This is a genomic window from Desulfovibrio sp. ZJ746, from assembly GCF_011039155.1.
GTDB lineage: Bacteria > Desulfobacterota > Desulfovibrionia > Desulfovibrionales > Desulfovibrionaceae > Desulfovibrio.
Map to the genome: position 1 here is coordinate 278,197 of NZ_JAAKEK010000001.1, position 113,372 is coordinate 391,568.

The following is a 113,372-nucleotide window of genomic DNA, read 5'->3' on the forward strand; positions in this document are numbered from 1 at the left end:
TCATCGTCATGGGCAGCGCCGCCGTGCGCGCCCTGGGGCTCCCGGCCACGTCACGGCCGCTCGCCCAGTTGCGCTGGCTCGGCCAGCTCGTGCTGGTGCTGTGGGACGTGGACGCCCTCGCCGGGGACGAGGCACGCTACGCCCCGACCCTCGCCTTTCTCCGCCAGGGGCTGGCCCCGGCGGTGCGGGTAGGCTGAGGCACGGCCCGGCGCAAGCAAGGAAAAATCAACTCCCGGAGTCTCTGGAATGTATACGGCCCTGGGCATCATGCTCTGCGGGATGCTCGCCGGGCGCCTCCTGCGCGGGCGCCTCAGGGAGGAGGCGTTGCGGCGCTGGATCTTCCTCGCCATCATGCTCCTGCTCTTCCTGCTCGGCGTGGCCGTGGGCGGCAATGAGCGGCTTGTGCGCGACCTGCCGCATCTCGGCGGCGCGGCCCTCACCCTGGCCTTGGGCGCTCTCGGGGGCACCCTCGCCTTCGCGGCCCTGCTGCGCCCGCTGTTCAGGGACGCGCCGGCCCCCAAGACCCGCGCGCAGGATAGCCAAGGCCCCGGGGCATGAGCGCGAGCCTGCCCATTCTGGGCTGTTTTCTTCTCGGGCTCATGCTGGCGCGCTTCGGCCTTGTGCCGGATCTGCTGCTCGAGCACGATCCCACCCTGCCGGCTCTCTGGCTGCTCATGGCCTTGGTGGGCCTCTCCCTCGGGGCCGACCGCCGCCTCATGGAGATCCTGCGTTCGCTCAAGCCGCGCGTGCTGCTGCTGCCGCTCGGCACCACCGTCGGCACCTTCGCGGGCTGCGCGCTGGTGAGCCTCTTTCTCGTTTACAGCCTTGCCGACTGCCTCGCCGTGGGCGCGGGCTTCGCCTATTATTCGCTTTCGTCGGTGTTCATCACCCAGTACCGCGGGGAGGAGCTGGGCACGGTGGCCCTGCTCGCCAATATCTTCCGCGAGCTCTTTACCCTGGTGTTCACGCCGGCGCTGGTGCGGCTCATGGGCGCGCCCGCCCCCATCATGTGCGGCGGCGCCTCCACCATGGACACGACCTTGCCGGGCATCACCCGCGCCGCAGGGACGCTCTGGACCTTCCCCTCCATCGTGTCCGCCATGGTGCTCGATTTCAGCGTGCCCTTCTGGGTGACGCTTTTTTGCAGTCTGTGAGGGGCTGCGTCCCTCCAGCCACCGCGCGCCCGGCGGCCATGCCGCTGGCCCAGGCCCAGTGGAGATTGTAGCCGCCGAGGCGCCCGGTCACGTCGAGCAGTTCGCCGATGAGGAAAAGCCCGGGCACCAGCCGGCTCCCCATGGTGTGGGGGTCCACTTCCGCGGTATCCACGCCGCCGGCGCAGGCTTCGGCCTTGTGGAGGCCCTCGGTGCCCGCGGGCGTGACGCGCAGGGCGTGGATGGCGGAGGCGATCTCGCGGCGCGCCGCCCGGGAGAGCTCGGCGGCCTTGCGCCGGCCAAGCCCGGCCGGCAGCACGGCGTCGAGCAGGCGCTGGGGGAGAAGTTCGCGCAGGATGCCGCGGGCCGTGCGGCTGCCGCCGGCGTCCAGCAGGGCCTCGGTGTCGTGCCCTGGCAGAAGGTCGAGCCCAAGCGCCTCCCCCTCGCGCCAGAAGAGGGAGGCCGTGAGCGCCAGCGGGCCGCTCAGGCCTGTATGGGTGAAGAGCAGGTCGTCCTCGAAGGTGCGCGCGGGGCCGACCACAGTATCCGCCACGGTCACGCGGCAGGGGAGGCTGATGCCGGAAAGCCCGCGCAGGCCCGAATCCTCAGGCAGGCGCAACGGCACAAGCGCCGGCCGCGCGGGCGCGACCCTGTGCCCCAGCGAGGAGGCGATACGCCAGCCCGCATGGCTTGCGCCGATCTGGGGCCATGCCGGGCTCCCGAGAGCGAGCGCGAGAGCCCGACCGCGCCAGATTTGCCCGGCCCCGGTAGCGCTGTCCACGGCTTCCACGGCGAAGCCGCCCGCTTCCCGGCGCACGGCGCGCACCTCCGCCCCGCAGGCGAGGCGGCACGATGCGGCGGCGCAGTCTTCCTCCAGCGCGGCTACGAGGCTCCGGGCCGGCACGGTGAGGAAGAGGCGCCCGTGGTCGCGCTCCTCCACCGGCAGGCCCCACGCCCGTACGCGCCGCACTACGGCCTCCGAGGGCAGAGCCTCCAGCGCGGGCCGGCAGAACCCGGCATCGGGGCGGCAAAGATAGTCGCCCGGCGTGACGGAGCGGTTGCTGAAATTGGCCTTTCCGCCGCCGCTCACCGCGAGCTTGCGGCCCGGGCGCGGGCCGCGCTCGAGTAGAAGGACGCTGAGGCCGCGGCGGCCTGCCTCGGCCGCGCAGGTGAGGCCCGAAGCCCCGGCCCCGAGGACGAGCACATCGAAAAGCGGGGGCTGCTCCAAACTTCTCCCGTCGGCTTCCGGTGCCGGGATGAGGGGCGCCCGCGCCACGCCGCCATTTGACACGCGCAAAGCCGGCGGCGTAGAAGAGGCCCGCGGCCTTGCGCCGCGCTCTTTCCCGGGGTTTTTGGGCATGCCGAACCTTCCTTCTTCCTACCGGGCGCCGTGGTGGCTCGCCAACGGCCACGCGGCGACCGTCTGGCCGGTGCTGTTCCGCCCGTGGCCCGAGCCCGCGCCCGGCATGGCCGAACCCGAGCGCATCCGCATCGCCACGGACGACGGGGACTTTCTCGATCTCGACCTGCACCGCCACAAGGACCGGCGCGCCCGGGGGCTCGTCATCATCTCCCACGGGCTGGAGGGCAACAGCCGCCGCAAGTATATCCTCGGCATGGTGCGGGCGCTGGCCCTGCACGGCTTCGACGCGCTCGCCTGGAACATGCGCTCCTGCTCGGGCGAGAGCAACCGCACAGCAAGGCTCTACCACATGGGCGAGACCGGCGACCTCGCACGGGTCATCCGCTACGCCGAGTCGCTGGACATGCCGCTTGCGCTCGCGGGCTTCAGCCTCGGCGGCAACCAGGTGTGCCGCCATCTCGCGCGCGGGCCGGTGTCGCCGCTGGTGCGCGCGGCCGTGGCCGTGTCCGTGCCGTGCGACCTCACCACGGCGGCCCTGAAGATGGACGGCCCTTCCTGCCGCCTGTACATGGCCTATTTCCTGCGCACCCTGCGCCGCAAGGTGCGCGAAAAGGCCGGCCGCTTTCCCGGCTATCCTTCGGCGGAAGGCGTGGAGGCGATCCGTACTTTCGGCGTCTTTGACGAGCGCTTCACCGCGCCGGTCTTCGGCTTCGCCTCGGCGGCGGACTACTGGGCGCAAAACAGCGTGTTGCCCGACCTTCCCTCCATCCGCACGCCGCTCTACCTGCTGCTTGCCGCCGACGACCCCTTCTGCACGCCTTCGTGCTATCCGCGCGAGGCGGCGGGGCAAAATCCGGCCCTCTCTCTCGAGGTGGCGCCGCACGGCGGCCACGTGGGCTTCGCGCAGGCTGGCGGCGTCTATTACAGCGAGGCCCGGGCCGCGGCCTTTCTTGACCGGCTCTTCGGCTGAACCGCCCCCGACCGTCCTCTTTGTGCGCGCGCCCCCGGAGAAAACGCGGAAAAGCGCGGCTTTTTGCTGGCAATTCGGCCCATGTCAGTGTATTGACACCTGAAGAGCAGTCAAACGCCCGCGCGGAAAGGCCAGCCTCCGCCCGGGCCGCGAGCAGGAAAGCCATGGATCTGAACACCAGCGGCATCATCGGCCAGAGCACCACGCTCGCCGAGGTTTTCAAGGTTCTCGGCAAGGTGGCCCCCACGGACAGCACCGTCCTTGTAACCGGGGAATCCGGCACCGGCAAGGAACTTCTCGTGCGCGCCCTGCACGCCAACAGCAAGCGCGCGGACAAGCCCTTCGTGCCCATCAACTGCGGCGCCATCCCCAAGGAATTGCTGGAAAGCGAGCTCTTCGGCCACGAAAAGGGCGCCTTCACCCACGCCATCCGCTCGCGGCCGGGGCGCTTCGAGCTCGCCGACGGCGGCACCATCTTCCTCGACGAAATCGGCGAGATGGACCTGAGCCTCCAGGTCAAGATCCTGCGCGTGCTCCAGGAAAAGGAAATCGAGCGCGTTGGCGGCACCGGCAGCAAGAAGGTGGACGTGCGCGTGGTGGCCGCCACCAACCGCGACCTCGAGCGCGAGGTGGCGGAAGGGCGCTTCCGCGAGGACCTGTACTACCGGCTCAACGTTATCCCCCTGCACCTGCCGCCCCTGCGCGAGCGCGGCGGCGACGTGCTGCTTCTGGCCGAGCATTTTCTGGAGGCCGACTGCAAGAAGAAGGATCGCCCCCCGCTCGCGCTTTCGCCGGATACGCGCCGCATCCTCTCCGCCTATTCCTGGCCCGGCAATGTGCGTGAGCTCGAGAACTTCATGGAGCGCCTGAGCATCCTCGTGGACGGTGACACGGTGATGCCTTCCGACCTGCCCGCCAAGATCCTCGACGAAGTGGGTGACCTCGCGGCGCTGCCCGAGCCGGAGCCGCCGCTGCGGGTGCCTCTCGTCGCGTCGGCGCCTGCCGATGGCGCGCACGCCGCCGTGCCCCCAGCCGGGGAAGCGGCGGCCGCGCCGGTGGCTGTCGTGACGGGGGAATTCGTCTGGCCCACCCTGTCCGTGCTTGAGGCGCGGGGCATGAACCTCAAGGATTTTCTGGACACGGTGGAAGGGCGCCTCATCGACGAGGCGCTCGCCCGGGCCGACGGGGTCAAGAACCAGGCCGCCGAATACCTCGGCATCAAGCGCACGACCCTCATCGAAAAGCTCAAGAAGCGGGGCGCCTGAACCCGCAGGAGCCCCGGGCGCTTCAGGTGCCGGGGCCGTGGTATTTTTTTTGCACATTTTTGTGCAGGGTATTGCCGATGGCCGCTTTTTTCCGCCTCATACGCATCATGCGCTCCGGGTTGCCCGCTGTGCTGGCGCTCGCCTGCCTTCTTGGGAGCGTTCCGGCCCGGGCTGCCGGGGAACTCAACGGCCGGCAGACCATCCCCTATTCGCAGTTGAATTCCCTTGCGGGCGGCGGGGAAGTGGCGTGGCCAGAGGCCGCCCCCGCCCCTGAAAGGCCCGGCGTTGTGGCCCGCGCCCTGGGCGCGGCCTCCGCACAGGCCGCCACCTCCGAAGCCGGGGCGGCAACGCAGGCCCAGGGCGCCCCCGGGCAGGCCCTCGGCGGCCGGGGCATCATGGATTCACGCCAGTCCCTGCGGGGCAAGGTCAATGCCGGCGGCCCGGAAGACTGGCCCGAAGACAGCGGCCTCTCCACCACCACCGCCGACGTGCCCCAAGGTGGAGCGCCGGCCCAGGCGCCCGCGCCGCAAGCGGTGCCGCAGGCCCCGGCGGCAGCCACTGGCGCCCCGGCGCAGGCCGCCCCGGTGCCTTCCACGCCTGCGAGTGCGCCCCAGACGCCGGCCCCGCAGCCAACGGCTCCCCACCCTTCGGCCGGGCAAAACACCGCCCCGGCGCCTGCACAGATCCCGGCTGCCGCTCCTGCCTCGGCGCCGGCAGCGGCCCCGACTGCGCAGGAAGCCCAGCCCCCGGAAGCCGCTGTGCCCGCCGCGCCAGCCCAGCAGCCTGAAGCGCCCGCCGTGCGCCATGAGGGCCGCAGCGCGTCCGGCGCGGCCGTGCCCGGCACCGTGGGCCTGCCGCTGGGCGAAAAGGCGGCGCCCCCGCCCGAGCCGGAAAAGCCCCGCGAAGTCATCTATGTGGACGAGCAGGGCAATCCCGTGCCCAAGCCGCCTGAGCCGGACAAGATGTTCGCCGAGGCCGAGGCGCTCATGGACGAGGGCAAGTACGACGAGGCCCTGCCCGCCTTCGAGGCTATCCGGCAATTGCCGAACCTTTCGCCCGAGCTGCTCGAGAAGGTCCTCTACCGCATCAGCGATTGCATGTGGGCCCGCTACGCGGACAATCCGCTGGCCGGCTTCGACCCCATCGTGTCCTCCACCAGCGAGGCCATGAACGCCAACCTGCGTTCGCCGCGCGTGCCCGACGCCCTGCTGCGCCTCGGGCTCGCCAATGCCAACGTGGGCAATCTCGGCGAGGCTGGCGGCTATATCATCGCTCTCTTGCGGCGCTATCCCGATTATCCGGGCGTGGCCCAGGGGCTCACGGCTCTCGGCGAGGCCCAGCTCAAGAACGGCCTCAACGCCGAGGCCGAGCAATCCTTCGGGATCGTGCTCGACAAGTACCCGGAATCGTCGCAGCTCCAGGCCGCGTCCGTGGGCCTCGCGCGCGCCCTCGTCAACCAGGACAAGCACGAGCGCGCGCAGGTCATCCTCGACTTTATCAGCAAGCGCTGGCCGCGCTACTACATTGAGGACCCGGAATTCCTGCTCCTCCAGGCGGCCAATGAGGAAAAGATGGGCCGCGACGACGCGGCCATGGATCTTGACTGGCTCTACATCAACCTTGACCCCAGGCGCCAGGGCAACGACAGCCTTTTGCTCAAGATGGCCGACACCTATCTGCGCAAGGGGAACGCCCAGGCCGCCAACTTCATCTATAACGACATCGTGCGCGACTTCCCGGACTCGCCGGCGGCCATCACCGCGCGCCTGCGCCTGGCGGAAAAGGGCATCTACGAGGCCCCCATCACCTATGAGGAAATGAGCAAGGTCTTCGCGCGGGGCTCCGAGCCGCCGCTCTGGCAGGTGTATTCCGACCTCGCGGCGTCGTCGGACACCACGCCCGAGGCGGTGCTGGCCAGGCTCAAGCAGGCCATGTGGCTCTACTGGGACCGCCAGTATCCCGAGGCCATGGGCAAGGCGGCGGACTTCATCGACGCCTATCCCGAGCACCAGAACGTGCCCGAGGCGCGCGAACTGCTCTGGCAGGCCTTCAGCAAGGAGCTCGCCAATTCGCTGGCCGAGCAGAATTACGGGCGCATCCTCCTGCTCTGGAACGGCTTTCCGCTGGTGCGCGAGCGCTACGGCGAGCCGGATGCGCGCCTGCGCTATGCCCTGGCGCAGGGCTTGCTCGAGCGCGGCGACGAGGACAAGGCCTTCGAGCTCATGGCCGATTTCCTCAAGGGGCCCATGGACCCGGACTACGGCGAAGCCGCTTTCTCGCAGTTTTTCAACCACTACCTGAAAAACGGCGCGTGGGACAAGATCCTCGACCTCGCCAAGCTGGTGGAGTCGTGGAACCTCCAGCCGCAATTGCGCAACCAGCTCGACTACGCGCAGGCGCTCTCCGCGCAAAACCTCAACCTGGGGGCGCCGGCGCTCGCCATGTGGCGCAAGCTCGCCGAAAGGACGGACATCCCGCTCTACCAGCAGGCCTACGCCACCTATTTCCTCGCGAGGGACGCCGAGGCCCGCAAGGACATCCGCGCAGCCTACGAAACCAACCGCCGCGTCATCGAGCTCTTCACCCGCCTGCAGGACGAGCGCTCGGACAAGGCTGACCCGCAGCGCATCAAGGAGGCCACCGCCGCCCTGATGGACATCTGCGAGGTGGGCAACCGCATCCCCGAGGCCCTGCAATGGGTGGAGCGCTATAATGCCTATGTGCCGCAGGATTCGGAGGAATATCCGGGCCTGCGCTTCCGCGAGGCGCGGCTGTACCGCAAGCTCGGGGACGCCTCGCGCGCCGAGGCCCTGCTGGAGGACATCGTGCGCCGCTTCCCCGATTCGCCCTTCGCCCAGGCGGCCGCGGCGGAACTGCGCACCTTCGAGGTCTCGCGCGATTTGCAGCGTTTCATGCCGAACCAGCCCAAGGAGCAGAAGCAGGCCAGCGAGGGCACGACCGACGGCACATGGAGCAGTTCCGGGCCGGCGCGCCAGCAGGAGGGGGAGGGGCGCTAGGCTGGCGCCAGCCGGCGTGGGCCAGGCCCTTCCCGCAACGTACCAAAACCCTTGGGCGCCACCGCCGTGAAGGCGACAGGCCAAGGGTTTTTTTGCGGCGCAGTACCGGGCGGGGTGTGAGCCCGGCCTTCGCAAAAGCCCGATGAACGCCGGTCAGAGACTGACTTCGAGGATGCGCACGCAGAAATCGTGCGTCCTCGTGCCCGCGCCGTCGGCGAGGAGTTGCGCGGGCGAGCCGCGCTCGATGATGCGGCCGCGCTCCATGAACAGGATCTCCGTTGCGAGCGCGCGGGCAAAATCCATCTGGTGCGTGGCCATGACCATGGTCATGCCGCCGGCCGCCAGGTCGCGGATGACGGCCAGCACCTCGCCCACCAGCTCGGGGTCCAGCGCGGAAGTGGGCTCGTCCAGCAGCATCACCTTCGGGTCCATGGCGAGCGCGCGGGCGATGGCCACGCGCTGCTTCTGGCCGCCGGAGAGCTGCGCCGGATAGAGCAGGGCGCGCCGCGCGAGGCCCACGCGCGCCAGTTCGTCCAGTGCCCGTTCGCGGGCCTCCTTGCGCGACATGCCGCGCACCTTGCGCAGGGCGATGGCGACGTTCTCTTCGGCCGTGAGGTGGTCGAAGAGGTTGAAATCCTGAAAGATCATACCCACCTGGGCGCGAAAGGCGCAGAGCTTGCGCTTGTCGCCGCGCTCAAGGCGCTCACCCTCCAGCCATATCTCGCCCGTGTCCGGCGGGATGAGGCAGTCGATACACTGGAGCAGGGTGCTCTTGCCCGCGCCCGACGGCCCGATGAGCACCATGAGCTCGCCCCGGCGTACGTCGAGGGAGCAGTCATCCAGAATGAGCTTGCCGCCCAGCCGCTTGGAGACATGCTCCACCCTGAGCACCCTGTCCTGTTCCGCGCTCATCGGCCCTCCGCATCCCTCGCGGCGTTCACGCCGGTTCTCCCATGTCGAAGCCGGCCCCGCCGGTGGAGTAACCGGGCACATGGACCTTGTCTTCCAGGCGGCGCAAAAGGCGGAGCACCACCCAGGTCAGGAAAAAGTAGATGGCGCCGGCGGCGGCATAGAGCGCCAGGTGCTCATGCGTGCGCGCCGCGACGAAGGAGGTGCGGGCCATGATGTCCTGCGTGCCGAGCACGAAGCAGATGGCCGAATCCTTGAGCAGTATGGAAAACTCGTTGGCCCAGCCCGGGATGGAGAGCCTAAGGGCCTGCGGCAGGATGATGCAGGCGATGCCCGTGGCATCGCTCATGCCGAGCGCCCGCGCCGCCTGCAACTGCCCGCGCGGCAGGCTCTCGATGGCGCCACGGAAGATCTGCGACTGGTAGGCCGTGCTCGTGCAGCCGAGCACCAGGCAGGCAATGATGAAAGGCTCCGCGGGCAGGCCCAGGCTGATGAAGAAGCCGTAAAACAGGAAGAGCAGCACGAGGATGGGCACGCCGCGGAAGAACCAGACATAGAGGCGCACGAGGCGCCGGCTCCACTTGGGACCGTAGACCTGCGCCACGGCGAAGGGCACGCCCAGGGCGAGGCCCATGGCGAGCGATGCGGCCACATTGCCCACGGTGACGAGGATGCCCGGCAGGATGGCGGGCAGCGCCTGAATGACGACGAGCAACGAATCCATGGGCGTGGCGGTTCAGGGTTGGGGCCATTGGCGGCCATCTGGGCCGCTGCCGGCGCGCACGGGGCTCTTGATGATGCAGGGGAGCCGGACTGGCCCCCCGACCACGCATGTCCCCGGGCTTCCGGCCACGGGAGCGGCCGGGGCCCGGGGCAAGTGCCGTTCACGCCGCGCAGGGCACGGCCGGCGCGAGATCCTTACTTGTGCAGATACTTCTTCTGCAATTCCTGCCAGTAGGGGTCGGCCATGAGCTTGCGGTAGCCTTCGTCCACCAGGGCGCGCAGGTCCTTGTCGTCCTTGCGGATGGCCACGCCAAAGCCGTCGGGCTCGCCATGCGTGCCGGCCTTCTTCACGGCGCGGCCCTTGGAGATGGCGTCGTCGGCGGGCAGCTCGTCCATGAGCGCCGCCTGGATGCGGCCGTTGAGCAGGTCTTCCACGGCGAGCGGCGCCGAGTCATAGAAGCGCAGTTCCATGGGATAGCCCTTGGCCTGCTGCTCCTGCTTCAGGGCGTTGGCCTCGGAAGTGCCGCGCTGCACGCCCACCTTGACGGGCTTGCTCAGGATCTCCTCCACAGTGAGGGTGGAGTCGGCCGGCACCACGAAGACGCGCGAGACCGTCCAGTACGGGTCGGAGAACTGCACCATCTTGGCTCGCTCGGGGGTGATGCTCATGCCGGAGCACACCATGTCGATCTGGTTGGCCAGAAGGGCCGGAATGATGCCGTCCCAAGCCATGGGCTTGTGCTCGATCTTCACGCCCATGTTCTTGGCGATCCAGTTCATGGAGTCCACGTCGAAGCCGGCGGGCTGCCCGGTTTTTTCGTCCACATAGGCGAAGGGCGGATAGTTGGGGTCGATGCCGTTGACATAGGTCTTGGCATCAGCGGCCAGGGCGCCCTGCGCGAGGAACAGGGTGAGAAGGCCGGCCAGGAACGCGCCGCAGAAACTCTTTTTCATGCTGGTTTCCCCCGGGGAAAATGCGTGTGCGGGCGGAAGCGGCGGGCGCCTCCGCAGAAAGGCGCAACTTACCAGATGCAGTGCTGCAACGCAAGGCGCGGAAAGAAGGCCCGGGCACCACGCAGGGCGTCAGGGGCGATCTGCACGGGGGTGCCACCCGTGGGGGCCACAAAAGGAGGGCCTTTCGGCCGGCCACGCGAAGGACAACCCCGCACAGGCGGGGTTTTTTCGTCAGGGCCGCTGCGCGGCCCGAAAGCACGAAAACCGCTCAAATAACGGCGCGGCAAGGCCGCAGCCTCTTCGCGTTTTTCGTTGCTGCCGGCAGAGCCGGCAGCAAAAGGAGGGGCCTTGCGGCCCCTCCTTTCTCTCAATCGTCTGTTGAGTGGATGCGGTGAGCTGGTCGGCGCCAGCCTTCATGTCGGAAAGGCGATGCCAATGATGTGCATCTTTGAAGGGCTGGCTTGCGAGGCGCTCCTACTGGGTGGGCATTTCCTCGCCGGGCTGCACAAGGGCCAGCGCGAGCCGCGCTGCCGAAAGCGCGGGGCCTGGTCGTCCGCCGCCCACGCGGCGGCGCACGAAGCCGGCCATGTCCAGCGCCACGGCGGCGTCATTGGGCACAAAGCGGCTGGCGTTTTTATTGTCTTCCAGAATTTCGAGGTATCTGTCGATTTTTGAGAGTTCCTGATGGCTTCCCGGGGGTTCGTCGGGCCGCTGAGAAAGCGGCTCAAAGGATGTGTGATTCAGAATCAGCGACATGTCCATTCCTCCTTGAATGGTTCACTGCTTCCCTGCAGACGGATGGCGCCGTTTCCCGCGCGCAAGGCGCACGGGTACCACTGCTTCCACTCAACACCGGCCTTATCGGCACGGGGACAAGTGTGCTTTAGGGGGGATTTCGATTTTTCCAGAAAAATTTGAAAATTTTTCCCAACAGGATGGAATCCTTCAGGGTTTTTGCGAAATCTTCGCCGCCCCAGTTTGAGAACGACCCGGCGCACCAGTTCTTCCGGCGGGAGGCCCAGGCTCCATGCGAGCAGGATGGCGGAAGTAAGCGAGGGCTGGCGCTTGCCGTTCTCAAGCAGGCTGATGAAGACATTGCTGGCCCCGATGGCCGCCGCCACCTGCTCCTGTGAAAGTCCGGCGCTTGCGCGCGCCTCGGCAATGATTTCTCCAAAAATGGCAGGGAGCTCCGGGAGCTGATTCATGGTCGGGTACGGTTTGGGGGCACGCCTTAACAGAGATGCCTGTTGGCGCTTTCAGGCACGGTGGGGGCAGATCTCTGCGGGTTCACTTGTCAGCTCTCGCTTATCTCCAGCTTCCCCGTCCTGATGAACGTGTCCACAAGGCCGAAGACCAGCTTGTTGCCGCAAAAATTCCCCTGCGCGATGGCTGCCTTATACGCGTCCAGCCGCGCCTCGAAGTCGCTAAGCGCGTCCGGCGTGAGGCTCGGGAGGTCGGCCTGCATGCCGTAGCCCAGGCGTTCGAGGTAGAGGGCGTTGAAGCGCTGCTCCACCATGGCGCGGATGGGCAGGGAGAGGACGGGCTTGCCGAGGTAGAGCGCCTCGCTCATGAGCGTGTGGCCGCCGCCCTGCACCACATAGGCGCAGGAGGCCAGGAGCTCGAGAAATTCCTCCTCGCTCTTGCGCTTGAAGATAACATTGCCCTCCCGTCCTTCCTCGCGCACGTAGCCGTAAACATAGCAGGTGCGCGAGGTGCCGGCGCGCAAAATGTCGATGAGCTTCCTGTGCGTGGAATTGCTCTGGTAGACGAGCACATGCCCCTCGTCGCGCGGCGTGAGGCCGAGCACGCGCCCGCGCAGGATGGGCGGCGCGATGCGCGTGGTCGCCGCATACCGCGGCAAAAGCGGCGGCGCATAAAAGGAAATGATGAGGTTGGCGCTCGTTGGCCGGAAGAGCCAGCGCGGCGTCAGGCCCTGCACAAAGGCGTCCCAGCGCATGTTCAGCGGCAGATCGTGGCGGCAGGAGGTGATGATGTGCTGATGGTCCAGGGTGAGGCAGGGGAGATTCGCGCGCTCGGCCGCCCGGGGCACGAAATATTCGAGGTCCGTCATGCAGACATGCGGTTGGAAGTCGTCGATGAGCCGCAGGGTCTCGTCGATGTAGCGCTCGCGGTGCAGGAGCAGGGGGACGGCGCGGGCAATGGTGGCGCCCATGTCCACCTTGTAGTTTTTGAACACCGTGCCCAGGTTGGGCAGCCGGTAGACGCGGAACTCCGGCTCGAGCACACGGGCCGCGTCGTCGTTGGCGACGAAGAGGAACTCGTGCTCCGGCAGGCGCCGCGCCAGGGTCAGGCCGCGCATGGCGTGGCCGTGGCCAGTGCCGTGGATGCCGTAGAGGACGCGCGCCATGCTGTACTCGTGAGATTTTAGTTTTCTCTGAGGTGGTGGTGTGTCTGTGGTGCATGCATAATGCCGAAATTATCCGTCAAAAACAGCCTTGCTTCAGCCGTTGCGACGAAGGAAGCTACGGATGAAGACAGCAGTTAGTTACCGCGCTGGTCAGACAACGATGCCGCTGTCGCTATCCGTAAGGCTCGCAGACTTGCCAACGGCTAGCGCTTTGGTGCTTGCTGCGTCAGAAAAAAATTTCCTCGGTCGAGTACTCAAGTACACTCCCTTCGGAAATTGTTTTTCTTCCTTGCAAGCACCAAAAAATCTTATTTTTTAGGATTCTTCCGGCACGAGCACCCGTCTTCCGCTTCGCTCCAGACGGACTGAAGGAATATTTATCTGCTGCATGGCAGAATATACCCTTTCACGCTGGAAATTTGAAAGCCGCAGCTAAACTTTCGACAACGGGCACGCGGGCACGCCCTGAAAGGTGCCGGGCGCCAAGGCGCCCGGCTTCTATCTTTCATCTCCCTAGAACGGCACCTCGTCCATGCCCGAGGCCTCGGAGGGGAAGGCCGGCCCCAAGTCATCGTCGTGCCGGTTCTGCCGGCCTTGCGGCGCATGCGGGGCGTTCCTGCCGCCCTGCTGGCCCCCCTGGCGGTTGCCCTGCGGGCGCTGCCGCTGGCCGCCGCCGTCGCCCCAGTCATTGGGGGCGCCGTCAGGCGCCTGGCCGCGCTCGCCCTTGCGGTCAAGGAACTGGACGCGCTGGGCCTTGATCTCGGTGGTGTAGCGGTCCTGCCCGGACTGGTCCTGCCATTTACGCGTCTGGAGACTGCCCTCCACGTAGACGAGGCTGCCCTTGGCGAGATAGTTGGCGCAATTTTCCGCCTGGCGCTGGAAAACGGAAACGCGGTGCCACTCGGTGCGTTCCACCTTGTTGCCGTCCCTGTCCGTATAGGATTCGTCGGTCGCCACGTTGAGCGTGGCCACCGGGGAACCGCTCTGGGTGTAGCGGAGTTCGGGGTCGCGGCCGAGACGGCCGATGAGCATGACCTTGTTCAGCATGTAAGGCTCCTGCGCGCGGGCTGCCCCGCGCCAAGCTGGCTAGGGTGAGGCGGAAGTGGGCGCCCCTACTCGGTGTAGGCGCGCTCCAGCGCGTCCAGCGCGTCTTCCAGATCGTCACTCAGGGCATTGGCCTTGCGGGCGTCCCAGTCGGCGAGCGCGGCTTCAAGATCGGCCTTGAGGCGCGCGGCCTCGCGGATGCCCGGGCCCATGGCCTGCTTGCGCGCCTCGGACCATTTCATGAAGCGCAGGCCCTCGTCCAGGCGGCGCACGAGCTCGAGCACGCCGCGCCCCTCGCTCTTCACCGGCACGGTGCCGGCCAGCCTGACGAGCCTGGGCCAGTATTCCTCCACGAGGTCGTCGTTCCACGTGACCGCCGTGACCCTGATTTGCAGCACTTTGCCCATGGTGGCCTCCCTTAGTCGGTTTCCTTCCATTCGGTCTGGACGCGCATGATGACATCCTGAATGGCCGGGAGCTGGTCGCGCGGGCACACGCCGATGAGCGGCGCGCCGGCGTCCATGTTTTCGTTATAGGTGAAATACACCGAGTAAATGACGCCCTCGGGGCCGGAATAGCGCAGAGGCGCCTCGCGCTTCATGCGCGACATGATGAGCAGCTCCATGCCGTCGCGCACGGCCACGGAATGCGCGTCCGAGGCGCGGATCTTCTTGTCCACCTCGGGGGTGAAATAATACTTGGCCCGCTCCGGCGCGCGAAAGAGGTGCAGCGCCTTGCGCAGGATGATGGCCTGCACTTCCTCGCGGGTGAGCTTGTGGCGCAGCACCGCGAGCGCGGTGCCGGCCTCCACGAAGGCGCCTTCCAGCTCGTCGCGCACCGCCGAGATCTCGCCCTTTTCCGGCACGCAGATGGGCTTGGGGTTGCGCTCGCGCTCCAGCGTGGCCACGAGGGTGCCGGGCTTTTCCTTCCATTGGCCTTGCGGGCCGTGCACCTTGTCGCCGGGCTTGAGGCCGGCGAAAGTCACCTTGCCGGTATGCGGGGCCGCGATGACGATCTCCCGGTAAGGGGAGTCCTTGATGCCGTCGAGCAGCGCGGAAATGTCGATCATGCTTTTCCTGTGCGGGGCCGCGTCCTGCGCCCGCTAGCGGTAATAGAGGTTCCTGCCGCCGATGGTCATCAGGGCCTGCTTCAGGTTGGTGCGGATCTGCCGCCTGTCCCAGATGCCCTGGATGTGGCCGCGTGACAGGGCGCGGTAGGAGCGGTGGTACTTGGGCGGGATGTCCATGCCCGTGGTCTCCTTGATGACGCCGGGCCCGGCGAAGCCGATATTGGAGGAGCGCACGGCGAACTGGTAGGGCGAGCAGCCGAGGAAGCTCGCCACCGGGCCGGCGAAGGAATTGGTGTCGTACAGCACCATGTAGAGCCCGCCGGACTCGATATAGCGGCGCACGGCCACGGTGCAGCGCGGCATCTGGATGACGCCGTGCGTGCCCTCCTGGATGCGGATGCCGGCCGTGCCGTGCACATAGGCGAGGAAGGGTTGGCGCTTCTTGGCGGCGCGCTCGGCCGCCTCCACGAACTTGAAGCCCTCGGCCGCGCCCACGGAGCCGCCGCGGAAGGTGCCCATGAGCATGGCCACCACCATCTTGATATTGTCGATGCGCGCCTCGAAGGTCATGCAGCCGCTCTTGGCGCCGGTCTTTTTCTGCGCCGCGGCGATGCGCTCGGCAAAGCCCGGGAAGTCCAGCGGGTTGCCGGCCTCGATCTCGCTGTTGAACTCAAAAACCGAGCCCTCGTCGAACACGTTTTTCACATACCATTCCGGCTCCATGGGGAAGTGGTAGCCGCAATGGCTGCAAACGCCGGCGAATTCGGCGAAAAGGTCGGGCCCCCAGAGGTCGAGGCAGCCGTAAGAGGCGCTGTTGGGGCAGGTGACGGCGCGGTCGATCTTGTAGCGCGGCGAGATGTAGTTCCACTTGCGGCGCCGGCCGTCGCCCGACCACGCGGAAAGCGCGGTGAGCTCGCTCGCGGCGTCCTCCTTCTTGGCGCGCGGTCCGGCGATCTTGTGCAGCGGCGAGAAAAGGCGCCCCTTGAAGGTCTCCCACTCGTTGCCCACTTCTTCCATGAAGCCGCTGAGCTTGCGGCGGTGCTTGCGGTAAAAATCGTACTTGAAGGCCACCCAGGGCTTGCTCGCCCAGTCCCAGAAGGCCGTGGCCGTCTTGGTGAGGAAGGGGCGGCGGTCACGCGCGGCGTTGCGCGAGAGCCTGAGGAACTTCTGCTGGCGGCGTTCGCGCAGCCGCAGCTTTGCCGCCGGGGTGAGGCCCCAGCGCATGTGCATCTCGTCGAGGTTGGCCTCGGGATTGCGACGCCGCGACAGCGCGAGCCCCCGGAACATGGGGAGCCTGCGCGTGGAGATGACCACCTCGTCCGTGGCGCGCAGCACCTCCTGCCGCAAATTGCGGAAAAACTCGAAGTGCCAGGGCCGGGCGCCCAAGGGGGGCTCCTGCACGATGCGGTCGATATACCCGAAGCGCAAATTGTCTTCGGCCGTGATGTGCAGGTTTTCGGCGCAATGCTCGATGAGCTCGGGCGTGGCGCGCTCGCCGGCCTTGAGGCGCCCCTCGATGGCCGCCGCGCCCTCGGGCGAGATGACGGAATAATAGCCGTGCGAGAGCATGAGCCGCTTGTCGGCGAGGCCGATGGCCTCGGCGCCGCCGGAGCCGCCCTCGGAGATGACGGCCACCACGGGCACGCGCAGGCCGGCCATGCCGTAGATGTTGCGGGCGATCTGCTGGGCCGCGCCGGGATAGTCCTCGATGGGGTAGGAGCCGGGCGTGAAGATGTAGGCATGGATGGGGATGCCCTCGGTCTCGGCGACGCGCATGTATTGCAGGGCCTTGGCGTTGCCCCAGGGCTTCACCGAGCCGCCGTTGCGGAACTCGGCGCCGTGGCCCTTTTCCTGCCCGATGACGAGCACGGACTGCTGGTAGGTCTTCTTGCCGCGGCGGCGGATGATGACCGCCCGCGCGATGAGCATGCTCGGGTCGAGGCTGTGCTCGTCCTGGCCGCCCACCTCGGTGAAGTTGTCGTAGACGTTTTCAAGGATGTCGCGCAGGCAGATGCGCTGTGGGTGGCGCACGATGCGCACCTTGTCCATGGGCGTGATCTCGTTGTCGAGGCGCCGCTCCACATACGAGAACAGATCCTCCACAGTGGCCAGCTCGGCGTAAGGGTCCTCGAGGGAGCCGTCGGCCGCGCGCCTGGCGAAGCCGTCCAGCCGCTCGCGCAAAAGGTCGGCGTTGTCCGCGTGCTTGCCCGCGAAAATATCCTGCAGGTAGGCGAGCCTGTCGCGCAGGCTCTGGATGCGTTTTGCGATATTGTTGTCCATTTCGCCCTTTGCTCGCGCCCTCAGAAGCGGAGGATGCGCCCGGTATTGGCCTTGAGGAAATTCACGTTGGACCTGAGCGGCTCGCCCGCGCCGTTGACGCCCTCGAGCTTGAGGGAATCGAGAAAGGCAAGGCCCCGCTCCTTGGCTTCGTCGATGTCCTTGCCCCAGATGATGGCGAGCGCCAGATTGGGGTCAAATTCCGTAGGAATTTCGTAAGGATGGTCCAGCGGCACATGGGTGAGCACGGTGAGCCAGGGCGCCGGCGTCCACGAGAAATGCTCGATGCGACCAACCCAGGGGGTGAAATTGTTGTCCGGGTCTTCGGCGATGAGGCGGTATTCCACGCCGACGCCCTCGGTGGCGATCTCCGCCTGGGTGTAGCCCAGGGGCTCCCCGAGGCCCGTGCGGATCTGCTCGGCGATGAGGTCAACGCCCTCCTCGCCGCGCACGCGCGCGATGCAGGCCGAAACGCCGTTCTCCACCTGGATGCGCGTGTTCACCTCCATGAGGAAGGGCTCGCCCTTGCGGGTGACGATCCACTCCCATGTGCCCACATTGTCGTAGCCCACCTTTTTCGCCATGGCGAGGGAATAATCCACGATGTCGGTGAGCACGCGGTTGGCGTCAAAGGTGTAGTGCAGGGTCTCCGGGGCGAAGCCCGGGGCCACCTCGATGCGCTTCTGGAGGCCCGTGGACTGGATGGAGCAGTTGCGCGTGCCGAAATGCACGGGGTTGCGGCCCGAACGGTCGGAAACGATCTGCACTTCCAGATGGTTGAAATCCGTGATGCGCTGCTCGATGAGCACGCCCTCGTCCTTGAACTGGCGCAACGCGTAGTTGCGGATGCGGCGATAGACGGAGCGGAACTGGTCCGGGTCGTAGACCTCCTCGATGCCCATGCCGCCGCCGCCCGCCGAGGCCTTGACGAGCACGAGCGGCCGCTGGATGCCCTGCGCCTCCTGGAACTCGAAGACGGACTTGGCGATGCGCTCGGCCTCCAGCTCGTCATAGATGGGCCGGTCGGAGCCGGGCACCGTGGGCACGTTGAGGCTGCGCGCGAGGCGCTTGGTGTTGATCTTGTCGCCGAGCTCGCGGATGATCTTCCACGAGGGGCCGATGAAGATCATGGCGCGGTCGCGCTTGGTCACGCGGCGGGCGAAGCGGAAGTCCTCGGCAAAGAAGCCGTAGCCGGGGTGCACGGCGGTTGCGCCCGCCTCGTCGGCCACGGCCATGAGCTCGTTGGCGTCATGGTAGGAGGAGACGCGGAACAGGCTTTTTTCGCCGCCGATGCGGCGCGCCAGCTCCACATGGCCCGAGGCTTCGTCCTCCCCGGTATAGATGGCGGCAAAGCCCACGCCGAGCTTGCGGCAGGCCTGCATGATGCGCATGGCGATCTCGCCCCGGTTGGCCACGAGCACCTTGTGGCCCGAGAGGTCCGGGGCCGGGGCGGCCTCCGGTGCCGCTTTCTTCTTGCTGTCCTGGGCCTTGCTCACGCGATTCTCCCCAAAAGGCTCTGCGGTACGCGCCTTGCGGCGCGGGCTTGTGGGAAACGGCCTTCCGGCATATCCTGCGGCCGCCAGCTTTCGCGGGGCTTGCGCGCAACGGCGCGGCGCCGTTTTCACCATCAAGGGATGATTCTATGCAAAATCCGCAAGAAGTCCAGCATGCCGTGGCCGGCTTGCGCTCGGCGCTCGAGCGCGGCGGCGCCGACCTTTCGCGGGCTCCCGTGGCGCTCGTGCTCGGCACGGGCCTTTCCGGCCTTGGCGAAACGCTCGTGTCCGGGGCGGGCAGCGTGCGCGTGCCTTTCTCCGAGGTGCCGGGCATGCCGCGCCCGGGCGTGGATTCGCATGCCGGGGCCTTCGTGTGGGGGCGGCTTGCCGGCGTGCCCGTGCTGGCGCAACTGGGCCGCTGCCACCTCTATGAGGGGCGCACGCCGGCCGAAGTCTGCATGGGGGTGCGCGTCATGGCGGCCCTCGGCGCCCGCGCGCTCGTCATCACCAACGCGGCCGGCGCGCTCGACCCCTTCTTCGAGGCCGGCTCCCTCATGTGCATCGCGGACATGATCAACCACACCGGCGTTTCGCCGCTCACCGGCCCCAACTGCGACGACTTCGGCGAGCGCTTCCCGGACATGAGCGCGCCCTATGACCGTGAGTTCCGCAAGCTCGCGCGGGCCGCGGCGCTCAGGCTCGGGATACGGCTGGAAGAGGGCGTCTATATCGGCGTCCACGGCCCGGAAATGGAGACCCCGGCGGAAACGCGCATGTACCGCCAGTGGGGGGCCGACGCCGTGGGCATGAGCACCGTGCTCGAGGTCATCGCCGCGCGCCACATGGGCCTGCGCGTGCTCGGCATCTCCTGCCTGACCAACAAGAACCTGCCGGACTGCATGGCGCCCGCGCCGCTTGCCGAGGTCATAGCCGTGGCCGGGCGCGCCGGGGAGGCGCTGGGCCGGCTGCTGGTGGAGCTGCTGCCGGGCCTCGCGGAAGCCACGGCCCGGGGGCTCGCGGACCAGGGGCAGCGGCGCCGGTGATTGCCAAAGCCCCGGCCCCGGGCTAGGATGGAAACGACCGCGCCCACCAAGGGGCGGCGAACCACTTGCCGGGATGCCTGCATGTTGACGCTGTTTCTGGCCGTTGGCGTGGCCGTGTTCGTGTCCTTTTTCTGTTCCCTCGCCGAGGCCGCGCTCTACGCGGTGCCGTGGTCGGCCATCGAGCGCCTGCGCAGCGAGGGCAAGACCGTGGGCAAGCTCCTCTACAGGATGCGCAGCGACGTGGACCGCCCCATCGCGGCCATCCTCACCCTCAACACCGTGGCCAACACCGCGGGCTCGGCCATTGCGGGCGCCGCCTTCCTCGCCGTGTTCGGCGCCTCGCACATGGCGCTCTTCGCCACCGGCTTCACCGTGGTCATCCTGGCCTTCGGCGAGATCGTGCCCAAGACGCTGGGCGTGGCCTATGCCACCCCCGTGGCCGCCATGCTGGCGCGGCCGCTCACGCTCATCATCCGGGTGCTCTCGCCGCTGCTCTGGCTCACCGGGCTCCTGACGCGGCTGCTCTCGCCGAAATCCGGCAAGCCCGAGGTCTCGGAAGACGACATCCGCGCCATGACCAGCCTCTCGCGCAAGGCCGGCCGCATCCAGGCCTATGAGGAGCACTTCGTCCGCAATGTGCTCTCGCTGGACCAGAAGCGCGTCCACGAGATCATGACCCCGCGCACGGTGGTCTTTTCCCTGCCGGACGACCTCACCGTGGCTGAGGCCTACAAGGACCCGCGCATCTGGCACTTCAGCCGCATCCCGGTCTACGGCGAGGACAACGAAGACCTCGTGGGCCTCGTGGAGCGGCGCACGCTCGGCCGCTGCTACGCCGAGGACAAGCTCGACCTTCCGCTCTCGGCCATCATGCGGCCGCTGCATTTCGTGCAGGAAAGCCAGACCCTTGACGTGCTCTTGCGCGAGCTTTTGGGCGAGCGCGTGCACCTTTTCGCCGTGCTCGACGAATACGGCGGCCTTGCCGGCGTGGTCTCGCTGGAGGATGTGCTGGAAGAGATCCTCGGCAGCGAGATCATGGACGAAAGCGACAATGTGGCCGACCTGCGGGCTCTCGCGCGCGAGCGGCGCAAGGCCCTCACGCGCAAGGCGGCGTCGCAGGCCCGCGAATGAGCGCATGCGCCTTGACAACCTCCAAGGAATGATTCCTGTATTGTCAGCAGGCGCAAAACCGGCTATACTTTTCCCACTCTATCGGCAGCCAAACAGCGGCGCCGCCCCGGCATGGGGCGCTGCGCCGGGACGGAGCACGCATGGCGCGCAAGAAAACCACACGCCTCTATGTCGCCGCCTTCCTCCTCTTTTTGGGCGGCGTGGGCTTTCTCGCCTACACCGGCTTTGCGGAGAACAGCGTCTACTTCCTCAATGTGGCCGAGGCCCGCGCGGCCACGCAGGAACGGCTCACGGCCGCGCGCATCTTCGGCACCGTGGCGCGGGAGGGCATCGAAAAGCCGGCGGACGCCATGGGCGTCAGCTTCCGCCTTGAGGACAAGGACGACGCGGCGGTCATCCTGCCTGTGGATTACCGCGGCGTGGTGCCGGATGCCTTCAAGCCCGGCGCGGAGGTCATCGTCGAGGGCGGCATGGGCAAGGGCGGCCGCTTCTCCGCCAAGGTGCTCATGACCAAGTGCCCCTCCAAGTACCAAAAGGAAAACCGCACGAGCTAGGGGCCTTTCCTGACACAATTCAAGGGGCTGCTTCTAAGAGTTCAGTCATTCAGCATCGTCGCCGAACCTTCCACCGTCCGTCTGGAGCGAAGCGGAAGACGGTGCTGGTGCCGGAAGAATCCTAAAAAATAAGATTTTTTGCTGCTGGCAAGGAAGACAAAAATTGCGCTAGCCGTTGGCGAGTCCACGAGCCTTACGGATAGCGACAGTGGCAGCGTTGGCTGTCCTGCGCGGTAACTAACTGCTGTCTTCATCCGTAGCTTCCTGCGTCGCAACGGCTGAAGCTCCGAAGGGAGTGTACTCAAGTACTCGACCGAGGAAATTTTTTTCTGACGCAGTCAGCAGCAAAAAGGCTGTTTTTGACGGATAATTTCGGCGTCCCTGAGCAGCATAGGCGCATCACCATCGCAAGAACGCGCCCAAACCTTCCCTAAAAAAGCTCCCCCGGCAGAACCAACGGCTCCAAAAGCCGCTTCCCGGCTCTACTGCCGCGCCAGCATGAGCGTGAAGCGCTCCACCGGGGCGTAATCGTCGCGCAGGGGCTCGCCCGGCTCGATGGCGCTTGTGTAGCGGTGGGCCTCCATGGTGTCGGCCGCCAGCAGCGGCAGCGCGGCATCCTCCCGCGCTTCGGGGAGCGCCACGAGCATGAGGTTCTGCACGCGCTCCGGGTGGCCCGGGTCGCCCACGCAATAGACGCGCACTTCGGGGAAGGCCTGTGCGAGCGCATGCCAGATGCCGCGGAAGAGGCGGCCGTCCGGCCCCTCCACCGCCGAGATGACGTTCATGACGAGCGCGCCGCCCGGCGCCACGGCCCGGCGCAGGGCCTGCGCCGCCTCGACCGTGCCCATCTGGAAGGGCACGGAATAGTGGGAGTTGAACACGTCCACGAACACGAGGTCAAAGGCGTCCTCTTGGCGATTGAGGAAGGCGCGGGCGTCCTCGTGGCGGACGGTGAGGCGCGGGTCGTCCTTCAAGCCGAACCAGCGGCGTGCGCTTTCGGTCATGGCCGGGTCGAGCTCCACCACGGTGAGGTCGAGGTCGTCGCCAAGGCCGCTCTTGCCCGAGAGCAGCCACTTGGGCACGGAATAGCCGCCTCCCCCGAGCATGAGCAGGCGTTTTGCCCCGGGCGCGAGCCGGGGTCCCAGGGCATAATAGCGCGTATAGTCGAAATAGAGCTCGTCCGGCGCCTCCAGCAGCATGCCGGACTGGCTGTAGCCCGGGTCCGTGGCCATGAGGCGCACGGGCTTGCCGCCGCGGGCGTAGTCCACGCCCTCCATGATGCGGATGCTGTTGTACGGGCTCTCCACAAGGCGCGTGCCCTTTTTCTCGGCCAGCCATTCGCCGTAGAGGCTGTCCTGCCACGCGAGGAAGAGGCAGAGCAGGATGAGGATCAGGCGGCCCCAGGGGCGCTTATGGCTGTTGGCGAGCGAGAGCAGGAGCATGGCCACGGCGAGAGCCCAGAGGATGAGTGTGCTCCCGAACCAGGAAATGAGCACGAAGCCCCCCAAGAAGGTGCCGAGGATGCTGCCGGCCGTGGAGAGCGCATAGAGCCGGCCCACGGTGGCGCCCGCCGTGTCCACGCTGGCGATGCGCAGGCGGATGACATAGGGCGTGATCATGCCGAAGAAAAAGGCGGGCAGGGCGAAGGTGGCGACGGCCGCGGCCACGGCGGCGGCATAGAGGTTGCCGACGGCGCCGGTGATGCCGCTCCCGATGGCCGTGTGGCAAAAGGCCGTGATGCCGCAGCCGATGCCGGCGCCGGCCAGCGCCTGCCCGAGGCCTCGCCGGGAGAGCGACCTGTCCGCAAAGCGGCCCCCGGCCCACGCGCCCAGCGCGAGGCAGGCAAGGATCACGCCGATGAGGCTCGTCCACACGATGGCCGAGGTGCCCACATGCGGGGCGAGCACGCGGCCGCCCACCATTTCCAGCACCATGACGAGGGCGCCGCTCAAGAAGACCGTCAGTTCCAGCATAGGTTTCCGTTTTCCCGCTACCGCCGGGCGGCGAAACAGTCCCGCAGGAGCGCCGCGCATTCTTCCGCGCGCACGCCGCCCATGTGCCAGACAGGAGTCGGGCACGCCGGGCCGTCCAGATATTCCGCGCGCGAAGTGACGGCGCCGGCGGCCTCGTCCGCCGCGCCATAGACCACGCCCGCCAGCCGCGCGTGCGCGATGGCCGCGGCGCACATGGCGCAGGGCTCCAGCGTCACCACGAGCACGCAGCCGGAAAGCCGCCAGTTGCCGAGCCTCGCGCAGGCCTCGCGGATGGCGAGCACTTCGGCATGCGCCGTGGGGTCGTGCCCGCGCTCCACGGCATTGCCGGCCCGGGCGAGAAGGCTCCCGTCCGCGCCCGCGATGACCGCGCCCACCGGCACGTCGCCCTCGGCCCCGGCCTTGCGGGCCTCCGCAAGGGCCAGCACCATGAGCGCATCCCATGTGCGCCCCGGGGGCGGCGAGGGCACGGGGCCGGCCTGCGCGAAGGCGCGCGGGCGGGGCGCATCGTCCTCCCGCATATTACAGGATGACGATCTTGCGCAGGTGGTTGACCACTTCCTCCGGCGTGTCGCAAATCGTGATGAGCTTGTCGATCTCGTCCTCGCTGATGAAGCCGCCGGCCACCATGCTCTTGCGCAGCCATTCGGAAAAGCCGCTCCAGAAGCGCGAATTGTAGAGGATGATGGGGAAGGGGCGGCTGCGGCCGGTCTGCGCCAGCACAAAGGCCTCGGAAAGCTCGTCGATGGTGCCCATGCCGCCGGGCATGACCACATAGGCGCGGGCATACTTCACGAACATGAACTTGCGGATGAAGAAATAGCGGAAGTTGCAGCGCGTGGTCACATAGCGGTTGCAGCCCTGCTCGTGCGGCAGCTTGATATGCAGCCCCACGGAGACGCCCCCGGCCTCCGTGGCGCCCTTGTTGGCCGCCTCCATGACGCCGGGGCCGCCCCCGGTGATGACGCCGTAGCCCGCGTGCGCGAGCAGCCCGGCGAGCTTTTCCGCATCCTGGTATTCCTGGCTCTCGGGCTTGCTGCGCGCCGAGCCGAAGATGGAGATGCAGTTGACCTTGAGAGAATTGAGCTCGTCGAGGGCGTTGACCATTTCCGCCATGATGCGGAAGGTGCGCCAGGATTCGGTGCCGGAGGCGGCGAGGTCGTCCACGATGTTCTGTCGAAATTCGGGCATTCCTGTTCCTTGGTCCGGCCTTTGCGCCGGACACCCGCGGGGGCATCCGGCGCAGGGGCCGTTGGCTTTGTCGTCTTTGTGAGTTTGTGTCGTGCTTGTGCAGCACAGATAACGCCGAAATTATCCGTCAAAAACAGCCTGTTCGGTGCTGGCTGCGTCAGAGAAAAATTTTCTTGGTCGTGTACTTAAGTACACTCCCCGCGAAAATTTTTATCTTCCTTGCTTCAGCCGTTGCGACGAAGGAAGCTACGGATGAAGACAGCATTTAGTTACCACGTCCGTCAGCCAACGATGCCACTGTCGCTATCCGTAAGGCTCGCAGGCTCGCCAACGGCTAGCGCGCCAGCACCGAAAAATCTTATTTTTTAGGATTCTTCCGGCACTAGCACCCGTCTTCCGCTCCGCTCCAGACGGAAAGTGGAATTTTTATTCCTCGCGTATGCTACTTGCACATTCCCGTAACTGGTGCAAAAGCGGTTTCTAGTTGACGGTGATGAGCTCGTACTGCGGGTTGCCCATCTTGTGCTCGGCCATGGCCGAGAGCTGGCGCAGGCCGTGCCGGCTCTGGATGCGCTCGCGCAGGTCCGCCCCGTCGGCGCTGGCGAAGACGAGGTCGCACGCGGCCTGGTCGATGGCCAGAAGGTCGCTGGAGGCGAGGATGCCGATGTCCCTGATGGTCGGGTCATGGGCCCGGGTGCCCGCGCAGTCGCAGTCCACGCTCATGTTGCGGAGCACATTGATATAAACGATGTGCTTGCCGAAGTGGTCGGCCACGGCCTTGGCGGAATCGGCCATGAGCTCCATGAGCTTTTCCTTGGCGGGCCACTGGCTCCAGTCCGCCGGCGGGGTGCCCTCCACGCCGTGCACCTGGCGCTTGCCCACCTGCCCCGAGGCGCAGCCGATGGCGATATTCTTCATGGAGCCGCCGAAGCCGCCCATGGCGTGGCCCTTGAAGTGGGTGAGCACGATCATGGAGTCATAGTCGGTGATGCCCTTGCCCATGGCCACTTCCTTGAGGTGGAAGCCGTCCTCGACGGGCAGGTTCACGTCGCCGTGCTCGTCCATGATGTCCACGGGGCAGAAGGTCCAGCCGTTGACCTTGAGGGTTTCGCGGTGCTTTTCGGTGGTGTGGCGACCGCCCTCGTAGAGGGTGTTGGTCTCCACGATGGCGCTTTCCGGCACCTCGGCCTGAAAGGCCTTGACCATGTCGCGCGGCAGGATGTTGGGGCCGTTGGGCTCGCCCGTGTGGAGCTTGATGGCCACCTTGCCGTAGATGTTTTCGTTGACAAGGTTGTAGAGCTTGATGAGGCTCGCCGCGTCGATGACCGGCGAGAAATAGACCTTGGCCGCCGAGCCCTTGTGCGGCTGGCCGGTGACGTTGCGCGAGCCGATGACGGGAGCTTGGGCGGGAGCCTGGGCCGGTGCCTTGCCGGGAGCCTTGGCGCCCCCGATTTTGGCCTCCCCGGCGGCGAGGGCGGCGCCCGGCGCGAGGATGGTGGCCGCGGCCAGAAGGGCCGAGCCCTGGAGCATTTTGCGTCTGGAAACAGGCACATCGTTCATGGCTAACCTCCTGCCTGCGTCCCTTGCGGGGCGGTTTTCACCAAGTTTAGCGCGCCTGGCCGCGCTTTGTCCATGCTCGCACAAGCCCCGGGCGCCTCTAGGCCTCGATCCACACAAGGCTCGCCTGCCGGCCGCTAGCCGCATCATGGCGGTGCGAGAAATAGCGCGCCGCATTGAGGCTCGTGCAGATGTCGAGCCCGAAGACCTGCCGCCGCGGCACGCCGGCGCTCTCAAGCTGGCTTGCCGTGAGGCCCCAGAGGTCCATGCAACGGCTCGCCGCATCGAACCAGGGGCGGAAGTCCTCGCCCCATTCCCTGTCGAAATTGACGAATTCCGCGCGCGAGGGGCCGAGGCTCGGCCCGCGCACGGCGAAAATGTCCGCCGGGTCGAGGCCATAGGCGGCGCAGAAGCGGGCAACGCCGCTCCACGGGAAGTCGCGGCGGTTGCCGCGCCAGCCCACGTGCAGGGCGGCGATGTGGCGGCCGCTGCGGTGCGCGAGCAGCAGGGGCTGGCAGTCGGCGGTCTTGATGAGCAGCCCCTTGCCCGGTGTTGCGCTGAGCATGCCGTCGGCCTCGGGCGAATCCTGCATGCGGTAGGCAGGAAGGGCGGATGCTTCGGGCGCGAAGGGCTCCTCCACGAGGGCGTCCCCATGCACCTGCCGCACTTCGGCCCATGTGGAAAGGCCCCGGGGCCTGAGCATGCCGAGCAGGGCAGCGCGCGCGGCCACCGTGGCGGCGGGGTCGTCGCCGGCATTGAAGGAGATGTTGCCGCCCGACCACGGAGCAGGCGGGATGGCGCCCGCCCCGGAAGGGGCGGCCGCGCGGCCCTGAAAGGCGCACCACACGCGTGGCACCCCGGGAAAGCGGAACCAGCTCAGCGAGATATCCAGAAAAGTTCTCCTTCCGTGCAGATGCCGTCCACAGGCCTGTCCCAGGCGGCGCAGGGCAGGGCCTCCACCACCTGAAAGCCGAAGCAGAAGCCGAGCGCCGGGCACCTCGCGCCCGCGCGCGCGGCCAGGGCCGCGAGAAAGCGGTCATAAAAACCGCCGCCATAGCCCATGCGGCCGCCCTTGCGGTCAAAGGCCACGCCCGGCACAAGCATGAGATGAGGCCGGAAGGCCGCGTCCCCGGGCCCTGCGCCGGGGAGCTCCGGGCGCGGCTCCAGAAGGCCGAAGGCGCCGGGGCAAAGGTCTCCGGGGCCAGCGCAGCGCACAAACTCCATGCGGCCCCGGGCGCCCGGAAGCACCCGTGGCAGCCACACTTCGCGGCCCCCGGCCCAGGCCGCGCGCAGCAAAAGGCCGGTCGCCATTTCGTCGCGTACGCCCGCATACAGGGCGACGCTTCCGGCCTCCCGCCAGCAGGGCGCGGCCAGCAGGCGCTCCTGCGCGCCGCGGGAACGGCGTGCCGCGAGCTCCGGCTTCTGGGCGCGCCGGCGTTCGAGCAGGCTGCGGCGCAGTTCCTCCCGGTTGGGGGCGCAGCCGCCGCGAGGTGCGCCGGCCGGCGCACAGCGGGGCCGGGGCATGGCCTTTCCTTCCGTCAGGAGTTGTGGCACAGTGGAAAAAGCGCGGCAACAGCCCGGCGCGCGGTGATGCGCCGGCGCCGCGTCATCCTTATCAGCATAGCAAAGGACAGCATCCATGCCAAGCACGGAAGGCTCCAACAGTCCGCAGGCGCAGGGCACCGCCCCTTCCCGGGAGGAAGGGCACAAGGACTATCTCTGGGTTGTCGTGGGCGACATCCATGACGCGCCCGAGAATTTCGCCGAAATCCCCGAACTCGCGCAGGCCGACGGCGTCATCGTCACCGGCGACCTCACCGTCACCGGCGGCGTGCGCCAGGCCGAGGCCGTCATGAAGGCCCTTTCCGCGCCGGGGCTGCCCGTCCTCGCGCAAATTGGCAACATGGACCGGCCAGAGGTGGACGCGTGGCTCAGCGAACAGGGCTGCAACCTGCATACGCGGGTGCGCGAGCTCGCGCCGGGCATCGCCGTCTTCGGGGTGGGGGCCTCCACCTTCACGCCCTTCGGCACGCCCAGCGAATTTCCCGAATCGGCTTTCGCCGCGTGGCTCGAGGCCGCGTGGCGCACGGCCCGCGCCTTCCCGCACACCGTGCTCATCTCGCACAATCCGCCCAAGGACACGGCCTGTGATGTCATCCCCGGTGATGTGCACGTGGGCTCCACGGCGGTGCGCGAATTTGTGGAGGAAGCCCAGCCGGACATGTGCCTCTGCGGGCATATCCACGAGGCCCGCGCCGTGGACCGCATCGGGCGCACCGTCATCGCCAACCCCGGGGCGCTGGCGCAGGGCGGCTACCTCGTGCTGCGCTCCAACGGCGGGCGCCTTTCGGTGGAGCTGCGCGTGCTGGAGGGCAAGGCATGATCGACTGGTCGCGCAAGCGCTGCGTGGTGCTGGACATGGACGGCACCGTCTACCTCGGGCACATCCCCATCCCCGGCGCCGTGGACTTCATCCGCCGCCACTGGGACGACCTCGACTTTTACTTTTTGAGCAACAATACCTCCAAGTCGCCGCAGACCTATGTGGACAAGCTCAACGGCATGGGCATCCCGGCGCGGCTCGAGCTCTTGCTCTCGCCAGTGACGCCGCTGGTGGACTTCTTGCGGAAAAACGGCATCAGCCGCGCCTATGCGGTGGGCAACCGGGATTTTAAGCGCGACCTCCTGGGCCGCATGCCCGAGCTCACCCTGGGGGAGGAGGGCGCAGAGGCCGTCATCCTCGCCTACGATACCGAGCTCACCTATGAAAAGCTCGCGCGCTCGGCGCTCTTGCTGCAAAAGCCGGAAGTGCTGTTTCTCGCGACACATCCCGACCTCGTCTGCCCCTCGCCCGATGGGCCGCTGCCCGACGTGGGAAGCATGATCGAGCTCTACGCCACGGCCACCGGGCGCCGCCCGCAGCACATCTTCGGCAAGCCGGACCCGGCCGTGCTGGCGCCGCTGCTCGCGCGCTATGCCAAAAAAGACATGATCATGGTGGGCGACCGCCTCTCCACGGACAAGAAGCTCGCCGAAAACGCGGGCATCGACTTCGCGCTCGTGCTCAGCGGCGAAGCCACGCGCGAGGACCTCGCGCGTGAGAAACGCCAGCCCACCGTGGTTTTGGAAGACCTGGGCCACGCGCAGTGGGGGGCCTGAACGGCCGCACGGGAAAGCCTGCATCCGGGCGCTTTTCGCGGATATACGGCGGCTGCGCCCGGAACCTCGCGCGCCGCGTGGTTGCGGGCAGCCCTGCGAGCGGCCGGAAGCGCCCCCTTCTGCCTTTCGCTGCGCGGCGCTGACGGGCTCAAGGCATACGCATGGGAAAATTGTTCACTTCCTTGCGCCACCACCTGCGCCACATGCGGGCGGCCACCGGCTTTTCCATGGCCGGCCTCGCCGCCGCCTTCCGCACTGAACTCGCCTTCAGGCAGATAGTTTACCTCTCCGCCATCGGCATCCCGCTGGCCGTGGTGCTTGCGGAGAGTTGGGCGGAAGCAATGCTGCTCATCCTGCCCCTCTTTCTTTCGCTCATCGTTGAACTGCTCAACACCGCCATTGAGAAGACCGTTGACCGCATCTCGCCCGAGCGGCATCCGCTCGCCAAGTTCGCCAAGGATGCCGGCAGCGCCGCGCAATTCATGGCGCAACTGTTCATTCTCGTCACATGGGGAAGCCATCTCCTGTCCAAATGGTTTTAACAGGCTTTCCCCGAATGGCAGAAATACAATGAAAACAAAGGCCACAAGAGGAAGTCATGCGTTTTAATTTTAAGCGGATCGTATTAACTGCCGGTGCTTTTCTCCTTATCTTTTTTGCGAGCTTTTCCTTATATATCTGGCTCACCTTCGGTACTCCACGCATAGATGAAATATATTGGGTATTTTACGCCCCGCTGGGGAGTTTTGACCTGCAGTTCTTTATCCCTGTTCTCCAGTTTTTCCTCGTGCCGCTTGGTATTTTCTCTATTATATATTTTTCTCTCTCTCTCTCTCTCTCTCTCTCTCTCTCTCTCTCTCTCTCTCGGAAATTATGTTCCCTCTTTCTTGGCATTTTTCTCTGTTGCCTTGCAGGCATAATCGGAGCATTCGTGTATTCGGTCAATAAAAAATCAAATATACTTCTTCACCTGTCGGTCTCATCTTTCATAGAGGACAACTACCTGGATCCAAAAACTGTTGGCCTGAAATTTCCAAAAAGAAAAAAGAATCTTATCCGCATCTATGTGGAGTCCATGGAAGTCACCTACGCTGACCAAGGGCATGGAGGAGCCCTTAAGCAGAATCTTATCCCCACGCTCACACAGCGCAGCGGCGAGGGCGTATCTTTCAGGGGAAAGGACAGGCGTCTTAACGGCATCTTGTCCACGCACGGCTCCACATGGACAATAGCCGCCGCTTTCTCCCAGGAAGCCGGCTTGCCGCTCAAGGTCAACCTTGACGGCAACATGATGGACAGCCAAAAGGGCTTTTTCCCCACCATTGCAACGCTGGGCGATATATTGGCGGCGCACGGCTATACCAATGTTCTCCTGCAGGGATCTGATGCGCGGTTTGCGGGCACGAAGCTGTTTTATCAGTCCCACGGGAACGCGAAAATACTGGATTATGGTTTTTTCAAGCAGAAAAATATCAGGCCGGATGTTGGAGAGGCCTGGTGGGGTGTGGAGGATGAAAAGGTTTTCGCCATGGCAAAGCAGGCCTTGCCCGGCCTGGCAAGGGAACATGCGCCATTTGCATTTACGCTTTTCACCGTGGACACTCATGCCAACGGGAACGCACAGCATGACGGCCTCCCCTGCAGGCTTTGCCCGCGTGACAGTGGGGACATCTATGCCAATGTCATCAGGTGCAGCGACGCGCAGCTGGGCGATTTTATCTCATGGGTGGAAAAGCAGGAGTTTTATCCTGAAACCGTCATCGTGATCTCAGGCGACCACCTTTCCATGGCGGAAAGATTTTTCCAGCATATGGGCAAGGACTACGAGCGAAAGGCCTTCATGCTGATCCTCAATGCGGAGCCTGAGCCGGAGCTTCTTTTTTATCGCGCCTACACAGCATTTGATGTCTTTCCCACTATTCTCGGAGCCTTGGGCGTCAAGATTTCCGGTAACCGCCTGGGCCTGGGGGCAAACCTGTATTCGGACACCCCCACGCTGGCCGAGAAAATGGGCATACGCGCTCTTGACGAGCAACTGCAACCACGATCAGCTTTTATGGAGCGCCATGCGGCCATTGAGCCACCGAAGCTTATGGAGACGCTGGAAAGAAAGAGCAAGCAGCGCGGTAAAATCAACATTGAGGGCGCCCTCAGGAAACTCCTTTCCGCGGCTGGCTTCTAGGGAAATTTTGCACTTCAAAAAGTTTGGCAGAAAACGAATGGAACCTGCCGGGCGCGTCCGCAGCCCGGCGACGCTGTGAAATCAGGGGCCCATTCCGGAGGCTGCAGGCACCAACCCCACTGGCCACTTTTGGGGCATTGCGGCATATTTCACGCAAAAAGGGGAGCCTTGCGGCTCCCCTTTCGGATGCGTTTCGGATTCGTTCAGGCTTGAGGCCTAGAAGGAATACACGAAGCTCGCGTTGATGTTCCAGGCGTCCTTGGTCTGCGGGATGGCTTCGCTCTTCTTGTGGCGGGCGCCCCACGCGGACGTGCTGGTGTCGAGCCAGAGGGCGATGTAGTCGGCTTCAAGAGAGATCGTGAAGTTGTCGTACATCTTGTAGTAGTTGGAGAGGCCGATTTCCAGCGCGCTGTCGCCGGTGGTCAGGTACAGGGCGTCCATGCCCATGACGTTGTCAACGCCGCCCGAGTTGGCCCACAGGCCGGCGTTGGACATTTTCTTGGCCATGGTGGTGCTGTTGGTGCCGCCGATGTAGTTGATGCGGAAGGTGTGCTTCAGATCGTCGATGAAGCTCATGTCCTTCAAGCGGCCGCCGATGCCCCAGGTGCCGGCCATGCTGTGGCCGACCACGGCGTCGCGGGCGATGTACGGGTCGCCGTCGAACGCGAAGTTGGAGTACTTGTTGGTGTTGTTGCCGTCGAGGCTGGGCAGGCGCTCGGAGCCGTTGGCCGGGTTGCTGTCGTCACCGGAGGCATACCAGCCGTAGATGCCGGGGATGGCCCAGTCGAGCTTGTACTCGGCGAGCAGGGTGGCGAACCAGCCCTGACGGTTCAGGCGGCCGTCGTCTTCCCAGGTCACGGAGCCGTACTCGAAATCAAAGGCCACGCGGAAGGGATCCCACATGGTGATTTCGCTGGAGATGCCACCCCACCAGGCGTTGCCGTAGGTGGAGAGCTTGCGCTCGTTGTTGGCGGGCTTGAAGTCGCGGTGCATGGCGCCGTTCACCGGGAAGAGGCCGGCGTTGGCGAACTTCCAGCCGGCGCCCATGTTCTTGAGGTTGCCGGACCAGTTGTTGACCATCTTGTCAGGCCACTGGCCGAGCGCGTCCTTCTCGGTGGTGGCGTTGCGGAAGGTGTTGGGGCCGATGGCGCCATACATGCCCCAGGGGGTCACTTTCGCGCCGTCGAGGGCCAGCGGAACGAGCAGGCCGCCAAAGTCCATGTTGTCCATGTAGTTCTGGCGCCACTTGTTGTGACCATACTTGTCGGTGTAGCCGGCGAAGTTGTCATTGTAGGGGCGCGCCCAGAAGGCGGTGATGCCCACCATCTCGTTGACCTGGTAGTTGGCCACGACGCCGGCCACGTCGTCATTGAGGATGGAGTTGCCGGAGGCATAGGCGGGCGTGGTGATGTTCTGGATACCCATGCGGACCTTGAGGTCGGTCTCGGGGGCCATCCAGTCGATGTAGGCCTGCTTCAGCTCCACGATTTTCTGGTCAGCGCCGAGCGCGCCGCCGGAGGAGTTCTGGCCCCACATGGTGTCACCGATTTCGAAGTACACCGTGCCGGACAGGGACTCGGAAGCCACGGCGTCCAACTGCAGGCGGACGCGCTGGCGGGCCTCGAAGTCATCCTCGCCGTTGCCGAAGCCGGCCTTGCGGTGGCCGTCGTTCTTGCCCATGAAGGTGCCGTTCTGGCCGTAGTCGAACGACATGATCCACTGACCCTTGGCCTTGAAGTCGATGGCGCTCGCGCCGGTAGCGGCACCGAACACCAGACCGGCCGCCAACAGAAGCGTCGCGATCTTTTTCATTGTTGAACCTTCCTTTTTTTGCCGCCCCGTGATGGGGAGGCCGATTACAGAACCCCCGGGGATTCCCATTTCCCCGTGAGCGCAAAATAAGCAATCCCCCCGAAGGATGCAAGCGTTTTCGTGCAAAAATTTTTACTTTTTTAAATTCAGGCGGCAGGGAATCAAAAAATTCCCTGCCATTTCAGTGTGTTATGATTTTTTGCGCCTGAAAAAAATTTTTATCGGGCCTTGGGGCCGGCCTTGCCCTGGCGCACGAGCTCGGCCACCTGCTCCACGTCCTTGTCGCCACGCCCGGAGAGGTTGACGAGCAGCACCTTGTCCTTGCCCATGCCGGGCGCCATCTTCACGGCCTGGGCCAGCGCGTGGGAGGACTCCAGCGCGGGCAGGATGCCCTCGTGCCGCGAGAGCAGGAAGAACGCGTCCAGCGCCTCCTCGTCGGTGACGCTCACATATTCGGCGCGGCCCGTATCCTTGAGCAGGGCGTGCTCCGGCCCCACCGAGGGGTAGTCGAGCCCGGCGGAGATGGAATAGACCTCGCCGGCCTCGCCTTCGTGGTTCTTGACCATGTAGGAGTTGAAGCCGTGCATGACCCCGGGCTCGCCGAGGCAGAGCGAGGCCGCGTGCTCGCCGTAGCCCTTGCCGCGGCCGCCCGGCTCCACGCCGATGAGCTTCACTTCCATGTCATCAAGGAAGCCCGCGAAGAGGCCGATGGCGTTGGAGCCGCCGCCCACCGCGGCGAGGCAGGCGTCGGGCAGGCGCCCGAGCTCGGCCAGCATCTGCGAGCGCGCCTCGCGGCCGATGACGCTCTGGAAATAGCGCACCATATAAGGATAGGGGTGGGGCCCCACGGCCGAGCCGAGCACGTAGAACATCTCCGGGTCGGCGATCCAGGCCTCCAGCGCCTCGTCCACGGCCTCCTTGAGGGTGCGCTGGCCGCTCAGGGCCGCCACCACGCGCGAGCCCAGCATCTCCATGCGGATGACGTTGAGCCTTTGCCGGGCCATGTCCACCTCGCCCATGTAGACCGCGCATTCGAGGTCCATGAGGGCGGCGCTGGCCGCCGTGGCCACGCCGTGCTGGCCCGCGCCGGTCTCCGCGACCACGCGCTTCTTGACCATGCGGCGCGCGAGCAGGCACTGGCCGAGGGTGTTGTTGATCTTGTGCGCGCCTAGGTGGTTCAAGTCCTCGCGCTTGAGCCAGATCTGCGCGCCGCCGAGGCTGCGGCTCAGGTTGGCGCAGTGGAAGACCGGGCTCGGGCGCCCGGCGAAGTGGGTGTTGAGGCTGTCGAGCTCGCGGTGGAAGGAGGCATCTTCCAGAGCGGCCGCAAAGGCGTCCGCCACCTCGTCGAGGCGCGCCTTGAGGGGCGGCGGCACGAACTGGCCGCCGTAGGCGCCGAAAAATCCCCTGCTGTCCGGCTTGCCCGTGAGGGCGGCGTCCTGCTTTTCGCTCATGGTCATCTCCTTATGGCGTATGGTTATTTTGCTTGGGGTTTTGTTGTGTGCCTATGTGCTTTCCGCAATGCCAGAAGTCTCCGTCAAAAACAGCCCTGCTTCAGCCGTTGCGACGAAGGAAGCTACGGATGGAGACAGCAATTAGTTACCACTTCAGCCAATCGACGCAATCGCTGTCGCTATCCGTAGGGCTCGCAGACTCGCCCACGGCTAGCGCGCCAGCGCCAAAAAATCTTATTTTTTAGGATTCTTCCGGCACCGGCACCCGTCTTCCGCTTCGCTCCAGACGGATTTAAGGAAGGCTGTGGCCCGAACGCCATCAGGTGTGCTTTTCCAGAGATTCCGACGGCGCACAGACAAGCCCGGTCACTCTCACGTTTTTGCGCGGCCGCTGTCAAGCCGTCATCCGCATGGACACAGCGCCCGAAAGCGGCTAGACTGCCCGCTCCAAATGCCAACAACAGGAGGCCCGGCCATGCTGGACGAACGCTTCATCGGCGACGGCAAGGTGCTGCTTTTGGCGGGCGGCGGCAGGATCTTCACCGATATCGCCGCCCGTTTCGTCCGCAGCGAGCGCGAGCTGGAAGACATCGCCGCGTCGCCCTATTCGCGCGAGATCGTGCGCAATATCCTGAACAGCGGGCACGGCGCCGCGCTGGAATTCGACTGGTTCCTCTTCGGCGTGGAGGGCTATTCCCGCGTGACCGAGGTGCAGCTCGTGCGCAAGCGCCACGCCTCCTACCTCATCAAGTCCGGCCGGGCGGAGCTCAAGGGCAAGCGCCGCTTCAGCGTGGCCTGGCCTAGGGCCGCGGCCGATTTCACGGCCGAGCTCAGCCTGCCGGACGGCCGGGCGGCGCGCCTTTCCGGCCGCGACCTGGCCGAGCTCTCCCGCCAGTGGTACGAGGCCGGCCTCGCGGAAGGCATCCCCGAGGAGGACCTGCGCTACCTCAAGCCCCAGGCCACGACCTTCAAGGCCATCATCGGCATGAACGCCCACGCCCTCAGGGACTGGTTCGCCATCCGCTGCTGCCGCAACGCGCAGGCCGAGATCCGCGACCTCGCGTGGAAGATGCTGCGCCTTTGCCGCAAGGCCGCGCCCGACCTGTTCGCGGGAGCGGGCCCGAGCTGCGTCGGGCTCGGCTACTGCCCGGAGAACGCCCTGCAGAACCCGGCCTGCCGCGGCCGCATCCTCACGAAAGAAGAAGCCCTGGGCATCCTGCGCGAACGGGAAAGGGCGCGCCACATGCCGAGCCCGGCCGAGTTCAACGGCGGCGAAGCGGAAGAAGGAGCAGGGGCGTAGCGGCACGGGCTTGCGCCAAGGCCTTATGATACTTTTGAGTTGATGGTGTACCCCTGCTGCATCTGTAATGCCGAAATTATCCGTCAAAAACAGCCTTGCTCCAGCCGTTGCGACGCAGGAAGCTATGGATGGAGACAGCAATTAGTTAGCGCGCCAGCCAATCAACGAAACCGCTGTCGCTATCCGTAAGGCTCGCAAGCTCGCCAACGGCTAGCGCTTCGGCGCTGGCCGCGTCAGAGAAAAATTTCCTCGGTCGAGTACTTGAGTACACTCCCTGCGAAAATTTTTATCTTCCTTGCTTCAGCCGTTGCGACGAAGGAAGCTACGGATGAAGACAGCAGTTAGTTAGCGCGCCAGACAGCCAACGCTGTCACTGTCGCTATCCGTAAGGCTCGCGGACTCGCCAACGGCTAGCGCGCCAGCGCCGAAAAATCTTATTTTTTAGGATTCTTCCGGCACCATCGCTGCTGTCGATGCCCGGCGCAGGCTGGCGGCGGCGACGGCGGGGGCTAAAAATTTCAAGGGTCCATTCCCTTGTCTTGCGGAGGTGTTGGCGCTATCATGCTGCCTTCTTTCTTGGAATTGTGCCGGTGACGGCACCGGCAGGCCCAAGGCCTGCGGAACCTTTGTTTTTTTGAGGATATCATGGCCCGATTTTCCGATGCCACCCGCTCACCCGAGGGCGCCCGGTTCACCAATTTCGATGAAGTGTACAGCGCGCTCTATGTGGATTTTGACAACATCTATACCCGCATCCTCGAGGCCGACCCGGACGCCGCCCGCGCCTTCGGCTTTTCGCCCTACCGCTGGGTGCGCTGGATTGAGAACCACGCCCTGCGCATCCTCTACGGCGACGGCGTGCGCCGGCGCATCCTCAAACGCACCTGTTATCTCAACCCCGAGCGCTACCGCGAATTCCGCAATCCCTTCATCCGCAGCGCCTTCCAGGTGGTGGACTGCCCGCCGCTCACCTCGCGCGGCAAGACGAGCACCGACATCCACCTCGTCATGGACTGCATGGACGACCTTTCACACTCCACGCACTTTGACGAGTTCATCATCCTTTCCGGCGACGCGGATTTCACGCCCCTGCTCATCCGCCTGCAGGAGCACGCCAGGCGCACCCTCGTCCTTTCCGTGGGCTATTCGTCGCCGGCCTATGCGGCCGCGGCCTCATGGCGCATCCGCGAGGACTGGTTCATCCAGCAGGCCCTGCGCGACGACCGCGCCCCCGAGGACGGGGAGGAGTCGGTGGCGAGTCACGCCGCCCGCTATGTGCCCCCGGCGCACCGCGCCGTGCTCCCCCAGGACGATGACGAGGACGATGACCCCTGCCCCGGCAACGAATAGGCGGGGGTCGCCGGCGCATTTCCGGCAACGGGCTCACCGGGCCGGTTTTTGTTCACCATAACCCATTCAGGAGGCCCACATGTTCCGTTCCCTCTGCGGCGGGTTCGTTCTCGCCTTGGCCATTGTGGCCCTTGGCGGCATTGCCCAGGCTGCCGAAAAATACACCGTCGCCAGCGACTGCACCTGGCCGCCCATGGAACTTCTGGACGACCAGAAACAGCCCACCGGCTATTCCGTGGACTATATCAAGGAAGCCGCCAAGGCCGCCGGCATCGACGTGGACGTGCAGAACGTGGCCTGGGACGGCATCTTCGGTGGCGTGGCGACCGGCAAGTACGACATCGTCGCCTCCTCCACCACCATCACGCCTGAGCGCCAGAAGCAGTTCGCCTTCACCGTGCCCTACTATGAAGTGGAGCAGGCCGTCATCCTGCCCGCGGGCCAGAGCATCCAGAGCCTTGCCGACCTCAAGGACAAGAAGGTGGGCGGCCAGATCGGCACCACCGGCATCTTCGTCATGCGCAAGGCCGACACCGGCGCGGATCTGCGCGAATATGACGACGTGGGCCTCGCCATCCAGGACCTCGTGGGCGGCCGCATCGACGCTGTCATCTGCGACGACCCGGTGGCCATGTATTATGTGAACAAGAAGCCCGACACCGCCGGCAAGCTCAACCTTTCCTACAAGACCGGCGACAAGGAATATTACGGCTTCACCGTGCGCAAGGGCCGCGACGACCTCGTGGAAAAGCTCAACAAGGGCATCAAGGCCGTCAAGGATTCCGGCAAGGAAGCCGAGCTCATCAGCAAGTGGATGGGTGACGGCAAGTAGGCGGAAGGACGCACTTTTCAAGCAACGGGGCCCGGCCAGGACTTCACGCGGAGGAGCCCGCATGGACAACACAGGCAAGAATACGGAACGGCCCGCCGGCAGCGCGGAGCGGGAGCCATCCTTCCTCCGGCTGTTCCGGCCCCAGCGCGGGCTCAGCCCTTCTTTTGAAGGGGATGAAGTCCACAGCAAGGCCAATATCGTCCTTGTGACCGACGGGGCCTCCATCCCCAACCCGCAGGAGCGGCGTCTGGTCAATGCCTGGTCCATCGCCCTCGTGGGCGCCGTCGGCTCGCTCATCGCCCTCTGCACGATCTGGCCGGACCCCTACCTGCGCATCCTGCTCTACCTGCCGGACGGGGTGGTCATCACCTTCGAGATCACCATCCTTTCCATCTGCTTCGCCGTGCCGCTCGGGCTGCTCACGGGCCTCGGGCGCATCTCGCGCAACCGCTTCATCAATCTCCTGGCCTCCACCTATGTGGAGGTCATCCGCGGCATCCCGCTGCTGGTGCAGCTTTTCTATATCTATTATGCGCTCTCGCGCTTCTTCCAGGTGAGCGGCATCGCCTCGGCCGTGACCGCCATCAGCATCTGCTACGGCGCCTACATGGGCGAGGTGTTCCGCGCGGGCATCATGGCCATCCCCAAGGGCCAGAGCGAGGCAGCGCGCTCGCTGGGCTTCAACCGCTTCCAGACCATGTTCCTCGTCATCCTGCCGCAGGCCTGGCGCACCATCCTGCCGCCCGTGGGCAACGAGTGCATCGCCATGCTCAAGGACACCTCGCTGGTCTCCATCCTGGCCGTGCCGGACATCATGCAGCGCGCGCGGAGCTTCGTGGGCACCACCTATCTCTATTTTGAGACGTATACGGTGGTGGCGCTCATCTATCTCATCATCACCCTCATCCTCTCCAAGTGCGTGAGCCACATGGAGGGCCGGCTCAATTATTACGACGGCAAATAGAGGGCTCCGCTCCTGACGCAAAAAGCCTCCGCGCGCCGCGCGGGGGCTTTTGCATTTTTCGGCCGGGGAGGATATGCTCTTTCCGCAGTTTCCGGGGCGGCGCCTCGCCGCGGGCCGGAGATTGCGGAAAAACGCCAAAATACATAAAGGAGTCGCCATGTTCTGTGACCAGTGCGAACAGACCGCCAAGGGCACCGGCTGTACCGTGGCCGGCGTGTGCGGCAAGAATGCCGAAGTGGCCCTGCTTCAGGACCAGTTGGTCTACCTGTTGCGCCGCCTCGCGCCGCTGGTGGAGCAGGCCCGCGAAAAAGGCATGGATACCGATGTCTATGACGATTTCATCGCCGACACGCTCTTCGCCACGCTGACCAATGTCAACTTCGACCCCGAGGCCATCGGGAAACTCCAGACCGAGACCCTGCTCCACGCGCGCACCCTCGCGGCCGAGCTCGGCGAGGTGCCCGACGACCTCGCGCTCTCCATCGAGGAGTACCGCAAGCAGCTCCCGGAGAGCGTGGTGGGCATGGACCACTTCTCCAGCGACGCGGACGTGAACTCGGCCATGCAGATCCTGCTCTTCGGGCTCAAGGGCCTCTGCGCCTACAAGGATCACGCCGCGCGCCTCGGCCAGCGCGACAAGGAGCTCTCGTCCTTCGTCTGCAAGGCGCTCATCGCCGGTACAGCGTGGGACGGGGCGGTGCGCGACCTCGGCGGCTGGCTCGACCTCGTGCTTCAATGCGGCCGCGGCAACCTCAAGGCCATGGAGCTTCTGGACGCCGGCAACACCGGCCACTTTGGCGACCCGGTGCCCACCCCGGTGGACCTCGGCCACCGCAAGGGCAAGGCCATCCTCATTTCCGGCCACGACCTCCGCGACCTCGAGGCCCTGCTCAAGCAGACCGAGGGCACGGGCATCAACGTGTACACCCATTGCGAGATGCTGCCGGCCCACGGTTATCCGCGCCTCAAGGCCTATCCGCATCTGGCCGGGCACTTCGGCACGGCCTGGCAGAACCAGCAGAAGGAACTGCCGGACTTCCCGGGCCCCGTGCTCTTCACCACCAACTGTATCCAGAACCCGCGCGCCTATGGCGACAAGGTGTTCACCTCCGGCAATGTGTCGTGGCCCGGCTGCACCCATTGCAGGGAGCGCGACTTCTCCGCGGTCATCGAGAAGGCGAAGGAGATGCCCGGTTACGCCGACGACGCGCCCGGCCAGAAGATCCTCACCGGCTTCGGCCGCAAGACCATGCTGAACGCCGCCCCGGCCGTGCTGGACGCCGTGGCCCAGGGCAAGCTCAGGCACATCTTCCTCGTGGGCGGCTGCGACGGCGCCAAGCCTGGCCGCAACTACTACACGGAATTCGTGGAAAAGACGCCCGAGGACACGGTGGTACTGACGCTCGCCTGCGGCAAGTTCCGCTTTTATGACAAGGACCTGGGCAAGCTCGGCGACCTGCCGCGCCTCATGGACTGCGGCCAGTGCAACGACGCCTACACTGCCATCCAGACGGCGCTCGCCCTGGCGGACGCGCTCAAGTGCGATGTCAACGACCTGCCGCTCTCCATGGTGCTCTCGTGGTACGAGCAGAAGGCCGTGGCCATCCTGCTCACCCTGCTGGCCCTCGGCGTGCGCAACATCGTCATCGGCCCGAGCCTGCCGGCCTTCGTGTCCCCGGCTATCCTCAACATCCTGGTGGAACAGTGGGGCCTTCGCCTCATGACCACGCCGGACGAGGACATGGCGCGCCTGCTCGGCAAGAAGTAACAGCGACTAACGCGGCCGCCGCCGGAACGTTCGCCGGCGGCGGCCGCGGCACATCTTTTCAAGGAGGGCGCCTATGCGCCGCAAAGACAGGGAAAGGACGGACGCCGCCTTTTTTGACGCCGTGTTCGCCGCGTCGGAAGTGCTCTTTCTGGCGCTGAAAAACGGCGACGCCCCGTATTGCCTGCCCGTGAACTTCGCCTACGACCACTCCCGCGACTGGGCGCGGCTGTACATCCACTGCGCGCACGAGGGGCTCAAGCTCGACTGCGTGCGAAGCGACCCGCGCGTGGCCTTCAGTTGCGCGGTGGACATCCACATCGACCGCGAGTCGGCCTCCACCTATTACAAGTCCGTCTGCGGCACAGGCCGCGCGCAGGTGGTGGAGGACATGGCGGAAAAGTGCCACGCGCTCGACTGCATCGGCGCCCGCTACGCCGCGCGCTGCCCGCGCCCCACGCCGGAAGCCACGGCGCGGCGCGTCGCCATCCTGCGCATCGATATCGAGTCCCTCACCGGCAAGGAGTGCAAGCCGGCGGAGTAGGGGAGCACGGTCTTTCAGGGCATTTCCGTGCGCCCTTCTCCGTCCACGCGCGCCACGCGGCGCGCCATCCACAAGGCATGGTCTGCAATGCTGGACGAACACGTCAGGTCTTTCGGGCAGCGCGGCAAGTGCTACCGCTTCAGGGATCATGACCTCATCAAGAACATGAAGGCCGTGCACCTGCTCTCGGCCATCGCCTGGGGCGGCGGCGCCTTTGCCATGCAGGCGCTCCACATCCTGCGGACGAGCGCCGGCGGCGTGCCGCCAGAAATGGTCGCCCGCTGCTCGTGGTTCATCGACACCTGGGTGGTCATGCCCGGGCTCTTCGGCTGCATCCTCACGGGCCTGTTCTATTCCTTCTTCACCTCGCTGGGCTTTTTCAGGTTCGCGTGGATCATCTACAAGTGGCTCATCTCCGCGAGCGCGCTCTTCTGGGGCCTCTTTTTCTGGAGCTCCGCGGGCGACAGCCTCATCGCGTGGCTCGGGAACTCGATACTCGCGGATCTTCTGCGCTTCATGCGCGGCCTCATCCTGCCGGATTCCGTGTGGGCGAGCATCCTCCAGACCTGCATCATCCTCTCCATGTGCCTCATTTCCATCTACCGGCCGCTTTCCTTCCTCCCAGGCGGGCACCGGGCGGGCCCGGGCGGGAAGATGCCGCTGCTCCCCGGGGATGTGACGCCGGCGCCCCCGGAGCTGTGCGTCACGGAACCTGCGGCGGAGCCGGAAAAGCGCCTATCGTGAGCCGGCGCGGGCGCTGGGGCGGCGCATGGCGCGCCACTCGGCGCTTGCCAGATGCCGCCCGCATGCACTAGTATTGCGAAAACCCGTCAGAGCGGCGCCGCCGCCTGGCACAACCATGAGGTGCCCTATGCTTCGCACGCTTTTCAGCACGGTCTGCGCGCTCGCGCTGACCGCCTCCCTGGCGATGGCCGCTCCCGTCACCCTTAAACTCGGCCACATCGCCGAGCCCGAGAACGTCTACGGCCAGGGCGCCGACCACTTCGCCAAGCTGGTGAAGGAACGCAGCAACGGCGAGATCGACATCCAGGTCTTCCCCTCCAGCCAGCTCGGCAACCAGCGCGACCTCGTTGAGGGCCTGGGCCTCGGCACCGTGGACATGACCCTCACGGGCACCGCCGTCATGGGCAACTTTGTGCCCGAAGTGGCCGTGTTCGACCTGCCCTTCATCTTCCGCGACACCGACCACGCCTACAAGGCGCTGGATACCGTGGGCATGGATCTCGCCAAGAAGGGCGAGGACCGCGGCATGATCACCCTCGCCATCTGGGAGAACGGCGTGCGCCACATGACCAACAACAAGCGCCCCATCAAGGAGCCCGAAGACATGAAGGGCCTCAAGGTGCGCGTCATGGAGCAGCCGGTCTACATCGACATGATGAAGTCCCTCGGCGCGAGCCCCACGCCCATGGCCATGAGCGAGCTCTACACCTCGCTCCAGAAGGGCGTCATCGACGGCCAGGAGAACCCGCTCGGCCACATCGCCACCAAGAAGTTCAACGAAGTGCAGAAGTATCTCTCGCTCACCGGCCACACCTACGCCTCGGAGCCGCTGCTCATCTCCACCAGCGCCTGGAAGAAGCTGACGCCTGAGCAGCAGGCCATCGTCAAGCAGGCCGCCATCGACACCCGCGACTGGGAGCGCCAGCTCTGCCGCGACCTCGAGGGCAAGTTCCTCCAGCAGATCAAGGACGCCGGCACCACCGAGGTCAACGACGACGTGAACAAGGAAGCCTTCGCCAAGGCCACCAAGCCCGCGTGGGACAACTATGTGAAGCGTTTTGGCGACGCCAACATCAAGGCCATCCAGGCCGTGAAGTAGGCGAAGCGAGGCAAGGGTCTTTTTGCGCGTCCCCGGCCTTGCCGCGTGAGTTGCGCGGAGGCGCATCCCCCCTCCGCAACGCGGCATAACGCAAGGGCGCTGAACGGCCCTTCAGGAGGCGCGGAGCTCACCGCGCCCTCCCTCAGGATTTCCGGGGCTGCCGATGCTGTCGGCAGCCCCGGATGGGCGTTTTATTCGCCCGGTTTTTCCCTTGTCCAGGGCAAGGATCTCCAAGAGCAAGGATCTCCAAAGGAAGGCTTCTATGCAGCAAAAAAGTCTGTGGCAGACCCTCTTTGACGGGCTGGACAAGGTGCTGAAATTTTTGGTTATCGTCGGGAACGGCCTCATGCTGCTCATGGTGTTCGGCCAGGTTATCACCCGCTATGTCTTCAACTACACGCCGTCCTTCGGCGAGGAGCTGGCCCGCTACCTCTTCGTGTGGGTGGTCTTTCTCGCGCTGCCGCTGGTGGCGAAAAGCGGCGGCCACATGGCCATTGAGACGCTGACGAGCCACGTTCACGGCGCAACCCTGAAATTCCTGAACATCCTCGCCGACATCTTCACCATCGTCTTCCTGCTCATCATGGTGGTCTGCGGCGTTGAGATGGTCATGCGCACGAGCTACCAGACCTCGCCGGCCATGATGATCCCCATGTCGTGGGTCTATTGCGTCATTCCCTTCGGCTGCGCCGTGATGCTGCTCTATGTGGTCATCAACCTCGTCAACGTGATCAAGACACCCGCCGGGGACATGTAGCAGGAGGCCGCCATGACGCTCTGGGTAATTCTCGTCTCCTTTTTCATCATCCTGTCCACCGGCGCCTCCATCGGCGTGGGCCTCGGCCTCTCCTCGGCCATCGTGCTCTGGGCTGTGCAGGACATGCCCCTTGTGGTCGTCGTGCAGCGCATGTTCACGTCCATCGACTCCTTCTCCTTCATGGCGGTGCCCTTCTTCATGCTGGCCGGCGCCTTCATGAGCGAGGGCGGCGTGACCCGCCGCATCGTGGACTTCTCCATGGCGCTCGTGGGCGCGCTGGCTGGCGGCCTCGCCCTCGTTGTGGCCGTGGCCGGCATGTTCTTCGCGGCGCTTTCCGGCTCGTCCGCGGCCACGACCGCGGCCATCGGCGCCTCCATGATCGACGAGATGGAGCGGCGCGGCTATCCGCGCAGCTTCGCCGCGGCGGTGGTGGCCAGCGGCGGCACCGTGGGCATCGTCATCCCGCCGTCCATCACCATGGTCGTGTACGGTTCCATCGCCAATACCAGCGTGGCCGAGCTCTTCATGGCCGGCTTCTTGCCCGGCATCATCATGGGCGTGGTCATGTGCCTGACGAGCTGGGTCATCTCCAAGAAGAACGGCTACCGCGGCGAAGGCCAGTTCTCGGTCATGCGGCTTCTGCGCACCACGAAAGAATGCTTCTGGGCGCTCATGATGCCGGTCATCATCCTGGGCGGCATCTACAGCGGCATCTTCACGGCCACCGAGGCCGCGGCCGTGGCCGCCGTGTACGGCGCCTTCGTGGGCTTCTTCATCTATCGCGAGCTGCACCTCAAGGACCTCTGGCGCACCCTGCTCGGCGCGGCCTACAACACCACCATGATCATGTTCGTGGTGGGCGCGGCCAACCTCTTCGGCTGGATCCTGACGAACGCCCAGGTGCCGCACATGCTGGCCCAGGCCTTCGCCGACGTGGCGAGCAGCCCGCTGGTCTTCCTCATGCTGGTGAACGTGCTTTTGCTCTTCATCGGCACGCTCATCAACGCCTCGGCGGCCATCGTCATCCTCACGCCCATCCTGCTGCCCGTGGCGCTCGGCCTCGGCATCGACCCGGTGTTCTTCGGCGTGCTCATGGTCATCAACCTCGCCATCGGCTGCATCACGCCGCCCGTGGGCCTCGACCTCTTCGTGGTGTCCTCCATCGCGGGCATTTCCATCGACAAGGTGACGGTGAAGGTGCTGCCCTATCTCGCCACCCTGCTTATTTCGCTCGTCATCTTCACCTGGTTCCCGAGCATCATCACCTGCGTGCCAAGCATGATGAAGTGACGGCGCCCGGCGCTTGCACAAGAAAAGCCCCTCTCCGGTGAGAGGGGCTTTTCTTGTGCGCGGGAGGGGCGTGCGCCCTTTCCGTCTTGCTACTTCACATAGCTCGCATAGAGCGCCGCCGCGCGCTCGCGGGCCTTTTTCACGCGCTCGGAAAGGCCGAGCTTATAGGCCGCGAGGTCGGTGATGGGCCGCGCGGCGATGCCCGAATCCATGGCGGCCTTGGCCACGGCGGGCGTGACCCACTCGATGATGCGCGGGTCAAAGGGCTTGGGGATCACATAGTCGATGCCGAAGGAGAACTTCTGGCCGCCATAGGCCTTTTCCACTTCCGCCGGCACGGGCTCGTGCGCCAGCGCGGCGAGCGCCTTGGCCGCGGCGATCTTCATGGCCTCGTTGATCTCCGTGGCACCCACGTCAAGGGTGCCGCGGAAGAGGAAGGGGAAGCCGGAGACATTGTTGATCTGGTTCGGGTAGTCCGTGCGACCCGTGCCCATGATGCAGTCGGGGCGCGCCGCCTTGGCGTCCTCATAGGTGATTTCCGGCTCGGGATTGGCGCAGGCGAAGATGACCGGGTCTTTCGCCATGCTCTTGGCCATGTCCCTGGTGACGAGGCCCTTGACCGAGAGCCCGAGGAAGAGGTCCGCGCCCTTCATGGCCTCGGCGAGGGTGCAGTTCTTGTCCTGCGCGTAGCGCGCCTTGTATTCGTTGAGGTCGGTGCGGCCCTTCCAGATGAGGCCCTTGGAGTCGAACATGTAGACATTCTTCGGGTCAACGCCGAGGGCCACATAGAAGTTGCAGCAGGCGATGCCGGCCGCGCCCGCGCCGGAGACGACCACCTTGCAGTCCCCGGGCTTGCGGCCCGCGATCTCGCAGGCGTTGAGGAAGGCCGCGCCCGTGATGACCGCCGTGCCGTGCTGGTCGTCATGGAAGACGGGGATGTTCATCTCCTTCTTGAGCTTGTCCTCGATGTAGAAGCATTCCGGCGCCTTGATGTCCTCGAGGTTGATGCCGCCGAAGGTGGGCTCGAGCGCCTTGACGATCTCGCAGATCTTGTCCGGGTCTTTCTCGTTGAGCTCGATGTCGTAGACATCCACGTCGGCGAACATCTTGAAGAGCACGCCCTTGCCCTCCATGACCGGCTTGGCGGCCTTGGGGCCGATGTTGCCGAGGCCGAGCACGGCCGTGCCGTTGGAGACCACGGCCACAAGGTTGGCGCGGCCCGTGTAGTCGGCCACCAGCGCCTCGTCCGCGTGGATGGCCATGCAGGCCTCGGCCACGCCCGGGGAATAGGCCATGGAGAGGTCTTTCTGGGTGTTGCACGGCTTGGTGGGGAGCACCTCCACTTTGCCGGGTCGGGGATAGTGGTGGTAGTCCAGTGCTTCCTGTTTGGTGTACAAGGCCATGGCGAACTCCTTATGTTTCCCGGCCGGGCATCGTGCGCGGCCGCCGGAAGGCTAGGAAATGAGCAAAAGCACGAGCAATTGCCCCATGAGGATGCGCAATATCATGGTGACGGGATAGACCGTCGAATAGCCCGTGGCCGCCACCTCGCCGCCATAATACTGCATGGCGAAGGCCAGCGCCGGCGGGTCGGTCATGCTGCCCGCCAGCATGCCGCAGATGGTGGGGAAGTTGATCTTCCACACCGCGCGGCAGAACAGGGCGGCGGTGAACAGCGGCACAAAGGTGATGATGGCGCCGATGCCCATCCAGCGCAAGCCGGGGCCGTTGACCACGGTATCAACAAAGCCCGTGCCCGCATAGAGGCCCACGCAGGCCATGAAGAGCAGGATGCCGATCTCGCGCATGAGGTTATTGGCCCCCGGGCGCATATACCAGGTGAGCCCGGCGAAGCGCTGCACGCGAGCGAGGATGATGGCGAGCACCAAGGTACCGCCGGCCACGCCGAGGCGCAGGCCCGTGGGCAGCCCGGGCACGAAGACCGGGATGCTGCCGATGAACACGCCCGCGAAGATGCCGATGAAGATGGCGAGCATGTTGGGGTGCTCGAGATGGGCCGGTTCATTGCCCACGAGCTTGGCCAGGGCGTCGGCCCCCGGGCCCTTCTGGACGACGATCTTGTCGTCCAGCCTGAGCCGCCATTTGCCGTTCCACGCATATTCGTTCCTGCCGCGGATGAGCACCCTGATGTCCGCGCCCGCCGGCGCCACGGCGGCGAGCTCCCTGCCGGAGACGGCGCCGCTCGTGACGAGCAGAGTCTCCGTGTCCGCAAGGTCGAGCTGCTCGTGGTGCCCGGGCTTCGCCGCGGAAAGGCGTGCCAGCTCCTCGCCCACATTGATTTTGAAGAGCCCCTTGAGCAGCATCATGGTGAGGATGATGCCGAAGATGCCGAAAGGATAGGCCACGGCATAGGCCATGCCGATGACCTTGAGGCCCTCGGCCACCACGTCCGGCGCTCCGCCCACCATGCTCCAGGCCTCGTTGGCCGAGCCCAGGGCCGGGGTATTGGTCACGGCGCCGCTGAAGATGCCGGCGGTCTGTGGCACGGAAAGGCCGAACGCGGCAAAGCAGGCCGCGGCCAGGAGCGCCCCGGCCAGCACCACATAGACGGCCGCGCCGCAGAGCTTGAGGCCCTGGTCGCGCAGCGACTCCACAAAGGTGGGCCCCACGGCCATGCCGATGGCGTAGACAAAGAGGATGAGGCCGAATTCGCGCGTGAAGGACAATACCTTCGGGTCGAGCGAAAGACCCATGTGCCCCAGGATGATGCCGCTGAACAGGATGCCGCCGATGCCGAAGCTGACGCCGAAGACCCGTATGCGCCCGAGCAGGATGCCGAGGGCGATGGTGATGCTCAGGACGAGGGTGGTCTGCACGGCGCCGTGCGTGATAAAGAGCTTGGTGAGTAAGTCCATCTCGGCGGACTCCGCAAGTGTTGGAGAAATGGCCCCGGCGCGCCGGGCAAAACGCCGCGGGCGCCGGAGCCGGGGAAAGGGCTAGTCGTTCTTGTCCGGGCAACCCACGAGCTTGTTGCGGATGAAGTCCGGGATGATGGCCTTGACCGATTCCAGCGTCACCATGCGGCGCATGACGCCGAGCTGGTCCTGCAGGGGTATCTGCTTGGGGCAGACATTGTCGCAGGCGAGCAGGCCCATGCAGCCGAAAACGCCGCTGTCGTCGCCGATGAGCTCATAATAGTCGGATGACTTGCGCTCGTCGCGCGGGTCGATATAGAAGCGCGCCAGCCGGTTGATGGAGGTGGCGCCGATGAAGTCGTCGCGCATGCGCGCGGTGCCGCAGGCGGCCACGCAGCAGCCGCATTCCACGCAGCGGTCGAGCTCGAAGATCTGGTTGGCGAGCTCGTTGTCCATGCGCTCTTCGGGCGCGTTTTCGTCGAACTGCTTTTTGGTGTGTATCCAGGACTCGATCTTCTTGCCCACGCCGCGGAACCATGTCCCGGTGTCCACCGAGAGGTCGCCCAGAAGCTTGAACACCGGCAGCGGGTGCAGGGTGATCTTGTCCGGCAGGTCGGCCGTCTGCGTGTGGCAGGCGAGGCACGGCCGGCCGTTGATGACCATGCCGCACGAGCCGCAGATGCCGGCGCGGCAGCAGAAGTCGAACTGGAGGGTGGGGTCCTGCTCCTCGCGGATCTTGTTGAGCGCGATGAACAGGGTCATGCTGGGGGTTTCCTCCAGCGTATAGGTCTGCATATGCGGCTTTGAGTCCGGGTCCGCCGGGTTGTAGCGGAAGATTTCAAAGGTCAGCGTGCGTCCCATAGCTATGCTCCCTGGGCTTCTTTTTTCTCGGCGAAGGGCACCAGCTTCTCCGCGGGGATGTCCGGCCCGTCGATGATCTTGCCGCCGCCGTAGCCGCGGTCGCCGGGGGGCAGGATGAAGAAGGGCGTGGCCTCCTCATAGCTGAGGGTAGGCAGGGTGTCGCCCGGCTTCCAGGTGGCGAGGGTGCGCTTGAGCCAGTCGCGGTCGTTGCGCTCGGGATAGTCCTCGCGGGCGTGGGCGCCGCGGCTTTCCGTGCGCTTCAGCGCGCCGTAGGCGATGGTCAGCGCAAGGCGCACCATGCCGGGCACGCGCAGGGCCATGGCCATCTCGGCGTCCTGCCCGCGCTGGCCCTTGCCCGCAAGGCGCATGTTCTTCGTGCGCTCGAGGATCTCCTGGAGCGTGTCCACGCCTTTCTGCAGATCCTTGCCGTTGCGGAAGATGCCCACATATTCCATCATGGCGTCCTGCATCTCGTTGCGCAGGGTGTAGCAGTCGTCGCCGGTGCCCTTTTTCAGGCTCTCGATGCGCTGCTCGACGCCTTTGAGCGCGTCCTGCATGGCGTCCGCCTTGAAGGTCATGCTGTCGCCCTGCAGGAACTCCACCACCTTCTTGCCCACCACGCGGCCGGCCACCACGGTCTCGGCGAGCGAATTGCCGCCCAGGCGGTTGAAGCCGTGCATGTCCCAGCAGGCGGCCTCGCCCGCGGCGAACAGGCCCTTGAGCCCGTAGGCGTGGCCGTCCTTGTTCACGCGCACGCCACCCATGCTGTAGTGCTGGGTGGGCCTGACCGGGATGAGCTGGTGGATGGGATTGACGCCCAGGAAGTGGCGGCAGATGTCGTACACTTCGCGCAAATTGGTGGTGATGTGTTTTTCGCCGAGGTGGCGGATGTCCAGCCACAGGTGGTCGCCGTAGGGGCTTTTGACACCGAAGCCCTTGCGCATGTGCTCGGTCATGCGGCGCGAGACCACGTCGCGCGAGGCAAGCTCGGCCTTTTCCGGCTCATAGTCGGGCATGAAGCGGTATTCGTTCACATCCAGCAGGGTGCCGCCGTCGCCACGGCAGCCCTCGGTGACGAGGATGTCCGTGGGCACGGTGCCCGTGGGGTGGAACTGCACGGCCTCCATGTTGCCGAGCGGCACGACGCCCGTATCCTGCGCGATGATCTGGCCGCCGCCGTCGCAGATGACGGCATTGGTGGTGGCGCGGTAGAGGCGCCCGAAGCCGCCGGTGGCGATGAGCGTGGCGTTGGCGATATAGGCCTCCAGCTCGCCGGTGCGCAGGTTGCGCGCGATGACGCCCATGCAGCGCTCGCCGTCGTGGATCAGGGCCTCGGCCTGCATGCGGTCGTGCACCTGCACACCCAGTTGGAGCATGCGGTTGTCGAGCGTGAAGAGCACGGCGTGGCCGGTGCCGTCCGAGGTGTAGCAGGTGCGCCACTTGGCCGTGCCGCCGAAGGCGCGGGAGTGGATGAGGCCCTCGTTTTCCTTCTTTTCCGTGGCCTGGAAGGGTTTGCCGCCCTTGTAATAGGTGTGCTCGCCGGGCACCACGCGGTTCCACGGCACGCCCATGAAGGCCATTTCGCGCATGGCGATGGGCGCCTGCTCGGCGAAGATGCGGGCCACCTCCTGATCGCAGCCCCAGTCCGAGCCCTTGACCGTATCGTTGAAATGGATCTCCGGCGAGTCGCCGTCGCCCATGATGGAATTGCCGAGCGCCGCCTGCATGCCGCCCTGCGCGGCCGAGCTGTGCGAGCGCCGGGGCGGCACGATGCTCAGGCAGATGACGTTGTAGCCGGCCTGGGCGGCCTCCACTGCCACGCGTTCCCCGGCCAGACCTGCGCCCACCGAGAGGACATCACAATAATGGATCCGCATTGTTCCCCTCCTATTGCACTGCCTGGATGAGGGCGTCGCCGATAAACCACACGCGGGTGATGGAGCAGGTGCCCAGCAACAGGTAGGCGCCCATGACGATCCAGATGGTCTTGCGCCAGAACTCGCGGCGCGCCCGGGAAATAAGGCCGTATTTCACGCCGATGCGGTAGACGCCGATGCCAGTGTGGAGGATGCACGCCGGCAGGAAGAAGACATAGAAGACCACCCAGCCCTCATGCAGGCGGATGGCGCTCTTGTCCACCTCGAGCGGCATGTCGATCATCACCGAATAGACATGGAAGAAGGCGCCCACGAGGATGATGGTGGCCGTGACCACCTGCACGAGCCAAAGGCTCGTGTCCGCGTCGCCAAGCTCCCGGCTGTGCTGGAAATAGACGCGCAGCTCGCCGGCGCGGAAGGGCATCTTGCGGGCCGCGATCCAGAAATGGAGCACGATGATGAGCAGGATGAGCGGCGCGGCCACCTGGGCGAGATAGATCTCTTCCATGAACCAGCCGATCCAGTCCGTGATCTTCGGGCTCAGGACGACGCTGCCCTCGAGCACCAGGTGCACGCAGATGAAGAGCGCGAGCACGGCGCCGGAGAGGGCCTGCCAGAAATCCAGGCGGGACGGGGCCTCTTGCGGGGATCGTGGAGTCATGGTTTCTCCTCACAATTTGCGATACGGCTTTTGCCCGGCTTCATAATAGTCGCAGCCCTCGCTGTCTATGACCACGATGGCCGGAAAATCTTCCACTTCCATGGCGGCCAGCGCCTCGGGGCCGAGGTCGGGCCAGGCGAGCACGGTGTATTTCCTGATGCGCTCGGCGATGAGCGCCCCGGCCCCGCCCACGGCCGCCAGATAGGGCACGCCGTTCTTCTTCATGGATTCCACCACTTCCGGCTTGCGGTAGCCCTTGCCGATCATGCCCTTCAGGCCCTCGTCCATGAGGCGCGGGGCATAGGCGTCCATGCGGCCCGCGGTGGTGGGCCCGGCCGAGCCCACGGCCTTGCCCGGCTTGGCGGGCGTGGGGCCAACGTAGTAGACGACCTGCCCGGTGAGGTCCACGGGCAGCTTCTCGCCCCTGTCGAGGCATTCGACCATGCGCTTGTGCGCGGCGTCGCGCGCGGCGAGGATGGTGCCCGTGATGAGCACCTTTTCGCCGGCCCTGAGGCTGCGCGCCGTGGCATCGTCAAACGGTGCGGTGATCCTTCTCGCTTCGGCCATGGTCGCCTCCTAAAGCACGGCTTCGGCATGCCGCGCGGCATGGCAGTTGATGTTCACGGCCACAGGGAGCGACGCGATGTGCGTGGGCGCCCACTCCACATGCACGGCCACGGCCGTGGTTTCGCCGCCGAGGCCCTGGGGGCCGATGCCGGTCTTGTTGATGAGGTCAAGCAGCTCGTCCTCAAAGGCCGCATAGCGCGGGTCATGGTTGCGCGTGCCGATGTCGCGCGCGGCCGCCCGCTTGGCGCACAGGCAGGCGAGCTCCATGTTGCCGCCGATGCCCACGCCCACCACCATGGGCGGGCACGAATTGGGCCCCGCGGCCTTCACCGCGTCGAGGATGACCTTGCGCACACCCTCGATGCCGTCGGCCGGCACGAGCATTTTCAGGACGCTCTTGTTCTCCGAGCCCGCGCCCTTGGGGGCGAGGCGCAGGCGGATCTGGTCGCCGGGCACGATGCGGGTATGGATGACGGCCGGCGTGTTGTCCTTGGTGTTCCTGCGCTCGAAGAGCGGTTCCTCCACGCTGGACTTGCGCAAGAAGCCGTCCACATAGCCCTGGTGGATGCCCTTGTTGACGGCCTCCACGAAGTCGCCGCCGGTGATGTGCACGTCCTGGCCGATGTCGGCGAACACCACGGCGAGCCCGGTGTCCTGGCAGATGGGCACCTGCTCGCGGCGGGCGATGTCCGCATTTTCCAGCAACTGGTCGAGGATGTCGCGCCCCACAGGCGAGGGCTCGCCGGCCTTGGCCTTTTCGAGCGCCGCCTTCATCCCCCCGGGCAGGTCGCAGCAGGCCTGCACAGCCAGCTTCGCCACCGCCGCAGTGATTTCTTCCGCCGGTATTTCCCGCATATGTCCTCCCGAAAGGTTTTCGTCCACAGCTGGCCACACACGCGAAATTGAGTGGTCAATCAAACAGTTTTTCGGCCACTGTTTGCCCATGGCCAAATGCCGTACAGGTGGCCCCAGTTTAAAGCGCATTTTTTCACAAGGCAAGGATTTTTCCACAGTGAAAAACTCGTGCCCGGGCGTCAGGCTGCCGCCCCGCGGGTGCGCCCGCTGTTCGGGGCAGGCGCCCGAACATCTCCTTCGGCGCACGCGGGCACAGGGCGCCTGTGCCCGGCGCAGCCGCATGCGCCATGCACAGGCTGGGGGCTTCCTGTGGAGGTTCCTGTTTCCGGCAAGTCGCGGGGGCGAACGGGCCGCCCTCACCGCTCGTCGGGCCGGGGCACGCAGCCTGCGCACGGGCCGTTCCACCTGAAAAGCAGCCCGGGATTTTCCCTGACCAGTACCCAAATCTGGAACGATCCTGCGGCATCTTCCCGCGTGGGCACTCCCGCGGGGTAATCATCAACCCGGACGGGGAGGAAACTACCATGGCGACCCTTCGTCTCGCCGAAGGGGGAAAGGAATTTTGGGTTACCTGAAGCCTGCTGAAAATCCTCGCGGACCAGTATCCTCCTGGGCCCCCGGGCGCCGAGCTTGGAAATGCCTTTCTCGTGCTTGGCATCCCGTGGATTGCCGAGGCGCTGGTTGGCAAGAAATTTCTGGCTGTGGAACAGCGCGACGCCGTCTGGGCGGCCGGGGGTGTGGATGCGCGGGCGGGGCAAGCAGGATGCACGCAATTCCTGCGCGCACGGCGCGGGGGGCCGCATGCGCCGCTTTCCAGGCGCTCAACCCGGACGAGGTGCGCCATATGCTCAATGAGGAGGGCGGGGAGCTGCTTTCCGGCCAGTTGGACGAAGCGCCCCGGGTAGACAAGGGCATCGACGCCGTCATGCCGCCCCAGGGCGGCCGTGTGGACATCCTTGCGCGCTTTGTGCCCCGACTGGTCAGGCTGGCCCCGCTTGAAGGGGAAAGGACAAGGCGCAGGGCCGAGGCCATCGGCACATGGCGTTGTCCGCCTTGTCACTAATGGAGATTTTGACAGTGTTCAGTTGTCCAGAACGCTGTCAAGAACTCCTGACGCATAAACCATTTTATCTAAGGTGTGAGACATGCCAACTCTCAGGTTCCTGGATCAGGGAAAAGATATTCCTTTTGCCGGAGAACTTCTAGAGTCATTTATCTGCAGTTTTCCCATACGTGAACGTTGTTCCCCACTGGCATCCGCCCTTGGCCGCTATGGCATGTCACTCCCCAAGCCGCCGGAAGGCGTGGAAAAACTTCTCTATGCCCAGAGGGATCAAGAGTGGGATGCCGGTGGTCATGCTGCACGCTGCCGGCTGCTTGGCGATGAAAATTTTCTGGGTTTATTAAGCGAAAAGCAGGCACAGCTTGTACTTTCCAGCATGGATGAGCACTTCCTGCGGGCGCTGGCCCGCGGGTTGGCGCGTTTCAGGTGGGGGGTGCTGCCCGCTTCCCCACGCCTTTCCCCGGAGACACGGATCAGGCTGATGGAAGCCATACTTGCGGCCCATGAACGGGATGGGGCAAAAGATTCCGTTTCGGTCCCTGACGCGGTTGCCAGGCGGATGGCTGTCAGGGATGCCACACAGCTTGCAATTGAAGAGTTTCCCCGGGAAGAAGTCTGGAGAGCGTTTGAAATATGCTTCTATCCTGAAAAATATAGAATGAATCCCTCCGTGGCCCTGGGCCATGCGCCGCTCGAAATGGCCATAACACTGGGGATGTGCGAAAGTGTATGGCAAAAGCAAGACATGTTGGCCACCTACGCGCTCCAGCAGCGGCATGGGCGCGAGCAGCGCGTGGTGCTGGATATCGGCGGCGAGGAGTTTCCCCTGAACCTCGAGTTGCTCCTGACAATTTGCGATTACTGCGACCTTGAGGAAAAGGGGGCCTCGCTCGTCACACCCCTTTTCGATACAGGGCATCCGCTCGTCCGTGCCAGCATAGTCTCTTCGGGGCACCTGAGCCCGGCGCAGCAAGATGAGGCGTGGGAAGGGGGGGATATCGGGGCCTGCCGGAAATTGCTTGAGCTCCCAGAGTTTTATGACAATTTATCCGACAGCCAGGCCGAAGACATCATTGCCATAGATGACCGGCATATGCTCCAGACAGTGGCGCGACTCATGTATGTGCTTTATCTTCCAAAGGAGCATCCGGGCAAAGGCCGGCTTTCGCCAAGTGTGCGTGACCGGCTGCTTGCCTTTGTTGCCTGTCACAAGAATCCTGAAATCACGAGATTTTTTGATCCTCATGACATCATCCCCCAACAATTGCTTGATTCTTTGAAACAGGATACGCCGCCCATCGTTCAAAAGTGCTGATACGGACCCGATGCGCCCCACCATTCACAATAGCGATGATATGTCAGTGGCACCTGTCCGCACTCAAGGGTGCTGGCCTGCGCGGCAAGCCGCGGGGTTTGGGGCGCCCGAGCCCTGGTGACGGCGTTTTTTGGTACTCCGGGCCGCCCGGGGAAAATAACGGGGTTTCGGCCATGCCGTGACCGCCTGGCGCCGTCCGCTTAAACCCTGGCCCAAAATTCCCCCTGACCATTGTCAAAATCTGGAACGATTCTGTTGCATCTTCCTCCGCAGGCGATGCCCCGCCGAGTTCACCCAGCGGAACAGGAGTAAAATCATGGTAACCCTTCGCTTCACCGAGAACGGCAAGGATTTTCCCATTCCCTGCTCCCTGCTGAAAAGCATGGCGCAAGCGTGCCCTGATGGACAGGCCGGCAGGGATCTGGGCAAGGCCCTCATTGCGCTCGGCATCCCATCAATCACCGGGGAACTGCTCCAAAAGGGCTTCCTCACCGCCGAGGACCGCGATGCCATCTGGGCCACCGGCGACACCTACCTCCGGCGCAAGCTGCTCAAGGGCCACGACTTTATTGCCGACCTCACGGACGCGCAGGCCCGGGAGATCGTGGAAGAGGACGATGTGGAGATGCTGGAGAGCGTGGGTAAATGGTGCGAGTATCTCTATCCGGTCTTCGGGGGGGCCGACCGCATTTCCGGCGCGGCGGCAGACAACCTCATGGAACACATTCGCAACCACGCAAATGCGTCCGTGCGCGCTACTTTGGCGAAAAATATATACACGCCCCAGCGTTTCAAACCGCCGCTGACGGAATATATCCGCAATGGCTACGACATGTGGACCTATCCCTTTGCGGAGCTCAGCGTGGAGGATGTGGCCCTGTACAAGGGGCAGCCGTGGGAGGTGCTGCAGGACCTGGCCGGCCGGGTGGGGGACATCGAGGACGTGGAGGCGCGCAAGGCCGTTGTCACCCTGCTGGCCCATCACCCGGACCCGGCGGTACGCCTCGCCCTTGCCAACAATGGGAACGCGCCGAGGCTGGCCTTTGAGCTGCTCGCCGCGGACGCAGACCCGGAAATCGCCGCGCTGGCGGCGGAAAAGCTGGAAAAGGCCTGAGCGGAGCCGGCGGGCGCGGCCTCCGGGGCTCCCGCGGGCGCGCCCCGGCGCGGAGAGGAGAACATGCTGGGAGCCATTGCCGCTGAGATGGTGGGCGGCGGGGACGAGTTCCTGCCGCCCAAGGGCGGCTGGGAGAATTTTCCGCAACAAGGAGTTTCCCCATGCAGGAAAGGTATATGAGAAGGCCCCGGGCAGGTTGCAGGATGCTCCCCGCAACGTGCGACCCTATGCCGGCCCGTGCCGAGGCCGCGCTGTGGCTGCTGCGCCTGATGGAACGGGACAGCGTTCCCGTTGACGAGAGTTTTTTTGAGTTCGTGGGCTGGTGTTGCGGCGGCCTCAAGAGCCTTGTCAGGCCCGTGCAGGAGGCGGCTTCGGCCATATCGCGCCTCCCGGCGGGGGTGCGCAGCTCCGTGAAGCAGCTTTCCCGCCTCAGGGAAAGGCGCCTCGCCGCCCGTCTTGAAGAGCTTGCGGACGATTCGGGGCGCCTTGCGAGCGCCCTGGCTGGCCTTGTGCGTGAGGCCTTGGAGGAGTGCTCCGCCCAGCAGCGCGAAACCCCCATAACGGAACACATCAAGAATTTTTTCGGCCTGGACGATGAGAGCATCGCCCTCTGCAAGTATGCCTTTTTTGTCCACAATCATGACCAGATAAGCAGGTATTTCAACTATCACCTGGATACCGAGCAGTACAGCAACCGGCATCTGGTGGCCTGCATGCTGCATCTCCCCGCCGCCCGTTGCAGCGAGCTCATCGCGGAACTGGCGGAAATTGGCATTCTTGACGACGGCGGTGACCTGAAACTCACCGGCAAGATAGAAAAAGCCTGGATGGGAGAAAATCCCGCCAGGCTGGAGGAGGCCTTCTGCCACCCGCTGGAAGGCGAGGTGCTGCCCCTTGGGCAGTTCAATATCCCCGCGGAGGCCGTGGCTCATGTACGCCGCCTCTTCGAGGGCCCCGCTGACCGGCCCCTGCATGTGCTGCTCTACGGCGCGCCGGGCACGGGCAAGACCACGTTTGCGCGCAGCCTCGCGCGGGAGCTGGGGTGCAAGGCCTGGGCAGTGGCCTGCGAGGGGGACGACACCGCCCAGGACCGCCGCCTCGCGCTCACGGGCTGCCTCAGGCGCGCGGCCCGTGATGAGGAGTCCTTCGTGCTGGTGGACGAGGCCGAGCGCATCCTGGAAACGGGTTCGGGGCGCCACTCCGGCGAGGTCTCGGATACCGCGTGGCTCAACCCCTTCCTTGAAAAGCCGGGCTCCCGCGTCCTCTGGATCACCAACAAGGTGAGCAACCTCGAGCAATCTGTGCGGCGCCGCTTTACCTACAGCGTCCACTTTCCCGAGCTCGGCAAGAGCGAGCGACACGCAATGTGGCGCAGGCTGCGCGAGAAGCACGGCCTTGAGGCGCGCCTCGGCGAGGGGGACATGGCAAAACTGGTGGAGCGCTATCCCGTCCAGGTGGCTGTCATGGAAAACGCCCTCAGGCAGGCTGTGCTCCCCGCCTTTAAGGAGGAAGGCGCGTTTGCCTGCGTGGACCGAGTGCTCCGTTCTTATATGACACTCCAGCGCGGCGGCAGGGCCGTATCCCCGCCCGGGAGCACCCCGGGCTACAGCCTCGCCGGGGTGTGCACCGCGCGGCCCGTGGCGGATGTGGTGCGCCAGGCCGCAACGCTGGATGCCCTCATGCGCGATGGGCGCGAAGCGCCGGAGCCGGGCCTCGGCACGTTTCTCTTTTACGGGCCGCCCGGCACAGGCAAGACTGCGCTGGCCCGGCACCTCGCCGAAAGCGTGAACCGGGAATGCCACATCCAGCGGGCGAGCGACCTGCTCTCGGCTTTTGTGGGCGAGACGGAGCAAAATATCGCCAGCGCCTTTGCCATGGCCGAGGCGCGCGGGGCCGTGCTCGTCATTGACGAGGTGGACAGTTTTCTCCAGAACCGGGCCGGGGCCGTGCGCAGCTGGGAAGTGTCGCAGACCAACGAATTCCTGACAGCCCTTGAGGCCTGCCGCGGCTTCTGCATCTGCGCCACCAACCTGCGCAAGGACATGGACCCCGCCGCCATGCGGCGCTTCAGCCTCAAGGTGGAATTCTGCTACGCCGGGCCCCCGCAGTTGCGGGCCCTCTATGCAAGCCTGCTCGCGCCCCTTGTGGAAGGGGAGCCGGACAAGGACCTCATGGAGGAGCTCTGCCGCCAAAAGGCCCTCACCCCGGGGGACTTCCACGCCGTGCGGATGCAGCACCGCCTCGCGCCCAGGGGGAGCTTCGGCCATGAGGCGCTCGTCGGGGCGCTCCTTGCCGAGCAGCGCATGAAGCTGGAATCCACAGCGAAGACCGTGGGCTTTACCCGTTGATGTGGTGAGAGGGAAGCCAACAGGGGTGGCCACGGCCGCGAGTGAGCTCCTTGCCCTGTTGGCTTCCCTCCAGTTGGGCACGCCGGGCATGTGCCTGCTTGCTCGCTGGGCGCGGGAGCTTGGGCGGCTGCTCCGCACCCGGCATTTTCTCGCACACCTCGCCGCGGACGAGGCAACCCGGATACAGAAAAGCCTTGAAGCGGCGGCAGGCCGGCTCCCCAGAGGTCCGGGAGATGCCGGACAGTGTGGCGGCGAGCCTCGCCCACGATGGGCCCGCTCCTTGATCCTGCGAAGGATGACCGGGCGCGCCCCGCGAGGACAGGGCGCTTTGGCTGCGCGTACTGGCGGGCACCGGGGCGGCATGCCTGTGGTGAGCGACCGGGTTCCCCACGGCGGCGGCCGGCCCTGGAGAAATGCTGCCAAAATGGAGTGGATAAGCAAGGAGCCTTTTAATGCACCGGCAAATCCCCTCCCCAAGGGATCGCAATGGGAGACAATCTTCAGTTTCTCCAATATATTTTATCGCAAAATTTGTGTAGCCTGCCCTCAAGTTCTGATAAAGCTGAGTCAACCTTACGAAGATGCTTTTTATGTAAAAGGAGAATATAAAATCGACTTGTATATCTCGAATATTTTATTATCCTGATATAGTCAGCATTTTTAAATTCTGGTTTTGCTTGTAATTTTTTTATAAAATCTTTTTCTTTTATGCGAGGTTGATGTTGGTATATGAGTATACTTTGACCCTGATTATAATAACCAGCAATTTCTGCCCACTTAACATGCTTTTGGCTTGTCCTTTTTTCCGCCACCATTGCTTGTGTTTCGATTCCATTATCCGGATCAAGAAAAACGATATCTTTGCCGCCTAATTTTTCTAAAGCAGTAGTATGCCATAACTTCCTCTCTCCTTTGGGGACAGGAACACCATAAAATTCTGCGTGCACTATGCCTAGCTCATCATTCTCTATAGTTTCGATATTTCGGTGCTTATTTACAATTATTTGTAACTGATCATACAATTCGGGGTCATACAGGCTATATGATGAATCTTTCAAATATTTAGTAAACTTACCGTCGTCTTGTTTTTTTAGCTCATGAGCGCCGGGAATTGTTTTATACCAGTTAATGGCAAGGGTTAAACGATGCTTGGTAATGGCCCTCAACAGGCCCAGTTTGCCATAATCTCCTATATCTCCAACATAGCGATCTTGCATATCTCTTCTCACATCATTTGGATTTTTCGTGAAAATAGGTACCGTTTTCAGTACTCTTAAACCCTTTGTTCCCTGTTTCCAGAAAATGCGTATTCCCGCACTCTGCGGTCTCAATCATCGGCGTGGCCCGCTGCCACAGACGTTTTCCAATGGAAAACAGCTCATGCCAAAAGTTTTGCAGGAGTCCAGGCGCCCCCACAGAGAACTGATCGACACGTTCCACTACCTGTTTAAAACAAGAGGGTCAATGACGTTTGTGGGCCAGGGGGAGTTCTCCAAGGCAACAGCTCCTGTTGGTTGCGCGGCTGCGATTGGGGCTGAACGCGCGCGCAGGATTTGCACAGCTCGTTGCAGCGCCGGGGCAGCCATGGTCGGCCATTCGTGGCGTGCGCGGACGAGAACCGCATCGTGCCTTCCTGCCCGGCAGGGAGAGGCGGCATATCCGCAGGAGCCTGTCCCCGGGCCTCTCCCACGCATACAGCCGAACTGGCGGCTTGGATTCCAGAGAGGCAGGCGGGAAAGTTGGCGCCCAAGGTCTGGGTGAGGGCGCCGAACCATGCTGCCTGCACCGGGGGCACTGGCGGTCCGCCAGCCCCGGCCTGCTTGACGCGCCCCGCGATACGAGCATCGCGCGTCAGCCGCCAGCAAGGGCGCATGAGGTTGGGGCCGATCTGTGGGGTCGGCCCGACTCGCGAGTTGAACGCCCCGCAGGATGTCGGCGTCACAGAGCGCAGTGGATGGCCCCCCGCCCATGACCAGGAAGCACGCTCTCGGGACAATCCCGCATTTTCTTGGCATGCGTTCCAGAAGCGGCAGGCTTGCCCTCGGGTTCAGCTCCGATGGCTGGGGCCCATGTGGCCACGTGGTTTTGTTGGATACGACGAGGATGCCGGAATCATGTTGATCCACGTGATTTGGCATCCTGCGGGTTCTTCAGGAGAGAATTTGGGGACTGGGGTCTTCCTGAACCGGCAAGTGATGAAGCCAGCGGATGTTGCATGTATGTGTTGGAGTTTCGCCGCGGCTTGCACGTTCCTCAGGAATGCTCGTATTGCCTCAAGGCAACGTTTTTAGCCGGCACTGCGACAGGCTAGCCCGCAAGGTCGCGCACAGAATTTTTCCGGTCGGTGACATGCTTCAGGATATCCGCGAGCATCAGCGAATAGGCATCGCCCCTTTCAAGAAGTGGCGGGAGAGCGCCTTCGAGGGTAGGCAGGCACGGGATATGTGGGGAATCAAGTTCTGCGGCGGCGCTCCCGGGGGCGAGATAAATGATCTTCATGGGCTTGTGCCATAAAGATTTTTTGCCTCCGCCGAGATAGTCAAGGAGCTCCGCCAGGGTGAGTAAATATTTCTTTGATCTGTTGCTGGGGCGCCATGCATATTCCAGCGTTCTCACGCATTCCAGCGCGCGCTCCACATTGCCAGTCTCCCCCGCATCACAATTCGTAATTCTTTTGAAGCACCGGGCGAATGCGCCGTCATCCCCAGCACTCTCCTTGATGCGGCCAAGCGGGTACTCCTTCGCCAGTATTTTAAGCAACTGTTTGCCCAGGGATTCGCCGAAGGTCCATTGACCGCATGCAGCCTCATAGTGAGCGAGCTGTGTGGCACTGATGCTGGCTGGTGTGGTTTTCAGCTCAGTGAGGTAGACGCAAGCATCGTCTGCAAGGACATAATCGATCTTGAAGCCCCGGTTGTCCCTGTGCTGCGCGGCAAGCGGGATTGACATCTCTTTTGCGACATAGATTGTCTTCAGGCCACACTGGCGGTTGACGATATAAGCCAGACGCGGCCGGATCAGGCAGCCGATTGTCGTTTCCGCGGTGACATTCGGTGTAAAATAATCCCTGATGACGCAGTCCCGCACAATCTCGCTTATGCTTGCTTCTTCCATCACCTTCTCCTTGCCCGGTTGAAGAAGTGCCCGGTTGCATCTTGGCGTCCCTGCCGGGGTAGCCCGCTGTGTGGCGAGAAATCAGCGGAAAAGGCAAATTTTCTCCTCCCGGTTGAAACCTGGGCTGTGCAGCCGAAGAGGAAGGTGCACATGTTTAACCAAAAAAGTTAGCCGCGTTCTTCCCTGTGGCTGCCACACCACTGCACCAGCATTACCACTCTTTTGGCGCCAGTAAAAGTGTTCCGGCCTGATGGCTCATGGGCAAACGCCGCGTTGCGCTCCTCAAAATTTTCCCTTTCATCGATCTCAGCGGTCGCCCAAGGGCGTTGCGCCACATGGTCCGTGGCCCTCTTCTGGGCCTGTGACGTCCACATCCCCGGGAACGCCCAACATCCGTTGAGGAGATTTTTCAGGAGCCGACGCCCTATGGAGCGCCCTGTCCACCAAAGGCAGCGCAATCGCCCTGCGTGGCCCTCCCGTTGGGTTCCAGCTTGCTGTCAGCCCTTGGGGCAAGGCCCGGGCTTTTCGCGAATACGAACAGAAGTGGAGCCCATGAGCCTTCCCTGCAAGCGCATGGCCCCTCCTCGATAAATAATGGGGAGCTGGCGCCCCTCCACAAGGCCGGGATCTTTACCATGCACATAGGGGGAGCCCAATCGCAAGGAGCCGCCCGGAACAATGCGGAAAGGCAGAGGCTGCCATAAACCAAGGCGGGCCGCGTCAGGAAATCCGGGCACTCGGCAAGCCGGAGAGGCGCCGCGAGGGGAAGGGCGGCCGGGCAGGCTGGGGCGCGCCCTAGGCCCCACAATCCGGCGCCTGCACGAGCCAAGTCCCGGGCATCCATGAGGGACGCGTAAAACGGGGAGGGGCTTCGCCGCAGTGTTTCGACGAAGTCCGTCGAAAAAGGGCATCATTATGGTGACGCCCCGGCCGCGTGTTTGCGCGGAGTTCGACAGCTAGTGGCAACAGAAATCCCGGCATGGGGCAAGCCCGCCCCGCGCCTCCCGGAGCCGGGCTGGCATAAAATGCCGATGGTCCGCACTCAGCAGGGGCGACTTCGTTTTTTATCCGGGCTCCTGTGTCAGGGCCACGGGCTTTGCACCGGCCACGCTTTGGGGGAGACTCAAAGATGTGGGGCACCCCAGCCCCCCGCGTGCGAAAAGTGAAGCGTGGCGGGAAGCACGAAAAAGTCCATCCCAGCCCGGACTTTTTGTTGGCGTCCAACCTGTGCCGTTGTATCCGCAAAACAGTGCCAACTTGCGCGCCCGCTTATTTGAGCGCGATAAATCAGCCCAAGACAGAAAAAAGGGTTTGCGGCCGGCTGTCAGCTCGTACCGCAAACCCTTGAATTTCCGTGGTACCGGGAGCGAGACTTGAACTCGCAAGGGCGTGAACCCGGCGGATTTTGAGTCCGCTGCGTCTACCAATTCCACCATCCCGGCACAGCGGTTTTTCTAGTCCGGCGCGCGGGATTCGTCAAGACATCTTCGGCCGGGCGGCCACTCCAGCGGCGAAGCAAGCGCCCGTGCAGCCGGCGGAGGAGGGCGCCTGCCGCCATCGCGGCGGGGTCAAAAAATTTTCTCAAAAAAAGCATTGAATTTTATCCGCCACGTCAAGTAAAATTGGCTGCAAGCGATAGCTCCACGGATCTTCGATCCGTCCCGGCGCGGCATGGGCGTCACCGGCGCATCCGGTGAGGCCAAGGCCTGGTCCCGCCCAGCGCATCCCCCGGTTGGTGCGTGGCGGTTTCGGGGCTCGGGTAGCCGGGTTCACCATCAAAGGAGGATTTCTGTGATGAAACGCATTGTCGCCATGTGCGTGGCGCTGGGCCTTTTCTGCGGGCTCGCGCTCTCCATCGCCCCCTCGGCCGAGGCCAAGACGGTCATCAAGATCGCCGGCATGAAACCCGAGGGCGAGCCGGAAACTGTGGGTATGCACAAGTTCGGTGAATACCTGGAGAAACTTTCCAACGGCAAGTACGAAGTGCAGGTCTATCCCAACAGCATGCTCGGCAAGGAAGACTCGTACATCGACCAGACCAAGCGCGGCACCATCCAGATGTGCGCCACGGGCACCCAGATGTCCAAGTTCCATCCGGCCATGGCCATGCTGGAAACGCCCATGCTCTATGAAGACCTTGACCACGCCCACCGCGCCATGAAGGGCGACACGTTCAAGCTCATCACCGACGGCTTCACCGAGAAGTCCGGCATGCGCACCATGAACGTGTTTCCCCTGGGCTTCCGCCACTTCTACACCAAGAACCCGGTGAAGAGCATCGACGACATCAAGGGCCTCAAGATGCGCGTGCCCAACATCCCGCTCTACACCAACTTCGCCAAGGAAGCGGGCATCTCCGGCCAGCCCATGCCCTTCGCGGAAGTGATGACCTCCATTGAGTCCGGCGCCATCGACGGCGGCGACAGCCCCCTGAGCGACATCGCCTCCACCGGCGTGTACGAGTACGCCCCCGAAGTGACCAAGACCGGCCACATCCTCGTGCTCCACTCCCTGTTCATCAATGACAAGTTCTACAAGAACCTGCCCGAGCAGGACCGCAAGTGGTTCGACGAAGCCGCCGAGATGGCCGCCGAGGACGTGTGGAAGCTGATGGTGCAGGCCGACCAGGACGCGGAGAAGAAGATCACCGCCGGCAAGGGCAAGATCACCGAGCCCACGCCTGAACTCAAGAAGTACATGACCGAAGCCGGCGAGCGCAGCTGGACCCTGTTCACTGACCCGAACAGCAAGCAGCATGTGCCCAACGCCAAGGAAATCCTCGAGAGCGCCAAGCGCTACGCGAAGTAGGTCCATCGTGCCGGGGCTCCGTGCACCATGCACGGGGCCCCGCTTTGCGGCGTTTGGCAGGCTCCGGCGGCACGGCTGGGGCCCCCGGAATGTCCTGGCGGAGAGTTCCGCTTCATCCACCAATCCCGGTCATCCCCCGGTCATCCGTTGATGAGGTCATTATGCCAACACAGCCCGACAAGGAACATCTGGAAAGCTCCAGAGACCCGGCCGAATACGCACAGGTGTTGGACACCGTGCCGGAAGCGGAACCTGCCCCCCACCAGGATACCCTTGGGGAATTTCTCTTTCAGATTTTTTGCGCCGTTATCTTTCTTGGCATGATCGGCCTCGTGTTTTACAATGCCATGCTGCGCTACCTGTTCTCCTCCAGCTATCCCCCGAGCGAGGAGTGGGCCAGGTTCCTCTTCATCTACATCACCTTCTTCGGCTCCATCGAAGCGTTCTACCGCAGGAAGCACATCGCGGTGGACATGTTCGTGGACATGCTCCACGGCGCTTCGCGGAAGACCGTCGAGGTCATCGCGAGCATCATCGGCATCATCGTCATGGCCATCCTGCTCTGGGGCGGCGTCGAGTATGTCATGAGCACCTATGACCAGGAATCGGTCTCCACGGGCGTGAACATGACCTTCATTTACGGCACCCTGCCCATCATGGCGGCCGCCGCGCTCGTCATCCTGATCCGGGATTTCATCGCGCTTTTGAAGCGCCCCGCTTCCGAATTCAAGAAGGCGTAGGGGGAAGATATGGAACTTTTCATCTTTCTTTTGACGCTCTTCCTCTTCCTCGCCTTCGGCATCCCCATCTGCCTTGTGCTCGTCATCTGCGCACTGGTGCTCATGGCGTATTCGGGATTTTTCGACCCCATCGTCATCGCCACCTCCATGCTGGACGGCGCCAACAACTATCCGCTCATGGCCATCCCCTTCTTCGTCTTCGCCGGCGAGATCATGGCGGCGGGCGGCCTCTCCCAGCGCGTGGTCCGGCTGGCCCAGCTGATGATGGGCCGGGTGCGCGGCGGCCTGGGCTATGCGGCCGTCGTTTCGAGCATCATCTTTGCCGGCCTCATGGGCAGTTCCGTGGGTGAGGCGGCGGCCCTCGGTTCCCTGCTGCTCCCGATGATGAAGGAAGTGGGCTACAAACCGGGCCGCGCGGGCGCCATCATTTCCTCGGGCGCCATCCTGGGGCCCATCATCCCGCCCTCCACCAACTTCATCCTTCTGGGCGCGACCGTGGGCGGCCTGTCCATCACCAAGCTGTTCATGATCGGCCTCTTCCCGGGCATCTTCATCGGCCTCGCGCTCATGGCCGTGTGGTTCTTCATCGTGCGCATCGACGGCTACAACGAGACCATCAGCTTCTCGCGCCAGGAAAAGCTCAAGATCATCCTCGACTCCACCCCGGCCTTCCTTATGCCGGTTCTGCTCCTCGGCGGCATCCGCTTCGGCATCTTCACGCCCACCGAGGGCGGCGCATTTGCCTCGGTGTACGCCATCGTGGTCTGCCTGCTCTATTATCGGGAGCTGACCATCAAGCAGCTTTTGCGCGTCAGCGCCGCGGCGGCGCGCACGACCTCCGTGGTCATGCTCATCGTGGCCACGGCCTCGGCCGTGGGCTACTTCATCACCATGGCGCAGATTCCCCAGCAGATGGGCGCGCTCTTCGAGCCGCTGATGGATTCGCCCATCCTGCTCTTGCTGTGCATCAATGTGTTCCTGTTCCTCATCGGCATGGTCATGGACCTCACGCCCAACATCCTGATCTTCGCGCCGGTGTTCTTCCCCATGATCCAGCAGGCCGGCATCGACCCCTACTACTTCGGCCTGCTCTTTATCCTTAACCTGGGCATCGGCGTCATCACGCCGCCGGTGGGCACCGTGCTCTATGTGGTCTGCGGCGTGGGCAACATCAAGATCGTGGAGCTCGTCAAGCACCTCATCCCCTTCCTCCTGGTGGAGATTGCGATGCTCTTCCTGCTCCTCTTCTTCCCCAAGCTGTCCATCGCGCCGATGAACTGGCTCATGGGCAACTGACGGGCCGCGAACGCGGCAAGACACTCAGGACCCCGGCCCCCTTGGGCCGGGGTTTTTCATTGCCGCGTGTCATCCGTGGCCGTGGATAGTGTGCCAGCGGCACATGTCTTGCCATCCTGCGGTTTTTCCTCCATGCTGCGCACACCCCGAAACCAGCAGGAGCATCCATGCCTTCATCTTCCTTTGCCGTGGTGGGCGCCGGCCTTGCGGGCTGCGAGTGCGCCCTGCAGCTGGCGCGGGCCGGCCATAGCGTGACGCTCTTTGAGCAGAAGCCGCTCTTCCGATCGCCGGCGCATGTGAGCGACGATTTTGCGGAGCTCGTGTGCTCCAATTCCCTGCGCTCGGACGAGCGCACTTCCGGCGTGGGCCTGCTCAAGGCCGAGATGCGCGCCCTTGGCAGCGCCTTCATGGCAGCGGCCGATGCCTGCCGCGTGCCAGCCGGGAAGGCGCTGGCCGTGGACCGCGAGGCGTTCGCGCGCGCCATGACAGAGGCCGTGGCCGCGGAGCCTGGCATCACCGTGCGGCATGCGCGCATCGACTCCCTGGATGACGCGGAACTGGCCCGCGCGGGGAGCGCCGGCATCGTCATTGCGGCCGGCCCGCTGGCTTCCGACGGGCTTTCCGCCTCGCTCGCCGGGGTCATCGGCGGGGAGCACTGCTATTTTTACGATGCCATCGCGCCCATCGTCTGGACGCATTCGCTCGACATGTCGGTGGTGTTCCGCGCCTCGCGCTACGGGGCGGAGAACGGGGAGCCGGAGGGGGAGGGGGATTACCTCAACTGCCCCATGAACCGCGAGGAGTATGAGGCCTTCTTTGCCGCGCTCAGCGAGGGGCGCGTCATGGAGGCCCGGGATTTCGAGAAGGAAGTGCATTTTGAAGGCTGCATGCCGCTGGAGGCGCTGGCACAGCGCGGCCCGCGCACACTGACCTTCGGGCCGCTCAAGCCCGTGGGCTTTGTGGACCCGCGCACCGGGCGGCGCCCCTGGGCCGTGCTCCAGCTCAGGGCCGAGAACGCCAATGCCGAGACCTGTAACCTCGTGGGCTGCCAGACCAAGCTACTCCAGGGGGAGCAGGAGCGCATCTTCCGGCTCGTGCCCGGCATGGAGCGGGCCGAGTTCGCGCGCTTCGGCAGCATGCACCGCAATACCTATGTCAACGCCCCGCAGGCGCTCACGCCGGGTCTGGAGCTCAAAAACCGGCCCGGCGTCTATCTGGCCGGCCAGATTTCGGGCGTGGAGGGCTATGTGGAGTCCGCAGGCAGCGGCCTGTGGCTCGGGCTTCTGCTGGCGGCGCGCGCCCACGGGCGCGAACTTCCGGCGCCGCCCAAGGAAACGGCGCTCGGCGCCCTGCTCGGGCATCTCCAGCGGCCGGAAAAACGCTTCCAGCCGTCCAACGTGCATTTCGGCCTCATGCCGAGGCTGGACGAACGCGCCCGCAAAAAGGAGCGCAAGGCGCTCTATGCCGCCCGCGCCGAAGCGGCCTTTGCCGGCTGGCTGGCGACCAGCGGCCTTGGCGGGCATTAAAGCTGCCGGGAGTGGGGCATGGAATGGAACGCGAATCTCTATGAGAACAACCACGGCTTTGTGGCGGAATATGGCAAGGGACTCTTGGAATTTGTCACGCCTGACCCGCAACAGGCCATCCTCGATCTCGGCTGCGGCACAGGCACGCTGACCGGCGAGCTCGCCCTGCGCGCCGGCCGCGTAATCGGCATCGACGCCTCGCCGGAAATGATCGATGCCGCAAGGCGGTCTTTCCCGCAGATTGAGTTCCGGGTGGCGGACGCGCTGGAACTTCCATTTGCGGCCGAGTTCGATATGGTCTTTTCCAATGCGGTCTTCCACTGGCTGCCCGACCATGACCGTCTGCTGAAAAACATCCGCCGGGCATTGAAGCCGGGGGGCCGTCTTGTCTGCGAGTTTGGCGCCCGGGGCAATGTGACGGCCATTGAAGACGCCTTCGCCCGCGCCTGTGAGGAACAGGGCCTCCGCTATGCAAGCCGGTTCACCTTCCCCGAGGCGGATGCCTTTGCGCGGCTGCTTCGGGATAACCATTTCACGCCCGAACTCGTTGTGACGTACGACAGGCCGACGGTTTTGCGGAACGGGGAGCAGGGCCTGCGCCACTGGCTGCGCCAGTTTTTCGCCGCCGAATTGCAGCCGCTGCCCGAAACCATGCAGCAAGCGCTCCTGAGCCGCGTGGAAGAACTGGCGCGCCCGCGCCTCTGGAACGGCCAGGCCTGGGTGGCCGATTATCGCCGCCTGCGGGTGGTGGCGCAGAGCTGAGGGGAAGTTGCCTGCCGTTTTCCGCGCAGGTTAACTTGCTCTACACCTCTCTGCTGGCTACGATGTTCTTTAGAAAGTGGAGGAAAGGCCATGAGCGACATCAAGCTGTTCCGATTTTCCAAAAGTGGCGCGCAGGAACTCCCCGGTAGCACGGCCCCTCTGGAGAAGGGGCTGCATTCGCTCATGGAGAAAAACCTGGAGTGTTTCCTCGGTATCCGCTTCGTGGCAGGGGAATATCCCACCGGCAAGAACCACCACGGGCGCATCGACACCCTGGGCCTTGACGAGAACGGCTGCCCGGTCATCCTCGAATACAAGCGCCACACCAATGAAAATGTCATCAACCAGGGCCTCTACTATCTGGACTGGCTGCTGGACCATCGCGCGGAGTTCAAGCTGCTGGTGCTCGAACGTTACGGCAAGCAGGCGGCGGACCATATTGAATGGACTGGCACACGGGTGCTTTGTATTGCCGGCGACTTCACCAAGTTTGATTTACATGCTGTCGCGCAGATTGGCCGAAATATCGAACTTATCCGCTACAAGTTTTTTTCTGATGACCTCCTCCTTTTCGAGCTTCTTACCTCTGCGCCGTTGCAGACCGTTTCCAAGACCCACAAATCCACTCACCATGCAGAGCCGGTGCCTCCTGATACCGAGACACCCGAGAAAGGGCCGCTCGCCAAGCAGCTTAATAATGCTTCCCCTGAGATTGCACAGCTTTGGGATGAAACGCTGGACTATATCCGTGGCTTGGGGGAGGACGTGAATATCAAGTTTCTTGGCCATCATGTTGCATGCACACGGCTGAAAAATTTTGCCTGCCTCTGGCCGCTCAAGTCCGAAATTCTGCTCTGGCTCAAGTTGAACCCGGAGTCTATGGAACTGGAGCCGGGTTTTACGAGGGATGTGAGCGGTGTGGGGCATTATGGCACTGGAGATCTGGAGGTGCGGCTCAAAAATGGAGCCACTCTGGCCAAGGCTCTGCCGCTCATTGAACGCGCCTATGAGGAGAGCTGAAAACCCGGGGCCACAAAGTTCCAGTCATCCAAAAACAGAAAGCCCGGCCATTACTGGCCGGGCTTTTCTATCTTTTGCCCTGACGGGCATCAGTTCAGCGTCAGATCCACCATGATGGGATTCTCTTCCAGTTCTTCGAGGAACTTGTCCGGGCGTTCCTTCTGCTCGGGCACCTCGATCTCGCCGTTGACGTATTCGCGGTAGCCCGTGCCCGCCGGGATGAGCCGGCCGACGATGACGTTCTCCTTGAGGCCGCGCAGGTGATCCATCTTGCCCTTGAGCGAGGCTTCGGTGAGCACCTTGGTGGTCTCCTGGAAGGAGGCCGCGGAGATGAAGGACGACGTGGTGAGCGAGGCCTGGGTGATGCCCAGGACAAGCGGCTCAGCCGTGGCCGGCGCGCGGCCCTCGGCGATGGCCTTCTGGTTCTCCTGCTTGAACTCGGCCTTGTCCACCTGCTCGCCGACGAGGAAGCTCGTGCCACCCGCGTCGAGGATGGTCACCTTCTTGAGCATCTGGCGCACGATGACCTCGATGTGCTTGTCGTCGATGCCCACGCCCTGGAAGCGGTAGACCTCCTGGATCTCGTCCACCAGATAGCGCGCGAGGTACTTCTCGCCGCGGGTGCGCAGGATGTCGTGCAGCTCGGGATAGCCCTCGGTGAGCGCGTCGCCCGCCTCCACAAAGTCGCCGTCGGCCACGGTGATGTGCTTGCCCTTGGGCACGAGGTATTCCTTGGCCTCGCCGATTTCCGGCGTGACCACGAGCTTGCGCTTGCCCTTGGATTCGCCCTCATAGGTGACAGTGCCGGCGATCTCCGAGATCTCGGCCTTGTCCTTGGGCTTGCGCACCTCGAAGAGCTCGGCCACGCGCGGCAGGCCGCCGACGATATCCTTGGTCTTGGAGGTCTCGCGCGGCTTGCGGGCGAGGATGTCGCCGGCCTGGATGGCCTGGCCGTCCTTGACCATGATGATGGAGCCCACGGGCAGCGTGTAGACAGCGGGCGCGGAGCCGTGGGCGCGCTTCTTAACCGTGCCGTCCTCGTTGCAGATGGAGATGGCCGGCCGGAAGTTGGTGGTGCGATATTCCATGATGGTCAGGGAGGCCTGGCGCGTCACGTCGTCCACCTTTTCCTGCACGGTCTTGCCGTCGATGATGTCCGCAAAGCGGACGATGCCCTCCTCCTCGGCCACAAAGGGCTCGTTGAAGGGGTCCCATTCGGCGAGCACCGCGCCCTTGGCCACTTCCTCGCCGTCCTTGACCATGAGGCGCGCGCCGTTGGGCAGGATGTACTTCTCGCGCTCGCGGCCCTGCGGGTCAACGATGGTGAGCTGCCCGCTCTTGCCGAGCACGAGCTCGGCGCCCTCGCGGTTGGTGACCGCGCGCACGCGGTTGAGGATGACGCGGCCCGCGTTCTGGGCCTCGAACTTGTTTTTCTCGATGGTGCTCGAGGCCGTGCCGCCGATGTGGAAGGTGCGCATGGTGAGCTGGGTGCCCGGCTCGCCGATGGACTGCGCCGCGATGATGCCCACGGTCTCGCCCGTGTTGACGAGGTGCCCGCGCGCAAGGTCGCGCCCGTAGCAGAGCGCGCAGATGCCGCGCTCGGACTGGCAGGTGAGCGGCGAGCGCACCGTCACCGAGGAGATGCCCTTCTTGTCGATGAGCTTGGCCTCGGTCTCGGTGATGAGCGTGTTCTCGGGCAAAAGCACCTTGTCCGGGTCGTCCGGATCCATGACAGGGTAAAGGAGCACGCGGCCCACCACGCGCTCGGAGAGCGGGGTCTTGATGTCGCCGCCCTCCTTGAGGTGGGTGAGCTCGATGCCGTCCACGGTGCCGCAGTCATGCTCGGAGACGATGACATCCTGCACCACGTCCACGAGTCGGCGGGTGAGGTAGCCGGAGTTGGCCGTCTTGAGGGCGGTGTCCGCGAGACCCTTGCGCGCGCCGTGGGTGGAGGTGAAGTATTGCAGCACCGAGAGCCCCTCGCGGAAGGACGAGGTGATGGGCGTCTCGATGATCTCGCCAGAGGGCTTGGCCATGAGGCCGCGCATGCCGGCGAGCTGGCGCATCTGGTCCTGGTTGCCGCGCGCGCCCGAGTTGGACATCATGAAGATGGGGTTGAAGCTCTGGTTCTCCACGGTTTCGCCCGTCACGGGGTTGGTGACGAGCTCGTGCGAGATCTCCTTGGTCATCTCGGTGGAGACATCCTGCGTGGCCTTGGTCCAGACATCGACCACCTTGTTGTATTTTTCCGTGCGGGTGATGATGCCGTCGCGGTACTGGCGCTCGATGTCGTCCACCTCGGCCTGCGACTGGGCGAGGATGGCCTTCTTGCTCTCCGGGATGGTGAGATCCTTGACGCCGATGGTCACGCCCGCGCGCGTGGCGAACTCGTAGCCCAGGTCCTTCAGGCGGTCGCAAAGGATGACCGTGGACTTGATGCCGCAGGTGCGGTAGGCCGCGCCCACGAGCTTGGCGATGGCCTTCTTGGTGAGCACGGTGTTCACGGTCTCGAAGGGCAGCTCGGGCGGCAGGATGTCGCTCACGAGCACGCGGCCGGGCGTGGTGTCGTAAATCTTGCCGTCGGGCATGCGCACCTTGATGCGCGCGTGCAGCGAGACCTGTCCGGCGTCATAGGCGCTCTCCACCTCCCACGGGGCGCAGAAGGTCATGCCCTCGCCCTTCTCGAAGCTGCGCTCGACCGTCATGTAGTAGAGGCCGAGCACGATGTCCTGCGAGGGCACGATGACCGGGCCGCCGTTGGCCGGGGAGAGGATGTTGTTGGTGCTCATCATGAGCACGCGGCACTCGATCTGCGCCTCCACCGAGAGCGGGATGTGCACGGCCATCTGGTCGCCGTCAAAGTCCGCGTTGTAGGCGGTGCAGACGAGCGGGTGCAGCCGGATGGCCTTGCCCTCCACGAGCAGCGGCTCAAAGGCCTGGATGCCCAGGCGGTGCAGGGTGGGCGCGCGGTTGAGCAGGATGGGATACTCGCGAACGACCTCGGAGAGGATGTCCCACACCACAAGCTCCTCGCGCTCCACCATCTTTTTCGCGCTCTTGATGGTGGAGGCGTAGCCGCGTTTCTCAAGCTCCGCGTAGATGAAGGGCTTGAAGAGCTCGAGGGCCATCTTCTTGGGCAGGCCGCACTGGTGCAGCTTGAGGTAGGGGCCCACGGTGATGACCGAGCGGCCGGAATAGTCCACGCGCTTGCCCAGGAGGTTCTGGCGGAAGCGGCCCTGCTTGCCCTTGATCATGTCGGAGAGCGACTTGAGCGGGCGCCCGTTGGTGCCGGTGATGGCGCGGCCGCGCCGGCCGTTGTCGAAGAGCGCGTCCACCGCTTCCTGGAGCATGCGCTTTTCGTTGCGGATGATGATTTCCGGCGCGCCCAGCTCCATGAGGCGCTTGAGGCGGTTGTTGCGGTTGATGACGCGGCGGTAGAGGTCGTTGAGGTCCGACGTGGCGAAGCGGCCGCCGTCCAGCGGCACGAGCGGGCGAAGCTCCGGCGGGATGACCGGGATGACCTCCATGATCATCCATTCCGGCTTGTTCTGCGACTCAAGAAAGGCCTCCACGATCTTGAGGCGCTTGGTGATCTTTTTCTTGCGGGTCTGGCTCTTGGTGGCCTCACCCTCCTCGCGCAGCTCCGCGCGCAGCTTCTCGAGGTCGAGCTCTTCCAAGAGGGTGCGGACGGCCTCGGCGCCCATGCCCACGGTGAGGGCGTCCTCGCCGTAGCGCTCGATGATCTGGAGGTACTGGTCCTCGGAGATGACCTGCTGCTTCTGGATGCCCGGCACCTGACCGGGGTCGAGCACGATGTAGGAGTCGAAATAGAGCACCTTCTCAAGGTCGGCCATGGTCATGTCGAGCAGGGTGCCGATCTTGGAGGGCAAGGTCTTGAGGAACCAGATATGCGCCACCGGCGCGGCCAGCTCGATGTGGCCCATGCGCTCGCGGCGCACCTTGGAGGCGATGACCTCCACGCCGCACTTTTCGCACACGATGCCGCGGTGCTTCATGCGCTTGTACTTGCCGCAGTTGCACTCATAGTCCTTCACGGGGCCGAAGATCTTGGCGCAGAACAGGCCGTCGCGCTCCGGTTTGAAGGTGCGGTAGTTGATGGTCTCCGGCTTTTTCACCTCGCCGTAGGACCATTCGCGGATGGCCTCAGGCGACGCGATGGAGATCTGGATGGCCTTGAGGTTGCGGATATTGGCCGCATTGGTGGAGGAGCCGCGTGCGGTGAACAGATCGTCCAGACTCATATATCTCTACCCTGCCTTGTGAAAGGCCCGTTGAGGGTGGTTCGACCTTTGTTTTTCGGTGTATCCCGGCGGCCGCGCGAAGGTGCCCCCCGCGCGGCCCGTTGCTTGCGGAATTTCTATTCGGCGTCGTTGCCGGCCTCGTGCGCCCAGCCCACGCGCTTGGGCTTCTTGCCCTCTTCCTGGTGCAGGTTCACGTCGAGCCCGAGGCTCATGAGCTCCTTGACAAGCACGTTGAAGGACTCGGGGAGGCCCGCCTCGAGGAAGTTGTCGCCCTTGACGATCTTCTCGTACATCTTCACGCGCCCGGCCACGTCGTCGGACTTGACCGTGAGGAATTCCTGCAACAGGTAGGCCGCGCCATAGGCCTCCAGCGCCCAGACTTCCATCTCGCCGAGCCGCTGGCCGCCGAACTGGGCCTTGCCGCCGAGGGGCTGCTGCGTGACGAGGGAGTAGGGGCCCGTGGAGCGGGCGTGGATCTTCTCGTCCACCAGATGGTGGAGCTTGAGGATATACATGACGCCCGTGGTGACGCGGTTCTTGAAGGGCTCGCCGGTGCGGCCGTCGTAAAGCACGGTCTTGCCGTCGCTCGCGAGGCCCGCCTTTTCGAGCCAGCCCCAGATCTCGTCTTCCGTGGCGCTGTCAAAGACCGGCGTGCGCGTGACGATGCCGTTGCGCAGCTTCTTCACCGAGGCCACGAATTCCTCGTCGTCCATGCCGTCGATGAGGGCGTCGATCTCGGGCGACTTGAACACCGCCTTCACTTCCTTGCGCACGGAATCGAGCATGGCGCCCGAATCCACGAGCTCCGCGAGCTGGCGGCCCAGCTCCTTGGCGCCCCAGCCGAGGTGGGTCTCCATGATCTGGCCGATGTTCATGCGCGAGGGCACGCCGAGCGGGTTGAGCACGATGTCCACCGGGCGCCCGTCGGCGAAGAAGGGCATGTCCTCCTCGGGCAGGATGCACGAGACCACGCCCTTGTTGCCGTGGCGGCCGGCCATCTTGTCGCCCACGGAGAGCTTGCGCTTGATGGCCACATAGACCTTGACCATCTTGATGACGCCGGGCGCGAGGTCGTCGCCCTCGGAGACCTTCTCGCGCTTGGAGTCATAGATGTGGTGGAGGTAGTCCACCTCGCGGTCATAGTCCTTGAGCAGGGCCGCCACCTCGTCGTTGACTTCCTTGCTCTTGAAGAGGCCGGCCAGCTTCTTGACCGGGATCTCGGCGAGCTGTTCGGCCGTGAGGGCCGCGCCCGCTTCCATCAGGGTCTCGCCCTTCTTCTTGCCGGCCACGGAGGCCGCGGTCTGCTTGCCGATGACGATGGGGGCGAGCCTGGCGCGCGTGCGCTCGCCAAGGGCGCGCATGTGGTCAGCTTCCTTCTGGTCGAGCACGGCGGTGTCGTGCGCCTCGATGGCCAGGGTGCGCTCGTCCTTCTCGCCGGAGCGGCGGTTGAACACCTTGACGTCGATAATGGTGCCCTCCACTCCCGGCGGCACCTTGAGGGAGGTGTTCTTCACGTCGCGCGCCTTCTCGCCGAAGATGGCGCGGAGGAGCTTTTCTTCCGGGGTGAGCTGGGTCTCGCCCTTGGGCGTGATCTTGCCCACGAGGATGTCGTCCGGCTTCACGGGCGCGCCGATGCGGATGATGCCGCTCTCGTCGAGGTTGCGCAGCATGTCCTCGCTGACATTGGGGATGTCGCGGGTGATCTCTTCGGGCCCGAGCTTGGTGTCGCGCGCAACGACCTCGAATTCCTCGATGTGGATGGAGGTGAAGGTGTCGTCGCGCACCGTGCGCTCGGAAATGAGGATGGAGTCCTCGTAGTTGTAGCCGCACCAGGGCATGAAGGCGACCACGAGGTTCTTGCCGAGCGCGAGCTGGCCCTCGTCGATGCCCGGGCCGTCCGCGAGGATCTGGCCCTTTTTCACGATGTCGCCGGGCTTGCAGGTGGGCTTTTGGCCGAAGCACGAATTCTGGTTGGACTTGTGGTACTTGAGCAGGTCATACGCGCGCACGCCGCCCTGCTCTTTGTAGATGTCGCCCTCATAGGCCACCACGATGCGGTCGGCGTCCGCGTATTCCACGCGGCCGTCGGCCGGGGCCACGATGCACGCGCCGGAGTCGCGCGCGACATCCGTCTCCATGCCCGTGCCCACGAGCGGCTTTTCGGAGCGCAAAAGCGGCACGGCCTGGCGCTGCATGTTGGAGCCCATGAGCGCGCGGTTGGCGTCGTCATGCTCGAGGAAGGGGATGAGCGCGGCCGAGATGGAGACCATCTGGCTCGGCGAGATGTCCATGAGGGTCACCTCGTCACGGTGGCGCATTTCCACCTCGCCCTTGACGCGCACGGTGACGTATTCGTCCATGAGGCGCCCGTCGGCGTCCATGCGCGCGTCGGCCTGGGCCACCACCTCGTCGCCCTCGCGCGAGGCGTCAAGATGCACCACCTCGTCCGTGACCTGGCCGTTCCTGACCACGCGGTAAGGCGTCTCGATGAAGCCGTAGTCGTTGACCTTGGCATAGGTGGTGAGCGAGACGATGAGGCCGATGTTCGGGCCTTCGGGCGTCTCGATGGGGCAGATGCGGCCATAGTGCGAGGTATGCACGTCGCGCACCTCGAAGCCCGCGCGCTCGCGTGTGAGGCCGCCGGGCCCGAGGGCCGAGAGGCGGCGCTTGTGCGTGACCTCGGAGAGCGAGTTGGTCTGGTCCATGAACTGCGAGAGCTGGGAGGTGCCGAAAAACTCCTTGAGCACCGCGGCCACGGGCTTGGGATTGATGAGGTCATGCGGCATGAGCGTGGAGATTTCCTGCAGGCTCATGCGCTCCTTGATGGCGCGCTCCATGCGGACGAGGCCGATGCGGTACTGGTTTTCCACGAGCTCGCCCACGAGGCGGACGCGGCGGTTGCCCAGATGGTCGATGTCGTCGGCCGGGCCGTGGCTGTCCTTGAGCTGGACGAGCACCTTGATGGCCGTGAGGATGTCCTCGTCGCTCAAGACGCGCAGGTCGGCCGGTTCGTGCAGGCCAAGGCGCTGGTTGAGCTTGTAGCGGCCCACGGGCGAAAGGTCGTAATAGTCCGGGTTGCGGAACAGGTTGTCGAAGAAGCTCGCCGCGATCTCGGGCGTGGGCGGGGAGGACGGGCGCAGGCGCCGGTAGATCTCCTCCTGGGCCTTCTGCTTGTCCGGGATGCGATCCTGCACGAGGGTGTCGCGGATGGAGGAGGAGGTGTCCGTGCCCTTGGTGTGCAGCACGGAGAGCCGGCGGATGTTCGCCTCGCGGCAGCGCTCGAGCAGCCCCGCCGTGATCTCGTCGGCGGCCTCGGCGAGCACTTCGTGCGTCTCGGGGTTGACCACGTCCTCGGCGAGGAACATGCCCTCGATGAAGTCCGGCCGCACCTCGATGGCCTTGATGCCGCCCTCGCACATCTGCCGCCAGGCGCGCTTGGTGATGGGCTTGCCGGCCTTGACGAGCACCGTGCCGTCCTCGGCCGTGATGTCGGCGTAGGCGGTGTCCTTGCGGTAGAGGTCTTTCTCCACCTCCCACATGACCTTGCCGCCCGGCTCGAGCAGGTAGTGCTCGCGGGTGTAGAAGTAGTCGAGGATCTGCTCCTTGCTCATGCCCATGGCCTTGAACAGGATGGTGGCGGGCATCTTGCGGCGGCGGTCGATGCGGACATAGAGGATGTCCTTGTGGTCGAAGTCGAAATCGAGCCACGAGCCGCGCATGGGGATGATGCGGCAGGAGTAGAGCACCTTGCGGCTGGTGTGGGTCTTGCCGCCGTCGTGCTCGAAGATGATGCCGGGCGAGCGCTGTAGCTGGTTGACGATGACGCGCTCCGTGCCGTTGATGATGAAGGTGCCCTTCTCGGTCATGAGCGGCAGCGTGCCGAAATAGATGTCCTGCTCCTTGATGTCGCGGATGGTGCGGTTGCCCGAGGCCTCGTCCGCGTCGTAGACCACAAGGCGCACGCGGATGCGCACCGGCGCTTCGTAGGTCAGACCCTTGGAGATGCACTCGGCCTGGTCGTACTTGGGCTCCTGGATCTCGTAGGAGACGAACTCGAGGCTCGCGGTCTTGTTGAAGTCCTCAATGGGGAAGACCGTGTGGAAGACGCCCTCGAGGCCTTCCTCGCGGCTGCGCTCGTTCTCGGGCACGCCTTCCTGGAGGAATTTCCGATAGGAGTCTATCTGGAGGTTCAGCAGATGGGGGATGGGCAGGGAAGTCTTGATCTTGCCGAACTGTTTGCTGAGCTGGCTCATGGGTACCTCAAGAAGGTCTGGCAGTTGCGTTTGCAACGAAAAAAAGGGCCCGCGCCATTGCCGCGCCAGAAAAGCGCACTGGGGGAAACAAAATTTGAGCTGCTGCCTGCCGCGCACGGCAAAGACGACAAAAACCCATCCCCTGCCGTCCCGCAGGGCCTGGGTCATTGCGCCGTATTTTTAAAAAGTGTTTCGTTTACAGCAGGTTACAGAAAACAGCAATTAACCCTCCCTCTTAATTCGTGAACGCAATCAAATATCCACATTTCTTTCGTTTGGCAAGTGTCGAGGGCGAAAAATTTTTTCCGCCGCAAAGGCCCGGCGGCGGCGCGTTTGCGGGCAATGGGGCACGGCGGAGCCGATTTTTTGCAGAGGCTGGCCCCTGACAGCATGACTCCCGGGAGAGGCCTGCCGGGAGTCATGATCATGCAAAAATCAGCGGCGCTGAAGCGACGCGCCCTACGGCTCCCAGACCTTGGCCTGGGCCTTGCCGTTGCGCTTGGCCGCATACATGGCCTGGTCGGCCTCATGGATAAGCTGCTCCAGCGGATATTCCGGGTCGCAGGCCGGGCGGATGCCGATGGACAGGCTCACGTCCGAGAGCTTGTCGAGCGAGCTGAACCAGGTGGAAAGATTGGCCTGCACCTTGGCCGCCAAGGCGGCAAGCTCGTCATCCTCAATATCGCGCGCGATGCAGACGAGGAATTCGTCGCCGCCGAGGCGCGCGAGAAAATCGTTGGGGAAGGTCTCGCGCATGACCGAGGCTATCTTGCGCAGGGCCATGTCGCCGGTCTCGTGGCCCCAGCGGTCGTTGACGGCCTTGAAGTTGTCGAGGTCGAGGTAGAGGAGGTGGAAGACCTCCTTGTCCATCTTCTGGAAATATTCGGTGAGCGCGTGACGGTTGGCGAGGCCGGTGAGGTGGTCCTCGCTGGCGTTGCGCCGGATGGTGATCTCGAGGTTCTTTTCCGCTGTGATGTCGCTGAACACGGCAAGGCCGCCGAACACGTTGCCGAAGATGTCCCGAAGCTCGGTCTCGCGCACGCTCACGAACTTCTGCTCGCCGTCGTCCATGAAGCCGAGGCTCCCGGCCTCGTGGGTGAAGAACCAGCTCTTCCAGTCCCAGTAGTTGACGCCGATGATGTCGCTCTTGCGCTCGTGGAAGAAGTCGGCGAACTTCTGGTTCATGTGGGTGATGATGCCCTTCTCGTTATGCATGATGATGGGGAAGGGCATGGCCTCGATGAAGATCTCGATCTCCATGCTCAGGTTGAGGATATTGGTGATGTCGTGCGCCACGCCCACGGTGCCGATGATCTTGCCGTGGCGGTCGTGGATGGGCGTCTTGTAGGTGAGCAGGTGGCGCTTCTGGTCGCCGATCTTGAGGGTCTCGTTGAAGGTGCAGGTCTTGTTGGCCTTGATGACCTCGGCCTCGCTGTTGACGCAGGTCTCGTCGTGGTCGGCGCTTCCGGGGTCCACGTTCCAGATGAAGTAGTGGTCGCGCCCCTCGATCATCTTGCGCGTCTTGCCCGCGGCCTTGCAGAAGGCTTGGTTGACCTTCATGTGCAGCCCGTCGAGGGACTTGAACCAGATCATGTCGGGCATGGAGTCAATGAGCGTCTCGAGCCAGGATTTTTCGATCTGCGCGGTGTTGAGCTCCGACACCCATTCCACGAGCTTGTCGAGGCGCGCCTGCCAGAGCGGGGGGATGACCGGCAAGAGCCAGATGTCGTGATAGGCCGCGATCTCCGCCTTGTCCATGTGCTTCACGGCATCCTGGTTGCGGCAGGCGATGACATGGCCCTTGCACTCCGCCGGGGCCTTGCCCGGGGTGAGCAGGAGCTCGGCAGCCGCCGGGTCGTCCGTCCATGCGGCGTTCTTGGGCAGTTTCGGCTGGAAATCGAGCTCAGGATCTATATAAATCTTGATCATCAGCTGCTCCCATTTCGGCTTTTGTCTTCATACTACTAAAATAGCCAGCATTGTAAATGCCGCAAGGGCGGTCATTTTCCGGCGCGGGGGCACAGGCGGGACGAGACGCCCGGGGCTGCCAGCGGGCGTTGTCCGTGCCTGCCTTGACACTTTTTTAGCAGATATTAAAAATATGAGCCTGAAGCGCGTCCGCGCCTGTCGCCACAACTCCACACCGGGGGGATGATGAGAGCCTTCACCGAACCCGCCATGCGTCCGCCGCAGGAGGCCCATTCGCTGCTTCTGCGCGCCACCCAGGGCTGCACCTATAACGACTGTCACTTCTGCTATGTCTCGCGCGGCTATCCCTTCATGGCGGTGACGCCGGAAGAGCTGGAGCGCGAGGTGCTCGTCCACAAGCCCTTTTTTCCACCGAATACGGCCGTCTATATGACGGGCTCCAACCCGCTGGCCCTGCCCGTGCGCAAGCTTAGGGAATATCTCGAGGTGCTGCGCAGGCATTTTCCGCGCTTTTCGCGGGTGAGCCTGCAGGGCCGCATCGACGACATCACGGCCAAGAGCGACGCCGAGCTGGCGGAATTGTGCGGCCTGGGCCTCCGGCACATCTATATCGGCACGGAAAACGGCCATGACGATGTGCTCCGGCTCATGAACAAGGGCCATGACTCCGCCGAGACGGTGGAGCAATTGCTGCGCCTCGACGAAGCGGGCATGACCTACACCAATTTCTACATTCTCGGCATGGGCGGCAAGGGCATGGGCAAGGCCAGCGGCGAGGCCACGGCGCGCATGTTCAACAAGGTGCATCCGCGGCGCATCACTACCACGGGCATGACCCTCTTCGCGGGGACCCCGGTGGCCGAGATGGCGAGGCGCGGCGAGTTCACCGAGGCCTCCGAACGGGAAAAAATCGAGGAATTGCGCACCTTCCTGCAAAACCTCGAGATCGACACCATTTATGACGGCGTCCACTACCTGAACCCGCTCAATTACCGCTTCGCCAACCGCGACGCCGCGGCCAAGGCTGAAGTGCTGGCCGACATCGACGAAACGCTGGCCTCCTGTTCCGACGAGGAGCTGGAGCGCATGGTGGACCGCCCGCGCATGCGGTCGCTCTAGGGGAGGGCATGATGGCTGAAGACAAACAGGCACCCGCCCGGGGCGGCAGGAAATTCTCCCGGCGCAAGCTGTTCACCGTGGCCGGGGCCGTCACCGCGCTCGCCGTGGGCGGCGGCGCGCTCTACCGGCATTTTTCGTCCACTTCGCCCATCCATGTGGAGTCCTTCACCACGAAAGGCTCGGGCGAAAAGAAGAACATCCTCGTGGTCACGGGCAGCTCGCGCGAGGGCGGCAACAGCCTGCTTCTGGCGGACGCCTTCATGAAGGGCGCCCGCGAGGCCGGGCACACGGTGGACGCGTTCCACTCCGGCCTTACGCCCGTGGGCGCCTGCCAGCACTGCGACGGCTGCTGGAGCACGGGCGAGCCCTGCGTGCTGGAAGACGGCTTCGCGCAATTCTGGCCGAAGCTCGAACAGGCCGACATGCTGGTCTTTTGCAGCCCGCTCTATTGGTACAATTTCAGCGGGCACATCAAGTGCGCCATGGACAGGATGTATCCTTATTCGCGCAAGCACCGGCTCCGGGACATGAAAGTGCGGGAGGCCATGCTGCTCATGTGCGGCGAGAGCCTGTTCCCGCGCTCTTTTGCCGGGCCGGCCGAGGCCTACCGCCAGATGCTGGGCCTGAAGCGCTGGAAGGACCGTGGCCGCCTCTTCGTTACCGGCGTGCATGAATTCGGCGCCATGGAGGGGCACAAGGCGCTGGCCGTGGCAGAGCGGATGGGGCGCGATGCGTGAGGAGCCAGGGAAAGAGGGCAGACAGTGATGCCCCGAATGGGCGCAAATTACCTGATCATCATGGGCAGCACGGCGAGAAGCAGCGCCGTGCAGGCAACGGCGATGCCGCCGAGGCGGATGGTCAGCTTGTATTCGAGCTCGCGCAGGTCGCGCTTGGTCACAAGGGAGGAGTCAACGAGTTCGCGCAGGGCATCCGCCTGTATCCGGGCCTGAGCCTCCGGGACACCGGCGGACTTGAGTCGCTCAAAATAACTGAGGGTGTCAAAGGTCGTCGCGGGCATGGGACCTCCTGTGCCTGTGTGAGAGAATAGACACATCACGGGGTTGCGTCAAATCCGGTCCCGAAGGGGGCCGCCCCACAAATGCAAAACAGGCCGTACCCCTCAGGGCGCGGCCTGTTTTTCTGGGCTCCATCTGCCGATGGCTACGCTTTTGCCGTCTCCTCGGCCGCCACAAAGTTGAAGTTGTCCTGGTAGCAGCGGGTGAGCGGCACCTTCCACTTTTCCAGCGGCACGCGTTCGCGCACGAATTCCGGCTGGCCTTCCGCGCCGTGGCGGATGAAGAACCAGGCCGGCCCGGCCGGGTCCATGTGCGGATAATCCTCGCGGAAGTGGCCCGCGCGGGTCTCCTTGCGCGTGAGCGAGGCGCGCACATAGAGCTCGCTCACAAAGGCGATGGCGTTGACCTCGTGCAGCTTGAGCAGGTAGTGCGAATCCGCCGCGGCCATGCGCGGCAGCTCCTCGGCCTTGATGCGCTCGATTTCCTTGAGCGCCCTTTCCAGCGCCGGGCCGTTCTTGACGATGGAGACATCGTAGGGGAAGACCGCGGCCTGGAGCTTGGTGAGCACCTCCTTGGGCGTCAGCGTGTCCGCGCCGGTGCGCCCGAGGGGCGCATAGGCCCTGTCAAGGCGCGCCATGGCCTCGTCCTCGTCCAGCGCCGGGGCCGCGTCCGCGTCCTTGAGCCACGCGGCGGCCGTCTCACCGACCATGTGGCCGGTGACGGCCGTGGTCATGAGGGCGAAGCCGCCGGCATACACGCCCGGCTCGAGGCTGCGCGCCGTACCCGCGGCAAAGAGGCCGGCCACGGCCGTCGAGCCGTCGATGCCCGCGCGGATGCCGCCGTGCGAGACGGTCATCTGCGGCACCCACTCGGTATTGTCCTTGAAGAGGTCGAGCCCGAGCTTGCAGAGCTTGTCGTAGTTGAGCTTCTGCCAGCCGGTCTGGGGCTTGAGCAGGATCATGTCATCGCCGCGCAGCGGGCTCACGTCAAAGATGATGGGCCCGCGCCCGGCGCGGATCTCCAGCGCCATGCCGATGGTGGTGAAGTGCGGGTCCGTGTTGGGGCCGAGGATGGGCGAATAGCGGCTCATGAAGTTCTCGCCCAAGCGGTTCACAAAGCGCGCGCCCAGCGGGAAGAGGTGGGTCTGCCCTTCCCAGGCGAAGAGGCGCGGCATGTTCCACACGCGGCAGAATTCCAGGTCCTGGAGCTCGGCCCCGGCCTCAAAGGCCATCTGCATGCCTTCGCCGGTGGGCGTGTTCTTGCCGTAGGAGGTCTTCCAGCCGCCCATGCCCGTGGCCGCGATGATGGCGCCGCCCTTGAAGATGTACGCCTCGCCCGTTCTGCAGTGGAAGCCGACCGCGCCCACCACCCGGCCGTCGCGCACGAGGTAGTCGGTGAGCATGATGCGCCCCATGCGCGTGACGCCGGCGTCCTTGAGCCGGGCCACGAGGCTCTTGGCCATGAGCTCGCCGCCGCGGCCCTTTTGCTGCGCGGGGTAGAGCTTCACATGCGGCAGCCCCCGCTGCGGCACGCTCTTGAGCCTGCCGTCCGGGGTGTGGAAAAATTCGCAGCCGAAGCGCTCATAGTCGCGCATGCGGTCGCCCGAGCGGGCGAGCAGGGCCTCCATGAGCGGCTGGTCGCAGAGGCCGTCGAAATAATAGACGAGGTCCTCGAGCCATTCGTCCACCGTGTCCGGCGGCAGCACTGCCTCGAAGTCGCCGCCGGCCATGGTCATGAGGCCGCCCCAGTCCTGCGGCCCCTTGTCCACGATGGTGACCTTGCGGCCGGGCATGAGCTCGGAGAAGCGGTGCGCGGCCCACAGGCCGGCCGAGCCGCCGCCGAGGATGAGGAGGTCGGTCTCCACGCGGTTGATTTTCACGTCGCTTTTCATGCGCGGCCTCCTCCAAGCTCAACGGGCACGTCCGGGAAGGTAGGGGGCAAAACCTCGCGCAGCGGGTCAACGTCGACGGCCCCGGAGGGGCAGGCCCGCTCGCAGAGGAAGCAGGTCATGCAATCATCCGGGTAGGCGACATAGGCCTTGTCGTCCTCGCCCATGCGCAGGGTGTCCAGCGGGCAGATGCGCACGCAGGCGCCGCAGCCGATACAGGTGTCGCGGTCGATGCTTTTGATCATGCGGGTTTTCTCCCGTCACCGGGGCTCCCCTTCCGGGAAGCCCCGGCAACATGAGGCAGGAGGGATGGGCTGCCTAGAAGGCGTAGATGAAGAGGGCGCTTATGTTCCAGGCGTCGCGGATGCCGCGCTTGCCGCCGCCCGTGGTGGCGAGCCCCCACGTGTCGTCGGACTTGTCGAGCATCAGGTGCACGTAGCTCGCCTCGAGATTGACGGACAGGTTGTCGTAGATCTTGTACTTGTTCAGCAGGCCCATCTCGAGGGCGTAGTCCTTGTCCGTAAGGTAGATGTTGTCGCGGCCCACGGGGACAACGAAGTTGGTGGAGTTGTTGACGTTGGGCGACATCCACGAGCCTGTGCGGTCATGGATCTTCTCGAGGATGCCGGAGCTGTTGGTGCCGCCCCACAGGCTCACATGCAGGGTGTGGCGCAGCTTCGGCAGGAAGCTCACGTCCTTGAGCCGGGCGCCCACGCCCCAGGTGCCGATGAGGGTGTTGGCCATGACGCGGTCGCGCTCGAGGCCGTTCTCGTCCGGGCCGGCGAAGGTGTCCGAGAAGCCGGAGACGCCGAAGTCGTTGACGATATAGGGCATGCGCTCGGAGCCGTTGCCGAGGTCGTCGTCATCGCCCGAGGAATACCAGCCATAGAGGCCGGGGATGCCCCAGTCGAGCTTGTACTCGAAGAGCAGGGCGCCCATCCAGCCCTTGCGGTTCATGGCCGCGTCGTCCATCCAGTCCACGCTGCCGTAGGTGAATTCCCAGGCCACGCGGAAGGGGTCCCACAGGGTGAGCTCGCCGGTGAGGCCGCCCCACCAGGCATTCCCGTATTCGCTGGGCGTCTTGCGGTTGATGGCCTTCTTGTCGGCCATGAGCGGGAACATGCCGCTCATGAAATAGTTGCCGTCCACGCCGTTGATGCGCTGGCCGAAGAAGCGGTTTTCCCCGGGCTTCGGCTCCTTGTCGGTGCGGAAGGTGTTGGGGCCGATGGCGCCGTAGATGCCCCAGGGCGTCATGGCCACGCCGTCGAAGCGCAGGGGGATGAACAGGCCCCCGAAGTCCGTATTGTCGAGGAAGCCGTTCTGGTAGCCGCTCGCCGAGATATAGTTGTCGTTGTAGGGCCGCATCCAGAAGCCCGTGACGCTGGCGTTCTCGTTGATCTTGTAGTTGGCCGTGATGCCCGCGCCGTCGGCCGTGAGCACGGTCGGCCCGTCAAGGGCGAAATAGGGCGAGCGGAAGGCCTGGATGCCCATGCGCACGGAAAGGTCGGTCTGCGGCACCATCCAGTCGATGTAGGCGCGCTTGAGCTTGATGATGGTGCTGTCCGCGCCGAGGGCGCCGCCGCCCTGCGGGTCCTTGGCCTTGCCCCAGATGAACTTGCCGATTTCAAAATACACCTGGCCGCTCAGGTTTTCGGAGGCCACGGCGTCCAACTGGAGGCGCACGCGCGAGCGGGCCTCGAAGTCGTCCTCAAGGTTGTCGTAGCCGGTGTGGCCCTTGTTGCTGAAGTTGCCGTTCTGGCCATACTGGGCGCTGAACAGCCACCAGCCGTGGGCCTTGAAGTCGATGGCCTCGGCCTTGAGCGGCGCCCCCAACAGCGCCGCGCCGGCCAGGGCCGCCGCCAGGAAGCTCACCACGCGTTTGCGCGATTTGCAGAAACAGGAAAGCATGTCGATCCCCCTTTCATGCCGTCCGGGCACTCCTGTCGCCCCCGCGCCGGCTCGCCCGTATGCCGGCGCGGGGTTTCCCCCAGCCTATGTCGTGCAGGCTAGACCTGCATCCTGAGCGGGAAGGTGAAGGCAATGGCGCCCGTGGGGCAGCTCGTGCGGCAGTTGGCGCAATGCCAGCATTCGTCGCCGTGCTCCACCTGCGGGCGCTCGATGCCGGCAAAGGGCACCATTTCGAGCACATAGCCCGGGCAGTCGTCCACACAGGTGCCGCAGGCTTTGCAGTGGCCGCAGTGCATGCAGCGCGCGGCCTCGGCCTCGGCCTGCTCGCGGGTGAGCCCGAGGTTGAGCTCGGCGAAGGCCTTGGCGCAGTCGTTGACGGCCTCCTTTTCGGGCTGCGCCTCCGCATACTGGGAGACGCCATAGATCTCCGCGAAGGGCACCACATAGGGGTCGGCCGTGCCGGCCATGTCGTCGCGCGGCTCGAGCATGTTCTCGTCGTTGATGATCCACACGCGCGCGTCCTCCCCGGTGAGGGCCGCGTGCACGGCGAAGGCCGCCCGGCGCCCGTCGCCCACGGCGCGGGCGATGGAGGCCGGCCCGGCGGAAACATCGCCCGCGGCCCAGACGCCCGGGCGCGAGGTGGCCTGCTGCTTGTCCACCACGATCCAGCGGCGCGGGTTGAGCTCGATGCCGCCGGCGTTCTCGCCGAGGAAGCCAAGGTCCGTCTTCATGCCCACGGCGAAAATGACCGTGTCGCAGTCAAGGGTGTGGCTCCCGCCCGGGAGCGGCTCGAAGACAGGGCGCCCGGCGTCGTCGAAGCGAAATTCCTTCACTTCATAGAAGTCCACGCCGGTCACCTTGTCATTTTCCGTGCGGATGCCGGACATGGTGCAGCAGTTGTGGATCTCAACGCCTTCCTTGGCGGCGAGCTCCAGGTCTTCGGCCGGGGCGCGCATCTCGCCGGCCTTTTCAAGGCAGATGACATGCACTTCGTCCGCGCCGAGGCGTTTGGCGGTGAAGGCGCAGTCAAAGCCCACGCCGCCGCCGCCCATGACCACGACCTTCTTGCCGATCTTGCCGGTATTGCGCCCTAGGGCGGACTCGCGCAAAAACTCCACCGCGCGCACGGCCTTTTCCGCGCCCGGGATGGGCAGGCTGTTTTCGGCCGGCACGCCCGTGGCGACAATGATGGCGTCAAAGCGGTCGCGGATCTCGTCCATGCTGATGTCCACGCCCACGCGGGTGTTGACGTGGGCGCGCACGCCCGTCTCGAGCACGAGGCCCACCTCGCGGTCCACCACGTGGCGCGGCAGGCGGAAATTGGGCACGCCGTAGCGCGGCACGCCGCCCAGCATGGGCTCGGCCTCGTAGATGGTCACGGCATTGCCGAGCAGCGCGAGGAAGTAGGCGCTGGTGAGGCCGGCGGGGCCCCCCCCGATGACGGCTACTTTCTTGCCGGTGGCAGGCCGGTTGCGGAAGAGCACGGCCCCGCGCTCGGCCATGTCGGCGCAGGCGCGCTCAAGGGCGCGGGTGTTGACCGCGCCCTCGAGGTTGTTGCGGTTGCAGGCGCCCATGCAGAAGTGCGGGCAGACCCGGCCGGTGACGCCGGGGAAGGGATTTTTTGCCCGGAGGTAGCGCAGGCCCTCGGTAAAGTCGCCCTTTTCGGCGAGGGCCTGCATCTTCTGGATGGAATTGCCGGCCGGGCAGGCGCCCTCACAGGGCGAAGTGCGGAACTGTTCCTTCAGGCGCGGCCCCTGGGCGACGGGCTCGCGCAATTCTCGGCTGTACTTGGGAGGCATCTATGAACTCCTTGCGGCAGGGATGGTTACAGCAGCGGCGCCTTGCCCCACTGGAAGCGGGGGCCGTCGGCCTCCTTGATGAGGAGGAGCGGCTTTGCCATTTCGGGATTGAGCCCCGGGAACTCGCGCACGCGATAGACGCAGCGGCCCGACTCCTTGCGCTCCATGGTGGCCTGGATGGCAAGCTCGCACACGGCGAGGATGTCGCGGCTCTCGTGGCAGCGCATGAGCTCGCGAAGGCTCGACGCATGCAGGCGGTCGGCCTGGCCGGAGAGGAAGCGGATCTTTTCCAGCGCGCGTTCCATGCCCGCCATGGAGCGGCGGAAGCCCATGTAATAGTCCATCACGTTGCGGGTGGCCTGCTCCAGCTCCTCATAGCTCACGGAGTCGCCAACGGGGTCGGCCATGGGCTTGAAGATCTTGTCCTTCACCGTCTTCGCCATGTCCTCGTCCACCTGGCCGGCCTCGTTCATGCCGGCGGCGCGCATGGCGGCCTTGCCGCCGGCCTCGTAGCCGCCGCACATGGCGCCGGAGCAGTAGAGGAAGACGCTGCCGTTGAAGAGGTTGGGCACCGAGGACTCGAACTGGTCATTGACCGCGATGGCGCCGCCGAAGATGAGCTCGCCGATCTCGACCTCAAGCAGCTTGTGCTGGAAGTCCGTGTGGGTGCAGTCGGCCCAGTCGCCGAAGGTGGCCTTGTCGCCGGGCATGAGCACATACTGGAGCTCGTGCACCACGGCCGGGTCCACATGGCGCATGTCCATGTAGAACGGCGGGCCCGCGCCCTCCATCTGCTCCTGGAAGGTGCCCTGGATCTGGTTGTTGCGCACGCCGTTCTCGCACATGGGGTCGTACTTGCACATGAAGCGCTCGCCGAGCGCGTTGAGCTCGTGCGCGCCGGAGCTGTTGATGCCGTTCATGCCCGGGCAGCCGAAGCCCTTGGGCAGGAGCGTGGCGCGCTGGTAGGTGTCGAGCTCGGTCACGGCCGCGCCGGCCTCGTAGCCGAGCACCACGCCCGCGCTGGTGTTGTAGGGATACATCCACACGTTGTAGGCGTTGTGCGTGGAATTGTCCGTGCCCCGGGTGGCCGAGCGCCCCTGCGTGGAAACCACGGTCTTGGCGCGGATGATGACATATTCGCCGGTGCGCACGTTCCAGCCGAGGCAGCCGCAGGCCTTGCCGTGGTCGGTGAGGATGCGCATGGCCATGATGCGGTCGAGCACGTTGACGCCGCTCTCGCGCACGAGGCGCGCCATGACGCGCTTGATGGTCATGCCGTTGGAAATGTGGACCCACCAGCGCCCGGGCTGGCCGAAGCCCTGGGTGCGCACATAGGTGCCGTCGGGGTTGCGGCCGAAGTCCACGCCCGCGGCCCCGAGGATGTCGAGGAAGTGCGGCATGTGGTTGTACCAGCCGTTGACGAGCATGGTGGGCGTCCAGCCGTTGAGCGGCTTGGCGTAGAATTTCACAAGGTCGTCGGCGGTGTCGAAGGGCTCGCCCTCCTCATTGAGAACGGCCATGTAGTGGTCATTGCCGCCGCCGATGCAGCCCGAGCTCTCGAGCTTGCCCTTGTCGATGATGACGACATCCTGCCCCTGGTCGCGCGCGCCCAGCGCGGCGCCACAGCCGGATGCCCCGGAGCCGATGACGAGCACGTCGGTTTCCACGAGCGTGCCCAGACTGTGCCTGGTCGTTCTCATGCCGGTATCCTGGTCTGAAGGTGTGCGGACACTTCACAGCCCGGGCTTGGGCTGGCCCCCCAGCGGGGCCGCACGGGCTCTGCGAGTTTGTGAAGGAAAAATCATACGCCCGCGCTGTATTGTCAAATCAATAAAAATCACGCATTGTGGAAAAAAATCCAACAGGGGGCACCCCGTGATCGACGAGCTCAACGGCGATTTTCTCCAGTGGCTGCGCGGTTTTTACTGGGTCGCCAAGACGGGCAGCGTGCGCCGCGCCGCGGAACACATGCACCGCAACCCCTCGACCATCAGCTACCAGATCCGCTCGCTGGAAGAGGCGCTCAACACCGTCCTCTTCGACCGCTATAAAAAATCCCTGCGCATCACGCCCGAGGGCACCAAGCTCCTCGACTGGGCCATCACCACCTTCGAGGCCCTGCAGAGCATGCGCGCCTCGGTGGGCAGCGCCGGCGGCAAGCTCAAGGGTGCTGTCACCGTGGCGGCGACCTTGCCCATCGCCAGCCTTTCCGTGCCCACCACGGTGGACTTTTTGCGGCGCCATCCCGGGGTGGAGTTGACCGTGAAGCGGGGCCTCTCCTCCGAAGTGCGCAGGGATGTGGCCGATTCACGCGTGGATTTCGGGCTTCTGCCGGTCATCGAAAAACCGGCCGACGACCGGCTGGAAGTGCTGTTCAAGTCGCGGCCCCTGCTCGTCATGCACCGCGACAACCCGTGGAACATCCCGCTCGTGCCGGATATCGACGACCTCAGGCGCCTCCCCTATGTGGCCTTTGCCGATGATGATGACCCGGATGACCTCGGCTGCTGGTGCCGACATTCCGGCATGGGCGACTTCATCCAGAAAAACGCGATCATCCGCGTCAGCAACTACCACCTTGCCCTGCGTTATGTCTGGCATCGCCTCGGCGTGGCCCTCATGGACGAGCTTTGCCTCCAGGGCACCAATTTTGGGGCGGACTGGGAGCAGCTGGTCTCGCGCCCGCTGGATCATCTCTTCCCCAACCGGCTTTGTGGCATCCTCGTGCGCCGCCACAAGCATGTCAGCCCGCAGGCGCAGGCCTTTATCGAGGCCCTCCGGGGCTTCTTCCTCCCGCTGCCCACGTTGGACGCGGAGACCATCTGGCGCAATGCCCGCCAGGTCCCGGCCCTTCAGGAGGGCGCCAAAGAAAAGGCCGGGCGCAGGGCCCGGCCTGAGAAGCGGGGCGCCCGGGAAGGCCGGGCGCGGCCCGTGGATGCCTAGAACACCGCCACGCCCAGAGTGACCACCACAAGGGCCGTGGCTATCCACGACACCAGGATGACCACCGGCGCGGTGCGCCTGATGGACTTGGCGTTGGCCCACTCGTTGCCGTGCAAGAGGGCCGCGCTGGCGCTGGCCGCCGGCGTGAGGAAGGCGAAGTGGCAGCCCATGACCACCATCATCAGGGCGAGGTCCGGCGCGGCGCCCGAGGCCTGGCAATAGCTCAAGACGATGGGCATGAGCGCGATGCCCGTGGCGCCGTTGTTCATCACCTGCGTCAGGGCCGTTGCCACGAAGCCGATGATGATGGCGAAGGTGAGCGGGGTGCTGCCGCTGAAGATGGGCTCCATGGCGTTCATGAGGAAGGCGGTGATGCCGCTGTCCGTATGGGCCATGGCCGCGGCCAGCGGCTGCACGATGGCGAGCAGGAGGATGATGCCCCAGGTGACGCCCGAATCCACCATGATCTTGAAGTTGAGCAGGGGCTTGCCGTCCACCCTGATGGCCGCCATGACGGTAACGAGCAGGATGACGATGCCCGTATTGCCGATGGAGCGCAGGAACTTGGTCACAAAGAAGCCCTTGGGCAGGAAGTTGGGCGCGAGCAGCAGCAGGACCAGCAGGAAGAGGAAGATGAGCACGATCTTCTGCACCCTGTTGAGCTTGAGGGCGCCTTCCGTATCCAGCTTTTCGGCTTCCAGCTTGAGCAGCTTGCTCATGTCGGGCCGGAAGAGATACTTGCCGAGCAGGATGAAGGCCCCGGAGCAGAGCGCGCAGATGGCGAGCGCCACGAGCATGTAGCTCGCGTAGTCGATGGAGACGCCGCTCATGTTTTCATAGGCGCCGAGCACGGTGAGCGGCACCTGCTTGAAGGGGATGAGCGACATGCCCACCTGGGCCGCGAACACGATGCCGAAGACCATCATGGTCGGGTAGCCCTCGCCCTTCTTGTAGCCGCAGGCGTCACAGACGCCGTAGAGGATGGACCACCCGATGATGGCCGCGGGTGAGGCCGAGGTGAGGCCGCCGAGGATGAAGATGGAGCCCATGAACACGTAGGTAAAAAGCCACGGGCGCCCGGCGAGGCACTTGCGGGTGATGAACCACAGCGAGATGAACTTGGAGAGCCCGTAGTAATTGATGGCGGCGCAGAAGACGAAGATGAAGAACATCATCTGCACCATGGGGTCGCCGAAGCTCTTGTTGAGCAACTGCCCCGGCTTCATGCCGCCGGTGAGCATGAGCGCCAGAAGGCCGAGCAGGCTGGGCCAGACGATCTCGATGAATATCCAGCCGTAGAGCACGCCCAGGAAGATGCCGATGAGGTTCATGCCGAGCGGCGTGAGCGGCCCGAAGGGCGTGAGCTGACCAAAACCGAAGGTGATGATCAGGCAGATGGCCGTGTGCACCAGATACATGGGCGAGAGCGGTTTTTTGGCCGCCGCCGCGCCCGCTTGGGGAACGGTTTTTTCTGTCATGAAGAAGACCCTCGCTGCTTCCGCCCGGGGGCGCCGCCGCTGTCCGCATGACGGGGCGCCGCGCTCCGGGCATTGAGCAGGCCGATGCCCATTCGGCCCTGATTTTGTGAAATCCGTATCATGCCGCGGGGGCTGTTCTGTCAAATCGAAAAAAATCCAATGGTGTTTGATTAAATCAAATACTGCGGAGGCCGCCCGCGAGAGCGGAGAAAAAACGGCAGGCGGCGCTCTTTGGGGTGAAAGAACGCCGCCTTGGGAAATGAGAGACAAGGCCGCTGAGGGCTGAATTCCTTAAATCCGTCTGGAGCGAAGCGGAAAACGGGTGTCTCCTCTGGCGCCCATTACCCGCGGGGATGGGCGGCCATGAAGTCGGCGAGCCACTGGTGGCGCTCAAGCACGAGGTTGCGGCCCTCGGTTTTGGCGCGGCGCACTTCCTCGGCATAGAGCGCCAGCGTCTCGGGCGAGAGCGTCTCCAGCTCGCAACGCAAATAGCGACGGAAGATGTCCGAGCCGTTGCGCTGGATTCGGTCGGGCCGCACCTTGGCGGCTTCTTCCAGAAAGGCGTTTTCCGCATCCGCGATCTCGTCGAGCAGCGGGCTCTCCGAAAGCGGGGGCAGGCGGTCGTCCATGCGCGCGTACTTTTCCAGCATGAAGTTGCGGCCGCTTTCCTCGGCGGCGCGCAGGTCGTCGAGGTAGGACTTCAGGGTCGCGTCGTCATGGGTGATGTGCGCCATGCGCCGCATGACGCGGAAGGTGTCGGGCCGCTGCTGGCAGTCGGCCGTGCCGCCCTCGTTGGGCGTGGCCAGGAACATGGCGAGCTCGCGCTCGATGATTTCGTTGAGCAGTGCCTCGCGTTCGGGGCTCGTTTTCATGGCAGTCTCCTAAAGATTCCGTTCTTCATCAAGGGCGCGGCGGCAAATGTCGAGATTGGCCGCATATCCGCGGGCTTCGCGGCTTTCGCCCTTGCCGATGGCGACGTAGGTTTCAAGGGCTTCCTCCAGCGCGGCGCAGGCGTCGCGCCACTGGCCGTCCTGCGCGAGGGCCACGCCGAGATTGCCGAGGGAAAAGGCGAGATCTTCCCGGTCGGGGAGCTGGCGCCGAAAGGCCACGGCCTCGCGGTGAAAGGCGATGCCGCCCTCCATGTCGCCGAGCTCTTCGTGGATGCGGCCGAGATTGTTGAGGCAGGTGCCCACCTGCTGCGGCACCGGCCCTGCCTGCGTCTCCCAGATGGCCTTGGCGCGCAGGATGAGCGCCTCGGCGCGGGCGAAATCGCGCGCCCGGTACGGCGCGGCCGAAAGCCGGAAGAGCGCGCCCGCGAGCTCGGGCGAGTCCGTGCCGTAGAGCCTTTCGGCGAGCTTCGCCGCCTCCTCGCCCGCGGTCGCGCTTTCGGCGGTGGCGCCCGTTTCCGAAAGGGCGAAGCACAGGTTCTGGAGCACATGGCAGCGGAGCGGCAGCAGGGACGCCTCGGCGCCCTCCAGGCTGTCCGCGGCCTCGCGCAGGGCGGCGATGCCGCCGGCCGCATCCCCGAGAGCCACGCGCGCGCGCCCGAGGCCATCCAGCGCCAAGGCCCGCAGCCGCACGGCCTCGAACGTGGCTTCCCACGCCCCGGCGGCCAACGCGCCGAGTGCATCGGCTGCCTCCCGGAGCTTGCCCTCGCGCATGAGGTCGAGGGCGCTTCGCACGGCCTGCGCCCGGGCTTCCGAACTTTGTTCTGCCATGGCGCTCAGGCTCCTTCTTCCAGCAGGTTGAGACGGCGGATGTCCGGCTCCCGCACATGGGCCATGATGGCCGGCCCATGCGCCCAGAGCCACGCGCCCGGAGCTTCGCTCACGCCGATGAAGCGCAGGTGGTCGGCCACGTCGGCGCAAAAGGCCTCCACGGGCTCGGCCGCCGCCATGTCTTCGGGCCCGCGCAGGGGCTGGGCCGCCAAGCCGTCCAGCACGCGTCCGAGGGAGGTCCCGAGGAGGGGCAGCTCGCGCCCGACCTTGGGCGCCCACTTGTAAAAGGGCATGTAGCGGCGGTTGAGCAAAAAAACGAGGCCGAGCGCCGCTTCCGCAAAGCGCGCCGCCGCCAGCATGGCCGAGGGGCCGTCGCCCCGGCCGAGTGCGCGCGGCAGGTTGTACTGTCCGGCCTGGGCCGCGAGCATTGCTTTTGTCGCCAGCTTTTTCAGCCAGACATCGCGCGGATAGTAGGCGAGCAGCGCCTCGCGCCAGGCGCTGAAGCGGCCGTCCGCGTCCTCGAACACTTCGCCGTTGGTGGCCGCTGCAAGCCTGTGCTCGGGGATGGCGAGCCACTGGCGCCATGTTGCCGGCGGCGTGTCAAGGCCGGTGAAAAAGGCGTAAAAACCATCGACGGAAAGCGGGCCCACACGGCCCAGCCGGGCTTGGGGAGCAAGGCGCGATGGATAGCCCTCGAACTCCGCCGGCAACGCCGCGAAGGCCCGCTCGATGCGCTCGCCCCCGGCGCGCATGACCTCCCGGGGCAGCCAGAGGCAGAAAGCCGCGCCGAAATCGTGATCCTGCGAGACGGCGTCGTCGCAGCCGAGGCATTCCGAGCCCTCGCCCGCGAGGCCGGCCGCGGCCTTTGCCATCACATCCGGCATGGCCGCCACGAGCGCCGGGCGCGAGGCCGCGTAAAAGGCGCGCGCCAGTTCAAGGCCTTTCATCTTCAGCGCTCCTTTCCCGCTTTTTGCGGGCCCTGCGTGACGGCTTGGCGCCGCCCAGGCCGCGCACCTTGCGGAAGATGGTGCTCCTGTCCATTTCGAAATGCCGGGCCAGCTCGCCGATGCTGCCGTAACGCCGAAGGCCCGCCTCCAGCACCTGGCCTTCCACTTCCTTCATGATGCTCTTGAGCGAGCGGCCCTCGATGTCGGGCAGGCGGAAGGGCGCGGGCGCGATGTCGGGCGCCGGCGTCTCCGGGCGGATGCCCGCGAGGTCGGCCGCCTGGATGTAGCCGCCCTTGCAGGTGACGAGCAGGCCCTGGATGAGGTTTTCGAGTTCGCGCACATTGCCCGGCCACGCATAGCCGCGCAGGATGTGCTCCACCTCTTCCGAGAGGCGCGCCTTTTTGTGGAAGCGCTTGCCGTAATAGGTGAGGAAGCCTTGGGCCAGCGGCAATATGTCAGCCTTGCGCTTGCGCAGGGGCGGCAGGGTGAGCACCGCCACCTTGAGCCGGTAATAGAGGTCGGAGCGGAAGCTGCCGCGCTCCAGCTCCTTTTCCAGGTCCTTGTTGGTGGCGGCGATGACGCGCACGTCCACCTTGCGGGGCACGGTGGCGCCCACGCGCAGCACTTCCCAGTCCTGCAGGACGCGCAAAAGCCGCGTCTGCATGGGCATGGGGAGCTCGCCCACCTCGTCGAGGAAGAGGGTGCCCCCGTTGGCGGCCTCCACAAGACCGGCCTTGCCGTTCTTGCTCGCGCCGGAGAAGCTGCCCGGCACATAGCCGAAAAGCTCGGTCTCGATGAGGTTTTCGGGGATGCTGCCGCAATCCACCTTGATGAAGGGGGCGTCCGCGCGGCCGCTCAGGTGGTGGATGTGGCGCGCCATGACATCCTTGCCCGTGCCTGTCTCTCCCAGGAGGAGCACCGTGGCGTCCGTGCGGGCGATGTCCGCGGCCTCGCCGTAGAGGCGCTGCATGGCCTGGCTCTGGAGGACGCGCGGATACTGGATGGCGTCGGGCACGGCCGCGTCGCTGTTGAGGGCCTGGAAGGTCTCGAGCAGTTCCTTCTGGGCGGTCACTTCCTCGCGCAGTTCGCTCAAGACGGTAATGTCGCGGATGATGGTGACGACATAGACCACCTCGCCGGCGTCGTTCTTGATGGGGTAGCCGTCGAGGAGGAGGATGCGCCCGTTGTAGAGATGCTGGACGCTCGCCACCTTTTCGCCGCTGTTGACCACCTTGGCGTTGAGCACCACGTCGAAGATGCCGTTCTGGACCATGTCCTGCACGCGCTTTCCGAGGATGTCCTCCTTGGGGATGCCGGTGAGCTCGGAATGGCGCTTGTTGACAAGAACAACGACACCGCGGGCGTCTGTCACGCAGACAGCGTCGCGGAAGGTGTCATAGAGCTGTTCGATGTAGTCCGCAAGCATGGGGGGGTTATACATGTATCCGGCCTTGCGGGAAAGCCTTTTTCGCCCCGGACCATCCGGGTCTGCGCCCGGCGCGCGGCCGGGCATCCCCCCGCGGGGGAGGGGATGCCCGCCGGGCTTGAATTAGCCTCCGTAGCCGAGTACCCGGGGCAACCAGGTGGCGATGGAGGGGAAGAAGGTGAAGATGAGGATGGCCAGGGTCAACGCGCCGATATAGGGCAGCACCGCCACCGAGACCTTTTCCACAGGCAGCTTGGAGAGCCTGGACGCCACAAAGAGGTTCACCCCGAGCGGCGGCGTGAGCATCGCCACGTTGTTGGTGACAACGAGGATGATGCCGAAGTGGATGGGGTCGATGCCGAGCTTGAGGATGAGCGGCAAAAGCACCGGCACGAGGATGATGATGGTGGCCAGCGTCTCGAGGAACATGCCGAGCACGTAGAGGATGGCGATGATGAGCAACAGCACCACTTCTGGCGTGGTGGAGAAGCCCAGCACCAGCGAGACGAGCTTTTGCGGCGCCTCCTCATAGGTGAGGATCTTGCCGAACAGGGTGCTCGCGCCCACGATGAGCAGCACGCCGCCGCAGATGATGGCGCCCTCGATGAGCGACTTGTAGATGTGCTCCCACTTGAGGGCGCGGTTGATGACGATGCCCACGAAGAGCGCCCACACGATGCCCACGATGGAGGCCTCCACCGGGGTGGCCATGCCCGTGTAGATGGAGCCCAGGATGAGCACAGGCGTCATGAGGGCGAAGAAGCACTTGCCGCAGGTGCGCAAAAAGGTGGGCAGGTGGAAGGGCGGGGCGTCCTTGTCGCCGGCGAAGCCGTTTTTCCTGGCGAGCATATAGGCCGTGCCGCACATGAGGAAGGCCACGATGAAGCCGGGGATGAAGCCCGCGGTGAACATGGCCGTCACCGAGAGGTTGCCCAGAATGGCGTAGATGATCATCGGGTTGGACGGCGGGATGAGCACGCCGATGGTGCCGCCCGACGAGGCCACGGCCGCCGAGTATTCCCTGGAATAGCCGTTGCGGATCATGGCCGGGATGAGGATGGTGCCCACGGCGGCCACCGTGCCCGGGCCGGAGCCGGAAATGGCCGCGAAGAAGGTGGAGGCGAGCACCGTGGTGATGCCGAGGCCGCCGTAGGAGCGGCCCACGATCTGCTTCACCACGTCCACGATCTGGCCTGTGATGTTGCCGTATTCCATCAGGGTGCCGGCCACCACGAAGCAGGGGATGGCCAGCAGCGGGAAGAGGTTGAGCCCGTCAAAGAGCGTGTTGTGGATGATGGAGAGCGGCAGGATGTCGCTGCACAGGATGGCGGCGATGGCGGAAATGATCAGGCCCATGAAGATGGGCATGCCGATGAGGAAGCACGCGAGCAGCGCGAGCAGGGCGATTTCAAGCGGCGACATCAGACCATCTCCTCGAATTTGACGAGATCGCTCATGGTGCCGGCTTTCCAGTGGACGTAGTACTGTTCGATGAGCCGCCAGCTCATGAGCGCGAAGCTGAAGGGGATGATGGCCTCCACCCAGGACTTGACGATGCCGAGCGTCGGGGACATCTCGGGAAATTCCAAGCCGTCGAGGATGACCTCGACGCTGTTGATGACGATGAAGATATTGAAGGCGACCCAGATGGCGTCGCAGATGGTGAGGAAGAAGAGGCGCCCGCGGGTGTCGAGCTTCAAAAACTGCGCGGTGATGCGCACATGGATGCGCCGCTTGACGCACAGGGCCGCGCCCACATAGACGGCCCAGATGAAGGAATAGCGCGAAAGCTCCTCCGTCCAGGCGAGGGCGGAGCCAAAGATGAAGCGGATAAAGACCTGGATGATGAGGCAGAGGATCATGAGCCCCACCAGCGAGGCGGAGACCCACTCCTCAAAATTGTCATAGAAGCGTCGCAAAAAGCCCATGTTGTCATCCCCCCGTGACGACACTCGTCCCCCGACGGCGGACTGAGACCCGGCGGCGAACTGAAAAAGGAGCGCGGCCGGGGCGCCCCGGCCGCGCGGACTTAGCCTATTGCACGGGCTGCTGGCCCATGGCCTTGAGGGCGGAGTTCACCATGTCCTTGCCGCCGACCTTGTCATAGAACTGCGGCCAGGTGGAACGGGCCTGCTTTTCCCACTTGGGGAGGTCTGTGGGGGTGCCCTTCACCATGCCGTGCTCCTCGCACTGCTTGAGGGCGAGCTGTTCCTGCTCGGCGATCCAGTTCCACTCATGCTCCAGGGCCTCACGGGCGGCGCGGTCAACGAGCTCGCGGGTCTTGGGGTCGAGCTTCTGGTACCACTGCTCGGAAACGAGCAGCGGGCCGGTCCAGAGCAGGTAGGGCACGTCGGTGATGTACTTCTGCACTTCCCAGAACTTCTGGTCGCGGTTCACCGCATGCGGGTTTTCCTGGCCGTCGATGACGCCCTGCTGGAGGCCGTTGAAGGTTTCGGACCAGGCCAGCGGATGCGGCTCAACGCCCCAGGAGCGGAAGGCGGCGAGCTGCATTTCCACGGGCGGCACGCGCATCTTCAGGCCCTGGAGGTCGTCGATGGTGTTGATGGGGTGCTTGGAATTGGTCAGCACGCGATAGCCGCCGAGCAGCCAGCCCAGGGGCCGGGTGCGGCTTTCCTTGGCGATCTGGTCGGCGAGCTTCTTGTTGAATTCCTCGTCGCGGAGCAGCGTCTTGGCGTCATCCGTGGTGGGGAAGAGATAGGGCAGGTAGAAGATGCCGGCCGAGGGCGCGAAGGGCGTCACATTGCCCGTGCTCATGACGCCGAGCTGGATCTCGTTGTTGCGCAGCTGTTTCACGTTGGCCTGCTCGTCGCCCATGGAGCCGCCGTAGAGGGTCTGGACGGTGATCTGGCCGTTGGAGTCGCGCTCGACGATCTCCTTGAACTTGTTGATGGCCGTGGTCATCTGGCTGCCTTCTGGGTTGGCCGTGGCTGCCCGGATGGTCTGCTTCTTGTACTCTTCCGCGCCAGCCGTGCCGACGCAGAGGCTGATGACCGCCAATGCGCAGAGAAGAAGGGAACAGCGTTTCATGGGAACCTCGTTTCGGCCGGTCATTTATCCGCCGGGGGAGGAGGCCGTTCCCGGCCCCGGCGGTTTGTGGGCTGGGGCTATTCGAGGCCGAGCAGCTTGGCCGCGTTGTTGTACATGATGTTTTCACGCACGGCCGGCTCGAAGGGCAGGCGCTTGTACAGCGCGATCTGCTCCTGAAAATCCATGAAGGGCGCGGCGCTCGCGAAAAGCAGCTTGTTGCCGATAAGCGTGTTGGCCGCCTTGATATAGCCTTCGGAGAAGGGCTGCTCTTCGTATTCCGCCAGGTCCATATAGACGTTGCGGTTGCGGTGCACCACCATGATGGCGTCGTTCACGAAGGGGTAGCCGCCGTGGCTGATGACGATCTTGAGCTGCGGGAAGTCCGCGGCCACCCGGTCGATGTGGCGCGGGTGGGCGTCGTCCATCACCGCGTCGCGCACGAGGGTGGCGGGCCCGGTGGTGATGACGATGGGCACGTCGAGCTCGCAGCACTTGGCGTAAATGGGATAGTATTTGGCATGGTTGGCCGGGATGCGCGCGAGATAGGGGTCAATGGCGGCGCCCCGCATGCCGTGGGCGACGACCATGTCGGTGAGGGTGGCGAGCGCGTCCATGCCCTTGTGCGGGTCAAGGCCGGCAAAGCCGATGAAAAGGTCGGGATAGGCGGCCATGAGCTCGAGGATACCGGGATTGCTGGACTTGAGGCCATAGGTGGTCTCGGCGTCGCGGCCGGTCACCACGCCCTTGACCACGCCACACCGGCGCATGTCGGCCACGATCTTCCCGATGGGCTCGGGCTTGGCGCGGTCGGCGAACTTGAAGAGCTCGAACATGGGGCTGAACACCCCGTTCTTGGCGAGCATGCCCTGCACGGCCTCGGGCGTGCTGGGACGGAAGCGGAAATCGATGATCTTCATGGCAATTCCCTGTCTGGGGCACGCGCCGCGGCCGGCAGGGGGCCGGATGGGACGAGCGCGGAGCCCGGAGTGTTTGTTCTTCCCCAAGCAGGATTCATGCCTGTTGTGAAAACGCGGACAATTCCTAAGTAGGTCATGGGTGGCAATCCTCGTTCACCACGGGATGCCCGCGCCCCGCGCGGACTTGGGGCCGCGCCTGTCCCACGCTTGCTCTCGCGCGCCAGATGCCCATGGCAGCAAAACACCCACCGGCGGCGCAGGTCAACCACAGGGCCGCATATTCTTGTAATCAATTGAAATGAATTGATTAAAATGAGGAATACCCGCGACCTGGAGTGGTTTTTTTGCACAAGGGAAGTTTTTTATTTTTCTTTGTGATTCAGGGATGTTAGTTAACAAAATTGGCTGAATGATGCAAAAAAGCACAAGCAGGCACCCCGAGTGTGGAAGAATGCAACATCCTTCCCCCGCGGCGCGTCACGTTTTAACGCCCAAAAACGAAAAAGCGCCCGGGGGGGCCACGGGCGCGAGGGGTGGGGAAGGGAAAAAGGCTTTTTACTGCGCGATGTCGCGCAGGCGGCGCATGATGTCCTCCACGAGGTTCGCGCCTTCCATCTCGTAGATGCGGCCGAGATAGCCGTACTTGGGCTGCCCCATGCGGTGATAGGTCAAAAGCTCGTATTCCACATTGGGGCGCCTGGGCACGAATTCCCGGATGGCCTGGATCTCGGCCTCATTGTCGTTGAAGCCCGGGATCACCGGGGTGCGCGCCCGGATGGGCAAGAGGGGGAAGTCCTCGCAGACGCGGCGGAAATTGTCGAGGATGCGGGCGTTGTCCACGCCGGTGAACTTCTTGTGCAGCGCGGGGTCAAAGCACTTGATGTCGAAGATCAGGGCATCCAGCGAGGCGCAGGCCTCGGCGAGGCGTTCATACGGGTAATAGCCGCAGGTCTCGATGGCCGTCTTGATGCGGCGCCGCCTGGCCTCGCGCAGCAGGGCCAGGGCGAAGTCGGGCTGGGCCAGGGCCTCGCCGCCGGAGAGGGTGAGGCCGCCGCCCGAGCGGTTGTAGAAAACGCCGTCCTCCTCCACCTTGTTGAGCACGGCGTCCACGGTCATGCGCTCGCCGTAGACGCTCTGCGAGCCCGAGGGGCAGGCGTCCGCGCACGCGAAGCACTGTTCGCAGGCGCGCGGGTCAAAGGCGATGAGCCCGTTCTTCAGGGTGAGCGCCCCGCTTGTGCAGGCGTTGACGCAGCGCCCGCACACCTCGGCCGTGAGGCAGCGCATGGGGTTGAAGGCGTGCTCGGGCTCGTGGCGCTGCGATTCCGGGTTGCTGCACCAGCGGCAGCGCAGGGGGCAGCCCTTGAGGAAGACCAGGGTGCGGATGCCCTTGCCGTCATGGACGCTGAATTTCTGGATATTGAAGACGATGCCGGTAGTTTGCGCGTCGCTCATGCCAGGGCTCCACGGATTGAACGCAGGGGCGCCCCGCATCGGCCGCGGGGGCCGGACGCAGGGCGCAAGACCGGGGGGAGGCGCCCCTCCCCCCGGCTGTTGTTCCACTTAGAAGGCGCTGTGCTCGGTGCGGTCGATGATGTCGTTCTGCAGGTCGCGGGAGAGATCGCAGAAGTAGGCGCTGTAGCCGGCGATGCGCACGAGCAGGCTGCGGTAGTTGTCCGGCTCCTTCTGGGCGTTGAGCAGGGTCTGCCGGTTGACGATGTTGAACTGGAGGTGCCACAGCTTGAGGTCGCACCAGGTCCTGATGAGGTTGATGATCTTTTCCGTGCCCTCGTCGCCCTCGACGCACTTGGGCGAGAGCTTGATGTTCAGGAGGCGCGAGGCGCGGTTGGTCATGCCGTAGTTCTTGGAGTGGTAGTTGGAGAGCAGCACGGCGGTGGGGCCGTTCTTGTCCGCGCCGTGCGAGGCCGAGGAGCCGTCGGAAAGGGCGGTCCAGGCGTGGCGGCCGTTGGGCGTGGCCGAAACCACCTTGCCGAAGGGCACATGCGAGGTGATAGGCACATAGCGCACGTCCACATGGACGCCGCGCTCGCGGGTGCTCTTTTCCGCCTCCACCTGGGTGAAGCGGTCCACGTCCTTGGCGATGCTGTCGGCATAGGGGTCGTTGTTGCCGTAGCAGGGGGCGTTGCGCAGCATCTCGCGGATGGGCTCATAGCCCTTGAAGTCGGCCTTGCAGGCGTCGATGACTTCCTTGAGGGTCAGCTTCTTCTCGTCGAACACGAGCTTCTTGATGGCCGCGAGCGAGTCCACCACGGTGCCGTAGCCCAGGAACTCGAAGTAGGAGTAGTCCACGCCACCCGGGATCTTCTCGGTGTGCAGGTCGAGCATGTTCTCCATGCACAGGTCGTGCAGCACGGAGGAGAAGGGCGCCGCGAAGTGCTGGGGCCGCAGGCGGTCCACCACATGCTGTTGCTGGAAGGCCTTGCGCAAGAGGTTGAGGTGCTGGGTCTTGTAGGCGTCGTAGAACTCTTCCCAGGTCTTGAATTCCAGCGGGTCGCCGGTCTCCACGCCGATGAGCTCGTCGCCGTAGTGGAGCATGCGGCCGTTGTAGAGCGTCATTTCGAGCGCCGTGGCGAAGTTCACGTACACGCAGCCCGAGGTGTAGGTGTCGCGGTTGGGCATGCGCGTCTCGGTGCAGCCCGACACGGCGTAGTCCAGCGCCTCGTCCACCGGGCAGCCCTTGACCGTGTTCAGGAAGACCACTTCCTCGTCGTTGATGAGCTTGGGGAAGCCGGAGCCGTCCTTCACGGTCAGCGCCACCTCATAGAGGAAGCGCTCGGGCGAGCGGGAGTGGATGCGCGCGGCGAGGTCGGGATAGTTGAGCGGGAACTCGCGCTTGGATTCGAGGAAGAGATAGGTGAGGTCGTTGGTGGCGTCCTCGCCCTCGCGGGTCTGGCCGCCGATGGTCACGGCCTCCCAGTGGGCATAGCCCTCCTGGAACTCCACGCCCGTGGGGTTGATGTAGAGGTCGATGAACTGGGCCATGTCCACCCACATGCACTCGAGCAGCTCCTTGGCCTGCTCGCGGGTGAGGCGGCCTTCCTCGATGTCCTTCTTGTAGAAGGGATAGAGGTACTGGTCCATGCGGCCGTTGGAGATGATGGCGCTCGCCTTCTGCTCCAGGCGCGAGAACATCTGCACGAACCACTGGCTCTGCACGGCCTCGCGGAAGGTGCGCGCCGGATAGGCGGGCACGCGGTCGCAGACCTCGGCGATCTCGAGCAGTTCCTGCTTGCGCTTGGGGTCGGTCTCGTTGGCGGCCATGTTGCGGGCGAGGTCGGCGTGGCGGCGCGCCCAGATCATGATGGCGTCGCAGACGATGACCATGGCTTCGAGGAAGGGCTTTTTCTCCCACAGGTCGACCGAATTGTTGAGGTCAAGGGTGGCGAGCTTGTCCTTGGCCTCCTGCTGGATGGCGAGCATGCCCTTGGTGATGACCTTCTCGTAGTCCGGCACCCACTGGAGGGCCGAGCGGTAGGAGGAGGTCTCGCTGACCACGAACTTGGACTTCAGGCCGCGCTCGTCATGGTAGGTGACAGTGCGGATGTCGGCGGGCAGCACGCGGTTGAGGTGTTCGTGGTAGGTCTTGCCCTCCCAGTAGGGGGCGATGTCTTCCATGACCGTCTTGATGTCTTCCTTGGAGATCTGGAAGGGGCTCTTGTCGCGGTGCTCAAGGTCGGCGAGCACTTCGCGGTAAAAGTCGCCGTCGATCTCGGGATAGAGGATGCCGTAACGGCCGAGCTTGCCCACGCGGCCGGCGAGCAGCTGGTCGGGCGTGATCCAGACCGTGATCTTCTCGGCCACGTTCTTGAGCGCCTTGGCCCAGCGCAGGGTGAGCAGCTCGCCCTCGGTCTCGCGCATGGACTCGGTGAAATACTTGGCCCGCTCCACATCCACATGCGGGAGGGTGAACTGGTTGCGCTCAAGGATCTTGTAGATGCGCTCGCGGCCCTCACGGTTGACATTCTTGTTGATGACGCGGTCTTCCTGCGGCGACATGCAGCTGCACTGGCTCATAATGGCTTTCTCCTCAGCAGTATCATCTCTGAATACGAACATCTTGGGCGCTTGTGAGAAAACGCCCATGCGCCCCCTCTAAGCATCAGCCATGCCAAGAGGATAAGTTGTTGATTTTTCAGGGAGTATGCAGAAAATTCACCGAAAGCGGGCCGCAAATCCGCAAGGGCCGGATGGCAAAAAAACACAAATTTTTGTGAATATCCTTATATTTCCTTATGTTATTTCATATAGTGCATTTTTACAACAGTTTTTCCGCAACAGTGCGTCAGACAGGGGCGCGCCGCCTCAGGCCGCAAGGCCGCGCGCCAGCAGCATGACGGCCGAAAGCGCGATCATCAGCAAAAGCAGGCGCCGGAAGAGCAGGGCATCGACCTTGCGCACGATGGGCACGCTGGCCACGATGCCGAGAATGCCGAACAGGCCCCCCAAAAGGCCGTCGCGGAGCAGCTCCGGGGTATAAAGCCCCGCGGCCCACTGCGCCTGCAATACGCCAAGCATGGAGATGAAGGCGGCGAGATTGGCGCCGCCGATGGTGCTCTCCTTGCTCCAGTGGCGAAGATAGGCATAGAGCACGAGCGGCGGGCCGCCCATGCCCACGGCGCTCATCATGATACCGGCCATGAAGCCGCAGGGCGCGCTCCACCAGCGGCCGATGGGCGCTTGCGCCACATGGAGGCGCCCGGAAAGGAATTGCCAGAGGAGGAAAAGCACAAGGCTCGCCCCGGCGGCAAGCATGAGCAGCCGCGGGCCCGCGTGGTTGAGAAAGGCGTTGCCGAGGGGCACGCCGGGCAGCCCCGCCAGCCCGAGGCACACTGTTTCCAGCCAGGGCACATCGCGGCGGTAGACGAAACCGAGCCCGAGCAGGATGGCCGCGCCGCTCAGGCAGCCGAGCAGGATAGCCTCCCGCGCGGGCATGACGAGGGTGAGCAGGGGGATGGCGAAGAGATTGCCCCCGAAGGAGGTCAGGCCGGTGAGGAGCCCGCCGAGGAACCAGGTGGTGTTGAGATAGAGAAAGAGCAGGAGGGTCATGGATGCCTCAAGGCGCGCGAAAACGCGGGCGCCCCCCGGACAACCCCTCATGAGGCGGCTGCCGGGCAGGGCCGTTATTTGCGTGATGCCGGGGACGGGTCTCTTCTTCTAATTCGCAGCCTTGAACACGGCGCAGGCGTCCTCGCCACCCAGGCCCTCCGCCTGTGCTTTTTTGAACATGCCGAGGGCGTCTTGGGTGAGGCGCGGCTCGCAGCCCCAGGCCCGGGCCATGGCGCAGCCGAGGCGCAGATCCTTGGCGGCGAGGTCCACGGCGAAGCGCGGGCTGAAATCGGCGGCCGCCATCCACGGGCCGCGCACGTCCATCTGGAAGCTGCGGGCGCCGGTATCCTGCAAAAGGGGCAGCAGGGTCTCCGGCTTCATGCCCGCGGCCTGCCCGATGCGCAGGCTCTCGGCAAGCACGGCCAGGTTCGCCATGCCGATCATGTTGCTCAAAAGTTTCACCGCACAGGCCGCGTCCACGCTCTCCACATCATGAGGCTGCCCGATCTTTTCGAGCAGCGGCCAGAGTGTGCCGACCGCCGCCCTGTTCCCGCCCACGAACAGCGGCTCCTCGCGCTTCATGGCCATTTGCGGCGTTTTCCCCACCGTGGCCTGCACATAGGCCACGCCCTTTGCGGATGCCGACGCGGCGAGGCTGTTTGCCGTGGCCGGGTCGATGGTGCTGAACTCGAGATGGATGCTGCCGGGCCCCATGGCCGCATACAGGCCCTCGCCGTCCGCGCCCAGCACGGCCTCGCGCACATGCCCGGGCAGGGGCAGGCAGGTGCAGAGCACGTCGCAGTGGGCGAGCTCCCGCACGCTCGTCGCCACGCTGGCGCCGTCCGCGGCGAAGGCGGCGGCGCATTCGGGCCGGCGCGTGAAGACGGTGAGCTCTTCGCCCGCCAGCAGGATATTCCGCGCCAGCGGCGCGCCCATATTGCCAAGACCGAGGAATGAGAAGCGCATTTCCCCTCCGAAGGGCCCGCCCGGTGGCGGGGTTGGCCGCCTTCCGCGCCCGCCTGCGCGCACGCTCGCCCAGGCGGAGGCTAGGGCAGCATGGGGGCGCGGAAAGCACGCGGGTTTTGCGCAAACCCGTGTGCACTATCCATGCCAGCGCGGGGCCAGTTCGTGGCCAGCTCGGGCGACTGCAAGACGCTATTTTTCCTTTTGTGCCCCACACCTTGGCCTCTTGGCACGGCCTATGCTTTATCCTGTATACCGCGGGTGAAAACTTCCCCGCGCCGGGCAAAAAATTATACAGGGAAACAGGCCGGCCGGCCGGGGGCAACAGGGAAGAGGCAAGCCCCTGGCCGCGAAAACCGGCATGGTTGGAGGAAATATCATGAGCAGCTTCGTGTTTTGTATGATTTTTATACAGGTGAGCATTTTTTTTATAGCCGGCTTTCTCGGGCTCACGTCGCTCTATTATGTGCTGCGTGACCGTCGCCAGGCTGTGGCCCTTTCCGCGCGCAGCGTGAGACGCAACCGCTTCCGCCAGCGTCGCACCGGCATCCTGCCTTCGGATCTTTCACTTTCAGGCCGCCCGTAGACGGCCGTGATATAAAGGAGCACCCCATGCGCATGGAAGCTGCATACAGTGCCACCATGATGGAAAACGGGAGAAGGGCTTATCTCGCCGCTCCCGCCATGAATACCGATCTCACCCTTGAAGCCATTGACCGCAAGCATGCACGCCGGGAGGGCGCCATGTATACCAGCAATGATTCGCCGCGCAGGATGCGGAGATATGCTCTCGGCGCCGCTCTTGCCGTACTGGCGCTGTTCCTCACGCCGGCCCTGCTCGAGCAGCAGTCGGTCGCCGCCGGGCATGCCGCGCTTATGCCCCGCATCGAGCAAAGGGCGGCGGCCCCGCACACCGTCCCGGCAGCCCTTGCGCCGGCCACCACGGCGCAGGACGGCGCCACGCAGGCCCCGGCGGCTTTTTCGGATGCGCTGGCCGCCGCCCCCGCGGGCGCGCAGTGCAACATGCAAGCCCATTCCTGCAGCGTGCCCACCACTGCGGGCGTGCAGGCCCTGAACCCCGGCGAGACGGCCGTTGCCTTCGGTTTTTCGCAGACCCTGCGCGGCGTGAGCCACAACGAGCGCCTGTAATATTTCAGGTTTTCGGCACAGATATACAGAAAGGGCCGTCCCTCGGGGCGGCCCTTTCGCGTGCGCGGCGCCGGGGGGCCGCTCAGTTCTCCTTATGCCCCGCGGTTACCAGGCCGAGACCCTCAAATATCTCGTAGATGCCGAAGCCGTACCAGAGCGTATAGAGCACATAGAAGGCCAAAAGCGCGCAGACGAGCAGGATATGCTCGGACATTTTCGCGGGCTCGATGCCGTAGAAGTTGTTGCCCGGCTCAATGGCGCGGGTGAGCACCTGGTCCACGGCCTTGGCGTCGGCCACGCGCTGCTGCTTTTGCAGTTCCTTGATGCAGGGCTTGAGCAGGTACCACCAGGCGGAGGCCACTTCGAGCGCGGGCGCGCCGCCGTAGTTTTCGCTCACGGCCGCGCCGTCGTTGTGGTAGAGCCGGTCGGCGACTTCCGTGGCCGCGGTGAGGATGGCGCCGAGGTCCCCCGTGAAGGCGAGCGCCGCGCCCTGTTCCTCCACGCGGGCGCCGACCCGCTCGAGCAGCTGTTTTGCCAGCGGCGCCAGCGCCGGCTTTTGCAGCGTCACCTTAAGGGCCACCTGCCGGCCCATGAGCGGGGCGATGTCCTTGAGCACGGCCGGGATGAAATACGACGAGCCCTTGGAAAGCTCGTTGAACACCTCGTCCGCATATTCGAGGCCCGTGAGGTGCCGGCCGCCCTCGCCGCGCATCACCGGGGAGAGGATGAGCCAGAAGAGCACAAGAAAACTGCCCAGCAGGGTCACGCCCTTGAGGAAGGGCGCCCTGTTCCTGACGATGCCGGCCATCACGCATTCTCCCGCAGTTTGCCGAGGTTCAGGAAGAATTTGCTGCACACCCAGAGGCCGAAAAAGGCCACCACCACCCAGAAGACCACATTGCCCACGGCCTCGATGCCGTTGACGAGGGCCGCCGGCAGCGTGAGGAATTCGAGCTCCACAAGTTTCTTGGGCAGGGTGGCCGCGCGGTTGACGAAGCCCGCGATGATGGAGACGGCGTAAAAGCCCTTGATCTGGTTGGCCCTGACCACCGAGGTCGTCAGCGCGCCCACCTGGATGCCGAGCAGCGAGCCCAGGAGCATGCCGATGGCGAGCGTGTAGAACACATAGCCGTACACGGCGTATTGCCCCACCGCCGCGAAGCCGGCCGTGAAGATGATCTGGAAAATATCGGTGCCCACGGTGGTCAGCGACGACACGCCGAACACATAGACGAACATGGGGAAGGTGACGAAGCCCCCGCCCACGCCCATGATGGCCGCAAGAAAGCCCACGAACACGCCGCCGCAGGCGACGATCCACGCGGAGATGCGCCGGCCGCCCGGAATGACGCGCCGGTCAAAGGGAATCATGGGCGGCAGCGCCACGGCCTGCATGCGCCGGGCGATGCCGGTGAGGCCAGCGGCGGTGGCGTCGGTCTCGTGGGACTGCGCGGACGCCGGCTGGCGGGAGCGGAGAAAGTCCGCCAGGGCGTAAAAGCCGAGAAAGCCGAGCAGGAGCGCGTACACCGAGCTGATGAACAGCTCGGAGAGCAGCGGGTTGGCGTCATAGAGGCCCTTGTTGAGCGCGCCGCCGATGAAGGTGCCGGCGATGGAGCCGGCCAGGAAGCTGAATGCCAGCCGGACGGAGACATTGCCGAGCTTCTTGTGGATGGTGGTGCCCATGATGGCCTTGGCGAAAATATGGAAGAGATCCGTGCCCACGGCCAGAATGCCCTTGACGCCTACGGCCATGAGCGCGGGCGTGATGATGAAACCGCCGCCGGCGCCGATACAGCCGGTGATGAGGCCGGCCGCCACGCCTACGCCGATGGCCGCGAGGAAGATGGGCAGCGTGTAGAAGGCCGGCGCATAGGCGGCATGGCCGCCAAGGATCTCATGCGGGTCATACGCCTCCGCGATGCAGCAGAGAAAGATGGGCGCGGCCAGCGCAAGAACGAGCAGCAGCTTCTTGTGGTTTTTCAGGATGGAAGTGGAGACTTCAAAATCCCAGCGGGCATAGGCCTCGCTGCCGGCAAGGAGAAAGTGATACAGTTGTCGGCCAAAACCCATAGTCCCCTGCCCTCCCTCGAAAAGGCGAAATAAGGTTCACGGCCTGTCCCACGACATGCCTGAACGAAAACAGAAATGGTAATGCGCTTTTCTTCGCAAGCATAGCAGGCGGAATATTTTTTGTCAGCAGGGTTTCAGGGCTTTATGCGGTATGCAGGGGAGATGTTTATATAACATATTGAAAACTATGTAAAATTTATATGTGAAAATTTTGTGGATGAGCGTCGGCCTGGTGCCGCACGGGGTACGGAGGCCACCGCATGTGCCGGTACACGCAGGCGGAAATTTCGGCGATCATGCCCACGGCTCCGGCGTCGGAAGTCCCTGATGGATACGGCGCTCGCCAGCAGCGGCCGTCAAGTACAAGGCCGGGCGCCGTGGGGGAGAGGCCGGCGCAGATGGCGTGGCCGGCCTGCCGGCCACGCCTGACGGAAGGGAGGTGCTAGATCTTGTTGGCCTGCTTGCCAGCGAGCCACGCGAAAAGGTTGGCGAAGGCGATCTTCGCCCTTTCCTCCAGCGATTCCTGCGAATAGAAGGCCAGATGCGGCGTGAGGATGATGTGCTTGCAGTGCAGCAGCGGATAGTCCGCCGGCAGCGGCGGCTCCATGTCGAACACGTCGCAGGCCGCGCCCGCGATGGTGCCGGCGTTCAGCGCCTCCGCAAGGGCCTTGTTGTCCACCACCGGGCCGCGCGCGGTATTGATGAGCAGGGCGGTCTTCTTCATCATGGCCAGTTGCGGCGCGCCGATAAGCCCCTTGGTCTCCGGCGTGAGCGGGCAGTGCAGCGAAACGATGTCCGAGCGGCGCAAAAGCTCGTCAAGGCCCACGCTTTCGTCGATGGCCGGGTCTGAGACCGGGCGGCGGTTGTGGGCCAGCACCGTGCAGCCGAAGGCCTTGCAGAGCGCGGCCAGCCGCTTGCCGATGGCGCCCGCGCCGATGATGCCCACGGTCTTGCCCTGAAGCAAATTGGCCCCGAGCCCGGCCTTGGTGCCGCCTTCGCGCACGCGGCGCTCGGCCTCGCCAAGGTGCCGCAAAAGCTGGATCATGAGGCTGATGCAGAGCTCGGCCACGGATTCGTCCGCATAGCCCGAGGCGTTGGAAATGGCAATGCCGCGCTCGCGCGCATCCGCCACGGGGATATGGTCCACGCCGGTGAAGGCCACGTCGATGAACTTCACGTCCGGCGCCGCCGCCAGCACCTCGGCGGGCAGCGGCATGTTGGCGAGCATGAGGACATCGGCGTCCCGCGTCTCGGCCTTGAGCCGCTCCGTATCGGTGGTTTTCTCAAAGGTGGTGAACTCATGACCGAGGGCGCGCAGCCTGGCGGCATTTTCTTCCACAAGCTCGGGGGAGCAGCCGAGGTTTTCCATAAGGACGATGCGCATGTCGCTCTCCTTCAGTTGGGGTTGATGGCGTAAAACCTGTCCGCGTAGCCCGCCGCGAAGAGGATGAGGATGAGGCACGGCAAAAGCCACGTCAGGTAGAAGCGCAGGCAGCGCGGGAATTTCAGGCCCTGCCCCTGGTCGGCCTCGTTGATGAAGTTGTTCCAGCCCCAGCCGCGGCGCCAGCAGCAGAAAAAGAGGAAGATCAGCCCGCCCAGCGGGAGCACATTGTTGCTGACGAGAAAATCCTCAAAATCGAGGATGGTGCTCCCCGCGCCCAGGGGCTGGATGCCGGAGAGCAGGTTGAAGCCGAGCGCGCACGGCAGCGAGAGCAGCCACATCGAGCAGGCGTGCAGCGCGGTCGCGCGCTTGCGCGGCATGCCCCACACGTCCACGCTGTAGGAGATGATGTTCTCGAACACCGCGATGACCGTGGAAAGCGAGGCGAAGGCGAGAAAGATGAAGAACAGTGTGCCCCAGAGGCGGCCGCCCTCCATGTGCTCGAAAATATTGGGCAAGGTCACGAAGACGAGGCCCGGCCCCGAGCCCGGCGCCACGCCGAAGGAGAAGCACGCCGGGAAGATGATGAGCCCGGCCATGAGGCCCACCATGGTGTCGAGGCCCATGATCCACAGGGCCTCGCCGGTGAGGGAGCGGTCCTTGGGCTGGTAACTCCCGAAGATGGTCATGGAGCCGATGCCCACGGACAGCGCGAAAAAGGCCTGCCCCATGGCCGCGTTGCAGACGTTGAAAAAGCCCACTTCCCGGAATTTTTCGAGGTCCGGCATGAGGTAGAAGCGCACGCCGCTCCCGGCGTCGGGCAAAAGCAGGGCGCGGACGACGAGCACCACGAGGATCAGCAGAAGCCCGAGCATCATACCCTTGACCATGCGTTCCACGCCCCGGCGCACGCCCATGGCGCACACGGCGAAGCCGAGGGCCACGGCCACGCTCATGCCACAGACCTGCGTGGTCGCGTCGCCGAGCGCTCCGTTAAAGAAGGCGCCCACGCCCTCGGGCGTGAGCCCGGCGAGCGAGCCCGACACCTCGAACCAGCAATAGGAGAGCATCCAGCCCGTGACCGTTGTGTAAAACATCATGAGCAGGTAGCTCCCCACCAGCGCCACCCAGCCGAAACGGTGCCAGGAGGTGCCCTCGGGCTCGAGCTTTTTCAGGGCGAGGCCCATGTTGAGCCGCGAGGCGCGGCCCACGGCGAATTCCATGATCATGATGGGCAGGATGGCGAAGAGGAAGAAGATATAGACGAGCACGAAGATGGCGCCGCCGAAGGCGCCGGTGATGAAGGGGAAGCGCCACACGTTGCCGAGCCCGATGGCGCAGCCCGCCGAAAGCAGGAGAAAGCCGAGGCGGCTCCCGAGCATCTCGCGGCCGGCGCGGCCGCCCGTGCCGCTCCCCGCGGCCTTGCTGTCCATGATGGCGTCCCCCCTTGATACAGAAAAGCGATGCCCGCGCCCTACTGGAGCCTGAGGGCGAAATTGACGGCGAAGCAGACCGCGATGGCGCACATGACGGGCCGCACGTCCCGGAAGCGCCCGGTGAGGGCCTTGAGGCCCACGAAACTCACGAAGCCGAAGCCGAAGCCCGTGGCGATATTGAAGGTCAGGGGCATGGAGATGATGGTCAGGAAGGCGGGCAGCGCCACGGTGAAGTCATTGAAACGGATGCGGCCCACCTCCTGCATCATGAGCGCGCCCACGATGATGAGCACGGGCGCCGTGGCGAAGGCGGGCACAAGGCTCACCAGCGGCATGAGGAAGAGCGAGAGCAAAAAGAGCGCGGCGATGACCACGGCCGTGAGCCCGGTGCGGCCGCCCGCGGCCACGCCCGCGGCGCACTCAAGATAGCTCGTGGCCGTGGTGGTGCCGAGAAGCGCGCTCGCCATGGTGGCGCAGGAATCCGTCATCAGGGCTCGGTCAAGGCCGCGGATATGGCCGTCCGGCCGCATGAAGCC

The 113,372-nt window shown here is 64.6% G+C and carries 94 protein-coding genes and 1 tRNA gene (2 of these 95 only partly in view); 38 read left to right on the forward strand and 57 right to left on the reverse strand.

Annotation, left to right across the window (positions count from 1 at the left end; translation table 11 throughout):
• The 3 genes in view from G7Y54_RS01285 to G7Y54_RS01295 are tightly spaced (at most 49 nt apart) and all read left to right on the forward strand, a layout consistent with a single transcriptional unit that may run on beyond the window.
• Positions 1–197: the final stretch of a hypothetical protein gene (locus G7Y54_RS01285; RefSeq protein ID WP_165076142.1), read on the forward strand. The gene continues 625 nt to the left of window position 1, outside the view; the window shows 197 of its 822 coding nt (coding positions 626–822); its start codon lies off the left edge, out of view; it ends in the stop codon at positions 195–197.
• Between the two features lie 49 nt (positions 198–246).
• A complete protein-coding gene (locus tag G7Y54_RS01290) occupies positions 247–558 on the forward strand; it encodes a LysO family transporter (RefSeq protein ID WP_165076148.1) in 312 nt (103 codons plus the stop codon).
• Positions 555–1,154 carry a lysine exporter LysO family protein gene (locus G7Y54_RS01295; RefSeq protein WP_165076153.1) on the forward strand — a complete coding sequence of 200 codons (600 nt, stop codon included), beginning with the start codon at positions 555–557 and terminating at the stop codon, positions 1,152–1,154. Before G7Y54_RS01290 ends, G7Y54_RS01295 begins: the two co-directional genes overlap by 4 nt.
• Here the strand turns inward: G7Y54_RS01295 and G7Y54_RS01300 are convergent.
• On the reverse strand, positions 1,114–2,379 hold the full coding sequence (locus tag G7Y54_RS01300; RefSeq protein ID WP_241159318.1) for an aminoacetone oxidase family FAD-binding enzyme: 1,266 nt from the start codon (positions 2,377–2,379) through the stop codon (positions 1,114–1,116). The genes G7Y54_RS01295 and G7Y54_RS01300 overlap by 41 nt on opposite strands.
• A gap of 130 nt (positions 2,380–2,509) precedes the next feature.
• Here G7Y54_RS01300 and G7Y54_RS01305 point away from each other — a divergent pair, with 130 nt between their 5' ends.
• The 3 genes from G7Y54_RS01305 to G7Y54_RS01315 all read left to right on the forward strand — a co-directional run bounded on the left by G7Y54_RS01305 (position 2,510) and on the right by G7Y54_RS01315 (position 7,766).
• Complete coding sequence (locus G7Y54_RS01305) at positions 2,510–3,484, forward strand: alpha/beta fold hydrolase (RefSeq protein WP_165076192.1); 975 nt, start codon at positions 2,510–2,512, stop codon at positions 3,482–3,484.
• A 164-nt stretch (positions 3,485–3,648) separates the two neighbouring features.
• A complete protein-coding gene (locus G7Y54_RS01310) occupies positions 3,649–4,749 on the forward strand; it encodes a sigma-54 dependent transcriptional regulator (RefSeq protein WP_165076195.1) in 1,101 nt (366 codons plus the stop codon).
• A 77-nt stretch (positions 4,750–4,826) separates the two neighbouring features.
• The gene (locus tag G7Y54_RS01315; RefSeq protein WP_165076199.1) at positions 4,827–7,766 is read left to right on the forward strand and encodes a tetratricopeptide repeat protein; all 2,940 of its coding nucleotides are present in this window, start codon (positions 4,827–4,829) and stop codon (positions 7,764–7,766) included.
• A 153-nt stretch (positions 7,767–7,919) separates the two neighbouring features.
• On the opposite strand, the gene G7Y54_RS01320 is transcribed toward G7Y54_RS01315, so the two are convergent.
• The 11 genes from G7Y54_RS01320 to G7Y54_RS01370 form a co-directional block, all read right to left on the reverse strand.
• On the reverse strand, positions 7,920–8,678 hold the full coding sequence (locus G7Y54_RS01320; RefSeq protein WP_165076201.1) for an amino acid ABC transporter ATP-binding protein: 759 nt from the start codon (positions 8,676–8,678) through the stop codon (positions 7,920–7,922).
• Positions 8,679–8,703: 25 nt separating this feature from the next.
• Positions 8,704–9,399, reverse strand: a complete 696-nt coding sequence (locus G7Y54_RS01325) for an amino acid ABC transporter permease (protein ID WP_165076204.1) — start codon at positions 9,397–9,399, stop codon at positions 8,704–8,706.
• Between the two features lie 194 nt (positions 9,400–9,593).
• Positions 9,594–10,352 carry an ABC transporter substrate-binding protein gene (locus G7Y54_RS01330; RefSeq protein WP_165076206.1) on the reverse strand — a complete coding sequence of 253 codons (759 nt, stop codon included), beginning with the start codon at positions 10,350–10,352 and terminating at the stop codon, positions 9,594–9,596.
• A gap of 474 nt (positions 10,353–10,826) precedes the next feature.
• Positions 10,827–11,108, reverse strand: a complete 282-nt coding sequence (locus G7Y54_RS01335; RefSeq protein WP_165076209.1) for a hypothetical protein — start codon at positions 11,106–11,108, stop codon at positions 10,827–10,829.
• A complete protein-coding gene (locus tag G7Y54_RS01340) occupies positions 11,099–11,557 on the reverse strand; it encodes a helix-turn-helix transcriptional regulator (protein WP_165076213.1) in 459 nt (152 codons plus the stop codon). The genes G7Y54_RS01335 and G7Y54_RS01340 overlap by 10 nt, the downstream gene beginning before the upstream one ends.
• Before the next feature lie 89 nt (positions 11,558–11,646).
• Entirely contained in the window at positions 11,647–12,720 is a 1,074-nt protein-coding gene (locus tag G7Y54_RS01345) for a glycosyltransferase family protein (protein WP_165076217.1), read from the reverse strand.
• A gap of 513 nt (positions 12,721–13,233) precedes the next feature.
• Positions 13,234–13,767: a single-stranded DNA-binding protein gene (locus tag G7Y54_RS01350; protein WP_165076220.1), complete on the reverse strand. Its 534-nt coding sequence runs from the start codon at positions 13,765–13,767 to the stop codon at positions 13,234–13,236.
• A 65-nt stretch (positions 13,768–13,832) separates the two neighbouring features.
• On the reverse strand, positions 13,833–14,171 hold the full coding sequence (locus tag G7Y54_RS01355; protein ID WP_165076223.1) for a hypothetical protein: 339 nt from the start codon (positions 14,169–14,171) through the stop codon (positions 13,833–13,835).
• An 11-nt stretch (positions 14,172–14,182) separates the two neighbouring features.
• Positions 14,183–14,833 carry a biotin attachment protein gene (locus tag G7Y54_RS01360; protein ID WP_165076226.1) on the reverse strand — a complete coding sequence of 217 codons (651 nt, stop codon included), beginning with the start codon at positions 14,831–14,833 and terminating at the stop codon, positions 14,183–14,185.
• A gap of 33 nt (positions 14,834–14,866) precedes the next feature.
• Entirely contained in the window at positions 14,867–17,113 is a 2,247-nt protein-coding gene (locus G7Y54_RS01365; RefSeq protein ID WP_165076230.1) for an acetyl-CoA carboxylase carboxyl transferase subunit alpha/beta, read from the reverse strand.
• A gap of 20 nt (positions 17,114–17,133) precedes the next feature.
• On the reverse strand, positions 17,134–18,531 hold the full coding sequence (locus G7Y54_RS01370) for a biotin carboxylase N-terminal domain-containing protein (RefSeq protein WP_277424348.1): 1,398 nt from the start codon (positions 18,529–18,531) through the stop codon (positions 17,134–17,136).
• A gap of 221 nt (positions 18,532–18,752) precedes the next feature.
• On the opposite strand from G7Y54_RS01370, the gene G7Y54_RS01375 reads away from it, so the two are divergent.
• The 3 genes from G7Y54_RS01375 to G7Y54_RS01385 all read left to right on the forward strand — a co-directional run bounded on the left by G7Y54_RS01375 (position 18,753) and on the right by G7Y54_RS01385 (position 21,331).
• Positions 18,753–19,646 (forward strand): purine-nucleoside phosphorylase, encoded by an 894-nt coding sequence (locus tag G7Y54_RS01375; protein ID WP_165076236.1) that lies wholly within the window; start codon positions 18,753–18,755, stop codon positions 19,644–19,646.
• A gap of 81 nt (positions 19,647–19,727) precedes the next feature.
• Positions 19,728–20,777, forward strand: coding sequence for a hemolysin family protein (locus tag G7Y54_RS01380; RefSeq protein ID WP_165076239.1), 1,050 nt, complete (start codon positions 19,728–19,730; stop codon positions 20,775–20,777).
• A gap of 140 nt (positions 20,778–20,917) precedes the next feature.
• Positions 20,918–21,331, forward strand: a complete 414-nt coding sequence (locus G7Y54_RS01385) for a cytochrome c maturation protein CcmE (protein ID WP_165076241.1) — start codon at positions 20,918–20,920, stop codon at positions 21,329–21,331.
• 482 nt (positions 21,332–21,813) lie between these two features.
• Here the strand turns inward: G7Y54_RS01385 and G7Y54_RS01390 are convergent, their stop codons facing one another.
• The 6 genes from G7Y54_RS01390 to G7Y54_RS01415 all read right to left on the reverse strand — a co-directional run bounded on the left by G7Y54_RS01390 (position 21,814) and on the right by G7Y54_RS01415 (position 27,594).
• A complete protein-coding gene (locus G7Y54_RS01390) occupies positions 21,814–23,304 on the reverse strand; it encodes a fused MFS/spermidine synthase (RefSeq protein ID WP_165076245.1) in 1,491 nt (496 codons plus the stop codon).
• A gap of 17 nt (positions 23,305–23,321) precedes the next feature.
• Positions 23,322–23,753 carry a nucleoside deaminase gene (locus tag G7Y54_RS01395; RefSeq protein ID WP_165077917.1) on the reverse strand — a complete coding sequence of 144 codons (432 nt, stop codon included), beginning with the start codon at positions 23,751–23,753 and terminating at the stop codon, positions 23,322–23,324.
• Between the two features lie 91 nt (positions 23,754–23,844).
• Entirely contained in the window at positions 23,845–24,513 is a 669-nt protein-coding gene (locus G7Y54_RS01400; RefSeq protein WP_165076247.1) for a TIGR00730 family Rossman fold protein, read from the reverse strand.
• A 480-nt stretch (positions 24,514–24,993) separates the two neighbouring features.
• Positions 24,994–26,073 (reverse strand): DUF362 domain-containing protein, encoded by a 1,080-nt coding sequence (locus tag G7Y54_RS01405; RefSeq protein ID WP_241159319.1) that lies wholly within the window; start codon positions 26,071–26,073, stop codon positions 24,994–24,996.
• 97 nt (positions 26,074–26,170) lie between these two features.
• Positions 26,171–26,917: a polyphenol oxidase family protein gene (locus G7Y54_RS01410; protein WP_241159320.1), complete on the reverse strand. Its 747-nt coding sequence runs from the start codon at positions 26,915–26,917 to the stop codon at positions 26,171–26,173.
• A 29-nt stretch (positions 26,918–26,946) separates the two neighbouring features.
• Positions 26,947–27,594 (reverse strand): 5-formyltetrahydrofolate cyclo-ligase, encoded by a 648-nt coding sequence (locus G7Y54_RS01415; RefSeq protein WP_165076250.1) that lies wholly within the window; start codon positions 27,592–27,594, stop codon positions 26,947–26,949.
• Positions 27,595–27,709: 115 nt separating this feature from the next.
• On the opposite strand from G7Y54_RS01415, the gene G7Y54_RS01420 reads away from it, so the two are divergent.
• From G7Y54_RS01420 to G7Y54_RS01435, 4 genes are all read left to right on the forward strand, one after another.
• On the forward strand, positions 27,710–28,453 hold the full coding sequence (locus tag G7Y54_RS01420; RefSeq protein WP_165076252.1) for a metallophosphoesterase: 744 nt from the start codon (positions 27,710–27,712) through the stop codon (positions 28,451–28,453).
• Positions 28,450–29,229 (forward strand): HAD-IIA family hydrolase, encoded by a 780-nt coding sequence (locus G7Y54_RS01425; RefSeq protein WP_165076255.1) that lies wholly within the window; start codon positions 28,450–28,452, stop codon positions 29,227–29,229. The genes G7Y54_RS01420 and G7Y54_RS01425 overlap by 4 nt, the downstream gene beginning before the upstream one ends.
• Before the next feature lie 161 nt (positions 29,230–29,390).
• Positions 29,391–29,771: a diacylglycerol kinase gene (locus G7Y54_RS01430; protein ID WP_165076257.1), complete on the forward strand. Its 381-nt coding sequence runs from the start codon at positions 29,391–29,393 to the stop codon at positions 29,769–29,771.
• Positions 29,772–29,827: 56 nt separating this feature from the next.
• Positions 29,828–31,411 carry an LTA synthase family protein gene (locus G7Y54_RS01435; protein ID WP_165076259.1) on the forward strand — a complete coding sequence of 528 codons (1,584 nt, stop codon included), beginning with the start codon at positions 29,828–29,830 and terminating at the stop codon, positions 31,409–31,411.
• A 216-nt stretch (positions 31,412–31,627) separates the two neighbouring features.
• Here G7Y54_RS01435 and G7Y54_RS01440 read toward each other — a convergent pair whose 3' ends face one another.
• The gene (locus tag G7Y54_RS01440; RefSeq protein WP_165076262.1) at positions 31,628–33,223 is read right to left on the reverse strand and encodes an outer membrane homotrimeric porin; all 1,596 of its coding nucleotides are present in this window, start codon (positions 33,221–33,223) and stop codon (positions 31,628–31,630) included.
• A 218-nt stretch (positions 33,224–33,441) separates the two neighbouring features.
• Positions 33,442–34,674 (reverse strand): tryptophan synthase subunit beta, encoded by a 1,233-nt coding sequence (gene trpB, locus G7Y54_RS01445; protein WP_165076264.1) that lies wholly within the window; start codon positions 34,672–34,674, stop codon positions 33,442–33,444.
• A 475-nt stretch (positions 34,675–35,149) separates the two neighbouring features.
• Here trpB and thyX point away from each other — a divergent pair, with 475 nt between their 5' ends.
• The 10 genes from thyX (at position 35,150) to G7Y54_RS01495 (ending at position 45,319) form a co-directional block, all read left to right on the forward strand.
• Positions 35,150–35,974, forward strand: coding sequence for an FAD-dependent thymidylate synthase (gene thyX, locus G7Y54_RS01450; protein ID WP_165076267.1), 825 nt, complete (start codon positions 35,150–35,152; stop codon positions 35,972–35,974).
• 645 nt (positions 35,975–36,619) lie between these two features.
• Positions 36,620–37,324, forward strand: a complete 705-nt coding sequence (locus G7Y54_RS01455; RefSeq protein ID WP_165076269.1) for an NYN domain-containing protein — start codon at positions 36,620–36,622, stop codon at positions 37,322–37,324.
• 79 nt (positions 37,325–37,403) lie between these two features.
• Complete coding sequence (locus G7Y54_RS01460; protein WP_165076271.1) at positions 37,404–38,156, forward strand: basic amino acid ABC transporter substrate-binding protein; 753 nt, start codon at positions 37,404–37,406, stop codon at positions 38,154–38,156.
• 61 nt (positions 38,157–38,217) lie between these two features.
• Complete coding sequence (locus G7Y54_RS01465; RefSeq protein WP_165076274.1) at positions 38,218–39,120, forward strand: amino acid ABC transporter permease; 903 nt, start codon at positions 38,218–38,220, stop codon at positions 39,118–39,120.
• Positions 39,121–39,277: 157 nt separating this feature from the next.
• Positions 39,278–40,888 carry a hydroxylamine reductase gene (gene hcp / locus G7Y54_RS01470; protein WP_165076276.1) on the forward strand — a complete coding sequence of 537 codons (1,611 nt, stop codon included), beginning with the start codon at positions 39,278–39,280 and terminating at the stop codon, positions 40,886–40,888.
• Between the two features lie 73 nt (positions 40,889–40,961).
• Complete coding sequence (locus G7Y54_RS01475; protein WP_165076278.1) at positions 40,962–41,429, forward strand: pyridoxamine 5'-phosphate oxidase family protein; 468 nt, start codon at positions 40,962–40,964, stop codon at positions 41,427–41,429.
• Between the two features lie 27 nt (positions 41,430–41,456).
• Complete coding sequence (locus tag G7Y54_RS01480; protein ID WP_206214871.1) at positions 41,457–42,173, forward strand: hypothetical protein; 717 nt, start codon at positions 41,457–41,459, stop codon at positions 42,171–42,173.
• A 127-nt stretch (positions 42,174–42,300) separates the two neighbouring features.
• Entirely contained in the window at positions 42,301–43,272 is a 972-nt protein-coding gene (locus tag G7Y54_RS01485; protein ID WP_165076282.1) for a DctP family TRAP transporter solute-binding subunit, read from the forward strand.
• Positions 43,273–43,534: 262 nt separating this feature from the next.
• Positions 43,535–44,029: a TRAP transporter small permease gene (locus G7Y54_RS01490; RefSeq protein WP_165076285.1), complete on the forward strand. Its 495-nt coding sequence runs from the start codon at positions 43,535–43,537 to the stop codon at positions 44,027–44,029.
• Positions 44,030–44,041: 12 nt separating this feature from the next.
• Positions 44,042–45,319, forward strand: a complete 1,278-nt coding sequence (locus tag G7Y54_RS01495; RefSeq protein WP_165076289.1) for a TRAP transporter large permease — start codon at positions 44,042–44,044, stop codon at positions 45,317–45,319.
• A gap of 89 nt (positions 45,320–45,408) precedes the next feature.
• Here the strand turns inward: G7Y54_RS01495 and G7Y54_RS01500 are convergent, their stop codons facing one another.
• From G7Y54_RS01500 to G7Y54_RS01530, 7 genes are all read right to left on the reverse strand, one after another.
• A complete protein-coding gene (locus tag G7Y54_RS01500; protein ID WP_165076293.1) occupies positions 45,409–46,722 on the reverse strand; it encodes a malic enzyme-like NAD(P)-binding protein in 1,314 nt (437 codons plus the stop codon).
• A gap of 51 nt (positions 46,723–46,773) precedes the next feature.
• Complete coding sequence (locus G7Y54_RS01505) at positions 46,774–48,195, reverse strand: hypothetical protein (protein WP_165076297.1); 1,422 nt, start codon at positions 48,193–48,195, stop codon at positions 46,774–46,776.
• Positions 48,196–48,276: 81 nt separating this feature from the next.
• Positions 48,277–49,056 (reverse strand): fumarate reductase iron-sulfur subunit, encoded by a 780-nt coding sequence (locus G7Y54_RS01510; RefSeq protein ID WP_165076301.1) that lies wholly within the window; start codon positions 49,054–49,056, stop codon positions 48,277–48,279.
• A gap of 2 nt (positions 49,057–49,058) precedes the next feature.
• Positions 49,059–50,933 carry a fumarate reductase flavoprotein subunit gene (locus G7Y54_RS01515; protein WP_165076312.1) on the reverse strand — a complete coding sequence of 625 codons (1,875 nt, stop codon included), beginning with the start codon at positions 50,931–50,933 and terminating at the stop codon, positions 49,059–49,061.
• A 10-nt stretch (positions 50,934–50,943) separates the two neighbouring features.
• Positions 50,944–51,594: a succinate dehydrogenase/fumarate reductase transmembrane subunit gene (locus G7Y54_RS01520; RefSeq protein WP_165076314.1), complete on the reverse strand. Its 651-nt coding sequence runs from the start codon at positions 51,592–51,594 to the stop codon at positions 50,944–50,946.
• A gap of 9 nt (positions 51,595–51,603) precedes the next feature.
• On the reverse strand, positions 51,604–52,161 hold the full coding sequence (locus G7Y54_RS01525) for a Fe-S-containing hydro-lyase (protein WP_165076316.1): 558 nt from the start codon (positions 52,159–52,161) through the stop codon (positions 51,604–51,606).
• A 9-nt stretch (positions 52,162–52,170) separates the two neighbouring features.
• Complete coding sequence (locus G7Y54_RS01530) at positions 52,171–53,016, reverse strand: fumarate hydratase (RefSeq protein WP_165076318.1); 846 nt, start codon at positions 53,014–53,016, stop codon at positions 52,171–52,173.
• A gap of 763 nt (positions 53,017–53,779) precedes the next feature.
• Between G7Y54_RS01530 and G7Y54_RS01535 the strand changes: the two genes are divergently transcribed.
• From G7Y54_RS01535 to G7Y54_RS01550, 4 genes are all read left to right on the forward strand, one after another.
• Positions 53,780–54,079, forward strand: coding sequence for a hypothetical protein (locus G7Y54_RS01535; protein WP_165076320.1), 300 nt, complete (start codon positions 53,780–53,782; stop codon positions 54,077–54,079).
• 82 nt (positions 54,080–54,161) lie between these two features.
• On the forward strand, positions 54,162–55,394 hold the full coding sequence (locus tag G7Y54_RS01540) for a hypothetical protein (RefSeq protein WP_165076322.1): 1,233 nt from the start codon (positions 54,162–54,164) through the stop codon (positions 55,392–55,394).
• A gap of 316 nt (positions 55,395–55,710) precedes the next feature.
• Positions 55,711–56,508 (forward strand): hypothetical protein, encoded by a 798-nt coding sequence (locus G7Y54_RS01545; protein WP_165076324.1) that lies wholly within the window; start codon positions 55,711–55,713, stop codon positions 56,506–56,508.
• 203 nt (positions 56,509–56,711) lie between these two features.
• On the forward strand, positions 56,712–58,856 hold the full coding sequence (locus G7Y54_RS01550) for an AAA family ATPase (RefSeq protein WP_165076326.1): 2,145 nt from the start codon (positions 56,712–56,714) through the stop codon (positions 58,854–58,856).
• A gap of 500 nt (positions 58,857–59,356) precedes the next feature.
• Here G7Y54_RS01550 and G7Y54_RS01555 read toward each other — a convergent pair whose 3' ends face one another.
• The 3 genes from G7Y54_RS01555 to G7Y54_RS01565 all read right to left on the reverse strand — a co-directional run bounded on the left by G7Y54_RS01555 (position 59,357) and on the right by G7Y54_RS01565 (position 63,412).
• Complete coding sequence (locus G7Y54_RS01555) at positions 59,357–60,073, reverse strand: hypothetical protein (protein ID WP_165076329.1); 717 nt, start codon at positions 60,071–60,073, stop codon at positions 59,357–59,359.
• 1,090 nt (positions 60,074–61,163) lie between these two features.
• A complete protein-coding gene (locus G7Y54_RS01560) occupies positions 61,164–61,970 on the reverse strand; it encodes a hypothetical protein (protein WP_165076331.1) in 807 nt (268 codons plus the stop codon).
• A 1,355-nt stretch (positions 61,971–63,325) separates the two neighbouring features.
• Positions 63,326–63,412 (reverse strand) — tRNA-Leu (locus G7Y54_RS01565).
• A gap of 352 nt (positions 63,413–63,764) precedes the next feature.
• Between G7Y54_RS01565 and G7Y54_RS01570 the strand changes: the two genes are divergently transcribed.
• The 6 genes from G7Y54_RS01570 to G7Y54_RS01595 all read left to right on the forward strand — a co-directional run bounded on the left by G7Y54_RS01570 (position 63,765) and on the right by G7Y54_RS01595 (position 70,122).
• Entirely contained in the window at positions 63,765–64,778 is a 1,014-nt protein-coding gene (locus tag G7Y54_RS01570) for a TRAP transporter substrate-binding protein (RefSeq protein WP_165076333.1), read from the forward strand.
• Positions 64,779–64,939: 161 nt separating this feature from the next.
• Positions 64,940–65,518 (forward strand): TRAP transporter small permease, encoded by a 579-nt coding sequence (locus G7Y54_RS01575; RefSeq protein WP_165076336.1) that lies wholly within the window; start codon positions 64,940–64,942, stop codon positions 65,516–65,518.
• A 9-nt stretch (positions 65,519–65,527) separates the two neighbouring features.
• Entirely contained in the window at positions 65,528–66,814 is a 1,287-nt protein-coding gene (locus tag G7Y54_RS01580) for a TRAP transporter large permease (protein ID WP_165076338.1), read from the forward strand.
• A gap of 167 nt (positions 66,815–66,981) precedes the next feature.
• Positions 66,982–68,340, forward strand: coding sequence for a methylenetetrahydrofolate--tRNA-(uracil(54)-C(5))-methyltransferase (FADH(2)-oxidizing) TrmFO (trmFO, locus tag G7Y54_RS01585; protein WP_165076340.1), 1,359 nt, complete (start codon positions 66,982–66,984; stop codon positions 68,338–68,340).
• An 18-nt stretch (positions 68,341–68,358) separates the two neighbouring features.
• Complete coding sequence (locus G7Y54_RS01590) at positions 68,359–69,102, forward strand: class I SAM-dependent methyltransferase (protein ID WP_165076342.1); 744 nt, start codon at positions 68,359–68,361, stop codon at positions 69,100–69,102.
• 90 nt (positions 69,103–69,192) lie between these two features.
• The gene (locus G7Y54_RS01595) at positions 69,193–70,122 is read left to right on the forward strand and encodes a DUF5655 domain-containing protein (protein WP_165076346.1); all 930 of its coding nucleotides are present in this window, start codon (positions 69,193–69,195) and stop codon (positions 70,120–70,122) included.
• Positions 70,123–70,211: 89 nt separating this feature from the next.
• Here G7Y54_RS01595 and rpoC read toward each other — a convergent pair whose 3' ends face one another.
• The 3 genes from rpoC to G7Y54_RS01610 all read right to left on the reverse strand — a co-directional run bounded on the left by rpoC (position 70,212) and on the right by G7Y54_RS01610 (position 80,566).
• Positions 70,212–74,384: a DNA-directed RNA polymerase subunit beta' gene (gene rpoC / locus G7Y54_RS01600; RefSeq protein WP_165076357.1), complete on the reverse strand. Its 4,173-nt coding sequence runs from the start codon at positions 74,382–74,384 to the stop codon at positions 70,212–70,214.
• A gap of 116 nt (positions 74,385–74,500) precedes the next feature.
• Positions 74,501–78,637, reverse strand: a complete 4,137-nt coding sequence (gene rpoB, locus G7Y54_RS01605) for a DNA-directed RNA polymerase subunit beta (RefSeq protein WP_165076366.1) — start codon at positions 78,635–78,637, stop codon at positions 74,501–74,503.
• 459 nt (positions 78,638–79,096) lie between these two features.
• Positions 79,097–80,566, reverse strand: coding sequence for a diguanylate cyclase (locus G7Y54_RS01610; protein WP_165076368.1), 1,470 nt, complete (start codon positions 80,564–80,566; stop codon positions 79,097–79,099).
• Between the two features lie 225 nt (positions 80,567–80,791).
• Here G7Y54_RS01610 and G7Y54_RS01615 point away from each other — a divergent pair, with 225 nt between their 5' ends.
• Together G7Y54_RS01615 and G7Y54_RS01620 are read left to right on the forward strand one after the other, a co-directional pair.
• Entirely contained in the window at positions 80,792–81,685 is an 894-nt protein-coding gene (locus G7Y54_RS01615; RefSeq protein WP_165076370.1) for a radical SAM protein, read from the forward strand.
• Between the two features lie 11 nt (positions 81,686–81,696).
• Positions 81,697–82,422, forward strand: a complete 726-nt coding sequence (locus G7Y54_RS01620; RefSeq protein WP_165076372.1) for a flavodoxin family protein — start codon at positions 81,697–81,699, stop codon at positions 82,420–82,422.
• 47 nt (positions 82,423–82,469) lie between these two features.
• Here the strand turns inward: G7Y54_RS01620 and G7Y54_RS01625 are convergent, their stop codons facing one another.
• The 6 genes from G7Y54_RS01625 to G7Y54_RS01650 all read right to left on the reverse strand — a co-directional run bounded on the left by G7Y54_RS01625 (position 82,470) and on the right by G7Y54_RS01650 (position 89,996).
• Complete coding sequence (locus G7Y54_RS01625) at positions 82,470–82,703, reverse strand: DUF1640 domain-containing protein (protein ID WP_165076374.1); 234 nt, start codon at positions 82,701–82,703, stop codon at positions 82,470–82,472.
• A gap of 143 nt (positions 82,704–82,846) precedes the next feature.
• Positions 82,847–84,592 (reverse strand): FAD-binding protein, encoded by a 1,746-nt coding sequence (locus G7Y54_RS01630; protein ID WP_165076376.1) that lies wholly within the window; start codon positions 84,590–84,592, stop codon positions 82,847–82,849.
• Positions 84,589–84,834 (reverse strand): ferredoxin family protein, encoded by a 246-nt coding sequence (locus G7Y54_RS01635; protein WP_165076378.1) that lies wholly within the window; start codon positions 84,832–84,834, stop codon positions 84,589–84,591. The genes G7Y54_RS01630 and G7Y54_RS01635 overlap by 4 nt, the downstream gene beginning before the upstream one ends.
• Positions 84,835–84,907: 73 nt before the next feature.
• Positions 84,908–86,497 (reverse strand): outer membrane homotrimeric porin, encoded by a 1,590-nt coding sequence (locus G7Y54_RS01640; RefSeq protein WP_165076380.1) that lies wholly within the window; start codon positions 86,495–86,497, stop codon positions 84,908–84,910.
• Positions 86,498–86,595: 98 nt separating this feature from the next.
• Entirely contained in the window at positions 86,596–88,296 is a 1,701-nt protein-coding gene (locus tag G7Y54_RS01645; RefSeq protein ID WP_165076382.1) for an FAD-dependent oxidoreductase, read from the reverse strand.
• A 26-nt stretch (positions 88,297–88,322) separates the two neighbouring features.
• Positions 88,323–89,996 carry an FAD-binding protein gene (locus G7Y54_RS01650; RefSeq protein WP_165076384.1) on the reverse strand — a complete coding sequence of 558 codons (1,674 nt, stop codon included), beginning with the start codon at positions 89,994–89,996 and terminating at the stop codon, positions 88,323–88,325.
• A 175-nt stretch (positions 89,997–90,171) separates the two neighbouring features.
• On the opposite strand from G7Y54_RS01650, the gene G7Y54_RS01655 reads away from it, so the two are divergent.
• A complete protein-coding gene (locus G7Y54_RS01655; RefSeq protein WP_165076386.1) occupies positions 90,172–91,239 on the forward strand; it encodes a LysR family transcriptional regulator in 1,068 nt (355 codons plus the stop codon).
• Here G7Y54_RS01655 and G7Y54_RS01660 read toward each other — a convergent pair.
• From G7Y54_RS01660 to G7Y54_RS01720, 13 genes are all read right to left on the reverse strand, one after another.
• Positions 91,236–92,717, reverse strand: a complete 1,482-nt coding sequence (locus G7Y54_RS01660) for an SLC13 family permease (RefSeq protein ID WP_241159321.1) — start codon at positions 92,715–92,717, stop codon at positions 91,236–91,238. The two genes, G7Y54_RS01655 and G7Y54_RS01660, sit on opposite strands and share 4 nt — an antisense overlap.
• A gap of 341 nt (positions 92,718–93,058) precedes the next feature.
• Positions 93,059–93,589 carry a DUF4125 family protein gene (locus G7Y54_RS01665; RefSeq protein WP_165076388.1) on the reverse strand — a complete coding sequence of 177 codons (531 nt, stop codon included), beginning with the start codon at positions 93,587–93,589 and terminating at the stop codon, positions 93,059–93,061.
• 9 nt (positions 93,590–93,598) lie between these two features.
• Complete coding sequence (locus tag G7Y54_RS01670; RefSeq protein ID WP_165076390.1) at positions 93,599–94,435, reverse strand: tetratricopeptide repeat protein; 837 nt, start codon at positions 94,433–94,435, stop codon at positions 93,599–93,601.
• A 5-nt stretch (positions 94,436–94,440) separates the two neighbouring features.
• Entirely contained in the window at positions 94,441–95,382 is a 942-nt protein-coding gene (locus tag G7Y54_RS01675) for a DUF4037 domain-containing protein (protein ID WP_165076392.1), read from the reverse strand.
• Complete coding sequence (locus G7Y54_RS01680) at positions 95,369–96,823, reverse strand: sigma 54-interacting transcriptional regulator (RefSeq protein WP_241159322.1); 1,455 nt, start codon at positions 96,821–96,823, stop codon at positions 95,369–95,371. Before G7Y54_RS01680 ends, G7Y54_RS01675 begins: the two co-directional genes overlap by 14 nt.
• A 108-nt stretch (positions 96,824–96,931) precedes the next feature.
• The gene (locus G7Y54_RS01685) at positions 96,932–98,230 is read right to left on the reverse strand and encodes a TRAP transporter large permease (RefSeq protein WP_165076394.1); all 1,299 of its coding nucleotides are present in this window, start codon (positions 98,228–98,230) and stop codon (positions 96,932–96,934) included.
• Positions 98,230–98,736, reverse strand: coding sequence for a TRAP transporter small permease (locus G7Y54_RS01690; RefSeq protein ID WP_165076396.1), 507 nt, complete (start codon positions 98,734–98,736; stop codon positions 98,230–98,232). Before G7Y54_RS01690 ends, G7Y54_RS01685 begins: the two co-directional genes overlap by 1 nt.
• 106 nt (positions 98,737–98,842) lie before the next feature.
• Positions 98,843–99,856 carry a TRAP transporter substrate-binding protein gene (locus G7Y54_RS01695; RefSeq protein WP_165076398.1) on the reverse strand — a complete coding sequence of 338 codons (1,014 nt, stop codon included), beginning with the start codon at positions 99,854–99,856 and terminating at the stop codon, positions 98,843–98,845.
• A gap of 77 nt (positions 99,857–99,933) precedes the next feature.
• On the reverse strand, positions 99,934–100,773 hold the full coding sequence (locus G7Y54_RS01700) for an amidohydrolase family protein (protein ID WP_165076401.1): 840 nt from the start codon (positions 100,771–100,773) through the stop codon (positions 99,934–99,936).
• Positions 100,774–101,328: 555 nt separating this feature from the next.
• The gene (locus tag G7Y54_RS01705) at positions 101,329–102,225 is read right to left on the reverse strand and encodes a glycyl-radical enzyme activating protein (RefSeq protein ID WP_165076413.1); all 897 of its coding nucleotides are present in this window, start codon (positions 102,223–102,225) and stop codon (positions 101,329–101,331) included.
• 108 nt (positions 102,226–102,333) lie between these two features.
• Positions 102,334–104,805, reverse strand: a complete 2,472-nt coding sequence (locus G7Y54_RS01710) for a glycyl radical protein (RefSeq protein ID WP_165076415.1) — start codon at positions 104,803–104,805, stop codon at positions 102,334–102,336.
• A gap of 288 nt (positions 104,806–105,093) precedes the next feature.
• Positions 105,094–105,837, reverse strand: a complete 744-nt coding sequence (locus tag G7Y54_RS01715; protein ID WP_165076417.1) for a sulfite exporter TauE/SafE family protein — start codon at positions 105,835–105,837, stop codon at positions 105,094–105,096.
• A 108-nt stretch (positions 105,838–105,945) separates the two neighbouring features.
• Positions 105,946–106,803: an NAD(P)-dependent oxidoreductase gene (locus G7Y54_RS01720; RefSeq protein WP_165076418.1), complete on the reverse strand. Its 858-nt coding sequence runs from the start codon at positions 106,801–106,803 to the stop codon at positions 105,946–105,948.
• Between the two features lie 376 nt (positions 106,804–107,179).
• Here G7Y54_RS01720 and G7Y54_RS01725 point away from each other — a divergent pair, with 376 nt between their 5' ends.
• Both G7Y54_RS01725 and G7Y54_RS01730 read left to right on the forward strand, forming a co-directional pair.
• On the forward strand, positions 107,180–107,386 hold the full coding sequence (locus G7Y54_RS01725; protein WP_165076420.1) for a hypothetical protein: 207 nt from the start codon (positions 107,180–107,182) through the stop codon (positions 107,384–107,386).
• A 32-nt stretch (positions 107,387–107,418) separates the two neighbouring features.
• A complete protein-coding gene (locus tag G7Y54_RS01730) occupies positions 107,419–107,949 on the forward strand; it encodes a hypothetical protein (RefSeq protein ID WP_165076422.1) in 531 nt (176 codons plus the stop codon).
• 82 nt (positions 107,950–108,031) lie between these two features.
• On the opposite strand, the gene G7Y54_RS01735 is transcribed toward G7Y54_RS01730, so the two are convergent.
• From G7Y54_RS01735 to G7Y54_RS01755, 5 genes are all read right to left on the reverse strand, one after another.
• Positions 108,032–108,757: a hypothetical protein gene (locus G7Y54_RS01735; protein WP_165076424.1), complete on the reverse strand. Its 726-nt coding sequence runs from the start codon at positions 108,755–108,757 to the stop codon at positions 108,032–108,034.
• Positions 108,757–110,019, reverse strand: a complete 1,263-nt coding sequence (locus G7Y54_RS01740; protein ID WP_165076426.1) for a sulfite exporter TauE/SafE family protein — start codon at positions 110,017–110,019, stop codon at positions 108,757–108,759. Before G7Y54_RS01740 ends, G7Y54_RS01735 begins: the two co-directional genes overlap by 1 nt.
• A 442-nt stretch (positions 110,020–110,461) precedes the next feature.
• Entirely contained in the window at positions 110,462–111,403 is a 942-nt protein-coding gene (locus G7Y54_RS01745) for an NAD(P)-dependent oxidoreductase (RefSeq protein WP_165076441.1), read from the reverse strand.
• 11 nt (positions 111,404–111,414) lie between these two features.
• A complete protein-coding gene (locus G7Y54_RS01750; protein WP_241159323.1) occupies positions 111,415–112,833 on the reverse strand; it encodes a sodium-dependent transporter in 1,419 nt (472 codons plus the stop codon).
• Between the two features lie 41 nt (positions 112,834–112,874).
• Positions 112,875–113,372: the final stretch of an NCS2 family permease gene (locus G7Y54_RS01755; protein ID WP_165076445.1), read on the reverse strand. Its footprint extends 819 nt past the window's final position; the window shows 498 of its 1,317 coding nt (coding positions 820–1,317); its start codon lies off the right edge, out of view — the gene reads right to left on this strand; the stop codon is at positions 112,875–112,877.

What these genes read in the sequence shown, in the direction of transcription:
- G7Y54_RS01630 (WP_165076376.1), bottom strand. Translation starts at nt 84,592, where the DNA reads ATGAAAAGCGACGTGAAAATCAACCGCGTGGAGACCGACCTCCTCATC.
- G7Y54_RS01730 (WP_165076422.1), top strand. Translation starts at nt 107,419, where the DNA reads ATGGAAGCTGCATACAGTGCCACCATGATGGAAAACGGGAGAAGGGCT.
- G7Y54_RS01700 (WP_165076401.1), bottom strand. Translation starts at nt 100,773, where the DNA reads ATGAAGATCATCGATTTCCGCTTCCGTCCCAGCACGCCCGAGGCCGTG.
- G7Y54_RS01690 (WP_165076396.1), bottom strand. Translation starts at nt 98,736, where the DNA reads ATGGGCTTTTTGCGACGCTTCTATGACAATTTTGAGGAGTGGGTCTCC.
- G7Y54_RS01740 (WP_165076426.1), bottom strand. Translation starts at nt 110,019, where the DNA reads ATGGGTTTTGGCCGACAACTGTATCACTTTCTCCTTGCCGGCAGCGAG.
- G7Y54_RS01440 (WP_165076262.1), bottom strand. Translation starts at nt 33,223, where the DNA reads ATGAAAAAGATCGCGACGCTTCTGTTGGCGGCCGGTCTGGTGTTCGGT.
- G7Y54_RS01400 (WP_165076247.1), bottom strand. Translation starts at nt 24,513, where the DNA reads ATGCCCGAATTTCGACAGAACATCGTGGACGACCTCGCCGCCTCCGGC.
- G7Y54_RS01310 (WP_165076195.1), top strand. Translation starts at nt 3,649, where the DNA reads ATGGATCTGAACACCAGCGGCATCATCGGCCAGAGCACCACGCTCGCC.
- G7Y54_RS01340 (WP_165076213.1), bottom strand. Translation starts at nt 11,557, where the DNA reads ATGAATCAGCTCCCGGAGCTCCCTGCCATTTTTGGAGAAATCATTGCC.
- G7Y54_RS01750 (WP_241159323.1), bottom strand. Translation starts at nt 112,833, where the DNA reads ATGGACAGCAAGGCCGCGGGGAGCGGCACGGGCGGCCGCGCCGGCCGC.
- G7Y54_RS01615 (WP_165076370.1), top strand. Translation starts at nt 80,792, where the DNA reads ATGAGAGCCTTCACCGAACCCGCCATGCGTCCGCCGCAGGAGGCCCAT.
- G7Y54_RS01695 (WP_165076398.1), bottom strand. Translation starts at nt 99,856, where the DNA reads ATGAAACGCTGTTCCCTTCTTCTCTGCGCATTGGCGGTCATCAGCCTC.
- G7Y54_RS01485 (WP_165076282.1), top strand. Translation starts at nt 42,301, where the DNA reads ATGCTTCGCACGCTTTTCAGCACGGTCTGCGCGCTCGCGCTGACCGCC.
- G7Y54_RS01540 (WP_165076322.1), top strand. Translation starts at nt 54,162, where the DNA reads ATGCCAACTCTCAGGTTCCTGGATCAGGGAAAAGATATTCCTTTTGCC.
- G7Y54_RS01460 (WP_165076271.1), top strand. Translation starts at nt 37,404, where the DNA reads ATGTTCCGTTCCCTCTGCGGCGGGTTCGTTCTCGCCTTGGCCATTGTG.
- G7Y54_RS01635 (WP_165076378.1), bottom strand. Translation starts at nt 84,834, where the DNA reads ATGATCAAAAGCATCGACCGCGACACCTGTATCGGCTGCGGCGCCTGC.
- G7Y54_RS01520 (WP_165076314.1), bottom strand. Translation starts at nt 51,594, where the DNA reads ATGACTCCACGATCCCCGCAAGAGGCCCCGTCCCGCCTGGATTTCTGG.
- G7Y54_RS01320 (WP_165076201.1), bottom strand. Translation starts at nt 8,678, where the DNA reads ATGAGCGCGGAACAGGACAGGGTGCTCAGGGTGGAGCATGTCTCCAAG.
- trmFO (WP_165076340.1), top strand. Translation starts at nt 66,982, where the DNA reads ATGCCTTCATCTTCCTTTGCCGTGGTGGGCGCCGGCCTTGCGGGCTGC.
- G7Y54_RS01425 (WP_165076255.1), top strand. Translation starts at nt 28,450, where the DNA reads ATGATCGACTGGTCGCGCAAGCGCTGCGTGGTGCTGGACATGGACGGC.
- G7Y54_RS01675 (WP_165076392.1), bottom strand. Translation starts at nt 95,382, where the DNA reads ATGAAAGGCCTTGAACTGGCGCGCGCCTTTTACGCGGCCTCGCGCCCG.
- G7Y54_RS01580 (WP_165076338.1), top strand. Translation starts at nt 65,528, where the DNA reads ATGGAACTTTTCATCTTTCTTTTGACGCTCTTCCTCTTCCTCGCCTTC.
- thyX (WP_165076267.1), top strand. Translation starts at nt 35,150, where the DNA reads ATGCTGGACGAACGCTTCATCGGCGACGGCAAGGTGCTGCTTTTGGCG.
- hcp (WP_165076276.1), top strand. Translation starts at nt 39,278, where the DNA reads ATGTTCTGTGACCAGTGCGAACAGACCGCCAAGGGCACCGGCTGTACC.
- G7Y54_RS01535 (WP_165076320.1), top strand. Translation starts at nt 53,780, where the DNA reads ATGCACGCAATTCCTGCGCGCACGGCGCGGGGGGCCGCATGCGCCGCT.
- G7Y54_RS01465 (WP_165076274.1), top strand. Translation starts at nt 38,218, where the DNA reads ATGGACAACACAGGCAAGAATACGGAACGGCCCGCCGGCAGCGCGGAG.
- G7Y54_RS01355 (WP_165076223.1), bottom strand. Translation starts at nt 14,171, where the DNA reads ATGGGCAAAGTGCTGCAAATCAGGGTCACGGCGGTCACGTGGAACGAC.
- G7Y54_RS01365 (WP_165076230.1), bottom strand. Translation starts at nt 17,113, where the DNA reads ATGGACAACAATATCGCAAAACGCATCCAGAGCCTGCGCGACAGGCTC.
- rpoB (WP_165076366.1), bottom strand. Translation starts at nt 78,637, where the DNA reads ATGAGCCAGCTCAGCAAACAGTTCGGCAAGATCAAGACTTCCCTGCCC.
- G7Y54_RS01575 (WP_165076336.1), top strand. Translation starts at nt 64,940, where the DNA reads ATGCCAACACAGCCCGACAAGGAACATCTGGAAAGCTCCAGAGACCCG.
- G7Y54_RS01505 (WP_165076297.1), bottom strand. Translation starts at nt 48,195, where the DNA reads ATGGACTTACTCACCAAGCTCTTTATCACGCACGGCGCCGTGCAGACC.
- G7Y54_RS01295 (WP_165076153.1), top strand. Translation starts at nt 555, where the DNA reads ATGAGCGCGAGCCTGCCCATTCTGGGCTGTTTTCTTCTCGGGCTCATG.
- G7Y54_RS01550 (WP_165076326.1), top strand. Translation starts at nt 56,712, where the DNA reads ATGCTCCCCGCAACGTGCGACCCTATGCCGGCCCGTGCCGAGGCCGCG.
- G7Y54_RS01385 (WP_165076241.1), top strand. Translation starts at nt 20,918, where the DNA reads ATGGCGCGCAAGAAAACCACACGCCTCTATGTCGCCGCCTTCCTCCTC.
- G7Y54_RS01685 (WP_165076394.1), bottom strand. Translation starts at nt 98,230, where the DNA reads ATGTCGCCGCTTGAAATCGCCCTGCTCGCGCTGCTCGCGTGCTTCCTC.
- G7Y54_RS01555 (WP_165076329.1), bottom strand. Translation starts at nt 60,073, where the DNA reads ATGCAAGATCGCTATGTTGGAGATATAGGAGATTATGGCAAACTGGGC.
- rpoC (WP_165076357.1), bottom strand. Translation starts at nt 74,384, where the DNA reads ATGAGTCTGGACGATCTGTTCACCGCACGCGGCTCCTCCACCAATGCG.
- G7Y54_RS01360 (WP_165076226.1), bottom strand. Translation starts at nt 14,833, where the DNA reads ATGATCGACATTTCCGCGCTGCTCGACGGCATCAAGGACTCCCCTTAC.
- G7Y54_RS01735 (WP_165076424.1), bottom strand. Translation starts at nt 108,757, where the DNA reads ATGGCCGGCATCGTCAGGAACAGGGCGCCCTTCCTCAAGGGCGTGACC.
- G7Y54_RS01545 (WP_165076324.1), top strand. Translation starts at nt 55,711, where the DNA reads ATGGTAACCCTTCGCTTCACCGAGAACGGCAAGGATTTTCCCATTCCC.
- G7Y54_RS01705 (WP_165076413.1), bottom strand. Translation starts at nt 102,225, where the DNA reads ATGAGCGACGCGCAAACTACCGGCATCGTCTTCAATATCCAGAAATTC.
- G7Y54_RS01420 (WP_165076252.1), top strand. Translation starts at nt 27,710, where the DNA reads ATGCCAAGCACGGAAGGCTCCAACAGTCCGCAGGCGCAGGGCACCGCC.
- G7Y54_RS01455 (WP_165076269.1), top strand. Translation starts at nt 36,620, where the DNA reads ATGGCCCGATTTTCCGATGCCACCCGCTCACCCGAGGGCGCCCGGTTC.
- G7Y54_RS01640 (WP_165076380.1), bottom strand. Translation starts at nt 86,497, where the DNA reads ATGCTTTCCTGTTTCTGCAAATCGCGCAAACGCGTGGTGAGCTTCCTG.
- G7Y54_RS01345 (WP_165076217.1), bottom strand. Translation starts at nt 12,720, where the DNA reads ATGGCGCGCGTCCTCTACGGCATCCACGGCACTGGCCACGGCCACGCC.
- G7Y54_RS01415 (WP_165076250.1), bottom strand. Translation starts at nt 27,594, where the DNA reads ATGCCCCGGCCCCGCTGTGCGCCGGCCGGCGCACCTCGCGGCGGCTGC.
- G7Y54_RS01490 (WP_165076285.1), top strand. Translation starts at nt 43,535, where the DNA reads ATGCAGCAAAAAAGTCTGTGGCAGACCCTCTTTGACGGGCTGGACAAG.
- G7Y54_RS01380 (WP_165076239.1), top strand. Translation starts at nt 19,728, where the DNA reads ATGTTGACGCTGTTTCTGGCCGTTGGCGTGGCCGTGTTCGTGTCCTTT.
- G7Y54_RS01315 (WP_165076199.1), top strand. Translation starts at nt 4,827, where the DNA reads ATGGCCGCTTTTTTCCGCCTCATACGCATCATGCGCTCCGGGTTGCCC.
- G7Y54_RS01515 (WP_165076312.1), bottom strand. Translation starts at nt 50,933, where the DNA reads ATGCGGATCCATTATTGTGATGTCCTCTCGGTGGGCGCAGGTCTGGCC.
- G7Y54_RS01375 (WP_165076236.1), top strand. Translation starts at nt 18,753, where the DNA reads ATGCAAAATCCGCAAGAAGTCCAGCATGCCGTGGCCGGCTTGCGCTCG.
- G7Y54_RS01305 (WP_165076192.1), top strand. Translation starts at nt 2,510, where the DNA reads ATGCCGAACCTTCCTTCTTCCTACCGGGCGCCGTGGTGGCTCGCCAAC.
- G7Y54_RS01625 (WP_165076374.1), bottom strand. Translation starts at nt 82,703, where the DNA reads ATGCCCGCGACGACCTTTGACACCCTCAGTTATTTTGAGCGACTCAAG.
- trpB (WP_165076264.1), bottom strand. Translation starts at nt 34,674, where the DNA reads ATGAGCGAAAAGCAGGACGCCGCCCTCACGGGCAAGCCGGACAGCAGG.
- G7Y54_RS01330 (WP_165076206.1), bottom strand. Translation starts at nt 10,352, where the DNA reads ATGAAAAAGAGTTTCTGCGGCGCGTTCCTGGCCGGCCTTCTCACCCTG.
- G7Y54_RS01395 (WP_165077917.1), bottom strand. Translation starts at nt 23,753, where the DNA reads ATGGTGCTGGCCCTTGCGGAGGCCCGCAAGGCCGGGGCCGAGGGCGAC.
- G7Y54_RS01725 (WP_165076420.1), top strand. Translation starts at nt 107,180, where the DNA reads ATGAGCAGCTTCGTGTTTTGTATGATTTTTATACAGGTGAGCATTTTT.
- G7Y54_RS01530 (WP_165076318.1), bottom strand. Translation starts at nt 53,016, where the DNA reads ATGCGGGAAATACCGGCGGAAGAAATCACTGCGGCGGTGGCGAAGCTG.
- G7Y54_RS01430 (WP_165076257.1), top strand. Translation starts at nt 29,391, where the DNA reads ATGGGAAAATTGTTCACTTCCTTGCGCCACCACCTGCGCCACATGCGG.
- G7Y54_RS01590 (WP_165076342.1), top strand. Translation starts at nt 68,359, where the DNA reads ATGGAATGGAACGCGAATCTCTATGAGAACAACCACGGCTTTGTGGCG.
- G7Y54_RS01495 (WP_165076289.1), top strand. Translation starts at nt 44,042, where the DNA reads ATGACGCTCTGGGTAATTCTCGTCTCCTTTTTCATCATCCTGTCCACC.
- G7Y54_RS01290 (WP_165076148.1), top strand. Translation starts at nt 247, where the DNA reads ATGTATACGGCCCTGGGCATCATGCTCTGCGGGATGCTCGCCGGGCGC.
- G7Y54_RS01350 (WP_165076220.1), bottom strand. Translation starts at nt 13,767, where the DNA reads ATGCTGAACAAGGTCATGCTCATCGGCCGTCTCGGCCGCGACCCCGAA.
- G7Y54_RS01715 (WP_165076417.1), bottom strand. Translation starts at nt 105,837, where the DNA reads ATGACCCTCCTGCTCTTTCTCTATCTCAACACCACCTGGTTCCTCGGC.
- G7Y54_RS01610 (WP_165076368.1), bottom strand. Translation starts at nt 80,566, where the DNA reads ATGATCAAGATTTATATAGATCCTGAGCTCGATTTCCAGCCGAAACTG.
- G7Y54_RS01745 (WP_165076441.1), bottom strand. Translation starts at nt 111,403, where the DNA reads ATGCGCATCGTCCTTATGGAAAACCTCGGCTGCTCCCCCGAGCTTGTG.
- G7Y54_RS01665 (WP_165076388.1), bottom strand. Translation starts at nt 93,589, where the DNA reads ATGAAAACGAGCCCCGAACGCGAGGCACTGCTCAACGAAATCATCGAG.
- G7Y54_RS01720 (WP_165076418.1), bottom strand. Translation starts at nt 106,803, where the DNA reads ATGCGCTTCTCATTCCTCGGTCTTGGCAATATGGGCGCGCCGCTGGCG.
- G7Y54_RS01475 (WP_165076278.1), top strand. Translation starts at nt 40,962, where the DNA reads ATGCGCCGCAAAGACAGGGAAAGGACGGACGCCGCCTTTTTTGACGCC.
- G7Y54_RS01390 (WP_165076245.1), bottom strand. Translation starts at nt 23,304, where the DNA reads ATGCTGGAACTGACGGTCTTCTTGAGCGGCGCCCTCGTCATGGTGCTG.
- G7Y54_RS01435 (WP_165076259.1), top strand. Translation starts at nt 29,828, where the DNA reads ATGCGTTTTAATTTTAAGCGGATCGTATTAACTGCCGGTGCTTTTCTC.
- G7Y54_RS01645 (WP_165076382.1), bottom strand. Translation starts at nt 88,296, where the DNA reads ATGCCTCCCAAGTACAGCCGAGAATTGCGCGAGCCCGTCGCCCAGGGG.
- G7Y54_RS01325 (WP_165076204.1), bottom strand. Translation starts at nt 9,399, where the DNA reads ATGGATTCGTTGCTCGTCGTCATTCAGGCGCTGCCCGCCATCCTGCCG.
- G7Y54_RS01560 (WP_165076331.1), bottom strand. Translation starts at nt 61,970, where the DNA reads ATGGAAGAAGCAAGCATAAGCGAGATTGTGCGGGACTGCGTCATCAGG.
- G7Y54_RS01595 (WP_165076346.1), top strand. Translation starts at nt 69,193, where the DNA reads ATGAGCGACATCAAGCTGTTCCGATTTTCCAAAAGTGGCGCGCAGGAA.
- G7Y54_RS01405 (WP_241159319.1), bottom strand. Translation starts at nt 26,073, where the DNA reads ATGAACGATGTGCCTGTTTCCAGACGCAAAATGCTCCAGGGCTCGGCC.
- G7Y54_RS01660 (WP_241159321.1), bottom strand. Translation starts at nt 92,717, where the DNA reads ATGACAGAAAAAACCGTTCCCCAAGCGGGCGCGGCGGCGGCCAAAAAA.
- G7Y54_RS01525 (WP_165076316.1), bottom strand. Translation starts at nt 52,161, where the DNA reads ATGGCCGAAGCGAGAAGGATCACCGCACCGTTTGACGATGCCACGGCG.
- G7Y54_RS01500 (WP_165076293.1), bottom strand. Translation starts at nt 46,722, where the DNA reads ATGGCCTTGTACACCAAACAGGAAGCACTGGACTACCACCACTATCCC.
- G7Y54_RS01710 (WP_165076415.1), bottom strand. Translation starts at nt 104,805, where the DNA reads ATGAGCCAGTGCAGCTGCATGTCGCCGCAGGAAGACCGCGTCATCAAC.
- G7Y54_RS01510 (WP_165076301.1), bottom strand. Translation starts at nt 49,056, where the DNA reads ATGGGACGCACGCTGACCTTTGAAATCTTCCGCTACAACCCGGCGGAC.
- G7Y54_RS01335 (WP_165076209.1), bottom strand. Translation starts at nt 11,108, where the DNA reads ATGTCGCTGATTCTGAATCACACATCCTTTGAGCCGCTTTCTCAGCGG.
- G7Y54_RS01620 (WP_165076372.1), top strand. Translation starts at nt 81,697, where the DNA reads ATGGCTGAAGACAAACAGGCACCCGCCCGGGGCGGCAGGAAATTCTCC.
- G7Y54_RS01680 (WP_241159322.1), bottom strand. Translation starts at nt 96,823, where the DNA reads ATGTATAACCCCCCCATGCTTGCGGACTACATCGAACAGCTCTATGAC.
- G7Y54_RS01650 (WP_165076384.1), bottom strand. Translation starts at nt 89,996, where the DNA reads ATGAGAACGACCAGGCACAGTCTGGGCACGCTCGTGGAAACCGACGTG.
- G7Y54_RS01570 (WP_165076333.1), top strand. Translation starts at nt 63,765, where the DNA reads ATGAAACGCATTGTCGCCATGTGCGTGGCGCTGGGCCTTTTCTGCGGG.
- G7Y54_RS01670 (WP_165076390.1), bottom strand. Translation starts at nt 94,435, where the DNA reads ATGGCAGAACAAAGTTCGGAAGCCCGGGCGCAGGCCGTGCGAAGCGCC.